The sequence below is a fragment of the Pseudomonas sp. S2_F03 genome, assembly GCF_054668335.1.
Genome location: NZ_CP162759.1, coordinates 3,435,689 through 3,551,031, shown reverse-complemented (window position 1 = coordinate 3,551,031; position 115,343 = coordinate 3,435,689). Strand labels below are relative to the sequence as shown.

Sequence of the window (115,343 nt, the reverse complement as noted above, 5' to 3'; positions counted from 1 at the left end):
ATCAGGGCGGCGGGCCGTTCTCGGAAATCACCGTGCAAGCCTTCGGCAAAACTGCGCAATGCATCGAGAAAGCCTTGAACACCTTTAGCCACCGCGGCCAATGACGCTGCGTTACAATCCACACTTTTGTGCTCTGGAGACCTCACATGTCTGACTTCTCTGGCTTGCCGCTGGTGATCGAGCCGAGCGACTTGCTCCCTCGCCTCGAGGCCCGCGACCTGATTCTGGTGGACCTGACCAGCAGCGCTCGCTATGGCGAAGGGCACCTTCCCGGCGCGCGCTTTGTCGACCTCAAGCGCACGCAACTTCGGCCAGGCTGCCTGCGCCGGGGCTGATGCCTGCGCAAGCGGCACTCGAAGCGTTGTTTGGTGAGTTGGGACACAACCCCAATGCGGTCTACGTCGTTTATGACGACGAAGGCGGTGGCTGGGCCGGGCGTTTTATCTGGCTGCTGGATGTCATTGGCCACCGCAACTACCACTATCTGGACGGCGGACTGCCGGCCTGGCTGGCTGAAGGTTTGCCGATGTCGATCCAAATCCCGCCTTCGGTTGGCGGCCCGGTGGCATTGACCCTGCACGACGAACCTACGGCCACCCGCGAATACCTGCAAAGCCGTCTCGGCGCCGCCGACCTGGCGATCTGGGATGCGCGCGGACCGCTGGAGTACTCCGGCGAGAAAGTGCTGGCGGCCAAGGGCGGGCATATTCCCGGCGCGGTCAATTTCGAATGGACCGCGGGCATGGATAAGTCGCGCAACTTGCGCATTCGAACGGACATGCCGCAGATCCTCGAACAGCTCGGCATCACCAAAGACAAAGAAGTGATTACCCACTGCCAGACTCACCACCGTTCTGGCTTCACCTATCTGGTGGCCAAATCCCTCGGTTATCCGCGGGTCAAAGGCTACGCCGGTTCCTGGGGCGAATGGGGCAACCATCCCGACACCCCCGTAGAGATTTAAGGTTTTAAGGACAGTTAATGAATAAGCGTCTGTTTATCCTCAGCCAATACCTGCTGCCCCATCACTTGCTCTCGCGACTGGCCGGCTGCATTGCCGAATGCCGCGTGCGCTGGTTCAAAAACGCCTTTACCGCCTGGTTCGCCAAGCGTTACCAGGTGGACATGTCCCAGGCGCTGGTCGAAGACCTGACCGCCTACGAACACTTCAATGCGTTCTTCACCCGTGCCTTGAAAGACGGGGCGCGTCCACTGGACGAAACACCGGGCGCGATCCTCAGCCCGGCCGACGGTGCGGTCAGCCAACTCGGCCCGATCGAACACGGCCGCGTGTTCCAGGCCAAGGGTCACAGCTTCAGCGTGCTGGAACTGCTGGGTGGTGATGCGGCGAATGCCGCGCCGTTCATGGGCGGTGATTTCGCGACCATTTACCTGTCGCCGAAGGACTACCACCGCGTGCACATGCCGCTGGCCGGCACCTTGCGCGAGATGGTCTACATCCCGGGCCGTCTGTTCTCAGTGAATCAGACCACTGCTGAAAACGTCCCGGAACTGTTCGCCCGCAACGAGCGCGTCGCGTGCATTTTCGACACCGAGCGCGGGCCGATGGCCGTGGTACTGGTGGGCGCGATGATTGTCGCGTCGATTGAAACCGTCTGGGCAGGATTGGTCACGCCGCCGAAACGCGAGCTGAAAACCTTCCGCTACGACGAAGCCGCCCGCGCACCGATCCACCTGGAAAAAGGTGCGGAGCTGGGTCGCTTCAAACTGGGTTCGACCGCTGTTGTGCTGTTCGGGCCGGATCAAGTGCAATGGTCGGAAGAAATGACCGCTGGCGTCTCGGTGCAGATGGGCCAGGGCATGGGCCAGCCAAAGGCCTAAAGGCCAAACTGCATCCCTGTGGGAGCGGCGTGCGGCGATCCGACTTGCCCGCGAAAGCGTCGGCACAGACAACATAGATGTTGGATGTTCCGACCTCTTCGCGGGCAAGTCGGATCGCCGCACCGCCGCTCCCACATTTATTTGCGCTGCCTAGAGCTGACCGTCGCGATCGCGGAAACCCAACAGGTACAGCACGCCATCCAGCCCCAGGGTGGAAATCGCCTGCTTCGCCGACTGTTTCACCAGTGGCTTGGCACGGAACGCTACGCCCAACCCGGCAATCGCCAGCATCGGCAGATCGTTGGCACCGTCGCCGACTGCAATGGTCTGCTCCAGACGCAAACCTTCCTTGTGCGCCAGTTCACGCAGCAAGTCGGCCTTGCGCTGTGCATCGACAATCGGCTCGACCGCGACACCGGTGACCTTGCCGTCAACCACTTCCAGTTCGTTGGCAAACACGTAATCGATCCCCAGCTTGGCCTGCAATTGCTTGGCGAAGTAGGTGAAGCCGCCCGACAGGATTGCCGTTTTGTAGCCCAGGCGCTTGAGTTCGGCAAACAGGGTTTCGGCGCCTTCGGTCAGACGCAGCGAGGCGCCGATCGAATCCAGCACGCTGACGTCCAGGCCTTGCAGCAACGCCAGACGCTCCTTGAAGCTGGCGCGAAAATCCAGTTCACCGGCCATGGCCCGCTCAGTGATGGCCGAAACCTGTTCACCCACGCCAGCGGCCTTGGCCAGCTCGTCGATCACTTCGGCTTCGATCAGGGTCGAGTCCATGTCGAACACCGCCAAGCGACGGTTGCGCCGGAACAGCGAATCCTCCTGGAAGGCGATATCGACGTTCAGCTCCTGAGCAACGCTCAGGAACTCGGCACGCAGTGCCTGTGGATCAGCCGCTTCGCCGCGCACCGAAAACTCGATGCAGCCCTTGCCCTTGTCGGCCGGAGTGTCCAGCGGCATGCGCCCGGACAGGCGATCAATGTGATCGATGTTCAGGCCATATTTGGCCGTGATCGAACTCACGGCCTGCAACTGTTCGGCGGTCACTTTGCGGGTCATTAGCGTCACGATGTGGCGTTTCTTGCCCTGATTGCCGACCCACTGCTGGTAATCCTCTTCGGACACCGGCGTGAAACGGACCTGTTGATCGAGCTCGTACCCCTTGAACAGGATGTCCTTGAGCACCGACTTGCCTTGCTCGGTACCCGGAATTTCAACCAGGATGCCAAACGACAGGGTGTCGTGGATCACCGCCTGACCGATGTCGAGAATGTTCACACCACCCTGGGCCAGAACGCCGGTAATGGCCGCAGTCAGACCCGGACGGTCGACTCCCGTGATGTTTATCAGGACGATTTCGCGCAAGGCGCACCCCCGCAAGTGGAAAAAAACCGCATTCTACCCACTTTCAGTGACCATCGGGCACCGTGAGCGCTTTGACGGCCTAGGGCCTGTCGCTATACTGCGCGTCAACTTCACGGACAAAAGAGCCGAGCGCAAGTGAACCGGCCCACGCCAGTAAAAACCGATAACTTCTTTCTGCTGATCTTCCGTGCACTGCGCCACCGCCGTGTACCGATTGCATTGCGCATCGCCAGCCATAACGTGATCCTGGTCGCCTTGGCCCTGGTGATCTACGCCTGTGTGATGGGTTTGCAGTTCAAGCAGGCCATGCATGAGCAGGCCGATGCGCTGGGCGAAAGCCTGACCACGCAGACGGCCACGTCCGCCACGGAGCTGTTGGTGTCCAACGACATCCTCAGCCTCAACGTGCTGCTCAACAACCTGACCAAAAACAAGCTGGTGGCCCACGCGGCCATTTATAGCGTGGATAACCGCATCCTCGCCGAAGCCGGTCAGCGTCCCAAGCACAGCCTGCTGGGCGAAGCCGAGGGCATGTACCAGAGCAAGATCACCTTCCAGGACGTGACCGCCGGGCAACTGCGCATCAGCCTGGACATGGATCAGTTCCAGCAGCCGATGACCATCAGCCTGCAAAGCATGGGCATTTTGAGTGCGATCCTGCTGGCATTGTCCCTGGCCCTGAGCCTGCGTTTGGGTCGGCACATCTCTACACCGCTGCTGCAATTACGCGTATGGCTGCGCAACATCGACGAATACACCCCGGCCACCGAGCGTCAGGATGAGATCGGCGATCTGGCCCGTCAGCTGCACGCCAATTTCGCTCCGGAGCCCGCCGAGCCGGAACCGCTTCCCGAGCCTGAAGACGACAGCGATTACGAAGACGCGGACGACAACGAGCCGACCTTCGAAGTACGCAACCTGCGTGACCCGAGTTTCGATGAAACCAAACCGGTAGCCAGCCTCAAACCGGCGCCACGGCACATAGTCAGCACCGTTGAAGACGACGATGACGACGATGCGTTCGCAGACCTGCGTGATGAGTCGGTCGCCAGCGCGCCGAAGCCGGCAGCAAAACCGGTAATTTCCAATGTGCCGCAACACAGCGCCGTCCTGGCCGTGCAACTGGGCGCTCAGGATCAACTGCGTCGCCTGCCACGCACTCGTCTGGAAGAGCTGCTCAAACGCTATCGCGACTGTCTCGATCAGGCTGCCTCGCTCTATCAGAGCGAACTGCACACCCTGAACGATGGCAGCACGCTGATGCTGTTCCACACCGAAGACAGCGGCGATGACTACCTGACCAACGCGATCTGCTGCGGCGAGCTGCTGCGGGCGCTGGGCCATCAGTTGCAAATCGAGGTCGCGGACAGCGGCATTACCCTGCAATTGCAGCTCGGGCTGACGCTGGGCGAGGAATTGTTCGGAATGAGTCAGATCGACCTGCTGCTGACCGAATCCGCCCAGGATGCCCTGGCCCTGTCGCAACACAGCCGCAACCTGCTGCTGGTGGAGCGCAAGATCAGTGACGACGTGCTGATTCGTCAACGCGCGCGGATTCGTCCGATTGCCAGCCCCGAGGGTGCTTGCTGCGTGGAGCGACTGATGGAACCTTATCCATCGATGCTGGAGCGACAACTGGCGCGGATGCATGAGCGCCGGGCGTAAGCCTTAGCCTGTAACAATGAAGCCCGCAGATGAGTGATCATCTGCGGGTTTTTTGTGGGTGCCATGTAGCAGCTGCCGAGCCTGCGAGGTTGCGTTCTCCTCGACCCGCGCTCGGGCTTGGGCTTGGGCTTGGGCCCAACAGGCGTAAGGGCAATGGGCTTATTCAGTCAGACTGTACTCACAGGATTTGCGAGGACTTCGTCCTCGAACGCAGCCTCGCAGGCTCGACAGCTGCTACACGCTCATTCAGAAACAACAAAGCCCGCACAGGGCGGGCTTTGCTTTGGATCAATCCAGACTTAGAACCTGAACACTTCCATATCGGTCCGGATTGGCGATGCCATCGGGATCTTCGGCTGTTTCTCTTGCTCGGCCGCTGGAGCCACAGGCTTGGCCGCCGGCTTTTTTGGTGCTTCCGCGATTGGCGGCTGATTGGCCAATGGTTTGAGCGCCACCGACAATTGCTCGGCCAGGCGCTGCAACAACACGCCTTGGGCCTGTACCTGCGCTGCCGTACCACCCGCGTGCTGCTCTTGCAGGTGAATGATGCGGTTATCGCGAACCTGACCACGACGGTCGATCAAACGCCATTGCGCATCCAGGATGGCCGGTTGCGACGCGCCCGAATCCAGGCGAGTAATCGTCAGCAGTACCTGGACATCTGGCGTGAAACCGGTTGTGGCGGGCGCCAGCACAACACGCTGACTGTCCAGATGACCGGCGACCTGACGCAGCAACAGCTGATCAATGTCAGAGGACAAGCTACCCGCCCAACGACCATCCGTCGACGCTTGCAGACTGCCATCGGGCTGACGCTGCAACAAGGTTTCACGTTGCAGGTAATCGGCGACCGTTACCGGGCCCAACAATACCGCCATACCCGCGCTTTGCGCAGGTGCAACCGGGCTTCCGCTGTCCAGTTGATACAGCGACACCGGCTGGTGAACGCTGCAACCCGCCAGGCCAAGAACGCCGGCGAGCATCAAAATAAAAGGAAGGCGCAGAGCAGTCATCGTCCCATCCAGGTGATTGCCACAAGGCTAACCACAGTGAAAATACTCAATAAATATGAAGAACGCTCGACCACGCCGGCGCTTGAAAGGCCATATCATCCGTGAATATGCGTTCCGACTCCAGCGCCAAAGCGTCGATCTACGCGTTAAATCGTAGATCGAGGCCTCTAGGACGCTTAATTGAGGTTTTCGACGAGCAGCGCATCTACCCTCTGAAAGCCCCGCGGCAACTTGTTACCACGACGCCCACGCTCACCTTTGTAGTGTTCGAGGTCGTCCGCTTTCAGTGACAAGGTACGTTTTCCAGCCTGCAGCACCAAAGTGGCACCCTCCGGCAGAACGGCGATGTCCGTCACATATTCTTCGCGATTGGCCACACGCTCACCGGTGATCCCGATGATCTTGTTGCCTTTGCCCTTCCCTAATTGTGGCAGGTCGCTGATCTTGAAGATCAGCAGGCGACCTTCGGTCGTCACCGAAGCCAGCCAGTTGTTCTCGCGATCGGCCACCGGGCGCGGAAGAATGACCTTCGAGTTGCTCGGCAGGCTCAAGAGTGCCTTGCCGGCCTTGTTCTTGGCCTGGAAGTCTTCACCTTTGACCACGAAGCCATAACCGGCGTCGGAGGCAATCACGTACAGCGAATCATCTTCCGGCATCAGCACGCATTCGAAGCTTGCGCCTGGTGGTGGCGTCAGACGACCGGTCAGCGGTTCGCCCTGGCCGCGAGCCGACGGCAGGGTGTGCGCCGCCACCGAATAACTGCGCCCGGTGGAGTCGATAAACACCGCAAACTGGTTGGAGCGACCGGCCGCCAGCGCCTTGAACCCGTCCCCGGCCTTGTAGGAAAGCCCGGTGGCGTCGATTTCGTGCCCCTTGGCCGAGCGAACCCAGCCTTTTTCCGACAGCACGACGGTCACTTTCTCGTTCGGCAGCAGATCGTGCTCGGTCAGGGCCTTGGCCTCGGTCCGCTCGACGATCGGCGAACGACGGTCGTCGCCATAGGTTTCGGCGTCCTTGATCAGCTCGGTGCGCACCAGCTTTTTCAGCTTGGTTTCGCTGCCCAGCAGGGCTTGCAGCTTGGCTTGCTCCTTGAGCAACTCATCCTGCTCGTCACGCAGCTTCATCTCTTCCAGTCGTGCCAACTGACGCAAACGGGTGTCGAGGATGTAGTCGGCCTGGATTTCGCTCAGGGCGAAACGCGCGATCAGGGCGGCTTTTGGATGCTCCTCGGTCCGGATAATGTGAATCACTTCATCCAGGTTGAGGTAGGCAATCAATAAACCGTCCAACAGGTGCAAGCGACGCTCGACCTTGTCGAGGCGGAATTGCAGGCGGCGACGCACGGTCTGAACCCGGAACTCCAGCCACTCGACCAGCAGCGCACGCAGGTTTTTCAGCTGCGGCTTGCCGTCCAGGCCGATGATGTTGATGTTGACCCGGTAGCTCGACTCCAGCTCGGTGCTGGCGAACAGGTGCTGCATCAGTGCGTCGTGGTCAAAGTTTTTGCGTGCGCCCGGAATGATCACGATCCGGCACGGGTTTTCGTGGTCGGATTCGTCGCGCAGGTCAGCGATCTGCGGCGCCTTGGACGGCTTGGCCTGCATCATCGCGGCGATCTGTTCCAGCACCTTGGCACCGGAGACCTGATGCGGCAGCGCGGTCACGATGATGTCGCCATCTTCGATGTGGTACACGGCGCGCATACGCACCGAGCCCTTGCCGGTTTCGTACATTTTCAGCAGGTCGGCGCGCGGGGTGATGATTTCCGCTTCGGTCGGGTAATCCGGGCCCTGGATGTGTTCACAGAGCTGTTCGACCGTGGCTTTGGGCTCATCGAGCAAACGCACGCAGGCTGTCGCGACTTCGCGCAGATTATGCGGCGGCACGTCAGTGGCCATGCCCACGGCGATGCCGGTGGTGCCATTGAGCAGGATGTTCGGCAAACGTGCTGGCAACACCAGCGGCTCGTCGAGGGTGCCGTCGAAGTTCGGGCCCCAGTCCGCAGTGCCCTGGCCCAGTTCGCTGAGCAGCACTTCGGAGTAACGGGACAGGCGCGCCTCGGTGTAACGCATGGCCGCGAACGACTTGGGATCATCCGGTGCACCCCAGTTACCCTGACCGTCGACCAGCGTGTAGCGGTAGCTGAACGGCTGGGCCATCAGGACCATGGCTTCGTAGCAGGCCGAGTCGCCGTGCGGGTGGAACTTGCCGAGCACGTCACCGACGGTACGCGCCGATTTCTTGTGCTTGGAATCGGCGTCCAGCCCCAACTCGCTCATCGCGTAGATGATGCGCCGCTGTACCGGTTTCAGGCCGTCGCCGATATGCGGCAAGGCACGGTCCATGATCACGTACATGGAATAATTGAGGTAGGCATTTTCGGTGAAGTCAGCCAGTGACCGGCGTTCTACACCGTCCAGGCTGAGATCAAGGGAGTCGCTCATGCGGGCCTCATCGGTTCGTTGTCTGGCGCAGCAACATGGTGCCACCGCGCTGGGTAAATTCAAGTTTGTTCAGTGCACTCATGCCGAGCAGCACCTGTTTGCCTTCCAGTCCTGGCGCGACCAGCGCGCGAACATCACGCAGCACAATATCGCCCAGTTGCAGCCGGTCGATGCGGGTGCGGTAGCCCTCGCTCAGACCATTGGCCGTGCTCAGGGTCACCCCGAAGCCTTGTTCCAGTTTCAGCCCTTCGGCCACGCTGGCCGGAATCGACACATCCGTCGCCCCGGTATCGAGCATGAAATCCACCGGGTGGCCGTTGATTGCGCCGCTGGCCACAAAATGCCCTTGGCTATTGCTGACCAGCTTCACTTCGATAAAACCTTCACCCTGTTCCGAGCTGACCACCACATTGGGGTTTTGCTGGCGCTCCTCCCATTGCCCGAAAAACCGTGTCGCCAGAAACAGCGCGGCACACCAGGCCAGCACCAACATGACCCGGCCGGCGCGTTTGCCCGGCGTTTGCTGGCTCACGGCTTGGCGCTCCAACCACCTTCAGGCACCGCGAAGCGCCAGACCACCGGGCGACTTTCGCCATCGGCGCGAGCACCGTTGTTGTTGTCGACACCGATCCAGACACCGTCAGCGTCCACGACCAACGCTTCTTCCAGCCCATAGTTCTGTGGATAACGACGGTTGGCCTGCAGCAGTTCTGCCGCATACGACCAGCAACGCTCGACTTTCACCGTTTGCAGATCGCGGCGGCAAATCTGGTACGCGTTGCGCTCAAGGGTGAACAGTTTGCCGTTGAACAACGATATATCGGAAAAATCCCGAGATACCGGTTTGGCATTGGGAAATTGCGGCGGCTGCATTTCCATGCCCGCCTCGCTCAGCAGCACACAGCCACCGTCGCAGTCCCATACCGTTTGTTTGCGCTTGATCGTCAACAATCCGCGGCTTTGGCGCTCGGCAGCGAACCACATCTGATCACCCGCCGGATTGATCGCCAAACCCTCGAACAGTGCATTGAATTGCAACAGCATGCCACTGGCCCGCGCTTCGCGAACCAGCATCGGCGAAATGTTCAGCCAGGTCGCCGGCCCCGTGAGCGGCACTTGCAGGACGGCCGCATGGCTTTCGCTGACAATGTAGCGATTGCCGGCGCCGTCACAGGTAATGGCTTCGAAATCCAGGTCGCCGCCACGTACGAAAGACGCCGCCCAGGCCCGCGAACGCAAGCCCCAGGGCAAACCGCTGTCCGGCACCGGCGGCACACCGATGCGCACGGTTTCAGCCTGCCAGACCGTGTCGCGGGTATCGAGACGGTAGATTTGATCGTCGTCGCGATCGGAAACTGTCCACAGGTCTTTGCCGCACTGAGCCAGCCCCGACAGGTTGCCGCCGGGCATGCCGTCAATCGGATGCTCGGCGACCACGCGCAACTCTGGTGCCGGTTCGGCAGAAGCCAAAACCGGGGTCAGCAGTAACGCACACGCCAGGGCAAAGCCAAGCCGCATCAACCAAGAACCTCGGCCAGGTTGCCCTTGGATTCGAGCCAGGACTTGCGGTCACCGGCGCGTTTCTTCGCCAGCAGCATGTCCATCATTTCCGAGGTCGCCTCGAAGTCTTCCAGCGTCAGTTGCACCAGGCGCCGAGTGTTCGGGTCCATGGTGGTTTCGCGCAACTGCGGCGGGTTCATTTCACCCAGGCCTTTGAATCGGGTGACCTGCGGCTTGCCGCGTTTCTTCTCGGCGACCAGACGATCGAGAATGCCATCGCGCTCGGCTTCGTCCAGGGCGTAGTAAATCTCTTTGCCCAAGTCGATACGGTACAGCGGCGGCATGGCGACGTAGACATGGCCGGCATCGACCAGCGGGCGGAAATGCTGGACGAACAAGGCACACAGCAACGTGGCGATGTGCAGACCGTCGGAGTCGGCGTCGGCGAGAATGCAGATTTTGCCGTAACGCAGCTGGCTAATGTCTGCGGCGCCCGGATCGACGCCAATGGCCACGGCGATGTTGTGCACTTCCTGGCTGGCCAGCACTTCGCTGCCGTCGACTTCCCAGGTGTTCAGAATCTTGCCGCGCAACGGCAGGATCGCCTGAAACTCTTTGTCCCGTGCTTGCTTGGCGGAACCGCCGGCGGAGTCACCTTCCACCAGGAACAGCTCGGAACGCATCGGGTCCTGCCCAGCGCAATCGGCCAGTTTTCCCGGCAGCGCCGGCCCTGCGGTGATGCGCTTGCGTTCGACCTTCTTGCTCGCCTTGAGGCGACGGCCGGCGTTGTTGATCGCCAGTTCGGCCAGCAGCATGCCGGTTTCCGGGTTGGCGTTGAGCCACAGGCTGAAGGCGTCCTTGACCACACCGGAAACGAACGCCGCCGCTTCACGGGACGACAGGCGTTCTTTGGTCTGGCCGGAAAATTGCGGTTCCTGCATTTTCATCGACAGAACGAAGGCGATGCGCTCCCACACGTCTTCCGGCGCCAGCTTCACGCCGCGCGGCAGCAGGCTGCGGAATTCGCAGAACTCACGCATCGCATCGAGCAAGCCCTGACGCAAACCGTTGACGTGGGTGCCGCCCTGGGCCGTCGGAATCAGGTTGACGTAGCTTTCCTGAACCGCGTCGCCACCTTCCGGCAGCCACAACAGCGCCCAGTCGACCGCTTCTTTATTACCGGCCAGGCTGCCGCAGAACGGTTCGTCCGGCAGGCGTTCGAATTCGCTGACGGCGTCTACCAGGTAGGAGCGCAGGCCATCCTCGTAATGCCACTCGACTTTTTCACCGGTGGCCTTGTCTTCAAAACTGACCAGCAACCCCGGGCACAGAACAGCCTTGGCCTTGAGCACGTGCTTGAGGCGGCTGATGGAGAATTTCGGCGAATCGAAGTATTTCGGGTCCGGTGCGAAGAACACGCTGGTCCCGGTGTTGCGTTTACCGACCGTGCCGATCACTTCCAGCTCGGTTTTCTTGTAACCATCGGCGAACGTCATCTGGTATTCGTTGCCGTCACGCTTCACGCGTACCCGGACTTCGGTCGACAAGGCATTGACCACCGAAATACCCACCCCGTGCAGACCGCCGGAGAACTGGTAGTTCTTGTTGGAAAACTTGCCGCCCGCGTGCAGCTTGGTGAGGATCAGTTCGACCCCGGAAACACCCTCTTCAGGGTGAATGTCCACCGGCATGCCACGGCCGTCGTCACTGACTTCCAGGGAATGATCGGCGTGCAGGATGACTTGCACCGAGCTCGCATGCCCGGCCAAGGCTTCGTCGACGCTGTTGTCGATGACTTCCTGGGCGAGGTGGTTCGGCCGACTGGTGTCGGTGTACATGCCGGGGCGTTTGCGCACCGGGTCGAGGCCCGAGAGGACTTCGATGGCGTCTGCGTTATAAGAGCTAGCGCTGGGAGTGGCCATGGGGTCTCGTCGTCAAATGTTCGTGAAATAGAGGCGACGGTTCACAGTGCTGTGAAATCGATCGCCTGATACAAATCTGCGCCGATACCGGCAAAACTCAACATTGCCGGCAGTTGTGCGGCAAAGCCCTGGAAACTATGGTCGCCGCCGGCCTGAATGCGCAAGGCACAGGCTCGGTAATACTGCTGGGCCAGGCGATAGTCCAGCGTTTCGTCGCCGGTCTGCAACCACACCTGATACCGCTGCGGGTCCTGGGGCGCCGGCACTTCCAGCTCGGCCAGGGCCGTCACGTGGTCGTGGGTCATTTCCCAAGTCTCATCGGTATACAGGTTTTTCTGCGTTCCCAGGAACCCGTCGAACATCCGGTGCGGACTGACGGCAGGGTTGATCAGCAAAGCCTTGAGGCCATGGCGCTCGGCCAAGTGAGTGGCATAGTAGCCGCCGAGTGAGCTGCCGACCAGCAGTGGCCGCCCCAGCTCTTCAATCGCCTGCTCCAGCTGACCGATGGCTTCGCGTGGGTGGTGGTGCAAGGCCGGGACACGCAGTTGATCGCTCAAGCCCAGCCGGTCCATCACTTGCATCAACTGCGTAGCCTTTTTTGAGGCCGGCGCGCTGTTGAAACCGTGGATATAAAGGATCGAACCGGACATTTGAGCTCCCTGTGCGTCGGGTAAAGAGGCGCAGTTTACAGGGAGATGGGGGGATCGGGGATATCCTCGGGATTCGAGGTGTTTGTACTGACGCCTTCGCGAGCAAGACCGCTTCCACAATGGATTGGCGTCGTAGACAAATCCCCTGTGGGAACCTGCTCGCGAAGAACGATGACTCGGTCCAACAGTTACGTCGGATCGACGTTATCCAGCGCCCGATTCACCGCCAGTTCGGCCAGCATGACCAGCTGCTGAATTGCCATCGCCGTATGCCGGTCAGGCCCAAGCAGACGCGCCGCAAAATCGCTGGCCATCACACTCGCCGAAGCCAGTGATTCACAGGAATGGGCCAAAAGACTTTCCGTGTCCATGTCGGGGACGATCATGTACATCGTGCTGGGTTTGCGGGTGGGGGGATTGGGAGTTGGTTTGAACATAGCAGTACTCCAGAGGAAGAGTGGAGCCACTTACAAATTACCGCGAAGCAATTTGGGTGGCAGCTGTACGCAGGTTCGCGGACCGATCCTCTGGCAACTCGGCATACCCGAAGGTATCCCGCGCACAGCCGCCATGACACGAAACGACAGACAGCCAAAAGCGCTGTCGTTAGGCGGGGGCGATTATGCCTGAGAAAACGGACCGCGAAGCCCGATCGCTGAATGTGTCAGCGACAGACCAAAGGTCAGAGATGCCACGTCCGACGGACAACCTGAAAATATCGCGGGAAGGTTCTGAAATTTTTGCTGACCATTAAACAGCGCCGCCAGTGAGCCCGCCTTCGCGAACAGGCTCGCTCCTACAGGGAATGATGTACATCGGCTAGAAATTGGTCGGCTGTCAGGCCGCCATCGCTGGCAAGCCAGCTCCCACAGGGGATTGGTGTACATCAGCAAGATATCGGTCGGCTGTCAGGCCGCCATCGCTGGCAAGCCATGCTCCTACAGGGAATGAGTAAACCGGCCGCTTCTCACCACTCATCAGGCCGAGCGTTAGCTCGCCTGCAGCCCTTGATCTTGATCCACCCGCCCCTTCGGGAGGCTGAGTGGAGGTGTTCATCCGGGGAGTGGCGCGCAGCGCCGTTCGACGCAGTCGAACACGCTGCATGTAGGTCGAAGCGAAGCCGACCGGAGGGCAGTGTCCCCGGATGAATACCGGAGCGAAGGAACGCCGAGCCCCAGCGAGGGGCCGGACGCTCGGGGCGAGCCTTTTTTTGCTTACTTTTTTTTGGCGTTTGAAAAAAAAGTGAGTCGCCGTAAGGGCGAAACCCTAAGCCGCCGTTACCGCAGCAACGGATATGCACCCAAAAACTCAGTAGCCGTTGGAGCCGTAATCAACCTGAAAATCAAACCCGGTGACCCGTTCGACACCGGTTTCGATCCGCCCATCGGGCAACAACCGCAACCAGCGATACCCCGGCGCCTGCTCCCCGACCTTGAAATCATCGCTGCCCGGCTCGAACTGAATGCAGGTCGACGGCGAGGCAATCAGGCGAACGCCCTTACGCAGCTGATCGATCTCTTGATGCACATGCCCCCACAAAACCGCCCGCACCTGCGGAAAACGATCGAGCACCGCAAACAACGCCTCAGGGTTGCGCAACCCGATCGGCTCCATCCAGGCACATCCGATCGACACCGGATGATGGTGGAAGCAGACCAGATGATGCCGATCCGGCGCCTCACTCAGTGATCGAGCCAGCAACTGCAACTGCTCATCCTGCAAATAGCCCGGCACTGAACCCGGCACGGCGGAATCCAGCAGCGTGACCCGCCAATTGGCGACGTCCACCACCGGCTCCAGCAATGCGCTCTGCACTGCGGCCTCGGCCATGATCATCGGTTCATCGTGATTGCCGGGAATCCAGCGCGCCGGGGCGTCGAGTTGCCGTGTCAGGTCGCGAAATAGCTGATAAGACTCCAGCGTTCCGTCCTGGGAGAGATCGCCACTGGCAATGATCAAGTCGATATGCGGCTGCTGAAGCTGCACCAATTCGATCACTTTTTGCAGGCTGTCCCGGGTGTTCATGCCCAGCAACGTCCCGTCCGCTTCGGCGAACAAATGGCTGTCGGAGAGTTGCACCAGCAACGCCGGATCGGCGGTGGTCAATGTGGATACGCTCGGCAAGGCGTTCTCCCAGGGCTGAATCACGGGTGTGGATAGGTGCCGCAATTATGCTGGGGGACGATCAAAAGAGGAAACCCGTGAACCGGACGCAGTTCACAACTAGGGCGCTCAACGCACAACCGCGTACTCGTGCCCGCAGGCCAGACAATGGCTGAGCCACTCCCCCAAGAACATGTTCAGTTGGGCTTTTTCGTCCGGCTGATGCATCGAGGCGTTCGGGTAAGGATAGACACCACGAAATCGCCGGGCATGTTCGGCGCTGACCACTTCGGCCATGCAGGCGTCGTGATAGACCTGCACTTCCAGTTGCGGTACCGGCAGCCAGGGCAGGCTGTGTTCCTGGCGCACTTGCAGGGTCGTGGTGTACGGACAGACCTGCACCACTTCCAGCGCCAGCACGCCGAGCATCTGTTCACCGTGAGTCACGGCAATGCGCCGCGCCGCCGGCTCGTCGCGCATGTCTGGCAACAGTCGCATCAAGCGTGCGTAGTTGGCCTCGCAGGAAGCTTGCAGCCCCGCAAGGTCCACCCGATAACGATCGCGCAGCTTGTTTACGACCATAACCCCCTCACTTCAGCGCGGTTTAAAGCTAACCATTGCAAGGCAATGATGCTGGCCGCGTTGGCAATTCGTCCGTCACGCACGGCTTGCAGGGCATCTTCGAACGCCCAGACCGTGACGCGGATATCTTCAGCTTCTTCCTCCAGCCCATGCAGGCCGCCAACCCCGGTGGTTTCGCAGCGCCCCAGGAACAGGTGCACAAACTCGTTACTGCCGCCCGGCGACGGGAAATATTTGAGCATCGGCCAGAGCGCCCCGAACACAAGCCCAGCTTCCTCCTGCCCCTCACGGTGAGCAACTTCTTCCGGCACTTCCTCCTTATCGATCAGACCAGCGACCAGTTCGATCAGCCACGGGTTGTCGGTCTTGCCCATGGCGCCGACGCGAAACTGTTCGATCAGCACCACTTCGTCGCGCTGCGGATCGTACGGCAGTACGCATACCGCATCGTGGCGAACAAACACTTCACGATTGATTTCGCGACTCATGCCACCGGCGAACAGTTCGTGGCGCAAATGCACACGGTCGAGCTTATAAAAGCCTTCGTAGCATTTTTCGCGCCGCACGATATCCACGGCGGTCGGAATGGCGTTGGCAAAATCAGTCATGACAATCCTCTTTACTGCAAATCCGTTACGAGGTTCCTTTTTGTGACTTGCAACCTCGACTTCGCGCCATCCTAACGCGCCCGCGACATTTGATGCAGCCCCTTTCCCGTCAGCGGGATAGACGGTGAGGGCGAAACCAACTCTAATTAGCTTAGTGGCGAACTGACTGCTTCGTTGATAGTCGAAGCGGATAACTTTTTGCCTTCCCCTGTTTTACAAAGGACGCCCATGTCGCTTTTTAAAATCGCCTCCGTGGCCGCAATCGCCCTGACGCTGGGCGCCTGCCAGAGTCTGTTTCAGCCCAACTACCGGGCGCCGCTGGAAACGACCCGCGATGCCGCCGAAACCCTGAAACCGGGTTGCACCACCCCCGATTGCCCGCTGGTGAACATCGATACCGTGCACTTTCCCGCCGAACCGCAATTGGACGGCATCGTCGAAAAACGCTTGCTGCTATTGACGCGCACCTCACCGGACGCCCCGGTGGCACCGACGCTGGCAGCCTATCGCGATGAGTTTTTGCGCACGGCCAGCCCGCGCACCAGCAGCTATTTGCAAGCCAAGGTACGTGAGCAGCATGACGGCTTGGTGATCGTCGAGTTTTCCAGCTACCTGGACACCGGCGGCGCGCATGGCACGCCGGGCCGCAGCTTTATCAACTATTCACGCCAGCAGCACAAAGTGCTGACGCTGTCGGACATGCTGGTTCCGGGTCAGGAAGAGGCGTTCTGGAAGGCGGCACAAGTCGCGCATAACAGCTGGTTGATCAGCACCAAGCTCGATCAGGAACCAGAGTTCGTGAAGAGCTGGCCGTTCCAGAAAACCCAGAACGTGGCGCTGACCTACGGCGGGGTGATCCTCAAGTACGAAACCAGCACCATTGCGCCTTACGCGCTGGGCCATATCGAACTGAAGATCCCTTACCCACGCCTGAACGGCATCATCAAGCCCGAGCTGTTTCCCGGCCGTAACTGAAGGCTCGGCCCAATACCAGTTGCAGCAGCCCTGCCAGAATCAATGACGGCAGGGTTGCGCCGATGTCCGGATACAGATTGGCCAGCAAATGATAGGTGCTCACCCCGCCCAGCCAGGCGAGCAACGCCGGCCAGCGCAATGCGGCTGACGCGACTTGGGCACTGCGTTTGCGCAGGATGAAGTGATCCACCAACACCACGCCGAACAGCGGCGCAAACACCGAACCGATCAACAGCAGGAAATTCTGGTACTGGGCCAGTGGCGCCAGGCAGGCGATCAGCGTGCAGATCACGCCGATGGCCAGCGCCAGATGCTCGACTTTCAAGCGCAACAGAATCCCGCTGGAAACGGCCGCCGAGTGAATATCGGCGAAGGCGTTTTCCGACTCGTCCAACAGGATAAGCAGCAGCGGAATACCCAGGCCGGCACCGGCCAACGCCAACAGCAAGGCATTCACTTCACCACTCGGCGCGAACGCCAGGGTGTAAGCCACGCCCAGGCTCATCAGCCAGAAATTACCAATAAAGAAGCCAATGGCCGTGCCACCGAACACGTTTTTCGCACGCTTGCCGAAACGCGAGTAGTCGGCAATCAGCGGTAGCCACGACAGCGGCATCGCGATCGCAATGTCGAAGCCCACGGCGAACGGCATCGAACCATCGCCGGCCTGCGCCCACAAAGCGGCCAGATCGGCTTTGGCGAACAGGTTCCAGGTCAGCCAGATGCACGCCGCCAGCAACAGCCAGATGCCCCACTTGCGCAGGATTTGCCGTACGAATGTGAGTGGCCCGCTGACCGCCAGCAAGGTCGCCAAGGCGCCGAAGAACAAAGTCCAGAGCAGTGGATTCGACAGCAGGCTGCCTTCGCTGAACGCCCGCGCACCCAACAGGCTGGCGGCGTCGCGCATGACGATGATTTCGAACGAGCCCCAACCGATCAGTTGCAGCAGGTTCAGCACGGCCGGCAGGCTCGCGCCACGTTTGCCGAGGCTGAGTTTGAGCGCGGCCATGGACGACAGGCCCGTGTCGCTGCCGATCACGCCGACCGCAGCCAGCAGCAGAACGCCGACCAGCGTGCCGAGGAAGATGGCCAGTAACGAACCGGACAGGCCCAGGCCTGGCGCCAGCAGCGCACCGGTCTGGAGCACCATCAGGCCAATGCCGAGGGAGAACCACAGGGAAAACAGATCGCGCCCGCCGAAGACACGCTTGTCGGTCGGCACGGCGATATCGGGAGAATAGGTACTGGGTTGAATGCTCAAGGGTGTTATCTCAGAGGGACATTTGTTGTTGTGTTGACCATCGAACCTGTAGGAGCAAGGCTTGCCCGCGATGGCGATCTCGAGGACGCCATCGCGGGCAAGCCTTGCTCCTACAAAAAAACAGCGCCAGCCTTGAGAGACCGGCACTGCCAGTCAGATCAAACCTTCTTGTACAGCTGACTGCCTTCCTGCTTGAACCGCTCAGCCTGATCCGCCAATCCCTGGGCGACGTCGGCATCAACGGTGTCGATCCGCTGGTTGGCCGCGTATTCGCGGACTTCCTGAGTGATCTTCATCGAGCAGAATTTCGGCCCGCACATGGAGCAGAAGTGCGCGACCTTGGCCGAATCCTTCGGCAGGGTTTCATCGTGATACGAACGGGCGGTGTCTGGATCAAGGCCCAGGTTGAACTGGTCTTCCCAGCGGAATTCGAAACGCGCCTTGCTCAAGGCATTGTCGCGGATCTGTGCGCCCGGATGCCCCTTCGCCAGATCGGCGGCATGCGCGGCGATCTTGTAGGTGATGATCCCGGTCTTCACGTCATCCTTGTTCGGCAGGCCCAGGTGTTCCTTCGGCGTGACGTAGCACAGCATCGCGCAACCGAACCAGCCGATCATCGCCGCACCGATACCCGAGGTGATGTGGTCGTAGCCGGGTGCAATGTCGGTGGTCAGCGGGCCGAGGGTGTAGAACGGCGCCTCGTCGCAGCATTCCAGCTGCTTGTCCATGTTCTCTTTGATCAACTGCATCGGCACGTGTCCCGGGCCTTCGATCATGCACTGCACGTCGTGCTTCCAGGCGATTTTGGTCAGCTCGCCGAGGGTTTCCAGCTCTCCGAATTGCGCGGCGTCGTTGGCGTCGGCAATCGAGCCCGGACGCAGGCCATCGCCCAGCGAGAAGCTGACGTCGTAGGCCTTCATGATTTCGCAGATGTCTTCGAAATGGGTGTAGAGGAAGTTTTCCTTGTGGTGCGCCAGGCACCACTTGGCCATGATCGAACCGCCACGGGAAACGATACCGGTCACGCGCTTGGCGGTCAGCGGCACATAGCGCAGCAACACGCCGGCGTGGATGGTGAAGTAGTCAACGCCCTGCTCGGCCTGTTCGATCAGCGTGTCGCGGAACAGCTCCCAGGTCAGGTCTTCGGCAGCGCCGCCGACTTTTTCCAGGGCCTGATAGATCGGAACGGTACCGATCGGCACCGGCGAGTTACGGATGATCCACTCGCGGGTTTCGTGAATGTGTTTGCCGGTGGACAAGTCCATGACCGTGTCCGAACCCCAGCGAATGCCCCAGGTCAGTTTCGCCACTTCTTCTTCGATGGACGAACCCAGCGCGCTGTTGCCGATGTTGCCGTTGATCTTCACCAGGAAGTTACGGCCGATGATCATCGGTTCCAGTTCGGTGTGGTTGATGTTGGCCGGAATGATCGCGCGACCACGGGCGATTTCGTCACGGACGAATTCGGGGGTGATGATTTTTGGCACGCTGGCACCGAAGCTGTGGCCGGCGTGTTGCTGGTCCAGCAGGCCGGCAGCGCGGGCCACTTCCAGCTTCATGTTTTCGCGGATGGCGACGTATTCCATCTCGGCGGTGATGATGCCTTTACGGGCGTAGTGCATCTGGCTGACGTTGGCGCCAGCCTTGGCGCGGCGCGGGTTGTTGACGTGAGCAAAACGCAGCTTGGTCAGCTCGGCATCGGCGAGGCGTTCCTGACCGAAGTTGGAGCTCAGGCCCGCCAGGCGCTCGGTGTCGCCACGGGACTCGATCCATGGCGAGCGCACATCGGCCAAGCCTTGCGCACGTCGATGATGACGTTGGGGTCGGTGTACGGGCCCGAGGTGTCGTACACAACCACCGGCGCGTTGATCTCGCCGCCGAAGTCCGTCGGGGTCACATCAAGGCTGATTTCGCGCATCGGTACGAGGATGTCCGGACGAGAGCCCTGGACATAGATTTTTTGCGAGCGGGTAAACGGCTGAACCGATTGTTGATCGACTTGGGCCGAATCACTCAGGTTCGTTATGTTTTTTGGTTTTATCGTCATCACGGGCTCTCCGAACACATCCAGGCAGTGGATTTTTGTCGGAGCGAACCTGTAAACGAATGGACGCACGTGCGCTGGGGAAACCAGCTGTGCTGTGCTCAGTGCTCGAGGGGTGTTCGATTGTCGAACAACATCCCGGACGAAGCACAAGAGGACTCGCCGGGGGACGAGAAATCTTGTTCCCTACGCAGGCGCTAACCTGATCAGGTTCAACGGGATCCGAAATTATTCGATCTCAGCCTCATAGCAAGGCACCCCGACAAGAACCCGGCCAGTCTAGACACAACCGGCAAAGAACGCCAACACCGCTGCAAACACCGTGATGAATGGCGCATACAGGATTGTTGCCGCCCTCGTGCACAACTACACTCGCTACGCCGAGCCATGCATTGACGTGGTACGAGCCGCGCCTCAGACTCGGCGCTCAAATTACTTATGTAATATTAATTCTAGGGAACGCCTATGCTGCGCAAACTTTCACTGGCCCTTGCCGTGTCTTGTGCGTCTTATGGAATGGCCTGGGCAGCAGAAGCGCCCTTATCGACCAGGAACGACCTGGTCAGCGTCTACCAGGAAGCGAAGAACAACAACGCCGACCTTGCGGCGGCCATCGCTCAATACGGTGCCCAGAAAGAAGTCGTGCCCCAGGCGCGTGCCGGCTTGCTGCCCAACCTCTCGGGCGGCGCCGACGTTGCCAATGTGCGCACGGCAATCGATCAGCCTTCGTCGACGGCCAACCGCAATGCACGCTCGTATCAGGCCACCCTGGCACAGCCGCTGTTTCGTGCCGATCGCTGGTTCCAGTTCCAGGCAGCCAAGGAAGTCAATGAACAGGCCGCCCTGCAACTCTCGGCCACCGAGCAAAACCTGATCCTGCAAACCGCTGAAAACTACTTCAATGTGTTGCGCACACAGGACAACCTGGCGTCGACCAAGGCAGAAGAAGCGGCGTTCAAACGCCAGCTCGACCAGTCCAACGAGCGTTTTGACGTTGGCCTGTCGGACAAGACCGACGTGCTGAACTCACAAGCCAGCTACGACACTGCACGCGCCAACCGAATCGTTGCACAGCGTCAGGTGGATGACGCGTTTGAAGCGCTGGTCACCCTGACCAACCGTCAGTACAACTCGATCTGGGGCATCAGCCATAAACTGCCGATCCTGCCGCCGGTGCCGAACGACGCCAAAGCCTGGGTCGAAACGGCGGCTCGGCAGAACCTGAATTTGCTGGCCAGCAACTACGCCGTCAGTGCCGCCGAAGAAACCCTCAAGCAGCGCAAGTCCGGTCACTTACCGACCCTCGACGCCGTGGCGAAATATGAAAAAGGCGACAACGACGCGCTGGGGTTCAGCAACCCGAACAACCTTCCCCAGGCCTACGGTGGCGACGTCGAGCAAACGACAGTGGGACTGCAACTGAGCATCCCGATCTACAGCGGCGGCCTGATCACCTCGCAAGTGCGTCAATCGTACTCACAGCTGGACCAGACCGAGCAGCAACGCGAATCCTTGCGTCGGCAAATCGTCGAAAGCACCCGCGACCTGCATCGCGCGGTGAATACTGACGTTGAGCAGGTACAGGCGCGCAAGCAGTCGATCATCTCCAACCAGAGTGCGGTGGAAGCGACCGAGATCGGTTATCAGGTGGGGACACGCAACATCGTCGACGTACTGGACGCGCAGCGCTCGCTGTACACCTCGGTGCGCGACTACAACAACACCCGCTACGACTACATCCTCGACAACCTGCGCTTGAAGCAGCAGGCCGGCACGCTGAACCCGGGGGATCTGGAAGACTTGAAACGCTTCCTCAAGGCTGACTACAACCCCGACAAGGATTTCTTGCCGCCCGACCTGGCCAAGGCCGCGGAAGAGCAACTCAAGTCACGACCGCCCACCCAGTAATACTTGCGGCGAGGGGGCATGCCCCCCTCGCGACACATTAACGGCCGATCAAACGCCCCAACCCATCCAGCAAACGCTGCAACGCGCCTTGATTGGTGCGCATCACTTTCAACCCCGCCTCTGCCATCCGCTGCGCATCGCGCGGCAACTCGAACAGCCGCTGCACCGCCAGCGCCAGACCTTCAGCATCCTCCACCTCCTGCAACGCCCCGGCACTGCGCAATTGCGCGGCGATTTCGAGGAAGTTGAACAGGTGCGGGCCACTCAGGACAGGTTTGGCCAGTGCTGCTGGCTCCAGCAGATTATGCCCGCCATTCGGCACGAGACTGCCGCCCACAAAAGCACTGTCGGCCAAGGCGTAGAGAAACAGCAACTCGCCCATGGTGTCTCCCACCAGCACCGATGACGCCGAGGTCACCGGCTCGCCGCTGGAGCGACGCAGCGCTGTAAAGCCCTGTTGCTGACACAGGTCGAACACCGCGTTGAAACGCTCCGGGTGGCGCGGTACCAATATCAGCAAGGCATCGGGATGATTGGTCAACAGCTGACGATGAGCCGCAAGGACCACCTCGTCTTCGCCTTCATGGGTACTGGCGGCAATCCATACCGGTCGTTCCTGGGCCTGCCATTGCGTGCGTAGCTCGACGGCACGTTGCAGCAATTGTGGGTCGATGGTCAGGTCGAACTTGATCGAGCCAGTAACTTCCACGGTGTCCGGGCGGGCGCCCAACTCGCGAAAGCGCTGGGCTTCGGCCTCGGTCTGTACCGCGAACAGGCTCATCTCGGCGAGCATCGGTTGGGTCAGTTTGCTGAAACGGCCATAGCCCTTGGCTGAGCGTTCAGACAGTCGCGCATTGGCCAATGCCACGGGAATATTGCGTTTGGCACATTGGTGAATGTGGTTGGGCCAGAGTTCGGTCTCCATGATCACCGCCAGTGTGGGCCGGACCCGATCAAGAAAGCGCGCGGCGGCGCAGGGCAAGTCGTAAGGCAAATAGCAGTGCTGGATGCGCGGCTCATTGGCGAACAAGGCCTGGATGCGCTCGGACCCGGTCGGGGTCATGCAGGTCACGGTAATGGGCAACTGTGGATAACGTTGCAACAGGGCGCGAATCATCGGCGCCGCGGCGATGCTTTCGCCTACCGACACCGCGTGCACCCAGATACCACCCGGCTTCATCACTGGCAGTCCGATGGAAAAGCGCTCGCCAATGCGCTTGGCGTACGCTGGCGCCTTACGCGCTCGCAGCCACAGCCGAATTGCTACCAGTGGCAGCCCCAGATAAAACAGCGCGGTGTAGAGAGTTCTATTCATGGCGGCGGAGTTTATCGGCTTTTCTCGCCGATCGTCTGCAAGTGCACGGCAAAACGTTCCGCTAGCCAACGCGCCGCCGGCCCGAGCGGCTCATCGCGACGCCAAACCAGTTCCACCACCAGCGCCGGCGGTGTCCATTCGCTGACCAGTTCAACCATCAGGCCCTGATACGCCGGGTACTGCACCACATGCCGTGGCAACCACGCCCAACCGAGACCGCGCACCAGCCATTCGGCCATCACGTAGAAGCTGTCGGCGCGCCAGACTTGCGGACTGGCCGGTTCACTGCCGGGATAGACGCTGGACTGTGTGGACATCAACAGCTGTCGATGCTGCGCCAGCGCCTGGCAATCGGCTTGAGCCTGTTTGGCGAGTGGGTGCCCGACGCCGCACACCGTGACCATCTCAACGCTGCCCAGCACCCGTCGTTCAAGGGCTTCGGGGATCTGGTCGTGATAAAACAGCAAACCCAGATCGGCCCGACGCTCCACCAGTTTGCGCGCCACATCGCCCTGGGCAGCGCTGGTCAGTTGCACTTCAAGGCTGGGAAATTTTTCGGCCAGGGCTTCAAAGCTTTCGATGATCGGCTGATAGGGCATGGCCTCATCCTGGGCCACCCGCAGACGCGCTTCCTGGCCGCGCATCATGGCCAGCGCACGGCCATTGAGGCGCTCACACTGACGCAACACTTCCCGCGCCTCTTCCAACAGGGCATTGCCGGCCTCGGTGAGTTTCGGCTGACGGCCACTGCTGCGGTCGAACAGGCTGACACCCAGGTCTTCTTCCAGCAACGCAATAGAACTGCTGACCGCCGACTGCGCCCTGCGCTGAAGACGCGCCACGGCAGAAAACGAACGCTGCTCCGCTACGCTGACAAACAGTTGCAGTTGCTCAAGATTCCATTGCATAGGCCAACCCATCTTCGTGGCAGATAGGTAATGACTTTACCGCATCTCAGCAGCCTCTAAAATGCCGACCATAGCAAGCAACACTTCACACGAGGATGCACCCATGACCGCTTACTACTACCTGGCCATCGCCATCTGCGCCGAAGTGATCGCGACCGTTTCGATGAAAGCCGTCAAAGGCTTCAGCACCCCACTGCCACTGATACTGGTAATCGTCGGCTACGGCATCGCCTTCTGGATGCTGACCCTGGTGGTGCGCAGCGTGCCGGTGGGCGTCGCTTACGCGGTATGGGCCGGCATGGGCATCGTGATGGTCAGCGTCGCGGCACTGTTTATCTACGGACAGAAGCTGGATGTGCCGGCGATGCTGGGGATGGCGCTGATTGTATTGGGCGTTGTGGTGATCCAGCTCTTCTCCAAGACCGCCGGCCACTGATACACCACTTTGTGTAGCAGCTGCCGAAGGCTGCGTCCGACTGCGAAGCAGTCGTAAAAACTGACAATAGACAATTCAGACAGATCGAAGGCGAGGACTTCGGCAGCTGCTACATAGCGCTTGGCATGAATCTGTATACTGCGACCTCGTCTTGAACACTGAGGTCGCCGCATGCCATCCGTTATTTCCACCGACGTTCTGATTGTCGGCGCTGGTGTCGCCGGCCTCTGGCTGAATGCGCGCCTGCGCCGCCAGGGTTTTTCGACCGTGCTGGTGGAAAGCGCCAGCCTCGGCGGCGGGCAGAGTGTGAAGTCCCAGGGCATCATCCACGGCGGCGCCAAGTACGCGTTGCATGGCGCCCTGACCGGGGCGTCGGAGGCGATTGCCGACATGCCGCGCCGCTGGCGTGAAGCACTGGCGGGCGATGGCGAGCTGGACCTGTCTGGCGTGCGCCTGTTGTCCCACGCCCACTACCTCTGGTCCCCCGGAACGATCGCCGGCAACCTCACCAGTTTCTTCGCCAGCAAGGCCGTGCGTGGCCGCGTCGATCAGGTCAAGGGCGATCAATTGCCACCGGCCCTGCAAGACAAACGCTTCAAGGGCAAGGTCTATCGCCTGGCCGAATTGGTGGTCGATGTGCCCAGCCTGATTCAGCGCCTGGCCGATCTGGCCGGTGATGGCCTGCTCGCCGGGCAGACCATCGAACCGCTGCTTGAAGGTGGCGTGCTGGTCGGCTTGAAAGTGGACGGCCGCGAGATTCGTGCACAACGCATCGTCCTCAGCGCCGGTGCCGGCACCGCGGCGTTGCTGGAAGCACTGGGGCTGAGCCAACCCGCCATGCAGCGACGGCCGCTGCACATGATCATCGCCAAAGGCCCGGGTCTCAAACCGCTGTACGCCCATTGCCTGGGCGGCGGCACCAAGCCGCGCCTGACCGTGACCACTCACCCGGCGGCCGATGGTCAGTGGGTCTGGTACATGGGTGGTGACATTGCCGAAGCCGAAGGCGTTGCCCGCGAACCCGCCGAGCAAATCGCCACGGCCCAGCATGAGCTCGGTCAGTTGCTGCCATGGATCGACCTGAGCACAGCGCAATGGGCCACCTTGCGCGTGGACCGCGCCGAGCCGCTGCAATCGGGGCTCACTCGCCCCGACAACGCGTTTGTCGCCGAACAAGGTCGGCTGCTGGTGGGCTGGCCAACCAAACTGGCGTTGGCGCCAGACTTCGCCGACCGGGTCATCGCCAGCCTGACGCGTGACGGCATCCAGCCAAGCCAGACCGCCCCGCTGCCGCCACTGCCAAAACCGCCGATGGGCGTGCCGGCCTGGGAGCAACTGCTGCCATGAGCCAACCGACCCTGCACGACCTGCATCGCCCACTGGGCAGCACCGGCCTGCTGGTTTCGCCACTGGGCCTGGGCACCGTCAAACTCGGCCGCGACCAGGGCGTGAAGTACCCCAACGGCTTCCAGATCCCCGACGATGACGATGCACGCAGCCTGCTCAAGCTCGCCCGTGACATGGGCATCAACCTGATCGACACCGCCCCGGCCTATGGCCGCAGCGAAGAACGCCTTGGCCCGCTGTTGCGCGGCCAGCGTCAAGACTGGGTGATTGTCAGCAAGGTCGGCGAAGAGTTTTGTGACGGCCAGTCGAGCCATGATTTCAGCGCTGCCCACACTCGACTGTCCGTAGAGCGCAGCCTGCAACGCCTGGAAACGGACTTTATCGACCTGGTGCTGGTGCACTCAGACGGTAACGATCTGTCGATCCTCAATGACAGTGAGGTTTATGCGACCCTCGCCGTGCTGAAGGCCGAAGGTAAAATTCGCGGTTTCGGTTTTTCCGGTAAAACCGTCGCCGGTGGTTTGAAGGCTCTGGAGCAAGGTGATTGCGCCATGGTCACCTACAATCTGAACGACCAGAACGAGAAGCCCGTCATTGACTATGCTGCTGCACACGGCAAAGCCATTCTGGTCAAAAAAGCCCTCGCCAGCGGTCATGTGTGCCTGAGTCCAGGTGTGGACCCGGTGCGCGTCAGCTTCGAGTTGTTGTTTGAACATCCGGGTGTTGCCAGTGCTATCGTCGGGACCATCAATCCGCTGCACCTCGCCCACAACGTTGCGACTGTTGCCCAGGTCCTACGTAGAAACTGATGCCGCCCCACGCGGCCTTAAGCAGGAGCCGACATGCCGCGTACGCTCATAAGAAAGAACCCGAGCAACTTCAAGACCCTGCCGTTGTACGTCGAAGCGACTCCCGAAGGCTTGAGCTATCAGAGCGTCGGGATGCCGCTCAATTTCTCCCAGACCCTGCAACGTCGCCGCCCCGTGACGGTGGCCAGCAACGAGCGATTTGCCCTGGAACTGGCCAATCTCGGTGTCTCGGTGCGCCTGACCCTGCATTGGCAGAATCGCGATTATTGGGTGTTGGTGCGTCAGCGTCGGCAAGACCGTGGCGACGTGGTGCTCAAGCTGATCTCCGGGTACGTTCCGGCCCATGAGCTGAACTTGCCGCTGCACACGGCGATCCAGGAAATTGCCGAAGAGTGTCTGCTGGAAACGCCCGAAGGCTGGCTCGGCGGACGCTTCAACAACACCTGGCTGCCGGCACCCTACGCTACGGCCCTGCATTACCGCGAGGCCCTGCCGTTCAGCCTGACGCCGTTGTCCGGCTCGGCGCGGCCCGTGCGCTGCGCCAATCTTCAATTGATTGAACGGCCGCGGGCTTACGTGCATCTGCCTACCGCGTCGCTGCAATTGATCTATGACTTGCGCCTGGACGTGCCCAAGGAAGCCAAGTCCCTGAGCCTGTTTCATGTCGATGAGCGGCTGGAAGGCGATCAACTGGTGGCCCGCCTCGATCGCAAGCGCCCCGACTTGTACCTGATGCCTTTGCAGGACGGTCAGCCGATGGCCGAGTTGTATACCTTGAAGAAAGATCAGTTGTACCCGGCGAGCACTCGCGGGTTGTACCTGGCAGAGAGTTTTGCCCGGCAGGAAGGCTGGCTGGTGCGCGATGAGCGAATTCGCTGGAAGGATTGGGTGCGGCAACAGGGCTTGAGCCCGCCGGGGAAAGATTCAGGTTTGGCGCGGTTGCGTGGGAAGGCAAAGCAATTACTGAGGAAAATCGTGCCGCGTAAAAAAGTCAGCCCTTGATCGTTCCCACGCTCTGCGTGGGAACGATCATGCCGGGTCAGTTATTGCGGATCTTCTCGACAATCGCCGTGGTCGAGCTGTTTTCCACCAGCCCCAGCACTTTCACGGTGCCGCCGTAAGCAGTGACGATGTCCGCGCCGACCACCTGGTCGATCCCGTAATCGCCGCCCTTGACCAGCACGTCCGGCTTGACCTCGCGCAGCAGGTTTTCCGGGGTGCCTTCCGCGAAGCTGATTACCCAATCCACCGCGCCCAAACCGGCCAATACCGCCATGCGACGGTCGACGCTGTTGATCGGACGGCCTGGCCCTTTGAGACGGCTGACCGAGGCATCGTCGTTGACGGCAACGATCAGGCGATCACCCTGGGCCCGCGCCTGTTCAAGGTAGGTCACGTGGCCGGCATGCAGAATGTCGAAGCAGCCATTGGTGAAGACGATCTTCTCTTTGTGCGCGCGCGCATCGTCGACCGCCAGCAAAAGCTGCTCAAGGCCCAGTACACCGCGCTCCGAACCTTCTTCACGCTGGATGGCGCGACGCAGCTCCGGGGCGCTGATCGCCGCCGTACCGAGCTTGCCGACCACGATGCCCGCCGCCAGGTTGGCCAGGGCTACCGCGTGAGGCAGTTCTTCACCCGCGGCAATGGCCGCCGCCAGGGTAGAAATCACGGTATCGCCGGCACCGGTCACGTCGAACACTTCACGGGCACGGGCCGGCAAGTGCAGCGCCGGATGATCGGGGCGCAGCAAGGTCATGCCGTGTTCGCCACGGGTTACCAGCAAGGCGCCGAGGTCCAGGTCGTGCATCAGCTGCGCGCCCTTGCTCACCAGTTCGTGCTCATCGGCGCAACCGCCAACAATGGTTTCGAACTCGCTGAGGTTCGGAGTGATCAGGCTTGCGCCACGGTAGATCGAGAAATCCTTGCCCTTGGGATCCGCCAGCACCGGAATGCCACGGGCACGGGCAGCCTGGATCAGCACCTGATGGTTTTTCAGCGCGCCTTTGCCATAGTCGGACAGCACCAGCACCTTGATGCCTTCGAGCAAATCATCGACCTGCTCGCCCAGTGCCAACGCGTCGGTGGCGAAGGGTTCTTCAAAGTCGATACGCAGCAGTTGCTGGTGACGGCTCATGACCCGCAGCTTGACGATGGTCGGCTGGTGCGCAATACGCTGGAACATCGCCCGAACGCCCGCACCCTTGAGGCTATTGGCAAGGCTGTCGGCCGCTTCGTCGTCGCCGGTCACGCCGACCAGCGAGGCCGGAGCACCGAGCGCGGCAATGTTCAACGCAACGTTGGCGGCACCGCCCGGGCGGTCCTCGATTTGCTCGACCTTGACCACCGGTACGGGTGCCTCAGGGGAAATCCGTGAGGTACCACCATGCCAGTAACGGTCGAGCATGACATCGCCGACCACCAAGACAGGGGCTTGATCGAATCGCGGCATGGACAACTTCATGGAGCAACCCACATACAAAATGAACAGGGGCGCGATATTACCACAGGGTTGGCGTTGGCTTGCGCGACGGCTGCAACGGGATGATTTGACGGGGGAATTTGTTCATTTATTGAGCAGAAAATACCAAGAACTGCCAAGCAGGCGCCCGCAAATTCTGTTTCTGCGGTCGATCTTGCGAATTACGGGAGGGTTTCACGCCCGGATCAAACAAAGGCAGCGCACTCGCCGGGGATTGATCGAGGGGGGAGAAGTCTGGATACAAATCACCGGGCGCGTTGCGCGCCCGGTGAGCAAGCGTCAGGCGATGTCTTCAGCCGGGGCGTCAAGGCCCATGGCATTCAGGCGGGCGTAGTAACCGTTGTGCGCCAGAAGCTCGGTATGGGTGCCGCGCTCGACGATCCGGCCCTGATCCATAACGAGAATCAGGTCGGCCTTTTCGATAGTTGACAGGCGGTGAGCAATCACCAGCGTGGTCCGGCCCTTCATCACTTGATCCAGCGCGGCCTGAATATGCCGCTCGGATTCAGTGTCGAGCGCCGAGGTGGCTTCGTCGAGAATCAACAACGGGGCGTTCTTCAGCAGGGCCCGTGCAATGGCCAGGCGTTGACGCTGGCCGCCGGAGAGCAGCACGCCGTTCTCGCCAACCTGAGTGTCCAGGCCTTGGGGCAACTGCGCGATGAAGTCCATTGCGTAAGCATCTTTCGCGGCTTTCTCGATCGCCTCACGAGGCGCTCCAGCCAGATCGCCGTAAGCAATGTTGTTGGCCACGGTGTCACTGAACAACGTCACATGCTGGGTCACCTGGGCGATGTGTTTGCGCAGGTTCAGCAGTTTGTACTGTTCCACCTCAACCCCATCGATCAGGATCTCGCCCTTATCGTGGTGGTAGAAGCGCGGAATCAGGTTGGCCAGGGTCGATTTTCCGCTGCCCGAGCGCCCGACCAGTGCCACCATTTGCCCAGGCTCGACCGAGAAACTGATGTCATCGAGCACCTGGCGATCGGTGTCCGGGTAGGTGAAGCTCAGATTGCGCACGTCCAGACGACCGCTGACGGCGTCGCGCTCGACGGTACCGTTATCGACTTCAGGCTCGACATCCAGCTGTTCGAAAATACTCTCGGCACCCGCCACACCTTTCTGGATGGTCGAGCTGACTTCGGACAACTGGCGGATCGGTTTAGGCAACAGGCCGGCCAGGGTGATGTAGGCAACCATGTCACCGGCCGATGCATCGCCGCGCAGGAACAGCACCAGGAACATCAACACCGCCATGGCGCTGTAAATCACCAATTGCAGCAACGGCGTGTAAATGGCGCCTGTACGTGTCATGCGCAGTTGCTTGTCGGTGTTGCCCTGACTGGCGGCAAAGAAGCGCTTCTCTTCATAGACTTCACCACCAAAGCTGCGCACCACGCGATAACCCTGGATGGTTTCGGACGCCACGTGGGTCACGTCACCCATGGCCACCTGAATCTTCTTGCTCTGCTTGCGGAATTTCTTGCTCGCCGTACGCACCATGATGGCGATCAGCGGCAGGATGGCAATCATCACCAGCGTCAGGCGCCAGTTCATGAACAGCAGCGAGGCAAACAGGAAGATCACGGTCATGCCTTCACGGATTACGACCTTGATCGCATCTGTGGCCGCCCCGGTGACCATCGTGACGTTGAAGGTGATACGCGAAATCAGATGCCCCGAGTTATGCTTGTCGAAGTACCGGTTGGGCAAAACCAGCAGGTTGTTGAACAGTTGCACCCGCAAGTCATGGACCAGGCCGAGGGAAACCTTGGCCAGAAAGTAATTGCCCAGATAAGATCCCAACCCCTGCCACGCGGCGATCAGAATGATCAGCAGTGGCACAGCCTGCAACAATTGCAGGTCGCGCAGGTAAGGCACGGTTGGAAACAGCGCCGCCTCGGGATTGGACAGGCCATCGACAAAGTACTTGAGGATGTAGCCGAGCATTGGCTGGGTCGAAGCGAAAATCAAAAAGCCGACGATGCTGATCAGAAACAAACTGATGTACGGCCGGACATAGCCGAGCAAACGGAAGTAGATTTTCAAGCTCGATGGGCTTGCGGAGAGACTGGAGTCGGTCATATCACGCGTTTGTCGATAAAAAGGACGCAGACTTTAGCACAGCTTCTTCAGGGTTCTGGCAATCGCATAAAGGCTGTTATTGTTACGCGTCGGATTAAGCATCAAATAGCCATCACCCCGAAATGGCCGATCAACTTCAGGATTGAATCTCCCAGCATGCAACTAAGCGGTTTCAATAGTGTGTCAAATCGAGTCTTCGATTTCATTTGCCTCTGGATTCTTCCACTCGGCTATCTCTTGCTGCTGTGCGCACTCTTCTTCCTGCCAGGTCGAAGTGTGCACCACAAACTTTTTTATGGCCTTTTCAGCATTCCAGCGCTGATTGCCCTGTGCCTGCGCCCCCGCGAACTCAAGGAATTGGTCCGCGACCCGATTTTCATCGCCGTGCTGACGTTCGCAGCCTGGGCATTGCTGAGTTTGTGCTGGGGGCCGGACAAGGAAGACATCAGCGGACAATTCAAACCACCGTTGCATACCCTGCTGCTGTTCACTGGTTGCTACTTGCTGGTGCGCTATCGCAGCGAAATCATTCAACCCCTGCTGTTCGCCGCTGCGTTGGTCGGACTGATCGGCACCGCCCACGACCTGTTCATGTTCGCTCGCGTGTACGAGCCTGGCATGCGTTTGATCGGTGGCGGCGCGTTCGATAACCCGCTTCTCAGCTCTCACATGTATGGCTTTTACGCCGCCTACTGGCTGAGCATCAGCATGCTCTGCAAGCGTCGCCGAATGCTCTGGCTGAGCCTCCCGGCGATGGCAATCATGTTTGCCGCGGTGATTGCCACCGGCTCCAGGACGCCCCTGGTTGCGCTGACGATGGCAGCACTCTGGCTCAGCTTCATTTGCTGGAACCGCCGCTCGGTCGCATTGTTGGGGGCGTTGGCTGCCAGCGGCGTCACGGTTTATGTGCTGTTTTTGCGAATGATCATCGAAAGGGGCGACTCTTACCGCTTCGAAATCTGGCAGTTGGCCGTACAGAAAATTGCTGATCACCCCTGGATCGGTCATGGCTATAACGCCCAACTGTCGATCGACCCCGGCGTCGGCTACAACTTTCAGGAACCCCACAGCTTTGTCCTGGGCGTGCTCTATTACGTGGGTGTTGTTGGCCTGCTGCCGTGGTTGTTTTTCCATGCCTGGAGCCTGTTAAGCAGTTGGCGCAATCGCCTGCAGCCCCTGTTTATCATCGCTTCTACCTGGTTGATATTTGGTATTGGTGCTGGCCTGACCGAGGGCGGCGGCATTATTTCGCGGCCCAAGGAGCACTGGTTCCTGCTGTGGATTCCGCTGGCGCTAATCGTCGCACTGAGTGTCAATCAACGCGCCAGACGCTTGCTGACGATGCCCATCAAGACGCTGACGCCGGCGGCCCGGCAACAGTTGACCGCCAATGCGCAGGTCATCGAAGAAGATGGCCTGGGCCCCAAAGTCTTGCGCCTGCTCGATGGCAGCTTCCTCAAGCTGTTTCGCGGTCGTCGCTGGTACACCTCCGGCAGTTTCAACCCCTACTCCGAACGTTTTGCCGTCAACAGCCAGCAACTGCGCAGCATGGGGATCCCGACGCCGCCAATTCTTCACCTTTATCGCCTCCCGGACGGCAGCAGTGCTGTGCATTATTCGCCACTGCCGGGCAATACACTGCGTCAGGTCTTGCAAGGCATAACCGCTCCGGCGGTGCGCCAGGCGCTGGTGCAGCGTTTTGGCAAGTTCATGGCTCAATTGCACGAGCAAGGCGTCTATTTTCGCTCGTTGCATCTGGGTAATGTGCTGGTGCTTGAAGATGGCGAGTTCGGCTTGATCGATGTGGCCGACTTGCGCATTTACCCTTCTTCACTGAGCCTTGCCCTGCGCCAGCGAAACCTGCGCCATATGCAGCGCTACACGGTGGACAGGCGCTGGCTGTTTGAAGAACACTTCGAAGCCCTGCTTCAGGGCTACGCCATGACGGCCTCGAAGTCCGCTGTTGATAACCTGCACAGGCAAGTGCTGGCCGGGAATGCCCCGGCTCGGGCTCTTTGATGACTGAAACCAACCCACTCATCGCGCTGGCCGCTTATTTGTTGGCCATTGTGACCGCCGCCCTGTTGTTGCGCGCCGTTCCGAAAATCGCCCGGCACATCGAACATTCCGGTGAAAGCCGCTATGCCAGCATTGATGGGTTACGCGGTTATCTGGCGTTCGGCGTGTTCGTGCACCACGCGATCATTACCTTGATCTTCCTGCGCACGGGCGTGATTGATTTTCCGCCGAGCAATTTGTACTCGCAGCTGGGCCAGGGCAGTGTCGCGCTATTTTTCATGATCACCGGCTTCCTGTTCTGGAACCGATTGCTCACCCAGGGGCGTCAACACGACTGGCTGGCCTTCGCGGTATCGAGGCTGTTTCGCCTTTACCCGTTGTACTTGCCGCTGATGCTGATCGTGTTTGTCTCGGTGTTCTACCTGCAAAACTGGGAACTCAAGGACTCTGGCCTCCGCTTCGCCGGCCAGGTCCTGGCCTGGCTGACCTTCGACCGGCCGGACGTCAACCAGTACTACCAAACCGGCATGCTGATCTCCAACGTCACCTGGACCTTGGGCTATGAGGTGTTTTTCTATCTGGCACTGCCCCTTGCCGCCATGGTGTTCATCTACCGGGGCAGCAGGTTGCAAGTGGTGTTGTGCCTGATCGGCATTTACGCCCTGTATGAAGTGGTCGGCCTGGAGCACTCGCTGAAAAAACACTTTCTGGCGAGTTTTCTCGGCGGCATCGGCGCTGCGTACTGGATTCGTCGACCGCAACTGGTGGCTTGGGCTCAATCGCGAATGGCGGGGATTATCGCACTGCTGGCATTGGTGATTGCCTTCACGGCATTCAACCGTGCTTTCAGCCTGAGGCCACTGCTGCTCATGTCGTTGTTCTTTGTGATTGTGGCGTCTGGGAACACCCTGTTCGGTGCGTTGAAACCGCGCAGCATCCGCTGGCTCGGCGAAATCAGCTACAGCACCTATTTGCTGCACGGCTATGTGCTGTGGGTGTTGATCCAGCGCCTGCCGCCAATGCTTGGGCTAAACGCCGGCGACCTCTGGACCTTTCTCCCACTGCTGGCCCTGTGCAGTTGCCTGCTGATCATCATCAGCAGCCTGACGTTCCTGTATATCGAGAAACCGGGCATAACGGCGGGCAGGAAGGTATTGCAGTGGCTGCGCCAAGGCAAAGAGGCCAAGAAGAGCCTGACAGAGAAGATCGCCGGCGAAAGCTGACGCGCCTGGCGTTCTGTAGCAGCTGGCGAAGCCTGCGTCCGGCTGCGCAGCAGTCGTCAACCCGGCAGCAAGGTATGCCTGATACACCGTGTGTTCTGATTTTACGACTGCTTCGCAGCCGGACGCAGGCTTCGCCAGCTGCTACGTAGGGCGCGCTGGATCAGTCTTTTTCCAGTGGCGAGAAATACAGTCGCCCCAGACCACGCCAGGTCTTCTTGTTCCAGGCCTTTAACGGGATCTGCGCCAGCAGTTCGCGGGCCAGTTTGCGATCACGGTTGGCGGTCTTGAGGAACATCGAGCTGAGAAACTTGTAGCGAACCTCGTCATACAGCGGGTGATCGCTGAACAGCGCGTAGGTACGCAAGATGCTGTCGATCATGAAGCGATGGTTCTTGTAGGAGTTGGTGGCGTGCTTGCGATAGCGCGCCATCAGCACATTCAGACCATCGATAAAGTAACCGGCGTGGGTCACCTTCAGTTCGATCAGCAGGTCTTCCAGGCGAATGGTCGGATCGAACCCGCCCACCTTGTCCAGCGCTTCCCGGCGGATCATCAGGGTCGGGGCAGGTGGATAAGGTTTACGCTCCAGAAACATGTCATCGAAGTCCAGGCGACGGAACGGCACGTCACGGCGCTGACGCTTCTCCGGGTACAGATTGCCGTCGGCGTCGATCAGCTCGATATTGCCGGCGCAGATGCCGACCTCGGGCTTGCCATCCATGTGCGCGACCTGGGTGGCGATGCGTTCCGGCAGCATGATGTCGTCGGAACCAAACGGCACGATCAGACTGCCGCTGGAGCGAGCAATGGCGCCGTTGAGCGTGTTGGTCAGCCCCTGATTCTCCTGAACCCGAAAATCGAATCCATATTGCGCCTGCAACACCTTGATGCGTTCGACGCTGTCGTCTTTGGAACCGTCGTCGACCACCAGCAATTCGATGTTCTTATAGGTCTGGTTGAGGACGCTGAGAATGCTTTCCTCGATGTAGCGAGCGTGGTTGTACGACGCGATGATGACCGTGACGAGAGGTTGCGCGGCGCTCATGGTTGTTCCTTGCGGGCCTGTTCCAGGCCGGATTCGATCAGGTTCAGGTATTCCTGACGGAACACCTCGATGTCATGTTGTTCCTGGAGATAACGGTAGGCCTGCTCGCCCTTGGCCTTGAGTTCGTCATCCGCCAGCCCGAGGTAATTGTCCAGCGCCGCGACCAGGCTTGGCACGTCCTTGGGTGTAATCGCCAACCCGCCAGCGCCTTCGATCAGCGGCAGCATGGCGGGCACGTTGGAGGCGATCACCGGAAGATGCCCGCTCATGCCTTCGAGCAGCGCCAGCCCGAGGCCTTCAGCCAGGGACGGCATGGTCCAGATGTCGAATGCGCGAATGTATTGCAGGGCAATGTCCTTGAAGCCCAGCAAGTGCGCACGCCCGCTTAGGCCCAGGCGCTCGATTTCGGCACTCAGGCGAGACTCTTCGCGGCCGGCACCAATGATCGCCAACTGAGTGTTTGGGTACTTGTCCTTGAGCGCGGCAAACGCCTGCAACAGATAAATGTGGCCCTTGACCGGTACCAGGCGCCCCAGCGCGCCAATCAGGCGAACCGACGGATCGATGCCCAACAATTCGCGGGCACGCTCACGACTGTGCTGCAAACCTTCAGCCTGCTCGATGTCGATGGCGTTGGTGATGGCGTACGTGTTCTGGTCGGTGAAACCGCAATCGCAATCCAGCAGGTACTGTTTGACCGCCGGGGAGACACCGACAAAACGCCAGTGACGATCGATCAGGCGCTGGGTCTGGCGGCGTCGGTAAAACCGGTCGTACTCGCCAAAGCCATGGGAAATGCCGATGCACAGCGGCACTTTCAACCAGCGGTTAAGCGCCAGCATCATGTTCACAGGCTTGAAGCGGTTGCAGATCACCACGTCGAATTTTTCCGCGCGGCAAAACTTGTACAGCGTCCACATCGCCCGCAAACGCATGCCTTTGAGCGACTTGTCGGAAAACTCGAAATACACCGAACGGTCGGCTCGGCTGACGGCCTCGCCCGGCCCGGGCTTGCCCCGCAGGAACGCCGCCGTCACTTCATAGCGATCACTGGGCAGCGCCTTGACGATCTGCTCCGCGAGGTCGGCAAAATCATGGGCTTTGACGTTGTAGTCAGGCTGCAACTGCAGAACCTTTGACCGCTGGCTCATAACTCTCCCCGCTGCGAAACGTTTATTGGTGTGTGCTTGAGTATCCACAACAGCTCGTGACGCCGAACAGCCTTGCGAAAGAATTCGTTTTCGCCGTAGACCGGTGGCTTGCGCCCGGCCAGCAGCCGCTGGATCAACCGGCGCAGTCGGCGCTTGGCCGGCATGGGTGGTTGCAGGTCATGCATCATGCCCAACGCCATGGCTTTATCGCGCTGAAGTTCCAGCGACAACGGCAGGCAGCAAGGCTGCATTGGCGTGGCCGGTTCGAAGGCCGGCGGCAACGTGACGCCCTGACCGGCATCGCCCATTGGCCAACGGTCGTTGTCGTGCAGGTGATTAGCGTAGCCGAGCAGTGTCGTCGGCTGCCATTCGAGCCCTTGCAACGCCTCGATGACGGCCTGCTGGGCGCAGATATGATCAGGGTGCGGATCGAGCGTCGGATGCGGCAGCACGATCACTTCAGGACGCGCGCGCAGCAGCAGTTCGCGTAAATCGGCCAACAGGTTGTTCCAGGTCGGCGCTCCGTCGGCATCGCCCGGCAGGGCAAACGGGTTCAACTGGCGAAACAGACGCGTATCGCTCAAATCCGCTTCCCGCGAAGCCACCAGTTGCGCCGGGGTGGCCTGCATCGCGGCCAGTTGCAGACAGAAATACCCCAACTGCACGCAATGTGCTTCAGGGACGCCTGCCCAACGCGGGACGGCGACACTGTCCCACGCACGCAAACGCCCCTTGAGGCGTGCGGCCTCGACCTTGTCCAGGCCCAGTTGTTGATAGTGCCCGGCTTCGATTTCACCGGCCGTCAGGGTGACGATCCAGGCTTCATCGGCTTGACTGTACAAACCATAGGCAGCCAGTTCGGCGTCGTCGGCGTGAGGCGCAATCACCATCACCCGTTGACGGCGGAAGTCGGGCTGCTCCAGCGCCCACAACACCGGCTCGCCGAGCAAGCGGCAGTGGCGCCCACGCAGGCGCAATTCACCGCGCGACAGCGCTTGCGCCTGACCGCTGAGGTTCAGGTAACGCAAGCCGTTTACGCCGCGTTCAAAGGTTTGGCGATCCGGGTTGTCACCGCCCGACAGTTCCACCACCGGGTCAAAAAAGCGCCCCAACCAGCTGCTTTTAATCCGCAGCGCCAACACCAGCGTGGCATCGTCGACCAGCATGACGCCTTCATCCAGGCGCAAACGTTCCCCCTCCAGGCGAACCTTGGGTTGCGGGGTATACGCCGGGAAGCTGTATTGGTAATCGTCCTTGGGGGAGTAAAACAAGTGATCGGCAAACCATGCTTCGTGGGCAATCCAGCCCAAGACGGCGAGCACCAGCGGCAACCACCAGGCCACCAGCACGCCGATGGCTATCAACAGCATCAGCGCGACCAGCAGGCTAATGCGTTTGTTGCGCCGATGGCGCTTGAGCAGTTGCTGTTTGCGGCTCATGGTTTCACTCACACGGTAAAAACCGGTACAGGGTTGCACCAGCGGTCCTTGTACTCGCGGTCAGCGCGGCCGAAGGAAAACCGCAATGGCTTATCCAAGGCCCGCGCGTGTTCCCAAGCGCTTTGCGTGTTGAGAAAACTCAGGACGCTGCCGGGGCTGAACTCGCGGGTCTCGGGATCGACGCCACCGTTGATGTATTCGACGCTGATCCACTCGGGCGACTCGACGCGATACACCAATTGAATGGCAATCGGTGCATCGTTGAGGAAAATCACCGAACCGATCAGCAAGTCCCGCAACAGTTCGATCACCTCGCCCATACGCTCGGCACCCGTGGCCGGGAAGCCCCAGCGGCGCTGGAACAGGTCGCAATAAATCGCGGCCAACTCCGAGCTGGAAAATTCGGCGACCGGTCGCACAACGCCACCGGCTTCTTCCAGCAGGCGCAATTCACGGCGCTGGTTGTAGCGGAATTTCTTCGACAGTTCTTCCGGCGTGCGCGCCATGGCCAGTTGTTCGGCTTGCAACTTGATAGCGCTGAAACGGCCCTCGCTCAGCGCCGACAAATAACGCCCGCGATGACGCAGCGGTGCTTGAGCATCGGCGGCGGCCGGCAGGATCACCTCGGCATTGCCGAGGTCGAACAAGCCTTTTTTGCCACGGCGCTTGAGTACGTCCTTGGACAGCGCGAGGTCGCGCCCCCAGGTCGGAATGGCGGCTTTCACGTCACCGTTCTGTTCCCAGGCCAGATAGCGCACCGGAATGTCGGCCAGTTGCGCCAGGCGCTCAACCACCATGGGGTGCGTCGCGACGCTACCGCCAAATCGCTGCCAGGCCTGTGCATAAGTCGAGGCGTCGACTACCGTCCAGCCACGTTCGCGCCAGCCTTGAAATCGGTTGAGCATCAGCCCCTCGTCGCCAGTTCTGTGACGTGTGGCAAATGCCAGAAAGCATCGCGCACTGCGCGGTCGGAGAAACGCTCACGCAAGCGATCAAGCATCAGCTCGGCGCACTGGTGACGCTGCTGCTCGTCCATCGCGGCCAGATGCTGCAGCCCTTGAGCCAGACGCTCGGCATCCCCCAACGGGAACAGGATCCCGACACCTTCAACGACTTCCTTCGCGCCACCGCAAGCGGTCGCGAGCAACGGTACGCCGGCGGCCATGGCCTCGAGCAGCACCATGCCGAACGGTTCGTGATCGGAGCTCAAGGCAAACACATCGAAGGCCCGGAAGTAGCGACGGGCATCCGGCACTTGGCCGAGGAACAGCACCCGATCGCCAATGCCCAGTTCACGGGCCAGTTCCTTGAGGTCCTGTTCCAGTCGACCGCTACCGAGAATCACCAATTGGCTGTTGGCCGGCAACTGCGGCAATGCCAAGGCAAACCCGTGCAGCAGCGTGGCCTGGTCCTTGTCCGGGTGAAGCCGCCCGACGTTGCCGACAATCCAGGCATCCGCCGACAGGCCCAAGGTTTCCCGAGCCTCGCGAGCCGACACCTGGCTGGTCTGCAAGGCCGGCACATCGATGCGGTTATAGAGTGTTTGAGTCCGCCCGGCCGGCCATTTCGGCAGGCAACGGCGCATGTCGTCACGCACCGCATCGGAAACACCGAGCAGGCTGAGGCGCTTGCGGAAGAGATGGGCGAAGAGTTTGCGAGAGCCGCGTTTGTAATCGTCAAACCCGTGATGCACACCGATGACCGGCAACGAAGTGCCGAGCAAGGCGATGTAGATCGGTTTGAAACGGTGGGCAATGCAGAAGCTGAAATTGCGCGAAGCGGCGATCTTGCGCAGATCGCCGATGGCGCCCAGCTTCAGGCCACGAATGGCCTTGGAGCTGTATTCCATGAACAGCACTTCATCGGAAGCACAGCCCGCGGCAACTTCGCTATCGGCGGCACCGGTCAGAAAGACCGTGGTCACTCGATAACCAGTCCCCGCGAACAGGCTGGCGTACTGCCGGGCGCAGTCCAGAAACGGGCCGTCATAGCCGTGACAGAACTGCAGCACATGGCGTTCAGCCGAGCGAGTCATAAGCGTCCGCGCCTTCTTTGACCACCAGGATGTCTTCCATGATCAGGTATTGCAGGTCAGAGCCGAAGAACATGTTCAGGGCATCGGTCGGCGAGCAGATCATCGGTTCGCCACGACGGTTGAGCGAGGTGTTCAGCGACACGCCGTTGCCGGTCAGCACTTCCAGCGCCTTCATCATGTCGTAGTAGCGCGGATTGTATTCGCGCTTGAGCACCTGGGCCCGGGACGTACCGTCTTCGTGGACGACTTCCGGCACGCGGGTCTTCCACTCTTCAGCCACTTCGAAGGTGAAGGTCATGAACGGCGCAGGGTGATCGATCTTGATCATTTGCGGGGCGACGGTGTCGAGCATCGACGGGCAGAAAGGCCTCCAGCGCTCGCGGAACTTGATCTGGTGGTTGATACGGTCTGCCACGCCGACGGCGCTCGGGCAACCGATGATCGAACGCCCGCCCAAGGCACGCGGACCGAACTCCATGCGCCCCTGGAACCAGGCCACCGGGTTGCCGTCGACCATGATTTTGGCGATGTTTTCCGGCATGTTGTTCAGCTTGCGCCAGACCGGTTTGCTCGGGTGACGAGCGCAGGCAGCCAGCACGTCTTCGTTGGTATACGACGGACCGAGGTAGACGTGTTCCATCTTCTCGACCGGAACGCCACGGGCGTGGGACACATACGCCGCCGCGCCGACTGCCGTGCCAGCGTCGCCGGATGCAGGCTGTACAAACAGTTCTTTGACGTCATCGCGAGCGATGATTTTCTGGTTGAGCTTGACGTTCAACGCACAGCCACCGGCATAGGCCAGTTTGCCGGTTTCCTTGAGCACGTCGCCCAGGTAGTAGTCGATCATCTGCAGCGAGATTTTTTCGAACAGCGCTTGAATGCTCGCCGCGTAGTGGATGTACGGCTCGTCGGCGATGTCACCTTCGCGCTTGGGACCCAGCCACTCGATCAGCTTCGGCGAGAAGTAGTAACCCTTGCCCTTCTCTTTGTAACGACGCAGGCCGATCACGTTGGCGTAGTCGGTGTTGATCACCAACTCGCCGTTTTCGAACGAGGCCAGGCGCGAGAAATCATATTTGCTGGCGTCGCCGTACGGCGCCATGCCCATGACTTTGAACTCGCCATCAAGCATATCGAAACCAAGGAACTCGGTGATCGCGCCGTACAGGCCGCCGAGGGAGTCTGGATCGAAGAATTCCTTGATCTTGTGGATCTTGCCGTTTTCGCCGTAACCGAAGAAGGTCGTGGCGTACTCACCCTTGCCGTCGATCCCAAGGATCGCGGTTTTCTCTTTGAAACCGGAGCAGTGGTAGGCACTGGAGGCGTGAGCCAAGTGGTGTTCGACGGGTTCGATCTTGATTTTCTTCGGATCGAAGCCCAGTTGCTCAAGGCACCAGACGATCTTGTTGCGATAGCGCTTGTAGCGGCGGTTGCCCATCAGGATCGCGTCAAGTGCGCGGTCCGGGGCGTACCAGTAACGCTTGGCGTACTGCCAGCGAGCCTTGCCGAACAGGCTGATCGGGGCGAATGGAATCGCAACCACGTCAACGTCGGACGGCTTGATGCCCGCCTGCTCCAGGCAGAACTTTGCCGATTCGTAGGGCATGCGGTTCTTTGCATGTTTATCGCGCACAAAGCGCTCTTCTTCAGCCGCCGCGACCAGCTTGCCGTCGATGTACAAGGCTGCGGAAGGATCATGGCTAAGGGCGCCGGACAGGCCAAGAATCGTCAATGCCACAGGGGTCTAGCCTCTTTAGTCTGCATGCAGGCGACAAGCGCCTCAAAAATTAATGTGCCCTCGCAAGCGGCGAGAGACAGCTAAAGGGCGGGATTATAGCTTAAAAGCGACTGCAAACCTCTAGCGCGAAACGGCAGGCTCGCGCGTTGACAGCCGAAAGTCGTCGCCATAGACTCCTGTGCAAATGGACTGGGGGATCCCGGTCGGCGTTGCGGCCTCGGTGAGTTTCACCGGGGCTTTTCGCTTTCTGATGACGGAAAAATTTTCAAACCCCAATTTTCGAAACCTTCTCCCACATTATTACGACCACCACTGCAGTAGAACTTACGCTTTAGCACATCAAAGGCACGATTTTCTTGCCCTGACCGCAAAACGCTCATACCGATGGGTCTTGCAACAAGATCCGCCAGCTGCAGCCCCGTGGAATTCACTTGTTTAGTTGCAAAGACGATGTCGAACGGAAGCTGAATTCCCAGTCGATTTGCGCGATCACACATGCGACGAAACTCCAACTCAAGCTCGTTATCCTCCTTTTTCCCTCTTCGTTCGAAAATCACATGAGTCAACGCATTGTGATGATTCTTTTCCTGTAAAAACTCATAAAGCGTTTCCAGGCAAAAACCGAGGGCGACGTGATAGGGATTGTGCACAGCCCCCTGCTTTTCGCGAAGAGCGGCCTTGTCGATCACACAACTGATCAAAACGAAATTGCTTGCTTCAATAATGCCCGTCAGCTCATCAAGAAAGACATGTTTGTGTTGCCTGGACATGAACAGGCTAGAGAATGCGCCCTTCTCTTTTCTAATTTCCAGCTCATGCAGACCAATCAGGTCGTGCCCCATATGATTAAATTTAAACTTCTGAAGGGCAGGTATAACTTTCTCGCAATAGTGTCTTTTATGGAAAACACAAAAAGCGAGCACAAACATTGGATAGTTTGCATCTAGCTTCTGCATCCCATGATCGCCGCTCTCATCGACATAAATTATGAAATCGCTGTATTTCCCAACAGGCGGCAAGCGCTTTTTCGCCTCTACATTTGCGTCGGCTTCAGTTTCGCTTTCAAAAAGAAAAAACTGCTGAGAGGGCAAGTCAGGGGTCGACATGAAGCTATACACCGGATTACAAAAAGAACTACCCGCGGCCTGCGCGCCAGTAAATGCTGAGATTGCCATCGACCGTCTGACGATAAACCGTATAAGGCAAGCAAACCGTGTCCAGGACACCTGACAAGGTTAAATCCAGGAGCACGAACGGTACCAGGAAGCCAGTGGGGTCAGGCGGAGCATTCAATACGCAAAAATCGTAGGCGAGGCCGCTGTAAACCCGGGGAATGGACTGACAGTAGGTTTTTTGTTTTCTGAGACCGCGAGCCGCGTCTTCATCGTCCTGGAATACCGTCATAGCGGTCCCGCAGCCGGTTAGCGCAAGTGAAACAGCACCAAACATAACAGCCATTTTTATCGTCAAGATTTGCCCTCCGTGAACGTCAGGCAAACTAGCATCGTGGCTATTCAGGGCACAGTTCATGGGGGCTGTAGATCATGTAGGACGATTCATAAAAACTTGTCCCCTAATCTTCAGTGGCAGGTCGGACCTCATCGTCCGAATACCAACCGAAGCAAGCTTGCTCCGGATGGTATTACGACGATGGCAATTCAGGCAGCGCCAGAGATATCTTTGGGCAGACGCTGATCGATGACCTTATAAAGCGCACTGCTCTCTGGCCAATTGCGCATGAACCGCGCCCGATCCCGCGCATAGGCCGGGGCAAAGCTGCCCGCCGAGCCATGCTGGCACATCGAATCCAGATCGATCAGCGCCCAGCGATCCTCTTGCCAGAACAGGTTATGGCCCTTGAAGTCACCATGGCTGATGCGCTCGCCAATCAACTCGGCGAACAAATGATCCAGCGCCAGCAGCTCCGCTTCAGGGGCGTTGCCGCTGTCGACGAAAGGCGCGAAGCGCTCGATGATGTCCGGTCCCGGCAGATACTCGGTCACCAGATACGCCCGACTGCGCAGCCAGAGAAATCGCTTCTCCAGCAACGCCAACGGTTTTGGGGTCGCAATGCCAAGGAAGGCAAGACGATTGCCTTCACGCCACGAGTGCCACGCTCGGCTTGGACGCCAGAAGCGTTTGAGCCAGTGGGCAAAGCCTTTGATGTTGTAGCGCTTGATCACCAGCGTCCGACCATCAACCTCGACTTTTCCTACGCTCGCCGCGCCGCCGGTCTTGTACAAATGACCCTCATCGAGCAACGCGTCGGCCTGCTCCAGCACCGGCAGCATCGCGGTTTCTTCTTCGCGACGGATCGCCCGCAAGCCAAACGCACCACGCTGGACGCTGAACAGCGTGCATTCGCGACCGACTTTGATCAGGAAGTCCTTCAAACGCCAGGTACGAACCTTATCGATCTGCTTCTGCAAGGCTTCCATCGGCAAGGCGTGCTCGCCGTTGCTCAACAGGTAATACACCAGCAGTTCTTCGGTGAACGGTTCCAGCGACTTGGGCAACTGCGCAAAAAATACACCGAGGTTTTCCAGCACCTTTTGCCGTGACAACGGCTGGCCCGGCGTCTCGGCACAGACACCGCCACCATCGATCAGGTACAACCGACCGCGCTGACGCAACAGGTTGTCCAGATGCAGGTCTTCCTGCCAGAGCCCCTTGCGGTGCATTTGGCCGATAGCGCCCAACGCCTCGGCCAGTACGGCCCCTTGCATATCCGCCAGCACCGGCAAGTGTTCGACTTGTTTCCAGGTATCCCCCAGGCTTTCGGCGCCTTCGAGGAAGTCGAACAACAGCCAGCCGCCCTCGCCTTCTTTCAAACCGTCCACCAGCAATTGCGGCGTGGTCAGCCCTTGATCGGCAAGCAAGCGCACACCGTCCAGTTCACGCTGAAAATGTCGCGCCGCTTTGTTGCCGACCAACAATTTGGCCAGCACTGGACGGCCGCGCCAGACACCGGCGCCGACATATCGCTGCCCCGGCAAGACCCGCAACAGGCTCAGCAATTGCAACTCAGCGGTCCCTGCGGCGTCGGCCAGTGAAATGTTCAGTGGCAGGCCCGGGCTGCGGCCGGTCGTTTTCAGTTCGGACAAACGCATCAGCGCGCCTCCTTGCGACTGCGCCGCGCGGTCAAGCGAGCAACCCAGTTGTCCACCAACGAGCTGTCTTGCGCCTGACCCACGTAAGCCGCCAACATCTCGCGCAATTGGCTGGCGGTCCACTCCGGCGCACGGCGCAGCAAAGGCTCCAGGTCCTTGACCCGGTCACGCTGACCGAACAGCAGCGGCCGGGTTTTTTCCAGGTCGATCAACTGCGCCTGATAACCGTCGCCAGTTGCCCGCATGAAAATGTGTTTAGGGTAGAAGCAACCATGCACCTGCCGCACGCCGTGCAGCCGTCGCGCCAGTTCACCACAGGCTTTCAGGATGGCCGAATGTTGCACATCGCTCAGGTCTGCCCAGCGCTGCAACAGCGAGTCGAGGTCATCCCAGCCGTCCAGCGCACGCGTCAACAACACCGCACGGACTTCGCCATTAACCTTGCGCTCACCAAAAAAAACCGCCTGTAGCGCCGGAATACCGAGCGCTTGATAACGGCTGATGTTGCGAAACTCACGGGCAAAGCTCGGCTCGCCAAAGGGCGCGTGGAAGGTACGCGTCAGGTAGTTGCTCTGACGCTTGAGATAGAAACCACGACCTTCCAGATCCAGCCGAAACACACTGCTCCAGCCACCGCCGACAGTGTTGGGTTCATCCACCGCTTCAAGCTGCTTGGCCCATAGCGCATCGAACGTGGCGAGACCATGGCGCTCAAGCAGCGCACGGTCTTCAGCGGCCAGAAAATCAGTCATTCGCGTCCCTCGAAAAATCTCACTACGTGCCGGATCCGTTTCTTGTCGGCGGCATTGAGTCGGTCCCGCTGGCGGTACTGCAGATAAAAGCGCAAGCGCTGGGTGGCCGACAGGTGGTATTTGGCCACCTTGTCCAGGCAAGCCAGGTCTTTGGTGATCCGGTACTGGAGCCAGAAGCCGCGCCAGAAATGGCCGTTGGGGCAATCGATCAGGAACAATCGGGCTTGATCGTCGATCAGCAAATTGCGCCACTTCAAATCGTTATGAGCAAAGCGATTGTCGTGCATTACCCGGGTGTAATCCGCCAATTGCCGACTGACCGTATCGACCCAGGCACGGTCCGACAACTTGGGATCGTGCCGGTCAGCCAGTGCCGACAAGTCTTCAGTATTAGGCAGTTCACGCGTGATCATCGCTCCGCGGTCGTACGCTGCGCCGCGCCGCTCCAGGCCCCAGGCCACGACTTCGGCGGTGGGAATGCCCCACTTGGCGAAGCGTTTGAGGTTCTGCCACTCGGTCTTCACCCGGGGTTTGCCCAGATAACGGCGCAGGCCTTTGCCGGCACCGTTGTAGCGTTTGACGTAATAGTTGACGCCATTGCGATTGACGCGGATGACCTCGGACAACAGGTCGCGGGTCAGCCGCTCACCCTGCAGCGCGAACACCGCTTCAAGGCTGCCAAAATCTTCTGCCAGCTCACTGTAAGCAGGTTCCAGTTTCCAACCCGCCATCAGAGCGCATCCCCATATCGCTGTTTACGGTCATAAAGTTTGTTGGCTTTGCCTTCCAGCCAGGCGAGCAGCGACGCTTCTTCGGCCAGAATCTGGCGCAGCGGCTGTTGAAAGTAGCCTTTGAGGAAACGCAGCTTGTCACGCCGGGTCAGGCCGATGTCCAGGGCCGAAAAGTACAGCGCCGCCAGATCTTTATTGCGCCAGCGCCGAGTGATTGCCGAACGGGTCTGGGCACGATGCAGGTCAATCACTGAGAGTTTGAAATCGTCGGCGGTCACCGGTTTATCGGTGTGCAGCAGAAAATGGCAGATGTAGCAGTCGCGGTGGTTGACCCCGGCGCGATGCATCATGCCGGTCATGCGCGCCACTTCGGCGATCAGCGCACGCTTTAGCCTGGGCTCGGGCGGATTCTTGATCCAGTCGATGCTGAAGTCTTCGAGGCTGACGGTCGGCGCCAGCTCTTCGGTGACGATGAACGAGTGCTGGTCTGCCGGGTTGCTGCCCTTCTCGCCGTAGGCGACGGCGGTCATGGTTGGCACGCCGACTTCTTGCAGGCGCGCAATGGCTTTCCATTCCTGACCCGCGCCGAGGACCGGCAGCTTGGCCGTCAGCAGGTTTTTGAAGATCTCGCCCCAGCCAATGCCGCGATGGATCTTCACGAAAAAGCCATTGCCGTTCACTTCAGTGCGCAAGGTCCGGCGCGCTTCCAGTTCACGGTAAACCTCGCCCTCGAGGCCTTCGACTTCGGTGAACGCATCGCGTCCGGCCCAAAGGCTCTTGAACGGTTCAGCCAGCATCAACTTCATTTAGCGCGCTCCGCCAGAATCACATCGGCCGCGTGCTGCGGCATGCTGTAGAGGTCGGCCGTCTCGGCAAAGGCCAGACCGTTGCGGCTCCAGGCCGCCCGTGCTTGAGCGTCATTCAACATACCGGTCAGGTATCGGGTCAGTTGTGCCTGCTCGAAGGGTTCGTCGAGCACCAGGCCGGCGTCGGCCTCGGCGATGTAATGGGCATAGCCACACACCGCACTCACCAATACCGGCAGCCCGGCCACCAGGGCTTCGAGCAACACGGTCCCGGTGTTTTCGTTGTACGCCGGGTGGATCAACAGGTCGGCACCGAGCAGGAAACGCGGGATATCGCTACGGCCCTTGAGGAACGTCACGTTATCGCCAAGGCCCAATGTGGCGCTCTGCATCTGGAATAATTTGGGGTCATCCTGGCCAATTACAAACAGCCGGGTGCGTTTCTTCAGATCAGCGGGCAGCGCGGCCAGTGCCTTGAGGCTGCGATCCACGCCTTTGGTCTTGAACCCGGAGCCGATTTGCACCAGCAGCAACTCATCGTCTTTCAGGTTGAATTCGGCACGGAACCCGGCGCGAATCTCAGCGGCATTGGCCGGTGCACGACGGTCTTGGGAAATGCCCGGTGGCAGCAGATGGAAACGCTCCAGCGGCGTGTCGTAATGCTTGATGAACAGTGGCTGCTGCACTTCGGAAATCATCAGCACTTCGGTCTTGGCGTCTTTGGCGAACACCGCGCGCTCGTACTCGGCGAAGTGCCGGTAGCGGCCCCAACGGCGGTACAGCGAGTTGCGCAGATTCTGCGCCTTGTCTTCGAAGCAGCCATCGGCTGCATAGTAAACGTCCAGGCCCGGCATTTTGTTGAAGCCGATCAGCCGATCCACGGGACGCTTGGCCAGGTCGGCTTCCATCCACTCGCTGAGCTTCTCGTTGCGCCGATGATTGAACAGCGCTTTGACCGGTGCCACCAGCACTTCGAAACCCGGCGGAATGCCGCCTTCCCAGATCAACGTGTAGACACGAATCTGATGGCCGCGCTGCTGACATTCCAGGGCGATGCGCATGAAATCGCGCTGCAAGCCCCGAACGGAAAATACTTGTACAAGACGAATGCCAATTGCATCAGCGCAGCTCCTCAGCCAGTAACAACGTGCTCAGTCGGGTCGCGACACGCTCGGGATTCAGACGCGTGAAGCACAGGGGCCACTCGCGTTTCAGGTCAAACTGACGGGCATCCTGGGCCGTCGGTTGATACGTACATTTCTTTTGCAGGCACGGGGCGCACGGGAAGTCGCTGGCGATGTGAATCTGCGCTTTGCCATAGGCACCGGTCAGGCCCGGGTTGGTCGGGCCGAACAGCGACAAGGTCGGCACATCCAGCGCGGCGGCCAGATGACCCAGGCCGGTGTCCACGGCGACACACGCCTGTGCACCGGCCAGGACCTTGCCGACGCCCGCCAGATTCAGCTTGGGCAGCACTTCGACATGACGGAACCCGGCGGCGATGCGCTCGGCCCGGGCTTTCTCCACCGGATTGCCCCACGGCAGCTTCACGCCGACGCCGAGATAACCCACGCGCTCGGCCAGCTCACGCCAGTAGGCTTCCGGCCAGTGTTTGGTGTCCCATGTGGTGCCGTGCAGGAACAGCACATACGGATTCTTGCGCGGCAGTTCCACCAGGCGCTCGACGTTCAGGCCGTAATCACCCAAACCCTTGGGCAAGTCGTAACCCAATGCCAGCGCGAACAATTGACGCACCCGCTCTACCGCGTGTTGCCCACGGCCCACCGCCAGGCGACGGGAGTAAAAGCGCGCGGCCATCGGCTCGCGTGCCGAATCCTTGTCCAGCCCGGCGACCGGCGCCTTGACGTAGCGCGTCAACCAGGCACTTTTCAGCAAGCCCTGGGCGTCGATCACCAGATCATATTTTGTGGCTCGAACGCTTTGTTTGAAGCGCTTCCACTCGCCACTCTTGATGGTTTGCCAGATGTTCTTGCGCCAGCGACGGATCGCCACCGGGATCACCTTGCCCACGGCCGGGTGCCAGGTCGGGATCTCGGCAAAGCCTTCTTCCACCACCCAGTCAAACTTGATGCCGGGGATTGCCCGGGCCGCGTCGGTCAACGCTGGCAGCGCGTGAATCACGTCGCCCAGCGAAGACGTCTTGATCAACAGAACCCGCAAACTATTTGACCTCGACCACAGTGCCCTGCAACCGCTGCAAGGCTTCGTTAACCGCTTGCGGCATCAGTTGGCGCAGGCAGTTGTAATGACCGAACCGGCACGTGCGATCGAAGCAGGGGCTGCACTCGATGCCCAGGCGAACCACTTCGACATGCTCGGCCAACGGCGGGGTAAAACCTGGCGACGTCGAGCCGTAGATCGCCACCAATGGGCGGTTCAGCGCGGCGGCGACGTGCATCAGGCCGGAGTCGTTGGACACCACGGCATCGGCGCAGGACATCAAGTCGATGGCTTCGGCCAGCGAAGTGCCGCCGCTGAGGTTGACCGACTCTTCACGCAGGCCGGGAATCAGGCGCGCCCGGATGTCTTCGCCCACGGCGTGATCGTTTTTCGAACCGAACAACCAGACTTGCCAGCCTTCGCGAATCTTCGCTTCGGCGACCTTGGCGTAATGCTCGGACGGCCAGCGCTTGGCTTCACCGAACTCCGCACCGGGGCACAGGACCAACACCGGGCGGTCGAGGGCCAGGCCGAACTTGACCCGCGTCGCTTCGCGGGTGACCGGGTCGATCTGCAAGGTCGGGCGTGGATAGGGTTTCGGCAGTTCGGCGCCGGGTTCATGGGCCAGGGCCATGAAGCGCTCGATCATCAGCGGATAACGTTCTTTATCCAGCGTGCGCACGTCATTGAGCAGGCCGTAGCGGAATTCGCCACGCCAGCCGGTGCGCTTCGGGATGCCGGCGAAGAACGGCACCAGCGCCGACTTCAGCGAATTTGGCAGCAAAATCGCCTGGTCGTACTGACCGGCCAGGGATTTGCCGATACGCCGCCGGGTCGCCAGCTCCAAAGCGCCGTGGCCGAGCGGAAAGCTCAAGGCCTGGCGTACTTCGGGCATGCGTTCCAGGATCGGCCGGCTCCACTCGGGGGCCAGGACGTCGATTTCGCATTGCGGGTGGCGTTGCTTGAGACACTGAAACAGTGTCTGCGCCATCACCATGTCACCGACCCAACTGGGCCCAACGATCAGAATTTTCATGTGGTTTCCAAAAACGAACCGGGGAGGCATACGCCTCCCCGCCTCGAGAATTCTACAAAACACTGCAGATCTTTTGTGGCAGCGAGCTCACTCACCACCACATTGGGTATTGGATGTTTCAATATCCCGCTTCAGCTTAGCCCCAGCTCACGCCAGATTCGCAACACCTGTCGCCGTTCATCCGCGAACTGGTCGCCCGGTATGACCCCGGCGTCCTTCTGCAAGGCCTGCCGGTGAGCGGCGGAGCGATAGGCTTTATAGGCCTCGCGCAACAAGCTGGCGTCTTCGGCGGGCATCAGCCCTTCGTTTGCCAGCTCTTCCAGAATGCGGAAATTATCAGACCAGCGCAGCAATGACGGGCACGCTTGGGACCACGCCAGGGCCGCGTATTGCACCATAAATTCAATATCGACGATACCTCCGGCGTCCTGCTTGAGATCAAACGGCGCCGTGGCTTCGAAGGCATTCGCCCCGGTCCCGGCCGCCGTACTCTTGGTGCCGAGGTTATCGCGCATCTTCGCGCGCATCTCACTGACCTCCTGACGCAGGGTCGCCAGGTCTCGCGGCTTGCCCAGCACCGCCGCGCGAACCCGCTCGAATTCCCGACCGACATCCGCGCTGCCCACCAGCACTCGCGCCCGAACCAGCGCCTGATGCTCCCAGGTCCAGGCCTCGCCGTGTTGATAACGGGCAAATGCACCGAGCGAACTCACCAGCAACCCCGCTGCACCCGAAGGTCGCAAGCGCATGTCCACTTCATACAGCTGACCGGAGTTGGTCTGTGCCGTCAGCAAGTGAATGATCCGTTGCCCCAGGCGGGTGAAAAACTGCGCACCATCGATTGGTTTTGGTCCGTCGGTTTCTGCCAGTGGATCGCCATCGTGGATAAACACCAGATCCAGGTCCGAAATATGCCCGAGTTCCAGCCCGCCGACTTTCCCATAACCGACAATGATGAAGTCGGGATCGCACAACCTGCCGTCAGCACGCAACGGCGTGCCGTACTTGGCCACGGTCTGGTGCCAAGCCAGGGCCAACACTTGTTCAAGAATAGCTTCGGCGAGCCAGGTCAAGTAATCGCTGACTTTCATCAACGGCAGGCTGCCGGCGATTTCCGAGGCGGCGACGCGCAAGCGGTGCGCCAGTTTGAAATGGCGCAGGGCTTCCATCTGCTGTTCGAGGTCGTCCTCGGGAATCCGCATCAGGCGCTCGCGCAATTCGGCGGCCAGCTCCGGCGCCAGTGGTGGCTTGAACAGCCGGCCTTCGTTGAGCAATTCGTCGAGCAGCAGCGGGAAGCGCGTGATTTGCTCGGCGATCCACGGGCTAGCGGCGCACAAGGTCATCAAGCGTCGCAGTGCGCCGGGGTTTTCGGTCAGCAACACCAGATAGGCGGAACGACGGGCCACGGCTTCAACCAGCGGCAGCACGCGCTCCAGCACCAGGTCGGGGTTGGCATGCTCGACGGCCTGAGCCAGCAAGCGTGGAATAAAGGCATCAAGGCGTTCACGCCCCAAACGCTGCATCGCACGAAGTTGCGGACTGCCGCGCAGTCCCGCCAAGGCTTTCAGGGCCTTGGTGGCGTCCTTGAAACCACCCTCCTCCAACTGCCGGCAAGCCGCCTCTTCGTCCTGGGCTTCTTCCCACAACGGCAGCCATTCACCGCCAACCACTACTTCGCTTTCGCCGCCTTGCTCTTCATCAGGATCGGCAATCACCTGAGCGAAATGCCAGGCCACGCGCCCACGCCAATACATCAGTTGCTCATGGAAGGCGTCCCAGTCGGCGAAGCCCATCATAAAGGCAATGCGCGCCTGGTCCTGCGCGCTATCCGGCAGCATCTGGGTCTGGCGGTCGGCAATCGCCTGAATCGCGTGTTCGGTGTAACGCAGGAATTCGTAGCCTTCGCGCAACTCGCTGATCACTGCCGGCGGCAGGTAACCCTGACCTTCCAGTGTGCTCAGTACTTTTAATAGAGGGCGTTGTTGCAGGCTCAGGTCGCGGCCGCCATGAATCAGCTGGAACGCCTGGGCGATAAACTCGACTTCACGAATGCCGCCAGAGCCGAGCTTGATGTTGTCGGCCATGCCTTTGCGCCGGACTTCCTGCTGGATCAGCTGCTTCATGGTGCGCAGCGCTTCGATGGCCGAGAAGTCCAGGTAACGCCGGTAAACGAAGGGGCGCAGCATGTCCTGCAATTGCGCACCAGTCACCTGATCACCCGCCACCACGCGCGACTTGATCATCGCGTAGCGCTCCCAGTCACGCCCCTGATCCTGGTAATACTGCTCCAGCGCATTGAAGCTCAAGACCAACGCACCTGCCGAACCGTAAGGGCGCAGACGCATGTCGACGCGGAACACGAATCCGTCGACCGTCATCGGGTCCAGCGCCTTGATCAGGCGTTGGCCCAGACGAATGAAGAATTCCTGGTTATCCAGTGAGCGCTTCACACCGACGGTTTCGCCACCCTCGGGGTAGGCAAAGATCAGGTCGATGTCCGACGACAGGTTCAACTCCACCGCGCCGAGTTTGCCCATGCCGAGGATGACCATTTGTTGCGGCTCGCCACTGCGGCGGCCGGTCGGCACACCAAACTGCTCGCAATGACGCGAATACAACCACTGATAGGCCTGATCGATACTCGCATCGGCCATGTCCGAGAGGTCGCGGCAGGTCTGAACCAGGTCGGCCTGGCGGGTCAGGTCGCGCCAGATGATCCGCACTTGCTGGCGGGTGCGCTGACGGCGCAGGGCGCGGCCGAGTTCGTCCTCGGTTTGCGCCGCATTCACCGCTGCCGCAATCTGCCCGCACAACTCGCCGGGGGCAAAACCGCGATCCAATTCGCCGGACTCAACCAGCCCCAGCAACATCAAAGGGTCACGCACACTCTGTTCAATCACAAAGTCGCTGGCGGCCACGACGCGGGCGAATTGCGCCCAGCGTTCAGGTGTCCAGGTGGAGAGCCGATGATCGTCCTCAAGGGCCGCAACGGCGGTGCGCAGCGACTGTTCGGCGCGGGTGACAAGCGGCAGGAGAATGCCGGGCAGTTCGGCAAGCGTGGGAAGGCTCATGGTCTATCCTTGATCGGCGTACAACGGGTTGCATGTAGTGAATTTTCATATTGCACTACGTGAAGGACTGTCGAACAAAAGTTAGAAATAGCTGAAAATTCTTTATTTTTGGCAGTGAACATCAAGCTTTCACCTTTTGTGGTTGGTAAAAGACCAACCTTAACGATTATTCTCACAACGCAGCCGGAGGCCACAAGCCATTCATCTGTAGTTTTACTACTCGTATATACATTCGAAAGGCTGAAATGCCCGAAGATTTGTAGTAAAACTACACGCCGCCGGAACAACCTCTCGGCAATCCAAGAATTTATATCGTCTGCCCACAAGGCCAGTCGCAAACTCAGGCAACCGATTCTGGAAGCCTTTCCGCCCTGGAGCAAGCCATGCAAGACCTCGATCCCGTCGAAACCCAGGAATGGCTGGACGCCCTGGAATCGGTTCTCGACAAAGAAGGCGAAGACCGCGCTCACTATCTGATGACCCGTATGGGCGAACTGGCGACCCGCAGTGGCTCGCAGCTGCCTTACGCCATCACCACGCCGTACCGCAACACCATTCCCGTAACCCACGAAGCACGCATGCCTGGCGACCTGTTCATGGAACGCCGCATTCGCTCGTTGGTACGCTGGAACGCGATGGCCATGGTGATGCGTACGAACCTGAAAGATTCTGACCTGGGCGGTCACATCTCCAGCTTCGCCTCCAGCGCCACCCTGTATGACATCGGCTTCAACTACTTCTTCCAGGCCCCGACCGACGAACACGGCGGCGACCTGATCTACTTCCAGGGTCACACCTCGCCAGGCGTTTACGCCCGTGCGTTCATGGAAGGCCGCATCACCGAAGACCAGATGAACAACTTCCGCCAGGAAGTCGACGGTCAGGGCCTCTCGTCCTACCCGCACCCTTGGCTGATGCCTGATTTCTGGCAGTTCCCGACCGTATCCATGGGCCTGGGCCCGATCCAGGCGATCTACCAGGCACGTTTCATGAAGTACCTGGAAGCCCGTGGCTTCATCCCTGAAGGCAAGCAGAAAGTCTGGTGCTTCCTGGGCGACGGCGAGTGTGACGAGCCGGAATCCCTGGGCGCCATCTCGCTGGCTGGCCGCGAGAAGCTCGACAACCTGATCTTCGTCATCAACTGCAACCTGCAGCGCCTCGACGGCCCGGTTCGCGGGAATGGCAAGATCATCCAGGAACTCGAAGGCGTGTTCCGCGGTGCTCAGTGGAACGTGACCAAAGTCATCTGGGGCCGTTTCTGGGACCCACTGCTGGCCAAGGACGTCGACGGTATCCTGCAACGTCGCATGGACGAAGTCATCGACGGCGAGTACCAGAACTACAAAGCCAAAGACGGCGCGTTCGTGCGTGAACACTTCTTCAACTCGCCAGAACTCAAGGCGATGGTTGCTGATCTGTCCGACGACGAGATCTGGAAACTCAACCGAGGCGGCCACGACCCGTACAAGGTCTACGCGGCGTACCACGAAGCGGTCAACCACAAAGAACAGCCAACCGTCATCCTGGCCAAGACCATCAAAGGTTATGGCACCGGTGCCGGCGAAGCGAAGAACACCGCGCACAACACCAAGAAGGTTGATGTTGAAAGCCTGAAGCTGTTCCGCGATCGTTTCGACATCCCGGTCAAAGACGAAGAGCTGGAAAACCTGCCGTTCTTCAAGCCAGAGCCAAACAGCGCCGAAGCCCGCTACCTGAGCGAGCGCCGCACTGCACTGGGCGGTTTCGTACCACAGCGCCGCGCGAAGAGCATCAGCGTGCCAACGCCGCCACTCGATACCCTCAAGGCAATCCTTGATGGCTCGGGCGACCGTGAGATTTCCACCACCATGGCGTTCGTGCGGATCCTCGCGCAACTGGTCAAGGACAAGGAAATCGGCTCGCGCATCGTGCCGATCATCCCGGACGAAGCCCGTACCTTCGGTATGGAAGGCATGTTCCGTCAGTTGGGCATCTACTCCTCCGTCGGCCAGCTCTACGAGCCAGTCGATAAAGACCAGGTGATGTTCTACAAGGAAGACAAGAAGGGCCAGATTCTCGAAGAAGGCATCAACGAAGCAGGCGCCATGAGCTCCTTCATCGCTGCCGGTACTTCGTACTCCAGCCACAACCAGCCAATGCTGCCGTTCTACATCTTCTACTCGATGTTCGGCTTCCAGCGTATCGGCGACCTCGCCTGGGCCGCTGGCGACAGCCGTACCCGTGGCTTCCTGATCGGCGGCACCGCCGGCCGGACCACGCTCAACGGCGAAGGCCTGCAACACGAAGACGGTCACAGCCACATCCTGGCTGCCACCATCCCGAACTGCCGCACCTATGATCCGACCTACGGCTACGAGCTGGCGGTGATCATTCAGGACGGCATGAAGAAGATGACCGAAGAGCAACAGGACGTCTTCTACTACATCACCGTGATGAACGAGTCCTACCAGCAGCCAGCCATGCCGGCCGGTGCCGAAGAAGGCATCAAGAAAGGCATGTACCTGCTTGAAGAAGACACCCGCGAAGCGGCGCACCACGTTCAGCTGATGGGCTCCGGCACCATCCTGCGTGAAGTGCGTGAAGCGGCGAAGATTCTGCGTGAAGAGTTCAACGTCGGCGCTGACGTATGGAGCGTTACCAGCTTCAACGAACTGCGTCGCGACGGCCTGGCCGTAGAGCGCACCAACCGTCTGCACCCGGGCCAGAAGCCTAAACTGAGCTACGTCGAAGAATGCCTGAACGGCCGTAAAGGTCCGGTGATCGCTTCTACCGACTACATGAAGTTGTTCGCTGAGCAAATTCGTCAGTGGGTCCCGTCCAAGGAATTCAAAGTCCTGGGCACCGACGGTTTCGGCCGCAGCGACAGCCGCAAGAAACTGCGTCATTTCTTCGAAGTCGACCGTCATTTCGTGGTGTTGGCAGCCCTGGAAGCACTGGCTGACCGTGGTGACATCGAACCTAAGGTTGTGGCTGAAGCCATTACCAAGTTCGGTATCAACCCGGAAAAACGCAACCCACTGGACTGCTGAGGAGAGATTCTGTGAGCGAACTCATTCGCGTACCTGACATCGGCAGCGGTGAAGGTGAAGTAATTGAACTGTTTGTGAAGGTCGGCGACCGTGTCGAAGCCGACCAGAGCATCCTGACGCTGGAATCGGACAAGGCGAGCATGGAAGTGCCTGCGCCGAAGGCCGGTATCATCAAGAGCCTGAAAGTGAAGCTGGGCGATCGCCTGAAAGAAGGCGACGAACTGCTCGAGCTGGAAGTTGAAGGTGCCGCTGCTGCGGCCCCTGCGGCTACCGCTGCCGCTGCGCCTGCTGCAAAAGCTGAAGCGAAACCGGCGGCAGCTCCAGCCGCTGCGCCGGCTGCCGCTTCGATTCAGAAAGTGCACGTGCCGGATATCGGTTCGGCGGGCAAGGCCCAGATCATCGAGATCCAGGTCAAGGTCGGCGACACCGTCGCAGCTGATCAATCGCTGATCACCCTGGAGTCCGACAAGGCGAGCATGGAAATCCCGTCGCCTGCCGCTGGCGTGGTCAAGGCCATCAGCGTCAAGCTCAACGACGAAGTCGGCACTGGCGACCTGATCCTGGATCTGGAAGTGGCGGGTGCCGCGGCACCGGCTGCTGCTCCGGCCCAGGCTGCCGCTCCAGCTGCTGCCGCTGCGCCTGCTCCTGCAGCAGCCCCGGCTGCACCGGTTGCCGACAGCGTTCAGGACATCCACGTCCCGGACATCGGTTCGTCGGGCAAGGCCAAGATCATCGAAGTCCTGGTCAAGGCCGGCGACACCGTTGCAGCCGACCAGTCGCTGATCACCCTGGAATCCGACAAGGCGAGCATGGAAATCCCGTCGCCTGCCGCTGGCGTGGTGGAAAGCGTTTCCATCAAGCTCGATGACGAAGTCGGCACCGGCGACCTGATCCTCACGCTCAAAGTCAAAGGCGCTGCGCCTGCCGCTGCCCCGGCTCCGGCCGCTGCTGCACCGAGCGCTCCAGCTCCTGCCGCCGCACCGGCTGCTGCTCCGGTAGCTGCTGCACCTGTCGCTGCACCGGCCAAGCCAGGCGCCAAGGTTCACGCCGGCCCGGCTGTACGCCAACTGGCGCGCGAGTTCGGCGTCGAGCTGAACGCCGTCGGCGCCAGTGGCCCGCACGGTCGCATCCTGAAAGAAGACGTGCAGGTTTACGTCAAAGCCATGATGCAGAAGGCCAAGGAAGCACCGGCCGCTGCGGCTGGCGCAACCGGCGGCGCGGGCATCCCGCCGATTCCGGTCGTGGACTTCAGCCGCTTCGGTGAAACCGAAGAAGTGCCGATGACTCGCCTGATGCAAATCGGCGCGTCGAGCCTGCACCGCAGCTGGTTGAACATTCCACACGTGACTCAGTTCGATTCGGCTGATATCACCGACCTGGAAGCGTTCCGCAACGCTCAGAAAGCCGTTGCAGAGAAGGCTGGCGTCAAGCTGACCATCCTGCCGCTGCTGCTCAAGTCGTGCGCGCACCTGCTCAAGGAACTGCCGGACTTCAACAGTTCGCTGGCACCAAGCGGCAAAGCGATCATCCGCAAGAAGTACGTGAACATCGGCTTCGCGGTCGACACCCCTGAAGGCCTGCTGGTACCGGTCATCAAGAACGTCGATCAGAAGAGCCTGTTGCAACTGGCAGCCGAAGCCGCTGCGCTGGCCGCCAAAGCCCGCGACAAGAAGCTCACCGCTGACGACATGCAAGGCGCCTGTTTCACCATTTCCAGCCTTGGCCACATTGGCGGCACCGGCTTCACGCCGATCGTCAACGCGCCGGAAGTGGCGATCCTTGGTGTTTCCAAGGCAACCATCCAGCCAGTCTGGGACGGCAAAGCCTTCCAGCCGAAACTGATGCTACCGTTGTCGTTGTCCTACGATCACCGTGTGATCAACGGCGCCGCTGCTGCACGCTTCACCAAGCGTCTGAGCGACCTGCTGGCGGACATCCGCACCATCCTGCTGTAACACCGAACGGCCCTCTCTCACCGGAGGGCCGTTCGCGTTCCACGTTTTCCGAGCGCCACGCTCGTACCTCAACCCCGCCAATTTGGCGGGGCTTTTTTTGCCTGGCAGAAAGTTTCTTCCTACATTCGTTGCTGACGTCGGCCACAACGCCAGTCCACTTTCGCTCGATATTTTTTTTTGCGTACTAACTAGTCTTAGTTCGACAGTATTTTCTTTTAAATACTGCAACCCCTTCTACTTAGTTAGCGTCACTTCGAATGGATTCGAATATGTTTAAACCGACTGTCGGCCCTATTATTGGCCACACAACTACAAACCACGCGCGCATTTTTCTTCGCGGCAAACTTCAAGACACTTCATTGGTATTTGCAGGTGTTCGTTATCGACGCCTGGGTGAAGAGCACTGGTCCCGAGGCGAATTTGTAAAACTGACGATCGTGCGCGACATGAGCGATGTGATTGCACTCAATGAATTGGCCAGCGACACCGAGTACGAATATCAGGCCGGCTGGTTCAGCCCGATGAGCCCGGTGCATACCGTGGAGACGGTCCAGGAGCTGCCATTGCAATGGCCTCGGGATATTTATCGCTTTCGTACGCAGTCCAGCAAAACCACCACGCCACGGGGGTATATCGTTGGCTCATGCCGCTACCTTCGAATGACCGCAGGGATACCGTCGGCCCCGCACCTGGGCGACCGCATATTCGCTTCGATTACAGATCTTGCGCAGCGGGCGGAACCGCCCATCAGCGCCACATTGATGACCGGAGACCAAATCTATGTCGATGACTTGAACGTTATTGCTCCCGACCGGGAGTACAAGGAAATACTCAGCAAGTATCGAGTGGCTTTTTCTCAACCCAATATCAGCAAGTTAATGTCCGGCACTCCAACTTACATGATCCTCGACGACCATGAAATAGAAGACAACTGGCCTGCCAATAAAAGCAAAACAGATGACTACTTATACAAAAACGCCATCACGGCGTATGAGTTGTATCAAGCCAGCCATAGCCCGGCGCATAAACTTCTTGCCGACGGACAGATAAGTAGAGCACTCGAACAGTATTGGTATGAGTTCAGCGAAGGCGATATTGAATGGTTTGTCACCGACAGCCGCACTCGACGCAATTTGTCGGCCGATGATCGCCGTATCCTTGATGAAGAACAGGAACAGGCGCTGTGCAAATGGCTGATCCACAGCCCGGCCCGGGTCAAATTTGTGGTAACCAGCGTGATGTTCTACCCCGACCGCAAAACCTTGGGCGATGACGCCTGGAAAGCCTTCCCGGAACAACGCCTGCGATTGCTGGAAACGATTCGTACGCACCGCATCAAGAACGTGATCTTCGTCTCGGGCGATGTCCACGGCTCTTTGACGAGTCGTCTGACCCACAGCGAAGACCCGGACTTCGAGGTGCACACCATCGTCTCCTCGCCCCTGTACAACAGCAAACTGCTGCCGTATGCCAAGGCTTCCACGTTCATCCTGGATCAGGCGTTGGCGAAAACGGCTGCGGGGGACTACCGTCATGAACTGACCAGCCAGGTGGTCAGCCAGGACAATTTTGCCCATCTGGTCGTTGATAGAGAGCACATTCAGGTTAATTACCACGACCGGGACGGCAAACCATTACAAACGATCAATATCCCTCTGGCCTAGTAAAGAAGGCCAAATGCATAAGTTTTAAGCGCGCGCTGGAGAAAACTTCACGCCTGCCGACATATTCTTATAGCACTTGGCCTTCATGTCTCTTGTCAGTCAGTGCCGCAATGATGCAACCTTGCCGCAGACAACAGTTAAGAGGGCGAGAGCCCGGCGCGATCAGCATATTCGAAGCGAGTTTCCCTCAATGAAAAGCCAACCCGATGCCGCCAGCCGAATGGTGGCCGAGGTAGTGACGCAGTTGCCTGTGCCCTCGCGGCTCGGCATGCTGCGTTTCGAACGGCTGAATGAACCTAGCTGGGCGCTGCTGTTTCTCGATCCTAATTGCGAACGTCATTTCGGCCTGCCGGCCGTTGACCTGTGTGCGCTGGTTGACTCCCCCTACGCCAGCCTGATGGAGCCCGAAGCGCGCTATCAGCTGCATGACGCGGTCCAGCAACAACTCACCGACAGTCCGAATTACCAGATCCGCTACACCCTGCACACCGCCTCTGGCGCCTTGAACCTGCTGGAGCTGGGCGAAGCCTATAAACAGCACAATCGGCACTTGTTGCGCGGCTATCTGCTGGTGATCGACGACCTGTTCGAAAGCAATCAGTTGTTACCCGACCTGGAATCCCAAAACTCGCGCCTGCAAATCGCCCTGGAACTCAATCAGCTCGCCCAGCAGGTACAACTGCAGCATCTGGAGAGGGTGCGCGCCCAGCAGGACCTGATCCTGTTGCTGACTCGCCAGCGCTACAGCAGCAACAATTCACTGCAAGAAGCCGCCGAACTGATCACCCGCAGCGCCTGCGACATCTACGAAATTGACTGTGCCAGCCTGTGGAACCTTGAAGGTTCGCTGCTGGTGCCGATTTCGGCGTATCACCGCAAAAACGGGGAATACCAGCTGCCGGAACCGATCGACGTCAGCGGCTTCCCCGATTACCTCGAAGCCTTGCACAGCAGCCGCGCCATTGACGCCCATAACGCCATGCGTGACCCGCGCACCCGGGAAATGGCCGAGAGACTGCGCCCGCGCGATGTGAACGCGATGCTCGACGCCAGTATCCGCGTCGACGGCCAAGTGGTCGGCGTGCTGTGCCTGGAACAGATCGGTGCGACCCGCGCGTGGGAGTCGGACGAAATCGCTTTTGCCGGCGAGCTGGCGGATCAGTTCGCCCAAGTCATCAACAACCACAACCGCCGCACCGCCACCAGCGCCCTGCACCTGTTCCAGCGTGCGGTCGAGCAAAGCGCCAACGCCTTTTTGCTGGTCAATTGCGACGGCGTGGTGGAATACGTCAACCCCAGCTTCACCGCGATCACCCAGTACACCACCGAAGAAGTCCACGGCCAGCGGCTGTCGGAACTGCCGGCACTGGAGAACCTCAGTGAATTGCTGTTCGACGCACCCTCGGCACTGGCCAAGAGCAACAGCTGGCAAGGCGAATTCAAGAGCCGACGAAAGAACCTCGAACCGTACTGGGGGCAGTTATCAATCTCCAAGGTGTACGGCGATAACCGCGAGTTGACGCATTACATCGGCATTTACGAAGACATCACCCAGACCAAACTCGCCCAGCAGCGCATCGAGCGCCTGGCCTACACCGACAACCTGACCAACCTCGGCAACCGCCCCGCCTTCATCCGCAACCTCGATGAACGCTTCGCTCGCGACACCGATACGCCCATCTGCCTGTTGCTGGTGGACATCGACAACTTCAAGCGGATCAACGACAGCCTCGGTCACCAGACCGGCGACAAACTGTTGATCAGCCTGGCCCGACGCCTGCGCAACAGCCTGAGCCCGAGCGGCAGCCTGGCGCGCTTCGCCAGTAACGAGTTCGCCGTGTTGCTGGACAACACCGACATGCGTACCGGCCTGCAGGTCGCCAACCAGTTGCTGATGACCCTCGACAAGCCCATGTTCGTCGACAACCAGTTGATCAGCGTCACCGGCTCCGTGGGCCTGGCCTGCGCGCCGCTGCATGGTCGTGACCCGCAAACCCTGATGCGCAACGCCGGCCTGGCGCTGCACAAAGCCAAGGCCAACGGCAAGCATCAGGTCCAGGTGTTCACCGAAGCGCTGAATGCCGAGGCCAGCTACAAGCTGTTCGTCGAGAACAACTTGCGCCGCGCCCTCACCCAGAACGAGCTGGACGTGTTCTATCAGCCCAAGCTGTGCTTGCGCAGTGGCCGCCTGCTGGGGATGGAAGCGTTGTTGCGCTGGAACCACCCCGACAAAGGCATGATCCGCCCGGACCAGTTCATCAGCGTCGCCGAAGAAACCGGGCTGATCATCCCGATCGGCAAATGGATCGCCCGCCAGGCCTGCCGCATGAGCAAGGCGCTGAGCGCCGCCGGCCTGGGCAATCTTCAAGTGGCGATCAACCTGTCACCCAAACAGTTCTCCGACCCGGACCTGGTGTCGTCCATCGCGACCATCCTCAAGGAAGAAGCGCTGCCAGCCCACCTGCTGGAGTTGGAACTCACCGAAGGCCTGCTGCTGGAAGCCACCGAAGACACGCACTTGCAGCTCGATCAACTCAAGCGCCTGGGCCTGACCCTGGCCATGGATGACTTCGGCACCGGTTACTCGTCGCTCAGCTACCTGAAAAAATTCCCGATCGACATCATCAAGATCGATCGCAGCTTCATCCACGAAATCCCGGACAACCAGGACGACATGGAAATCACCTCCGCGGTGATCGCCATGGCCCACAACCTGAAACTCAAGGTCGTCGCCGAAGGCATAGAGACGGCCGAACAACTGGCGTTCCTGCGCCGCCACCGCTGCGACGTCGGCCAGGGCTACCTGTTCGACCGCCCGATCCCCGGCGCCGAGCTGATCGAAAAGCTCAAGCGCTACCCGCGTGGCCCGTTCGCCTGACATCGGCGTAACACTCGGGCAAACTGCGTGTCTGACCAATTACACTCAACCTGACTGAGGGGACTGATCATGGTCTTGCGCTCGGAAATTCTGGTGAACAAAAACGTGCTTCCAACAAAAGAACAAGCTCTGCCTGGCCGCGAAACCGCGATGAACCTGCCTGAAAAGCATTTTGTTTTTACCGAAACACCACTGCTGGGCCCGTTCTTCGAGGACGTCGACTTCGCGATCTTCGGCCTCGGCTGCTTCTGGGGCGCGGAACGTCGCTTCTGGCAGCGCGAAGGCGTGGTCAGCACCGTGGTGGGTTACGCCGGCGGCTACACGCCGAACCCAACGTATGAAGAAGTCTGCTCAGGCCTGACTGGCCACAGCGAAGTGGTGCTGGTGGTGTACGACAAGGCGAAAGTCAGCTACGAAGCGCTGTTGAAAATGTTCTGGGAACTGCACAACCCGACCCAAGGCATGCGTCAGGGCAACGACATCGGCACTCAGTACCGCTCGGTGATCTATGCCACCACCCAGGAGCAATTGGACGCGGCACTCAACAGCAAGGCAGTGTTCCAGACCGAACTGACCAAGGCCGGCAAAGGCGAGATCACCACCGAAATCGACCAGGCCCCGACGGTCTACTTCGCCGAGGCGTATCACCAGCAGTACCTGGCCAAGAACCCTGAAGGATATTGCGGGATTGGCGGCACGGGAGTGACCTGCCCGATCTGATTTCAGATTGATCGTTCCCACGCTCTGCGTGGGAACGCCTCAATGGACGCTCCGCGTCCGCTGTTGGGACGCGGAGCGTCCCGGGCTGCATTCCCACGCAGAGCGTGGGAACGATCATCACCAACTGATCAACTCTCAGCGATCAACCAATCCATCTGCCACCCACCCTGGGTCTGCCCCAACTTCTTGGACAACCACGGCAGCAGCTCACGCAATTCCTCTTCCAGCCCCCACGGCGGATTGGCAATCGCCAACCCGGACCCGTTCAGACTGTTCGGCGTATCCAGCGGATGCACCAGCAACTCCACACGCAACAACTTCGGCGCGCCCGAGCCCGCCAGATCCTGATAGAAGCGGCGCAACAGGCGCTGGTCCTTCACCGGGTACCAGATCGCCGCCACGGTTTGACGCATCCGGCCAACCGCCTCTTTCAGCGACGCCGCACAGCGCTGCATCTCATCAAGCTGTTCAAACGGCGGATCAATCAACATCACCGCCCGCTTCTCCTGCACCGGCAACATCGCGCGCGGCACATGCCAGCCTTCGCCCAGATGCACCTTCACCCGACGGTCACCAGCCATGTTGTCCTTGAGCAGCAAACCGTCTTCCGGATGCTTCTCGTTGAGCATTACCCGATCCTGCGGCCGCGTCAGACGCCGCGCCAGCTCAGGGGAACCCGGGTAATAGCGCAACTGGCCATCCGGGTTCATGTCATGCAGCACCTTCATATAATCGGCGGTCAATGCTGGCAGATCCGGCTGATCCCACAGACGCGCAATACCTTCCAGATACTCACCGGTACGGTTGGCCTGATCGCCCTGAAGGTCATACAGGCCAATGCCGGCGTGAGTGTCGAGATAGGCAAACGGCTGCTCCTTGCGCGACATCAGGGCGATGAGGCGGGTCAAAGTCAGGTGTTTGAACACATCGGCGTGATTGCCGGCATGGAAGGCGTGACGATAATTCATGATTGCTCCTGCGAAGGCCGGGAAGTTTACCTTGTACCGAGGCGAACGTCAGGGCTTCGCAGCCGAGCGGGCGATTGCGGAGACTGCTGCGACAGCCCCTGCAACGCTCTTTGTAGCAGCTGGCGAAGCCTGCGTCCGGCTGCGCAGCAGTCGTAAATCCAGCTTGCAAGGAGAGCCTGAAACACCGCGAAACCTGATTTTACGACTGCTGCGCAGCCGGACGCAGGCTTCGCCAGCTGCTACAAAGCGTGTTCTGCCAGCGCTATTCCGAAGCCCGAGCCCGCAATCGCCGCCCGATAACATCCAGCACATCGCACCCATCGCGCAACGGGATGGCGCACAGCAAAGCGAAATCACTGAGGATGAACGACTCACACTCGACAGACCCACGCATGGACATGTTTTCCAGCACTTGGGTGACGGCGCGGATTCGGTAGCTGGCGGCTTCGGTTAAAACATCGAGCGGGGCGTGGGTATCGACGAACAGCGTGGGCATTTCGGTGCAGTTGCTGGTGAGTGCCATGAAGCGGCTTTTGGGGTGGGAAATGGGTTTTTCGTAGGGTGGATCGGGTGTCAGCGTTTTCATTTGCAATTTCCATGAGTAAGAAATACAAGCTGCCAAACGCCCCCTCCTACAGGTTTGGGTGGCAGCCATGCGCAGGAGTAGGAGTACCGAGCACTCATGAACCTCGGTCACGCCGAAGCGTGTCCCGCGCACAGCCGCCGCGAACGATTTTATGGGCACACATTAAGTGCCGCAATCAAACGACAGAGCTGTTGCATCATGAGTGAGGGCTCCTACACCCTGCCACCACTTGCGCGGTGACAGCCAAAGACTATCGATGGAGAACATTTCAAACCAGTTCATGAAAGCCGCCACAACTTGAAGGAAACGTCCGACGACCTTGCCCAGAAATTTCGACTGGCCCTACACCCGATCATTCCAGCTCCGCCATCAAGTGCTCCAACAACTCGGCTTTCGGTCCAGCAGGCAGGTCAGGCGTTGCAAGAAACATCTCGACCTTGCGTCGCAACACCCCCTCTGAAAACGCCTCGAACAGGCCCGGATGCTCCTCACTCAGCCACCGCACCAGATTGTTGATCAGGGTCGAAGCATCTTCAGCACCGAGGTGTTGCAGCAGGGATTCAGAAACCTCCCACCATGGAAAAACCTTCGATGTTTGCAACGCACTGCCACCGATATCAACCGACTGCCCATTGATCAAACACCTGCGGATCACCGGCAGCAGTTCCGAGGCACTCACATCAGCCGACTGCAAAATCGGCAGCAAATAACGCCCATCCCAAAAACGGAAAAACACCGATTTCCCATCCGGCAGCTTCACTTGCGTCAGACTGCGCAAATGCTCGACCACCACCTCCAAACTTGCCGAAGACACCGCCAACCACCCCCAATCGCAGGACTCGGTCTCGGCCACCCAATCGAGAAACTGACTGTCCGCGGCGACGATTCCGACATAAGGCATCACCGCTTCCCACTCGGAGTAAATCGTGTCAGCCCAAATCGGCCTCGGCGCTTGAGCATTCAATGAGCGCTGCCAAGCCTTGAACGGCTCAGCCGCGCTGGCGTTGCTGAAAATGGCGAAGATTTGTTCAGTATTGTTAAGCGGATGGGTTTGTAACCAGTTTCCAATGAAATCAACACTCATAAAAATCGCCCCTAATTTCAGCCCACCAACAACCCAAATTATTCAGAGTCATTAACAACCAATCGACCCAACTCAAATATTCATAAATCAGCTCAACAGCGATAAAGTAGAAAAACACAGAACAGAGACTGCAGGAACTAACCTTTATCAACAGTCGCAATCCAACAGGAAAGTTATCGTAATCATCTGCATTCAATTGCCCACGCCTAATTGCTAAAGAGGGAAACGTTAAAACAAACCCGGCAACCCCTAACGCTTCATATCTGGAATGAAAACACTGCCCTTTTATCGGGCTGCGCAACTTCACCGCTTCAGATCGGCTCAGATCGTCGAGTATTTTGTCCATCTTTAAACACGCCAAGTAAAACATCACCGCAATCGATGTAAAGAACAGAAAAGCTACAACAGGCTTTATCCAATTGAGCACTTCTTCAAACGCGTCCGGCCCTGCTGAATAAATCGTATATAAAATTACGAAACCCATTTTTTGCACCAATGAGACAAAATGACTCAATCCAGCCCATGTATTTCCCACCAAAAAAAGCACAAACATCGCCAGCCCTCCTCCAAGGCCCACCACATAAAGAAATTTCATAAGATTCAAAAGCCAGAGGGGAAAATTCAAATAATCGTTTTCATCCAAGTCCCCACATTTGATTGACTTAGACGGAAACATAAAAAAAAGCCCCCACACTAATCAGCATGAAATAAACACCAAAAACACCGCTCTTCATTACAGACTTACGCAGCAAAACTCCACGAGAATTACTCAAAGACCCAATTATTGTTTTCATTTGAAAGCACGCCAAATAAACTTGACCCACAATAAAAACAAACCCAAGACCAAAAACAACCCACCTGTGACCAAGACAAATAGAACCTCATCGTCATCTGTCATATGTATTTATCATCTTGATAGCGCGTAAAGAGAGAGAGAAAGGTTGAGGCATTATTTTTGCCCCCCCCCTACTTGAGCCACCCCATGTACTTTCCCAACGCAAAAAGCACAAGCATCATCACGCCGAGGAATAGCGATACCAGATGCATCGCTCGCAACTGAAATTTTATTTTTGACGGGAAATTGTCGTAATCGTACTGACTCAAATCCCCACCTTTTATCGACCTCTTATGAAAACAGAGCATCATGGCTATATTTCCAACTACAAATATTTTGCTAAACACTCCCCCATTTAAAAAAGGCTTTCGCAGTTCAGCGCCATACGAATTCGGCAACGCGGCAAAAATATTCTCAAGCTCAAAAAACACAAGATAGAGCTGAACAAAAAGCACTCCGATTCCCGATGCAATATTGAAAATCGCGAACATGAAATAGATGTCTTCTGCATCCAGCATCACTCGCGCCACTCGTAAATTTTTTCGCCAATTCCTTCACCAATTTCCTCGCCGATAAGGCCACCACCGACTGCGCCGACTCCCGCCATAACAATGGCACAGGCAATTGCACCATATCCGGTCCAAGTGATTGCCACACAAGCAGAGCTAGCCACCTTCGAACCAATCGTGCTTCCAGCCACAGCCCCCACCAGCTTCCCGCTTTCAGTGACTTTGACTTTCTTGCACTCTTGCTCACGCCCAGTCCGACAAACCTCTCTCACTTTTACTCCCGAAGCCGAAGCCCCCAACCCAACCCCAACCCAACCACCCAACTTCATCACTTTCCCAGCTTTACTCACCCCATCAATATGCGTCGCGTACCCCGGAATCCCTCCAGCTGTACCCGCCTTGCTCCAATGGTGCACCAGGCTGCGACTTGATATCCCCAGCGCATTTTTCAGTTTTGGATGATCCGGAATACCCACGCCTTTACGCACCAATGATCCAAGGCTGTTATCCAGCCGCCCCATCAACTTTTTACGCTCGTTAAAGAAATCCGCGCCCTGCAGTTTTCCGTGTTTATCGAAGGTGCGCTTGTGCAGGGTTTCAAGCTCTACAAGGGTCTTTTTCAAGTTGCCCAAGTGCTTACCGAACATCGCTGAACCAACGCCAACACCTGTCGAGCCATGCGAAAGAAAGGATTGAATCTCCCCATGGTGACGCGCCATAAACTCCGCTTCCGCATCACTCAACGGCTCAAGCGCTGCATCAACTTTTTGCGCTGCCTCCATCAGCAACGCTTCTTCACGCGTGCATTGCGTATTGCGCGGATCGCTCAAGACGATCAATTGACCAGGCCTGGCGTATTGAGTGAGCTGCGGATTCAGGCTTCGAAATTTTTCCAGTACTGCCGGGGCCGGCTGTGGAAACAGGATTGATTCGAGCGCAGACCGAGACATCCCCTGCTCGACGATATGAAAGCCCGGCTCAATGCTGGAAGGCGCCGGCCGGGCTGAGGACTTTGGGGAGTGGGTTTGCGTGCTCGGCGTCGGACATACCCCCCTCCTTGCAGCGCTCGCACTCCTCGCAAAACAGCGCATCGCTTTTCAGGCTCATGATCTGTGCCGCGCTCAACACTGCTGCCGGTGCGGCGGCGAGTTTCAGCGGTGCATCCAGCGACGCCGTTGCAGCCGCCATCGCCGGCATCAATGCCCCGCCCACCTGAATCGGCACGCTGCTGAAAATCCCCCCAGGGCCAATGTTGATCCACTGCCCACCTGCCTGAATCGTCGCGCTGGCACCACCGTCGATCACCACTTGCTGGCCGGCGCTGACGTGAAATTGCTGGCTCGCGCTAAGCGCCTGGCTGGTCACGCGGATGTGTCGGTCGCCCGCCACCACCAAATGATCATCGAGCTTCACTTCAGCCTGGCGCTGACCGTGGGTGATGCGCTGCTCGTCGGCCTTCATCTCATGGCGAGCCGTGCCGGTGACGACGATGCTGCGCTGGTTATCGACCTGCACCTGCTGATCATTCAATACGTGCTGAGTCCAGTTTCGCTGGGCGCGCAGGTAGATTTCCTCGGCGCCTTTGCGATCCTCGATGCGCAATTCGTTGTAGCCGCCGCCACCCGGACTGCTCTGGCTGCGGAAAATACTTCGGGTCTTGTCGGCGGGCAGGTCCAGCGGCACCGGGGTCGCTGCGTTGGGCAGGCAACCCATCACCAGTGGATTGTCAGCATCGGCGTCAATGAACCCGACCAGCACTTCCATGCCGACGCGCGGGATCAGCACGCTGCCATAACGGTCATGCGCCCAGCCTGTCGCAACGCGCAGCCAACAACTGGAATGCTCGTTAAGTTGACCGTCGCGGTCCCAGGCGAGCTGAACCTTGACCCGCCCGAACTCGTCGCAATGGATTTCGCTGTCGGCCGGGCCGGTGACCACGGCGGGTTGATAGCCAAGCATGCGAGGCTTTTGCGGCCCCAGCGGCGGGCGAAACGAAACGTCCCACGGCGTCGCTAGAAACGTATTGCGATAGCCCTGAAAATCATCCGGGTCATCGCTGGTGGCCGACTCTTCCAGCACTTGCGGCTGGCGGCCGCGATGTTCGATTTCAGTGATCAGCCAGAGGTCGTTCCATGCCTGACGTGGATGCTCGGCGAGGTGCAGGAAATGTCCGCAAACCAGCGCCGAATCGTCGCCTTTACCTTCAGCCTGACGGAAGTCCGCGTTGTGGCGTTCGAGTGCGCGTTGGGTCAGTTGCTTGCCATGTTCGCGATCAATGAATTGGCCGGGAAAGTGGTAGTCCTCCAGCACCGGGCGCTGTTCGCTGTCGAGACGGCTTTCGAGTTGCAGGCGCGGTTTCCGAAAGTCGTAATCGCGACGGGCAACCGCTGTGGTGCGGGTTTCCAGACGCACGTTGAAGCGCTTGATGGCCGGCGCATCCGCCGCCATGCCGCTGCCCGGCAGGTAGAGCGTCGGCTCGGGCAGCCGAGGAAAAACGGTCTGATCATCACCGAACACCAACAGATGCCCGTCGGCGCTGTGCTGGAAGTGGTAGTGAATACCGATCTCCGCACAAAGCCGCTGAATGAACGCCAGATCACTTTCGGCGTACTGCACGCAGTACTCGCGAGGGGCGTATTCACTGCCCAGTTGGAACTCGAAAGCATCGCGCTGGATGCCATGGTCCTTGAGCACCTGCGCGATGATCGCCGGCACGCTTTGGTGCTGGAAGATCCGCTGATTGATGCGCTGTCCGAGGTAAGCCAGTCGTGGAACCAGGCTGATTTGGTAGCCCGTCAGACGTTTCCCGGAGTCGCTTTGGCCGACCCGAAAAATCTGACCGTGGATACCGCTACCTTGCGCATCGAAACTCAGAAACGCCTGACGGTGCAGCAGGCTTTCAAGCTCGATGTCCGGTCGGTCACTGACCAGTTCCAGGTCAAAACGGTAGGGCTGGCTGATGGCTTCCTTGCCCGTGAACTCAAGGACCTTGAGCTCATTCTGGACGCCGTCGAGGGTCAACGTGAAACGCGGTTGATTGGCAGGCGCGAACATCCGATGTGTCTCTGCAGAATGAAGGCGGGCGATTCTGCATGAGCGACAAGGGGTGTTGAGGGCGGGACAAGGAAATCAGATTTCCCCTGCTTTTTTTAGAGATTTGTCCTTCAAGAATCAGTGCGTTTGGCTACAGACATCTCCCTCAAAACCACCACCAATCCCTGTGGGAGCGAGCTTGCTCGCGATTGCGGTTATTCATTCAACATTGATGTCAACAGACCCGACGCAATCGCGAGCAAGCTCGCTTGTATGTTTAGACTTGAAGGGGTGGGCGGGACTAAAAGCTCGATTCCGACTCTAGCCAGTACGGACCGTGGGAGACTTCTCGTCCCGCCCCTTCTACCCGAAGCGCCGATAAGGAATTCATCGGTAAAACCGACGATAGAGGCAAGCCAGCGCAAGGGTAAACCCCGACAAGCCCTTAAACCCTAGCTCCGAGGATTCGTCATGACAATCCTTACCTCGCCAACGGTAATCGGTATCGATGTAGCCAAGGCCGAAATCGTCGCTTACCGCGAAGACATGCAAACCACTCAACACATCAACAACGACCGAGAGACTCTTGGGCGTTGGCTCAAAGCTCTGCCTGCGCAAAGCTCAATTGCTTTGGAAGCCACCAGCATTTACCACTTGGACACGGTCGAACTGGCCCATGAAATGGGACACCGGGTTTACGTTGTGGATGCTTATCGTCTGAGCCACTACCGCGAAAGCATTGGCCAACGGGCGAAAACCGACCCTTGTGATGCGCGCCTGCTCGCGCGTTACCTGTCTAGCGAGCAGGATCGACTGCGCCTCTGGAGTCCACCTCCGCAGGCCTACAAGGTGTTGAAAAGTCTGCTTCATAGACGCGCAGAGCTTATCAATGTGCGTGTGGGCATGACGCTGAGTTGGTCAGGTGAACCGCTTCTGAAGGATGAATTGGCCCGGCAATTGAAGTCCTTCAAACAAGCGGAGCAAGCCATCCAGAAATTACTGCACAAAGTCAGCAAAAAGGCAGGCATCACCGAAAACATCAAGCGCTGCAAAGCCATTGAGGGGATCGGTGAGCTTACGGCTATGGGCTTGGCGACCGCATTCATGCGCGGTCACTTCGCCAACGGCGATGCATTCATTGCTTTTTTGGGGATGGACTTGCGAGCAAAGGATTCAGGCAAGAAGAACAGCCCTCGCCACCTGTCCAAAAAAGGCGATACGGAGCTGCGGCGCCTGGCTCACAACGCGGCGATGGCGGCTTGTCGGTCTGCCACCTGGAAACCGTACTATGAGTCCTATCTCGTCAGAGGCTTGGCAAAAACCCAAGCCCTGGTGATCCTCGCCCGCAAGCTATGCCGGGTGGCATTCGCTCTCATGAAAAACCAGAGCGAATACCAGCCAAATTTAAGGCTGCAAGGTTCCCCTGCAACATAGAATCTCCCACATTAGAACTTCGATAGCACGAGATCTGCGCCATAAAAAAACGGCCCGCCTCCAAAAGGAAGCGGGCCGTTTTCATGTTCTGCAAAAGGTCAGAGCATCAGCTCATCGCAATCATTTGTTCAGGCGGAAATCTGCCTCGGCAGCAGCGAAACGCTGCAGCATGCCGTGAGTCGGCGTGCCCAGTTTGCTGACGATGTAGATCGCCAGGCTGGCGAAGATGAAACCAGGGATGATTTCGTACAGACCCAGCAGTTCGAAGTGTTTCCAGACGATCACGGTGATCGCGCCGACCAGGATGCCGGCCAGTGCGCCGTTGCGAGTCATGTCTTTCCAGATCACGGAGATCAGGACAACCGGACCGAATGCGGCACCGAAACCAGCCCAGGCGTAGCTGACCAGACCCAGTACGCGGTTTTCCGGGTTAGCGGCCAACGCGATGGCGATCAGTGCAACCACCAGCACCATGGCGCGGCCGACCCAGACCAGTTCGAGCTGGGAAGCGGATTTGCGCAGGAAGGTTTTGTAGAAGTCTTCGGTCAGGGCGCTCGAGCACACCAGCAATTGGCAGCTCAGGGTGCTCATGACGGCAGCCAGAATGGCCGACAGCAGCACGCCGGCGATCCATGGGTTGAACAGGATTTTCGCCAGTTCGATAAACACACGCTCGTGGTTTTCAGAAACCGGCATGGCCACGGCAGGGTGCGCCGAGAAGTAGGCAATACCGAAGAAGCCCACAGCCACGGTGCCGCCCAGGCACAGGATCATCCAGGTCATGGAGATGCGACGGGCGTTAGCGATCGACTTGACCGAATCCGCCGCCATGAAACGCGCCAGGATGTGCGGTTGACCGAAGTAGCCCAGGCCCCAGCCCATCAACGAAATAATGCCGATGAAGGTGGTGTTCTTCAGCATGTCGAAGTTGCTTGGGTCCTGCGCTTCGATGGCCAGGAACGTGGTGTCGACGCCACCGGTGGCCAGCAGCACGATGATCGGCGTCAGCAGCAGGGCGAAGATCATCAGCGTGGCTTGTACGGTGTCAGTCCAGCTTACTGCCAGGAAACCGCCAACGAAGGTGTAGGCAATCGTCGCCGCAGCACCGGCCCACAGCGCTGTCTCGTAGGACATGCCGAAGGTGCTTTCGAACAGACGGGCGCCGGCCACGATGCCGGATGCGCAATAGATGGTGAAGAACACCAGAATCACGATCGCGGAGATGATCCGCAGCAGACCGCTTTTATCTTCGAAACGGCTGGCAAAGTAATCCGGCAGGGTCAGGGCATCACCGTTGTGCTCGGTCTGCACACGCAGACGGCCGGCGACGAACAGCCAGTTCAGGTACGCACCGATGATCAGGCCGATGGCGATCCAGCTTTCGGACAGACCAGACATGTAGATGGCGCCCGGCAGGCCCATCAACAACCAGCCGCTCATGTCGGAGGCGCCGGCGGACAATGCAGTCACGACGCTGCCCAGGCTGCGACCGCCCAGAATGTAGTCAGAAAGGTTGTTGGTGGAGCGATAGGCCATCAAGCCGATCAGCACCATTGCTGCGATGTAGATCACGAACGTGATCAGGGTTGGATTGCTTACGCTCATTGAGTTACGCCCTGGCTTTGTTTTTATGTAGCGGCGGTGGGTGAACCGCACGCAAACGACGACGTTTGACAGACGATCCAGGGTCCCGCGCATTTATGACTGATGTTTCCCCAGGAAAGCCATCAGCCGGTGCACCCGTATTTTTACGGGTTGCACCTTGGGGCGCGAATGCTATTCAACAAAGCAAATAAGGTGCAACCCATTTTTTGAGAATAAGTTGCACCTAGTCGGAAATATAATTAAAAGCAGCGCTTTTGCTCCTTTTCGGAGCAAGCACGAACGTCGACCGCTCTAAAAAGCACCAACTGGATGCAGCACTGGCGTACCAGAATTTATTTCCTGACGAGCTGCCTATTATTCCGGCAAAAAAAGGGTTGCACCCGGTTGCACCTCAACAGTTGCACGGCTAATCTTGCCGCCAGCTGATGCCACGCGGTCGTGGCAAACATGAGGATAAAAATATGGCTACCACCACCCTTGGGGTCAAACTTGACGACCCGACACGCGAGCGCCTCAAGGCCGCTGCGTCCTCGATTGATCGCACGCCACACTGGCTGATCAAGCAGGCAATCTTTAATTACCTGGAAAAACTCGAGGGTGGTGCAACCCTGACCGAGCTGAACGGTTTGACCAAGGATTCCGACGATACCGTCGATGCGCCTCTGGATCACGCCCACCAGTGCTTCCTCGAATTCGCCGAAAGCATCCTGCCGCAATCGGTACTGCGCGCCTCGATCACCGCCGCCTACCGTCGCCCCGAGCCGGAAGTGGTGCCGATGCTGATCGAACAGGCTCGCCTGCCGGTCGCCATGGCTGAAGCTACCAACAAGCTCGCTGCCTCGATTGCCGAAAAACTGCGCAACCAGAAGAGTGCCGGTGGCCGTGCCGGCATCGTGCAGGGCCTGCTGCAAGAATTCTCGCTGTCGTCCCAGGAAGGCGTGGCGCTGATGTGCCTGGCCGAAGCGCTGCTGCGCATCCCGGACAAAGGCACTCGCGATGCGCTGATCCGCGACAAGATCAGCACCGGTAACTGGCAGCCGCACCTGGGCAACAGCCCGTCGCTGTTCGTCAACGCCGCCACCTGGGGTCTGTTGCTGACCGGCAAACTGGTCGCCACGCATAACGAAGCCGGCCTGACTTCGTCGCTGAGCCGCATCATTGGCAAGAGTGGCGAGCCGATGATCCGCAAGGGCGTCGACATGGCCATGCGCCTGATGGGCGAGCAGTTCGTCACCGGCGAAACCATCGCCGAAGCCTTGGCCAATGCCAGCAAGTTCGAAGCCAAGGGTTTCCGCTATTCCTATGACATGCTGGGTGAAGCGGCACTCACCGAGCACGATGCCCAGAAGTATCTGGCCTCGTACGAACAAGCCATTCACTCGATCGGCAAAGCGTCCCACGGTCGTGGGATTTATGAAGGCCCGGGCATTTCGATCAAGCTGTCCGCTTTGCACCCGCGTTACAGCCGCGCGCAGTACGAGCGTGTGATGGACGAGTTGTACCCGCGCCTGTTGTCGCTGACCTTACTGGCCAAGCAATACGACATCGGCCTGAACATTGACGCCGAAGAAGCCGACCGCCTCGAGCTGTCGCTGGATCTGCTGGAGCGCCTGTGCTTCGAGCCGCAACTGACTGGCTGGAACGGCATCGGTTTCGTGATCCAGGCGTACCAGAAGCGTTGCCCGTATGTGATCGACTACGTGATCGACCTGGCTCGCCGCAGCCGTCATCGCCTGATGATCCGTCTGGTAAAAGGCGCGTACTGGGACAGCGAGATCAAACGCGCCCAAGTCGAAGGCCTGGAAGGCTATCCGGTCTACACCCGCAAGGTGTACACCGACGTTTCCTACATCGCTTGCGCCCGCAAACTGCTGTCGGTACCGGAAGTCATCTACCCGCAATTCGCTACGCACAACGCCCACACGCTGTCGGCCATTTATCACATTGCCGGTCAGAACTATTACCCTGGCCAGTACGAGTTCCAGTGCCTGCACGGCATGGGTGAACCGCTGTACGAACAGGTTGTAGGCAAAGTTTCCGAAGGCAAGCTGAACCGTCCGTGCCGCGTGTACGCTCCGGTCGGTACTCACGAAACACTGTTGGCGTACCTGGTACGTCGCCTGCTGGAAAACGGCGCGAACACTTCGTTTGTTAACCGTATCGCCGATCAGTCGATTTCGATTCAGGAGCTGGTGGCCGATCCAGTGGCCAGCATCGAGCAGATGGCCACGCTGGAAGGCGGCTTCGGCTTGCCGCACCCGCGTATCCCGCTGCCGCGTGATCTTTATGGCGCCGAGCGCGCCAACTCCAGCGGCATCGACATGGCCAACGAACATCGCCTGGCCTCCTTGTCCTGCGCGCTGCTGGCCACCGCTCACAACCACTGGAAAGCCGCGCCGATGCTCGGTTGCGCCTCCAGCACTGAAACACCTGCACCGGTGCTGAACCCGTCCGATCTGCGTGACGTGGTTGGCCATGTTCAGGAAGCCACCGTCGATGACGTTGATAACGCGATCCAGTGTGCCCTGAACGCCGCGCCGATCTGGCAGGCCACCCCGCCCGCTGAACGCGCCGCGATTCTGGAACGTGCCGCCGACTTGATGGAAGGCGAAATCCAGCCGCTGATGGGCCTGTTGGCTCGCGAAGCCGGCAAGACGTTCGCCAACGCTATCGCCGAAGTGCGTGAAGCCGTGGACTTCCTGCGTTATTACGCGGTGCAGGCCCGCAACGATTTCACCAACGACGCCCACCGCCCACTGGGTCCAGTGGTGTGCATCAGCCCGTGGAACTTCCCGCTGGCCATCTTCAGTGGTCAAGTGGCTGCTGCGCTGGCCGCCGGTAACCCGGTACTGGCCAAGCCTGCGGAACAAACCCCGCTGGTAGCCGCTCAAGCCGTGCGTTTGCTGCTCGAAGCCGGGATCCCGGAAGGCGTGCTGCAACTGCTGCCGGGCCGTGGCGAAACCGTCGGTGCCGGCCTGGTCGGCGATGATCGCGTCAAAGGCGTGATGTTTACCGGTTCCACCGAAGTCGCTCGTTTGCTGCAACGCAATATTGCCGGTCGCCTGGACAGCCAGGGCCGTCCGATTCCGTTGATCGCCGAAACCGGCGGCCAGAACGCGATGATCGTCGACTCTTCGGCATTGACCGAACAGGTTGTGATTGATGTGGTGTCGTCGGCCTTCGACAGCGCCGGCCAACGTTGCTCGGCACTGCGCGTGCTGTGCTTGCAGGAAGATTCCGCCGACCGTGTCATCGAAATGCTCAAAGGTGCCATGGCTGAATGCCGCCTCGGCAATCCCGAGCGCCTGTCCGTGGACATCGGCCCGGTGATCGACGCCGAAGCCAAGGCCGGCATCGAGAAACACATCCAGGCCATGCGCGACAAAGGTCGCAACGTATACCAGGTGGCCATCGCCAACAGCGAAGAAGTCAAACGCGGCACCTTCGTGATGCCGACCCTGATCGAGCTGGAAAGCTTTGACGAGTTGCAGCGCGAGATCTTCGGCCCGGTACTGCACGTGGTTCGCTACAAGCGCAAAGACATCGATCAACTGATCGGTCAGATCAACGCTTCCGGCTATGGCCTGACGCTGGGCGTGCACACGCGCATCGACGAAACCATCGCCAAGGTGATCGACAACGTCAACGCCGGTAACGTCTACGTGAACCGCAACATCGTCGGTGCCGTGGTCGGCGTGCAGCCATTCGGCGGCGAAGGTTTGTCGGGCACTGGCCCGAAAGCCGGTGGTCCGCTGTACCTGTACCGTTTGCTGTCGACACGTCCTACCGATGCAATCGAACAATCCTTCGCTCGTGGGGACGCTATCGCTGCGCCGGACGTGCGTCTGCGTGATGCCATGAGCAAGCCGCTGACCGCCCTGAAAGCCTGGGCTGACGGCAACAAGTTTGCCGACCTGAGCACCCTGTGCGTGCAGTACGCAGCACAATCGCAAAGCGGGATCACCCGCACACTGGCGGGCCCGACCGGTGAGCGCAACAGCTACGCCATCCTGCCGCGCGAACACGTGCTGTGCCTGGCGGAAGTCGAAGGCGACCTGCTGACTCAACTGGCGGCGGTCCTCGCTGTCGGCGGTTCGGCGGTATGGCCGGAAACTGACCTGAGCAAGGCATTGTTCGCACGACTGCCGAAGGAAGTTCAGGCGCGGATCAAGCTGGTGTCCGACTGGAACAAAGACGAAGTGGTGCTGGATGCGGTTCTGCATCACGGCCATTCCGATCAACTGCGTGCGGTGTGCCAGCAAGTGGCCAAGCGTGCGGGCGCCATTGTCGGTGTTCAGGGTTTGTCTCAGGGCGAAACCAACATTGCACTGGAACGTCTGGTGATTGAGCGTGCGTTGAGCGTTAACACCGCTGCGGCGGGTGGTAATGCGAGCTTGATGACCATCGGCTAAAACCGATAAACCGGGCACCTGCAACGGTGTCCGGTTTAGCAATAATCCCTGTGGGAGCGGGCTTGCCCGCGATTGCGATGTATCAGTCACCATTGATATTGACTGATCTGCCGCCATCGCGGGCAAGCCCGCTCTCACAGTGGTTTTTGGCGCCAGCTCAATCGCTGTACTACTCAAACATCACCAGCATCAATCATCCTGTTCAGCCTTTATCAGCAAGCCTAGACTCGGCCCATCCCAATAAAAGGTAGGCCGCCATGTCCGAGACGTTGCTCAGTTCCCGCAATCTGGCTTTCGAGCTGTATGAAGTCCTCGATGCCGAGGGCCTGACTCAGCGTGAGCGTTTCGCCGAACACAATCGCGAAACCTTCGATGCCGCCATTGGCACCGCCCGCAGCATCGCCGAAAAGTTTTTCGCCCCGCACAACCGCAAGGGCGACGAAAACGAGCCTCGTTATGAGGACGGTCAAGCGATTCTGATTCCTGAGGTGAAACCCGCCGTCGACGCCTTCCTCGAAGCCGGTTTCCTCAACGCCGCGCGCAGTTTCGACGCCGGCGGCATGCAGCTGCCTACCTTGCTGTCCCAGGCCTGCTTCGCGCACTTCCAATCGGCCAACGCGGCGTCGACCTCGTACCCGTTCTTGACCATGGGCGCGGCGAACCTGATCGAAAGCTTCGGCACCGAGGAGCAGAAGCGCCGCTTCCTGCAACCGATGATCGATGGCCGCTTCTTCGGCACCATGGCCCTGACCGAACCGCATGCGGGCTCGTCACTGTCGGATATTCGTACCCGCGCCGAACCTGCGCCTGATGGCACCTATCGACTCAAGGGCAACAAGATCTTCATCTCCGGCGGCGATCACCCGTTGTCAGAAAACATCGTGCACATGGTGCTGGCCAAGCTGCCGGACGCACCGGCCGGGGTGAAGGGCATTTCGCTGTTTATCGTGCCCAAGTTCCTGGTCAACGATGACGGCAGCCTCGGCAAGCGCAACGACGTGTTGCTGGCCGGTCTGTTCCACAAGATGGGCTGGCGCGGCACCACCTCCACCGCATTGAATTTCGGCGATAACGGTGACTGTGTCGGCTACCTGGTGGGCAAGCCGCACCAGGGTTTGAGCTACATGTTCCAGATGATGAACGAAGCGCGGATTGGCGTCGGCATGGGCGCGGTGATGCTTGGTTACGCCGGGTATCTGTATTCGCTGGAGTATGCCCGCGAGCGTCCGCAAGGTCGCGTGCCGGACAACAAAGACCCGACCACCGCACCCGTGGCGATCATTGCCCACGCCGACGTCCGGCGCATGCTGCTGACGCAGAAGGCCTACGTCGAAGGCTCGTTCGACCTGGGGTTGTACGCCGCGCGATTGTTCGACGACACCACCACGCTCGAGACGGAAGCCGAGCGCAAGCAGGCCCATGAGCTGCTGGATTTGCTGACGCCTATCGTCAAATCCTGGCCGTCGGAGTTTTGCCTGAAGGCCAACGAACTGGCGATCCAGATTCTCGGCGGCCACGGCTATACCCGTGAATACCCGGTGGAACAGTACTACCGAGACAACCGCCTGAACCCGATTCACGAAGGCACTCACGGCATTCAGTCGCTGGATTTGCTGGGGCGCAAACTGGCGCAGAACGGTGGCGCCGGGCTCAAGCAATTGATCCGCTTGATTGCCGACACCGCCGAGCGCGCGCAGGCGTTTGAATCGCTTACCGCGCTGCGTGAGCCGCTGGAAAAATTGGTGGCGCGCCTGCAAACCGTGACCATCGGCCTGCTGACCGACCTGGCTCAAGGCAAGGTCAACAGCAGCCTGGCAAACTCGGCGCTGTACCTGAAAGTGTTTGGGCACACGGTGATTGGCTGGCGCTGGCTGGAACAGGCGATCCGCGCCGAGGAAGGCTTGGCCAAGGGCAACGCAGCGGATGTCAGCTTCTATAAAGGCAAGCTGCAAGCGGCGCGGTACTTCCTGACCTGGGAAGTACCGGGTTGCCACCATGAGTTGGCGTTGCTTGAGGCGCGGGATGATGTGTGCCTGGGCATGCAGGATGAGTGGTTTTAACCGGAGGCTGGTTGTGTTGCTGAAATCCATTCGCGGGCAAGCCCGCTCCCACAGGGTCAGCGTTGAAACAGAATCTTGTGTCATACGCTAAAACCTGTGGGAGCGGGCTTGCCCGCGAAGGCGTCAGTGCAGGCGATACATTTGTCAGCTGAGCCTGAACCCACCCATCTGCCGCGCCAGATCATCCGCCAGGCGCTGCAGCGTCTGACAGTCTTCACGGCACGCCCTGACTTCCCCGGCGGTCGCGCGAGCCAAATCAGAAATCCCCTGCACGTTGCGGTTGATCTCTTCGGTCACCGCCGACTGCTCTTCCGTGGCAGTCGCCACCTGATGGTTCATGTCGCTGATGCGCTCCACCTGCCCGGTAATTGCCGTCAGCGACGCCCCGGTGCGCTGGCTCGACTCAACACCCGTGCCCGTCGCGGCTTGCCCGGAATGCATCGATGACACCGCGTTTTCGGCGCCCTGTTTGAGGCAGCCGATCATCTGCTGAATTTCATCGGTGGAGGCCTGAGTGCGCCGCGCCAATGTGCGCACTTCATCCGCCACCACTGCAAATCCGCGGCCCATGTCACCGGCTCGCGCCGCTTCGATGGCGGCGTTAAGCGCGAGCAAATTGGTCTGTTCGGATATCCCGCGAATCACCGCCAGCACTTGATCGATAGACGCGACCTGATGGGCCAACTCGCCCACCGCGCCGGCAGCAATGCCGATTTCATCGGACATGCTTTCTATATGCCGGATAGACCCGCCGACCACTTCCCGCGCCTGCATCGCTTCGTCACGGGCATTTTGTGAGGCGACGGCGGCATTGCCAGCGTTCTGGGCAATTTCCTGCACGGTCAGGCCCATTTCATGGACGGCGGTGGCAACCATGTCGGTCATTTCCTGCTGGCGCCCGGAACGTTCGGCGGTGTTGTCCACCACCCGCGCCACCTGCCCGACCGCAGTGCGCAGACGCTCGCTGGTGGTCAGCACTTCACCGATCATGTCGCGCTGACTGTCGAGAAAGCGATTGAAGCCGCGCGCCAGATCACCCAGCTCATCCGCGCGGCTGGCATCCAGCCGGTGGGTCAAATCTCCACCACCGCTACCGATGGCTACCAGTGCCGCTGTTACCTGACGAATCGGCCGCACCAGCCCACGAGCCAGCAAAACCACCAATAACAGGCACACCAGCGCCACCGCCAGGCCGATGCCGCTGCTCATCCACATGGCACGGCGGGCTTCGGCGTAAATCTGCGATTGCGGCACTTCGGCCACCAGGGTCCAGCCCAGATCCCGCAGCGGCAGGCTTAAAGCGAGAAAGTCTTCGCCGTCCCGGGTAAAACTGTTGGTTGTGGCGGCTTTTTGACCAATGACGGCTTGCGCTGCTGACTCGCCAATCTGCTCAGCCAGCGTGCGTTTGCCGCTGAATTGCGCTTCAGGATGGACCTGGATCAAACCGTCGGAACGCACGAGATAGACCTTGCCGCGCTCACCAAAACTGAAATTGTGAATCAGCTCCGACAGCTCTTTCATGCTCAGGCCAAGCCCGGCAACGCCCACGACTTTACCGGCCTGCTCGACTTTGAAGTCGATGAAAAGCGCCAATTCTCCGGTCGCCGTGTCGTTATCGATATTGAGGGTGCGCGGCTGGTTGCTGTCGAGAAATGAGTAGAACCAGGCGTCTTTCGGATTGGAACGGCTGAGGGTCCGATCCAGGCCTTTTTCGGTGAAGTAATGGTTGGAGGCGGTGCCGACAATAATTGCGGTAAAGGCTTTGTGCTCGGCGCGAATCCCTTCGAGATAGGTCGTAAACGTGCCGGCCTGGGCACTGTCTTCACCCCCGGCCAGCCAGCCGCGCACCATGCTGTTGCTGGCGATGTCCTTGGCGGCGGTAAGGGGCTGGACGAGGATGCGCTCGATGTCGTTGCGCATCGCTTCGATGCTCGACGGCAAGGCTTGCTCGACCAGATAGTTCTGGGCCAGTCGATTGACCACCAGGGTATAGATGCCCACTACGATCAGAATACTGACCAGCAACGCGCTGCCCATACTCAGGATCAATTGCCATTGAATACTGCGTCGCCAGAACTGCATGGAGCACCCCCAAAGAATAAGAGGCTGAAACACTGCAACAGCCGTGCCGATTGTATACAACGCAAACGACAATTTATTCTTTGGTTGTGCGCAAAGCCGATCAGGCCTGATTGATCGTCTTGGAAATCACTTCAACCGTGGCGCTGACTTGCTCTTGGTAACGGTCGAGTTCCTGCTTGTGCTGCTTTTTCATTTCGATCTGCTGCGAGCACAGATTCATGGCGGCCAGTACCAACAGGCGGTCACCGATCAGCGTCGGGTACTTTCTTTTGGTGTCGGCCAAAGCAGCCTTCAACATCATTGCGGCGTCCAGCAGGGTTTGCTCTTCCCCGGCCGGCGCCTTGATCGAATAGTCCTCCCCCAGGATCGAGACGACTTTTACCCCTGCGGCGCCCACACTCATGCGCTGACTGGGCCAGCGCTGACGCGCTCAACCAGGGCCTGGATGCGTGCGGCGGTGGCGCCTTGTTTCTCTTCCTGTTCCATCAGGCTCAACTGCAGGCTTTCGTTTTCATCCTTGGCCTGAGCCAGTTCCGCGCTCAGGGTCTGGTTGGTGCCCAGCAGTGCCTGGTTCTGTTGCACCAGGTCGTTTACCAGCTGTTCCAATTGGCTTAGGGATGCTTCCAACATTTTGATTTTCCGAGCATTTTCAAAGGGCGCGTACGATAAAGAAAAGTCACCACAGATGCCAGGGTTATTCAGGCGCAAGGCCTTGATTTTCCTGGCGGGCGACCTTCCTCGCGAGCAGTAGAGACTGTGATTGGCGAATGTGGTTCCTGCACTTCGTCAATCAAGGCCTTTGTGCGACAAAAACGCGCAGGGACTCAAGACTTTAGTCGCATGACCGATAAGTCACTCATACGTCAGCTTCAGCGCCGCACGGGCGCGCTCAATTCGGTAAACGCCATGTCCCTTCGTAATATGAATATCGCGCCACGGGCGTTCCTCGGTTTTGCCTTGATTGGCGGCTTGATGCTGATCCTGGGTGTGTTCGCCTTGAACCAGATGAGCAAGATTCGTGGCGCCGCCGAGGACATCACGTCCAGCAGCGTACCGAGCATCAAAAGCCTCGACGAATTCACTCAACTGACCCTGCGCCTGCGCGTGTTGTCGTACCGCTTGCTGGTCAATCGCGAGCCGGACGTCCAGCAGAAAACCATGGAGTTGCTGGAAACCCGCAATCAGCAGATCCGTACCGCCCAGTCGACGTACGAAAAGCTCATCAGCAGCCCGCAGGAGCGTGCCGCCTACGATCAATATGTGCAGTTGCTCGGCCAGTACCGCCAGATCGAAGACCGCATGAAGAGCCTGTCGCGCAACAATCAGGTGGATGAACTGCGCACCTTGCTCAACACCGATTTGCTGACCAACTCCGAAGCAGTCAACACCGTGCTCAACCGTTTGCTGGAGATCAACACCCAGCAAACCGTCGACACCAACCAGCAAGCGGCCGACCAGTACGACTCGGCCTTCACCCTGGTGATTACATTGCTGGTCTTCGCCACTGGCCTGACTGTGCTGTTCGCCTGGCTGCTGACCCACAGCATCACCAAGCCGATCGCCAATGCCCTGAGCGCGGCCGAAGGCATTGCCGAAGGCAATCTGACTCGCCCGATCACGGTCGACGGCGAAGACGAAGCCGGCCGTTTGCTGGCCGCCATGGCGAAGATGCAAGACAAGCTGCGCGACACCCTGCAGCGGATTTCCGGCTCGGCCACTCAACTGGCGTCGGCCGCTGAAGAACTCAACAGTGTGACTGACGAAAGCGCTCGCGGCCTGACCCAGCAGAACAACGAAATCGAGCAGGCGGCCACCGCGGTCAACGAAATGACCAGTGCCGTGGAAGAAGTGGCACGCAACGCGGTGAGCACCTCCGAAGCCTCGAAAAACGCCACCACTTCGGCGGGTGACGGCCGTGACCTGGTGCAGGAAACCGTCAGCGCCATCGAACGCATGAGCGCCGATGTGCAGAGCACCGCGACGCTGATCGGCGACCTGGCCAACGAATCCCGCGACATAGGCAAAGTGCTGGACGTGATTCGGGGCCTGGCGGACCAGACCAACCTGCTGGCCCTGAACGCGGCCATCGAAGCGGCACGCGCCGGTGAGGCCGGGCGTGGTTTCGCGGTGGTTGCAGATGAAGTTCGTGCCCTGGCGCATCGCACCCAGCAGTCGACCAGCGAGATCGAACGCATGATCGGCAGCATCCAGAGCGGCACCGAACACGCCGTGGATTCGATGCGTAACAGCACCGAGCGCGCCGAGTCGACGTTGAATATTGCTCGCGGTGCCGGTCTGTCGCTGGACACCATTAACAGCGCGATCGTCGAAATCAACGAACGCAACCTGGTCATCGCCAGCGCCGCTGAAGAACAGGCGCAAGTGGCCCGCGAAGTGGACCGCAACCTGGTGAACATCCGTGATTTGTCGGTGCAGTCGGCGACCGGGGCCAACCAGACGAGCGCGGCAAGTAATGAGTTGTCGCGATTGGCGCTGGACCTGAACAACATGGTTGGACGGTTTAGCCTGTAACAGCCAACACACCGCTCCTTGTAGCAGCTGGCGCAGCCTGCGTTCGGCTGCGAAGCAGTCGTGATTCTGGCTACCGGATCTGCCAGACAGACCACGAATGACCATTTGACGACTGCTGCGCAGCCAGACGCAGGCTGCGCCAGCTGCTACAGGGTTAGTCTTGCCATCGCGGCGTACCCATGCAAAAACCTTTTTGACAGCATCACATTTCAACAGGTTAGAATCGCTGGCACGCAGACTGCATGGTCAGTTTGCGCCCGCCTTTCCGTCTCTGGAGTACTGCCTTTGAATGCAATCACCATCAACAGCCTGTTTCTGATCGGCGCGTTGCTGGTAGGTGCGAGCATTCTGGTGAGTTCACTTTCGTCCCGCCTCGGCATCCCGATTCTGGTGATTATCCTGGCCGTGGGCATGGCCGCCGGTGTCGACGGTGGCGGCATTATTTTTGATAACTACCCCACGGCTTATCTGGTCGGCAACCTCGCGCTGGCGGTGATCCTGCTCGACGGTGGCTTGCGCACCCGGGTCGCGAGTTTCCGCGTTGCGCTGTGGCCGGCGCTGTCGCTGGCCACCGTCGGGGTGTTAATTACCACCGCGTTGACCGGCATGGTCGCGGCCTGGCTGTTTAACCTGAGCATCATTCAGGGCCTGCTGATCGGCGCGATTGTCGGCTCGACCGATGCCGCGGCGGTGTTCTCGCTGCTGGGTGGCAAAGGCCTGAACGAGCGGGTCACCGCCAGCCTCGAAATCGAATCCGGCAGCAACGACCCGATGGCGGTGTTCCTCACCGTGACCCTGATCGACATGCTCGCCAGCGGTGAGACCGGCCTGCACTGGAGCCTGCTGGCGCACTTCGTGCGCGAGTTCGGTATCGGTGCCGTCGTCGGCCTCAGCGGCGGCTGGCTGATGCTGCAACTGGTCAACCGCATCAACCTGGCCAACGGTCTTTATCCAATTCTGGTGATTGCCGGTGGCCTGGTCGTGTTTGCCCTGACTAACGCCCTGCATGGCAGCGGCTTCCTGGCGGTTTATCTGTGTGGCCTGGTCATCGGCAACCGCCCGGTGCGCAGCCGGCACGGCATTTTGCACATGCTCGACGGTATGGCATGGCTGGCACAGATCGGCATGTTCCTGGTGTTGGGGCTGCTGGTCACACCGCATGATCTGCTGCCGATCGCCCTGCCCGCCCTGGGTCTGGCGCTGTGGATGATTCTGTTCGCCCGGCCGCTGTCGGTGCTGGTCGGTTTGCTGCCGTTCAAGGCGTTCCATGGTCGCGAAAAGGCGTTTATTTCCTGGGTTGGCTTGCGCGGCGCGGTCCCGATCATTCTGGCGGTGTTCCCGCTGATGGCCGGCCTGCCCAACGCCCAGCTCTATTTCAATCTGGCCTTCTTTATCGTGCTGGTGTCACTGCTGGTGCAGGGCACGAGCCTGCCGTGGATTGCCAAGCTGCTGAAAGTGACGGTGCCACCAGAGCCCGCACCGATCTCGCGCTCAGCTCTGGAAGTGCATGTCACCAGCGAGTGGGAGCTGTTCATTTATCGCCTCGGCGCCGAGAAATGGTGCATCGGCTCGCCCCTGCGTGAACTGAAAATGCCCGAAGGCACGCGGATCGCGGCCCTGTTTCGTGGCCAGCAATTGCTCCATCCGTCGGGTAGTACGGTGCTCGAAGTCGACGATTTGCTCTGTGTAATCGGCCATGAACACAACCTGCCGGCCCTCGGAAAACTCTTCAGCCAGGCGCCGCAGCGAGGTCTGGATTTGCGCTTCTTCGGCGACTTCGTCCTCGAAGGAGATGCCCAACTGGGCGCGGTTGCGGCGCTGTACGGGTTGAAAGTCGAAGGCATCGATCCGGGCATGTCGCTCGGCCACTTCATCGCCCAGAAAGTGGGGGGCGCGCCTGTCGTCGGTGACCAGGTGGAGTGGAACAACACCATTTGGACCGTCGCGGTCATGGAAGGGAACAAGATCGGCAAAGTGGGCGTCAGATTCCCCGAAGGAAGTCGCCCCGGTCCGGGACTCTTCCTCTAAACTCCACTCTTCGTCTCGTTTTCGATCGGTCTCTATGTCAAGCCTGCGTAACTTTTTCATCCTGGCCCTGCTGGGCCTGAGCCTCTCCATCGGCACGCTGCAAGCGGCCGAGCCGCCGACCAGCGAAGCCGTGCAAGCGAGCCTGGACAAGATCGCCGACCGCAAGCTGCCGGAAGCCGATCAAAAAGCGTTGCAAGCCACGCTGCAGAACACGCTCACCCAGCTCAACAACCGGCAAGACAACGAACAAAAACTGGCCGATTTGAAGCAACAGTTGGCTACCGCGCCAAAGCAGAACATCGAAAATCAGCGTGAACTGGCTCGTCTGAAGGCCACCAAACCGCAACCTGTGGCCCAACGCTTCGCCAACCTGTCGATCCCGCAACTCGAACAAATGCTCACTGAGCGCTCGACCCAGCAAAGCGACCTGCAAAAAGCCCTGTCCGACGCCAACAGTCTGGTCATTACCGCCCAGACACGTCCCGAGCGTGCCCAAGCCGAGATTTCTGCCAGCCAGACCCGAATCCAGCAGATCAACAACATCCTCAAGGCGGGCAAGGACGCGGGCAAAACCTTGAGCGGCGAACAGCGCGACTTGCTCAATGCCGAACTCGCGGCACTGAATGCGCTGATTCCGCTGCGTCGCCAGGAACTGGCCGGCAACAGTCAGTTGCAGGACCTGGGCAACAGCCAGCACGATTTACTGTCGGAAAAATCCGATCGCCTGGATCAAGAAATCCAGGAGCTGCAAACCCTGATCAACCAGAAACGCCTGGCTCAGTCCCAGCAAACGGTGACCCAGCAATCCATCGAGGCGCAGAAATCCGGTGGCAGCAGCCTGTTGGCCAGCGAAAGCGCGGCCAACCTGAAGCTCTCCGACTACCTGCTCAAAAGCACGGACCGACTCAACGAAGTCACCCAGCAAAACCTGCAAACCAAACAGCAACTGGACAACGTAACCCAAAGCGATTCGGCCCTGGACGAGCAAATCAACGTGCTCAAGGGCAGCCTGCTGCTCTCCAAGATTCTCTACAAACAGAAGCAGTCCCTGCCGCGTTTGAGGCTCGACCGTAACCTCGCCGATCAGATCGCCGACATTCGCCTCTATCAATTTGAAGTCAGCCAACAACGCGAACTGTTGAGCAACCCGGCGACTTACGTCGATAACCTGTTGGCGAGCCAACCACCGGAACAAGTCACCCCGCAACTGCGCAAGAGCCTGCTGGAACTGGCCAACACCCGCGCCGACCTGCTGGAGCGGCTGAACCGTGAGTTGAGCGCCGTGCTCAATGAATCCATCACCCTGCAACTCAATCAGAAACAACTGTTGAGTACCGCGCAAAGCCTGCGGGCGACGCTCGATGAGCAAATGTTCTGGATCCCCAGCAACAAGCCGCTGGATCTGGAATGGATACGCGCCGTTCCGGAGCGGTTACAACGCCAGGTCATGACCTTGCCGTGGACGTCCAGCCTGATCGAGTTGAGCGATGGCCTGATTCAACGACCGCTGCTGTTTCTGCCGCTGGTGCTGCTGATCGGCGCCCTGTTGTGGCGACGTAAAAGCTTGTATGCCCGACTGAACAAGGTTCACAAGGACATCGGCCACTTCAAGCGCGACAGCCAGTGGCATACGCCTCAGGCCATTCTGGTCAATATTTTGCTGGCGCTGCCGGTCGCGCTCGGCCTGGCCTTGTGCGGCCTCGCCTTGCAAATCGATGCCCGCGGGCAGAACGCCAACATGGGTTCAGCGCTGTTGCAAATGGCACAGGCCTGGTTGGTGTTCTACACCGCCTACCGGATCCTCGCGCCGGGTGGCGTGGCTGAGTTGCATTTCCGCTGGGAGAAACCTCAGGTCGAATTCCTTCGGGGCTGGATCCGTCGCCTCGGTGTGGTAGTGATGGCGCTGGTGGCGGTGGTGGCGGTTGCCGAGCTGCAACCGGCAACGCTGGCGGACGACGTGCTGGGCATGCCGGTGGTGTTGATCTGCTACGCCTTGATGGCCTGGCTGCTCAGCCGCTTGCTGATGCGCAGCCCGACGCATGAAAACGCTTCGTTGTTCCGAAAACTGCTGGGGATTCTGTTCACCGCCTTGCCGGTCGCGCTGTTCGTGGCCGTGTGCTTCGGCTACTACTACACCGCGCTCAAACTCAGTGATCGATTGATCAATACCCTTTACCTGCTGATGTTCTGGCTGGTCATCGAAGCCACCTTCGTGCGCGGCCTCAGCGTTGCGGCACGCCGCCTGGCTTACCAGCGCGCCCTGACCAAACGCCAGGCCGCGAAAGAGGCCGGTGACGGCGAAGCGGTGATCGAAGAGCCGACACTGGACATAGAAAAGGTCAACGAACAATCGTTGCGACTGATCCGCCTGGCACTGCTCGGCGGCTTCATCGGGGCGTTGTACTGGGCCTGGTCCGACCTGATTTCAGTGTTCTCGTACCTGGACAACATCACCCTCTACGAATACACCAGCGGCACTGGCGCGGCCATGAGCATGGTGCCGATCAGTATCGGCGACATGCTCGGTGCGTTGATCATCATCGGCATCACCTTCGCCCTGGCGCGCAACTTGCCAGGTTTGCTGGAAGTGTTTGTGTTGTCGAAGCTGAATCTGGCTCAAGGCAGCGCCTATGCCACGACCACGCTGCTGTCCTACGTGATCGCCGGGATCGGTTTCGTCTCGACCCTGTCGACCCTCGGCGTGAGCTGGGACAAGTTGCAATGGCTGGTGGCAGCGCTTTCGGTCGGCCTGGGTTTCGGGATGCAGGAGATCTTTGCGAACTTCATCTCCGGCATCATGATCCTGTTCGAGCGCCCGGTACGGATCGGCGACACCATCACCATCGGCAACCTCTCAGGCACGGTCAGCAAGATCCGCATCCGCGCCACGACCATTACCGACTTCGACCGCAAGGACATCATTGTCCCGAACAAGACGTTCATTACCGGGCAACTGATCAACTGGTCGCTGACCGACACCATCACCCGGGTAACGCTCAAGCTCGGCGTCGATTACGGCTCGGACCTGGACCTGGTCAAGGAGCTGCTGCTCAAGGCTGCCCGCGATAATCCGCGCGTGCTCAAGGATCCGGAACCGCACGTGTACTTCCTGAACTTCGGTGAAAGCACCCTCGACCATGAATTGCGCATGCACGTGCGCGACCTTGGCGACCGAAATCCTGTGCTCGACGAGGTCAACCGCTTCATCAACCGCGAGTTCAAGAAGCAGCACATCAACATCTCGTTCCGGCAGATGGAGGTTTACCTCAAGAACCTTCAGGGCCAGGAATACAAGATGGTGCCGATCGAACCGGAAGCGAAAACCATCGTGCCGCTGGTCGATGGCCAACCGCCCCAGGAACCACCGGCCGCCAAGCTCGACTAACCGGCTTATCCCTAGCAGAATGCTCGGACATTCTGCTGGAGATGGCCGTTGAAAGCCCTCGACGAACTGACCTTCGATAATCGTTTCGCCCGCTTGGGCGATACGTTTTCCGCCCATGTGCTGCCCGAGCCCATCGACAACCCGCGCCTCGTGGTTGCGAGCCCTGCGGCCATGGCGCTGCTTGATCTCGACCCGGCCGCGGCCGACACACCAGAGTTTGCCGAACTGTTCGGCGGCCATAAGCTCTGGGCTGACGCGGTGCCGAGGGCGATGGTGTATTCCGGTCATCAGTTCGGCTCCTACAACCCGCAACTGGGCGACGGTCGCGGCCTGCTGCTGGGCGAGGTGTACAACCAGGCCGGCGAGCATTGGGACCTGCACCTCAAGGGTGCCGGCCAGACGCCTTTTTCGCGCATGGGTGATGGACGAGCGGTGCTTCGCTCTTCGATCCGCGAGTTTCTCGCCTCTGAGGCGCTGCATGCCCTGAACATCCCGACCACCCGCGCGCTGTGCGTTGTTGGCTCCGACACGCCGGTCTGGCGCGAGAAACAGGAACGCGCCGCGATGGTCCTGCGCCTGGCGCCAAGCCACGTGCGCTTTGGGCATTTCGAATATTTCTACTACACCAAACGTCCCGAAATGCAGAAAGAACTCGGTGAACATGTGCTGGCCATGCATTTCGCCGAATGCCTGGAACAGCCGGAACCCTACCTGGCGATGTTCCGTGAAATCGTCGAGCGCAACGCCGAACTGATCGCCAAGTGGCAGGCCTATGGCTTCTGTCACGGGGTGATGAACACCGACAACATGTCGATCCTCGGCATCACCTTCGACTTCGGCCCCTTCGCCTTCCTCGACGACTTTGATGCCAACTTCATCTGCAACCACTCCGACGACCAGGGTCGCTACTCCTTCAGCAATCAGGTGCCGATCGGTCAATGGAACCTCAGCGCGCTGGCCCAGGCCCTGACACCGTTCATCAGCGTCGAGGCCCTGCGCGAAACCCTCGGCCTGTATTTGCCGCTGTTCCAGGCCCACTATCTGGACCTGATGCGCCGCCGCCTCGGTTTCACCACCGCGCAAGACGATGACCAGAAGCTACTCGAGCACCTGCTGCAACTGATGCAGAACAGTGGCGTCGATTACACCCTGTTCTTCCGCCGCCTCGGGGAAGAGTCCCCGGAACAGGCGGTCGCCCGCTTGCGCGATGACTTCGTCGACATCAAGGGGTTCGATGCCTGGGGCGAGCGTTACGTCGCCCGGGTAGCCCGCGAAGGCGAAGCCGATCAGCAACAGCGTCGCCAAAGGATGCATGCGGTCAATCCGCTGTACATCCTGCGTAACTATCTGGCGCAGAAAGCCATTGATGCGGCAGAGAGCGGCGACTATTCAGAGGTACGTCGGCTGCACACCGTGCTGAGCAATCCGTTCGAGGAACAGCCGGGAATGGACAGTTATGCCGAACGGCCGCCGGAGTGGGGCAAGCATTTGGAGATCAGTTGTTCGTCGTGAGTCAACAAGGCTTCACGTATGGCGCTTTCCTGCTTCTGACTCTGATCGAAACTCAGGTCACGCCAAACATCTTCAAGCCCCACAAAGCCTCCGTCTCGCGCAAACGCAGTCTCGACATTTAGAGTTTTGATGCGCTTGGCGTTGGTTAGGAGCTCTAGGATTGAAAAACGCTGAGGGGATCTAGCCGTCATTGGTACAAAGGACTCCAAAGTAAAATCGCCAGTTCGAAACTGCTGCGGAAAAGACTAAAGGTGTAATTTTTCGCCGTATATCAGCAGGAGAGTCAATACATGTAGTCCCTGTCCGCAACTGAAGAAAGCTAAGGACTACACGTTACAGCCTTGATAAACGCGATGCTCGACTCCAGAACTGGCACATAGACTGTCCAACTCAGAGCCAACCATGACCGACCCACTCCTCATCCCCTGCCCCCACTGCAACGGCCTCAACCGCATCCCCGCCGAGCGCCTCAACGATCATCCAAAGTGCGGTCGCTGCAAGGCCGAGGTCTTGCTGAGCAAGCCGTTTGAATTGAAGCAAGGCGATTACGCCAGCCAGATCAAAGGCGACCTGCCGTTGCTGGTTGACGTGTGGGCGGACTGGTGCGGGCCGTGCAAGTCGTTTGCGCCGGTGTTCGAGCAGGCAGCGGGGCAATTGGCAGGTAAGTGCCGGCTGGCGAAACTGGACAGCGAGGCAAACCAGCAGTTGTCGGCGCAGTTGGGGATTCGCTCGATTCCGAGCCTGATTCTGTTCAAGAACGGCCGGGAAGTGGCGCGCCAGAGCGGGGCTTTTCCGTTACCTCAATTGATGAGCTGGTTGCGTAGCCAGGGGATTTAAACCAGTTCGAATCAAATGTGGGAGCCTGCTCACGCCCACATTTGCTCGGTGGCACTAGCTGGGGTCAAGCATTTTCCAGCAGCGCGTGCAGTTCGACGAATTGCTGGGTCAGCTTGTGCCGGGGGTCAAGGTGGATCAGCGGCGTGTTGGCCTGGTGAGATTCGCGCATTCGCACTGAACTGGCCAGATACACCGGCAGGACCGGCAAGCCTTCGGCGATCAACTCGTCGAGGATTTGCTGGGGCAGGCTGGCGCGGGCCTGGAACTGGTTGACCACGATGCCTTCAACTTCCAGGCCTTCGTTGTGGTCTTCCTTCAATTCTTCGATCTCCGCCAGCAAACCGTACAACGCCTGACGCGAGAAGCTGTCGCAATCGAAAGGGATCAATACACGATCCGCGGCAATCAAGGCCGATACCGCATAAAAATTCAGTGCGGGCGGCGTATCCAGGTAGATCCGGTCGTAATCTTCCCCAAGCTCTTCAAGCAACTTACGCAGCTTGTTTATCTTGTGCTTGGCTTCAAGCTTGGGCTGCAAATCTGCCAGCTCGGCAGTGGCGGTGACCACGTGCAGGTTGTCGAACGGTGTTTCGTAGATATCGACCTGGTTTTTCTTCGAAAACGGACCGGAGGAAAGGGTTTGCTTGAAGAAATCGGCAATGCCCATCGGGATGTCATTACCGGTGAGCCCCGTCAGGTACTGAGTGGAGTTGGCCTGGGCATCGAGATCCACCAATAGGGTGCGATAGCCCTCGCTGGCGCTGACCGCCGCCAGATTGCAGGCAATGCTGGACTTGCCCACGCCACCTTTTTGATTAAACACCACGCGCCGCATGTCAAAACCTCCGTGTATCCAGGAATGACCGAGTGTAGTAGTCCACGGCATTGCTTAGCTACCGCTTTGGCGCAAGGACTACACGGTCAGCTCCAATATCCCAATTGAAAAGCCGCAATCTCACCGTTACTCCGGGCAAAAGGCCGACAGACATGAACATCCAGCCATGGATAATGGCGAAACGATAGCTTTTAGCGAACCGGACGGTACATTCATTGCGCAAAATGTAACCAGTATTTGCTACGCGCCCGTAGCACCGGGATAATGCGCGCCACTCGGCGCTACGCGTCACGTAAGGTCTGCCGCTGTTTTTGCGGCTCACCGCGTCAACGAAGCCCTGCAGGGCGGGATGTATGTCTGTGATTAATTTCAACATCGCCCAATGGCGCGCATGGGCTCCGGGGCTCGAAAGCGTGGACGAATGGCAGGCATGGAGCCGACAACCGGTGGTGCTTGCGAGCAGCGATGTCGCACCCGACGTGTCTTTTTCTGCCCGCCATGCAGCGCCGACGACTCAGCCGATTGGCGCGCATGGCATTCAGTGTCGGCTGGCCCTTGGCTGAGGGTCGCCAGGACTTGCCGTTGGTGTTTGTTTCCCGACATGGCGAAACCCCGCGCACGTTTGAAATCCTCAGCGATCTGGCCGCCGACCAACCGCTGTCGCCGACTCAATTCAGTTTGTCCGTGCACAACGCCGTCATTGGGCTTTGGTCGATCATGCGCGGCGAAACCAGCGAAATGACCGCCCTCGCCGCCGCCGGTGACGGGCTGGAACACGGCATGCTGGAGGCCGCTGCAATGCTGGACGAAGGCGCGCCTGCCGTCCTGTTGATTATCGCCGAAGAACAACCGCCCAATGCCTATGAGACATGGATCGACGATGTCCCGTTTCCGTATGCCGTCGGTCTGTTACTGACACCCGGTACCGACTGGCAGCTGATGCTGAACAGCGCGACGGATGAGTTGTCCAACGCCCACTGGCCCCATGCCCTGAATCTGGTTCGCACCCTGCTCGGCCAGCAAACCACCTGCCAACATGCCTGGAAGAATCGTGTATGGACCTGGCATCGCACTCCGTAACGGAAAAAAACCGCGACGCCTATTACTGGCGCCTGCTGGCCACTGCCGCAAGCTTCACCCTGTTCGGGTTGGGTGGCCTGTGCCTGCGACTGGTGGTTTTTCCGTTGCTCAATTGCTTTCCCGGTGATGCGCGGACCCATCGGCTGCGCGCGCGACAGACCGTCAGTCGCTGCTTCTGGTTATTTGTCCGGTTCATGGCCCGCACCGGCGTCCTGACCTACGACATCCAGGGCGCGGAAAAACTGGGCCGCCCCGGGCAAATGATCATTGCCAATCACCCCTCGCTGATTGATGTCGTGTTTCTGATCGGCTTGGTGCGTCACGCCAATTGCGTCGTGAAACAAAGCCTTTGGGAGAATCCCTTTACCCGCAGCCCGCTACGGCGCACCGAATACATCAGCAACGACGGCAGCATGGACATGCTCGACGCCGCTGCCAACGCGTTGAAAGACGGCCAGACCTTGATCATCTTTCCCGAAGGCACGCGCACCCAGCCTGGCGAGGCACCGGCCTTTCATCGGGGGGCCGCGGCAATCGCCTTGCGCGGTGCGAAAATCCTCACCCCTGTGATCATCAAGGTCAGCCCTACGACGTTAACCAAGGCCGAGCCCTGGTATCGGATCCCGAAACGCCGCGTGCACTTCAGTTTCCGTGTCGGGGCCGATATAGACCCACAAGCTTTCGCAGCGCTAGGCCCTGCACCTCAGGCATCGCGCAAGCTCAACGATTATTTGCATACTTACTTTATCAAGGAGCTCGCCGAAGATGAGCGATCTGCACCGTGACATCAAAGAACTGATCATCGATGCCCTCGGCCTCGAAGACATCAGTGCCGAAGATATCGACAGCCATCAGGCACTGTTCGGCGAAGGCCTGGGTCTGGATTCGGTGGACGCACTGGAGCTCGGTCTGGCCATCCAGAAAAAATACGGCATCAAAATCGACGCCGACGCCAAAGACACCCGTGATCACTTCACTAACGTGGCGAGCCTCGCGGCGTTCGTCACTGCAAAACAGGCAGCTTGAGACCGGACCATGCAAACTCGTGACGACATTTTCAACACTCTGCGCGATGCTTTGGTCGAGCTCTTCGAGCTGGACCCTGCGCGCGTGAGCCTGGAATCGAACCTGTATCAGGATCTGGAAATCGACAGCATCGACGCCGTCGACCTGATCGATCACATCAAGCGCCAGACCGGCAAAAAAATCGCCGCCGAAGAGTTCAAATCGGTGCGTACCGTCAGCGACGTGGTCGAGGCCGTCTATCGCCTGGTTCAACCTGCCGCATGAGCCGACTGGTCGGCCTTGGCCTGCTGCTCGCAGGCCTGTTGTACCCCTTCGCGGTGTATTTCGGCATGGAACATTTTGCTCCGTGGCAGTTCGGCCTGTTGCTCGGCAGCCTGTGGCTGGCGCGAGCGCTGCTCGGTGCACGCCGTCCCGGCAGCCTGTGGATGGCGATCACCGCAATGGTTTTTTGCCTGTTGCTGGCCCTGTTCGACAGTCCGCTGTTGCTGCGCTGGTACCCGGTGCTGATCAGCGTGTTCATGCTTGGGTTGTTTGGTTTGAGCCTCTGGTTCGGCCCGCCGATGGTCGAGCGTCTGGCGCGTCTGCGTGAACCGCACCTGCCGGCCAGGGCCATTATTTATACCCGCCAGGTGACGATCGTCTGGTGTGTGTTTTTCGTCTTTAACGGATTGCTCACCGCTGCCCTGACTCTTTGGGCGCCGCTGAGCTGGTGGATGTTGTACACCGGCCTGATTTCCTACGGGTTGATGGGCCTGCTGTTTGCCATTGAATGGCTGATACGACAACGGGTACGAGGCCACTGATGAATTGGATAACACTTGAGCAACTGTTGCTCAAGGCTCAGCCGGAGCGTGCCGTCACAGCCGAACCGGCGCTGAATCACGCACAACTGTGCGAACAGGCCCTGCGCCTGGCGGCCGGCCTGCAAGCGCAAAACGTGCAGCGCATCGCCGTGCACCTTGAAGACGCCGCCGACCTCGCCATTGCCCTGCTCGGTGCCTGGCGTGCCGGCGTCAGCGTGCTACTGCCGGCCGATCTACAACTCCAGACCCGCCAACGCTGGTCCAGTGAAGTCGATCTGTGGCTGACTGATCTGGCCGATGATGCGCACCTGAGCGATTACCGCCATCCGCCTCTCACTGCCGCTGCACTGGATCTGGACACTTGCCAACTGAGCCTTTGCACGTCTGGCTCCAGTGGCGACCCCAAGCGCATCGACAAAACCCTGCGGCAAATGGCCAATGAAGTTCAGGCACTGGAGCAACTCTGGGGCGCTGATCTGGGTCAGGCTTGCATTGTTGGCAGCGTCGCCACCCAACACATCTATGGCTTGCTGTTCCGCGTGCTGTGGCCGCTGTGCGCCGGGCGGCCGTTCGTGCGCAAGCAATTGGCGTTCCCGGAAGACCTGCAGCGCACCAGTCGCGAACACCCGGTGTTCGCCTGGGTCGCCAGTCCGGCGCTGCTCAAGCGCATGGGCGATAACCTCGACTGGCCTGCCTTGAGCGCTGTGCGCCGGGTGTTTTCCTCGGGCGGCGCCTTGCCCGCCGAGGCCGCGCAAAGCCTGCACCAACGCTTGCGCCAATGGCCGACAGAAATCCTCGGCAGTTCAGAAACCGGCGGCATCGCCTGGCGTCAGGGCAGCGATCTCTGGCAGCCGTTCGCCGGTGTCGAGTTGAGCCAGGACAGCGACGGCGCGCTGTTGATCAAATCTCCCTACTTGCCGGTCGGCCACATCGAACACACCGCTGATGCGGCGCGAATCGCAGCCAATGGCCGTTTCGAATTGCTGGGACGCCTGGACCGGATCGTCAAACTGGAAGAAAAACGCATCTCGCTGCCCATGCTGGAAAAAGCGCTGATGGCGCATGAGTGGGTCGCGGAGGCGCGCCTCGGTGTGGTCCAGGAAAACCGCGCCTCACTGGGTGCACTGCTGGTGCTCAGCGAATCAGGGCTGCATACCTTGCGCAATCAGGGTCGGCGCACCCTTACAGAAGCACTGCGTCAGCACCTGAGCCAGCATTGCGAAGCCCTCGCCCTGCCCCGGCGCTGGCGATTGCTGCGACAGTTGCCACTGAATGCTCAAGGCAAACTGCCGCAGGCCGACGTCGAGGCCCTGTTGCTGGCACCTCGGGTCAAAGCACCCGAAGTGCTCGAACAGGTCGAAGTCGAGGGCGAATGGAGCCTGCAACTCGCAGTCCCGCCAGACCTCGCTTACTTCAGCGGCCACTTCCCGCAAACCCCGGTATTGCCCGGTGTGGTGCAGGTGGATTGGGCGCTGAGCCTGGGTCAACAATTGATGGACCTGCCAGCAAAATTCGCCGGCATGGAAGTGCTGAAGTTCCAGCAACTGGTGCGCCCGGGCGACGAAATCCAGTTGCACCTGCGCTTTGACCCAGAGCGCAGCAAACTGTATTTCGCCTATCGCAACGAGACCGCCACCTGCTCCAGTGGGCGGATTCTGCTGGAGGCGGCCAGCGATGCATAACCCCTGCGCAATCGTCCCGGTCTACAACCATGAAACCGCGATCGGCACGGTGGTCGAGGCGCTGATTGCCAGCAACCTGCCGTGCATTCTGGTGGACGACGCCAGCAGTCCGGCGTGCGCCAGGGTGCTCGATCGACTGGCCCAGCGCGAAATGGTTTACCTGATCCGCCTGGCCGCCAACCAGGGCAAGGGTGGTGCGGTCATGACCGGCTTGCGTGAAGCGTCACGCCTGGGCTTCAGCCATGCGTTACAAGTGGACGCCGACGGCCAGCACGACCTGCAAGACGTGCCGCTGTTCATCAAAAAATCACGCGCCGAGCCGAGCGCGGTGATCTGCGGCTACCCACAATATGACGCCAGCGTACCCAAGGGCCGCCTGTATGCCCGCTACCTGACGCACGTCATGGTCTGGATCAACACGCTGTCCTTGCAGATTCGCGATTCCATGTGCGGCTTTCGCGTCTACCCATTGCCGCCCATCCTGGCACTGATCGACTCGGCGAAGATAGGCAAGCGCATGGACTTCGACTCGGACATCCTTGTGCGCCTGGCCTGGCGCAACGTGCCGATGCAGTGGTTGCCGACCAGGGTTCACTACCCGTTGGACGGCGTCTCGCATTTCCGCCTGTTTCACGACAATGTGCTGATTTCCAGCATGCACACCCGGCTGTTCTTCGGCATGTTGCTGCGGGCCCCGGTGATCCTCTGGCGACGGTGGCGAGCATGAGCAGCAACGTAGACAAGAAACACTGGGCCGACCGCCAGGAGCGCGGCAGCTTCTGGCTGATGAAGCTCACCGCGTTCGGTGCCAAAGTACTGGGTCGACGCCTGTTGAGTCCGGTCTTGTACGGCATCGTCCTGTACTTTTTCCTGTTCGGCCGCAGTGCCCGCCACAGCGCCTGGCAGTACCAGCAACGGCTCGCCGACTGGAGCGCGCGCAACGAATTGCGCCCCACGCATTGGCGCGTGTTCGGTCAGTTCATGGCGTTCGCCGACTCCATGCTCGACAAGCTCGACGTATGGAATGGCAAGCTGAGCATCGACCAGATCGAAATCATCGACCCGGCACTGCTGCGCAATCAACTGCGTGGCAGCCGCGGGCAAATGCTGGTGGGCGCGCATCTGGGCAATCTCGAGGTCTGCCGCGCACTGGCGGAAATCGGCGAAAAAGTCACGATGAACGTCCTCGTACACACCAAGCACGCCGAGCAGTTCAACCGCTTGCTGGGCGAGGCCGGCGCGACCAATCTGCGGCTGATCCAGGTCAGCGAGCTGGACCCGGTGATCATGCTGCAACTGCACGAACGCCTTGAGCGCGGTGAATGGCTGGCGATTGCCGGCGACCGCGTGCCGCTGCACGGCGCACGCACAGTGACCGTGGACTTTCTCGGCCATCAGGCAGCATTCCCTCAAGGTCCATGGCTGCTGGCCGGTTTGCTGAAGTGCCCGATCAATCTGTTGATGTGCCTGAAGAAACCGGCAGGCCAGTATCGAGTGACCCTCGAACCCTTCGCCGAGGCCGTGACGTGGAAACGCAGCGACCGCGAGCAGGTCATTCATCAGTGGGCATCCCGCTACGCCGCGCGCCTGGGTCACTATTGCCTTGAAGCGCCCCAACAATGGTTCAACTTTTACCCTTTCTGGAAGAGCGATGACGACGCCAATGCATGAGCCGGTAACCTTCGGCGAACTCCCTTTGCGCATCGAAGACGTGCTGGCCCTGGCCAATCGTCAGGTGCCGACGCAGTTGCAGGGCGATCCCGCGTACCGCGAGCGTATTGCCAAGGGCGCGCGATTCCTCGACTCCCTGCTGGACAAGGAAGGTGTGATCTATGGCGTGACCACCGGTTATGGCGACTCCTGCGTAGTCGCGGTGCCGCTGCATCACGTCGAGGCGTTGCCCCGTCATCTGTATACCTTCCACGGCTGTGGCCTGGGCAAATTGCTCGACGAACAGGCTACCCGCGCAGTGCTCGCCGCGCGTTTGCAGTCACTGTGCCACGGCGTATCCGGGGTTCGCGTTGAGCTGCTGGAACGCCTGCAAGCGTTCCTCGAACACGACATTCTGCCGCTGATCCCGGAGGAAGGCTCGGTGGGTGCCAGCGGTGATCTGACGCCGTTGTCCTATGTGGCTGCGACCCTGTCGGGCGAGCGCGAAGTGATGTTCCGTGGCGAACGCCGACAGGCGGCCGACGTCCACCGCGAACTCGGCTGGCAGCCACTGGTCTTGCGCCCCAAGGAAGCCCTGGCGCTGATGAACGGCACCGCCGTGATGACCGGCCTTGCCTGCCTGGCCTTCGCCCGCGCCGACTACCTGCTGCAACTGGCGACGCGCATCACCGCGCTGAACGTCGTCGCCTTGCAGGGCAACCCGGAACACTTTGACGAGCGCCTGTTCGCCACCAAACCGCACCCGGGGCAGATGCAAGTTGCCGCGTGGCTGCGCAAGGATCTGGCGATCGACGCGCCGACCGCACCGCTGCACCGCCTGCAGGATCGCTACTCGCTGCGTTGCGCCCCCCACGTCCTCGGCGTATTGGCCGACAGCCTGAACTGGCTGCGTTCGTTCATCGAAATCGAACTCAACAGCGCCAACGACAACCCGATCATCGACGCCGAAGCCGAGCGCGTGCTGCACGGCGGTCACTTCTACGGCGGCCACATCGCGTTCGCCATGGACAGCCTGAAGAACCTGGTGGCCAACGTCGCCGACCTGCTGGATCGCCAACTCGCGCTGCTGGTGGATGAGCGATACAACCATGGCTTGCCGAGCAATCTGTCCGGCGCCAGCGCAGATCGGGCGATGCTCAACCACGGCTTCAAAGCCGTGCAGATTGGCACCAGCGCCTGGACGGCCGAAGCGCTGAAAAATACGATGCCGGCCAGCGTCTTTTCGCGCTCCACCGAGTGCCACAACCAGGACAAGGTAAGCATGGGCACCATCGCCGCCCGCGATGCGATTCGCGTGCTGGAGCTGACCGAACAGGTCGCCGCGGCGACCCTGCTTGCCGCCAATCAGGGCGTCTGGCTGCGCAGCAAGGCTGAAGACGCGCGCCCGTTGCCGCCGGCCCTTGCCGCCATGCACTTCGAGCTGGCCAAAGACTTCCCGCCGGTCATCGAAGATCGCGCCCTGGAAGGCGAATTGCGCCTGTGCCTGAAACGAATCGCCGAGCAACACTGGAGGCTGCATGCGTAGCAAGGGAGTGCTTCACACCGATACGGAAATCCTCGTGCCGTTCTTTGACGTCGACACCATGCAGGTGGTCTGGCACGGCCATTACGTCAAATACCTGGAAGTGGCCCGCTGCGCACTGCTGGACAAGATCGGCCACAACTACACGGCGATGTCCGAGTCGGGTTACGCCTGGCCGGTCATCGACTTGCAACTGCGCTACGTGCGCGGCGCGGTGTTCGGGCAGAAGCTGAACGTGCGGGCGAATCTGGTGGAGTGGGAGAACCGGTTGAAGATCAATTACCTGATCAGTGACCTGGACACCGGCGAACGCCTGACCCGCGCCAGCTCCGTGCAAGTCGCCGTCGACATGGCCAGCCGCGAAATGCAATTGGCCTCGCCGAAGGTTTTCATCGACGCCGTCGAAAGGATGCTCGCATGAACCTGCTGAAGACCCTCTGTAGCAGCCTGCGTTCGACCTGTAGCAGCTGGCGAAGCCTGCGTCCGGCTGCGCAGCAGACGCCTGGCGTTTCGCTTGATGCACCGAATGCTCAGGTTTTGCGACGGCTTCGCCGCCGGACGCAGCCTCGCGGGCTCGGCAGCTGCTACATGTTTGTGGTGGTGCTTGGCTTTTCTTCGTGGGCGCAGGCTTTCGACCTGCAACAACTCAGCGATCAACTGGCCAGGCCCGATGTGATCCACGGCCAGTTCATCCAGGAGAAACACCTGCGCGCCCTGCCCCAGCCGCTGACCAGCAAGGGCACCTTCGTACTCGCGAAAAACAATGGCCTGTTGTGGTTGTTGAAAACGCCGTTGCAGCAGGATTACCGCATCACCACCAAGGGCATAGCCCGGCGAGACGCCAACGGTTGGCAAATGCTGCCGGGCAAAAGCGCCGGCGCCGAGCAAAACCGCTTGTTCCTCGCCGTCCTGCAAGGCGACAGCAGCGGTCTGCAACGGGATTTCGAGCTGTCCCTGAGTGGCGAGGCACAGAACTGGACACTGACATTGACCCCACGCTCATTGCTGCTCAAGCAGGTGTTCAACCAGATCAACATCACCGGCGGAGAATTGGTGCACAGCATCGAACTGATGGAAACCCAGGGCGACAGCACGCTATTGCGCATGCAGGACACCACCAGCGCCGAACCGTTGAGTACCGCGGAGCAACATGACTTTGCCGAGTGAACGCAGACTGCCATGGCTGTTCCTGATCCTGCTGCTGGCAGTGCTCGCGCTCGCCGGCTGGCAATGGCGTGGCGGCGCGCCCCTGTCGGCCAACCTGATGGACCTGGTGCCGGGCACGGCGCCGGACGCACTGGAACTGCGCGCCGAACAACGCATGCAAGAACCGCTGAACCGCGAAATGCTGATGCTGGTCGGCCACAAGGATCGCGGACACGCCATCGCCATGGCGCAGAAACTGGGTGAGCAATGGCAGGCCAGCGGATTGTTCGAGAAGGTCCAGTGGACGTTGCAGGCCGACTTGCCCGCCCTGCGTACACAACTGCTCAAAGGCCGATTGGCGATGCTGTCCGAGGCGGATCGCAAGCAACTGGTTGAGCACCCCGACACCTTCATCCAGCAGCGGGTACAAGCATTGTTCGACCCGTTCACCGGTTTCAGCCTGGTGCCGAGCCAGGATGACTGGCTGGGCCTCACCGGGCGCATCCAGAACAGCCAGCCGCAACGCGGCACCGTGCAACTGGACATCGGCAGTGGCGCCTTGATCGCCGATGCCGACGGCATGAGCTGGGTGTTGCTGCGGGCAAAAGCCACAGGCAATGCGTTTGACATGAACCTGCCGTTGCAAGTGGCAGACCTTCTCAAACACAGCCGCGAACAGGCGGCTCAGGCTGACGTGCAACTGCTGGCCGCCAGCGGATTGCTCTACGCCGCCAACGGTCAGCAACAAGCCTCCCGCGAGATGACCTGGGTCGGTGGCGGCGCCACGCTCGGCATTCTGTTGCTGCTGTTACTGGCCTTCCGGCGTTGGCGGGTGTTGCTGGCGTTCGTGCCGGTCGTGGTGGGCATGCTGTTTGGCGCGGTGGCTTGCGTGGCGCTGTTTGGCCATATGCATGTGATGACGTTGGTACTCGGCTCCAGCCTGATCGGCGTAGCCGTCGACTACCCGCTGCATTACCTGTCGAAAAGCTGGAGCCTGAAACCCTGGCACAGTTGGCCTGCATTGCGCCTGACGCTGCCGGGCCTGACATTGAGCCTGATCACCAGTTGCATCGGCTACCTCGCGTTGGCCTGGACGCCATTTCCGGCCCTGACCCAGATCGCCGTGTTTTCCGCCGCCGGCCTGCTTGGTGCTTACCTGTCCGCCGTCTGCCTGCTTCCGGCGCTGCTCAAGGGCGCGGATATCCGTCCGGCGCAATGGCCGCTACGGGTCTGTGAATTTTTGCTGAACCTGCGTGAAGCGCTACTCAAACATGCCAGCACACCCGTGTTGCTGGCCCTGCTGATTGCCTTCTGCGTGGGTGGCCTGGTGCAACTCGAAAGCCGCAATGACATCCGCCAGTGGATCGGTGCACCGCAGCAAATGACTGACGAAGCCCGGACCATTGCGCGGATCACCGGTTTTCAACCAACCAGCCAGTTTTTCCTGGTGCGCGGTGCCAATCAGCAGGAGCTGCTGGAACGCCAAACGGCGTTGAGCGAGCGCCTGGATCAGTTGGTCAGCCTGGAAAAACTCAAGGGCTACCTGTCACTGAATCAACTGGTCAGCCAGCCAAGTGACCAGCTGCAAGTGCGTGAGGCGTTGACCCGGTTGCCGCAATACTGGCAACCACTGCTCGACATCGGCGTACCGGTGCAAGCACTGCAAGAAGAGCTGACAACACTTCAGGCATTGCCCACCGAAGACATCGACGCTGCGCTGACCGGGCCGCTGGCCGAGCCCTACCGCCCACTGTGGCTGGGCGTGACCGATGACGGTGATGTGGCGGCGATGGTCAGCTTGCAAGGCCTGAACAACCCGGCGCTGCTGCGCGTGCAGGCGCTGGACTTGCCGGGGGTCGAACTGGTCGATCGTCTCGGTGAATTGAACGACGTGTTTGCGGCGACCCAGATCAGCGCCGCGGAACTCAAGCTCGCTTCCTGCGTGTTGATCGTGCTGGTATTGATTCTGCCCTTTGGTCTCGGCGGCGCCCTGCGAATCGTCGCGCTGCCGTTGCTGGCCGCGCTGTGCAGCCTGGCCAGCCTCGGCTGGTTGGGGCAACCGTTGACACTGTTCAGCCTGTTCGGCCTGTTGCTGGTGACGGCGATCAGCGTCGATTACGCAATCCTCATGCGTGAACAGGTCGGTGGCGCAGCGGTGAGCCTGCTGGGCACCTTGCTGGCGGCGCTGACCACATGGCTGTCGTTCGGTCTGCTCGCGGTGTCCAGCACACCGGCGGTGAGCAACTTCGGGCTGGCGGTGAGCCTTGGCCTGGCGTTCAGCTTCATCCTGGCGCCGTGGGCCGGTCGCCAGGCCCACGACGTTGCGGTTGCGGAGCCGGCAGCATGATGATCGTCCTGTTTTGGCTGATGGCCCTCGTGATGTTTGCCGTGGCGACGCGTGTGGGTCGCCGTTTCGGGCTGATTCCAATCGTCAGCCAGTTGCTGCTGGCCACCTTCGGCCTGCCATTGCTGATGTATTTGTGGATCGAACCCGGTTGGCAGCTCAGCGGCGCCGAACTGATCTCGCCGGCATGGCTGAAGAATCTCTACAGCCTGAGCTTTGCCTTGCTGCTGGGGAACATTCTCAGCGACGTGATCGATCTGCGGCTGGATCGCCAGAGCCTGAAAATTGCCCTGCCGAGTTTTGCCATTCCGTTCGCTGGCGGGCTGGCGACGGCGGCATGGCTGCTGCCGGCGCAACCGTGGATCAGTTCATTGGCAGTGGGGCTGGTGTTCGCCATCACCGCGATCCCGGTGTTGTACCTGTACCTGCGGCACATCAACTACCCGCCCACGGCCACCCGGCGTCTAGTGCAGACCGCGATCCTCATCGACCTGACCTGCTGGACGTTGTTCGGTTTTGCCCAAGGCAGTCTGCACGTCAGCAGCCTGCTGCTGCCGCTGGCCGGCGCTTGCCTGCCGTTGCTGCTGCGTCTGATTGGTTTGCGTCAGCCATTGCTGCACAGCGGCGGCTTCTTTGCGCTGCTGGTGGTCGCCGAGCACTTCAAACTCAATGCGCTGATTTTCGGCATTGGCTATCTGCTGTGCATGGCCATGCTGAAAGTACCGTTGGTGTTGCCCGTCCCCGCGATCTGGATGAGCCGCCTGCAAACATGGATCGCTATTCCGCTGATCCTCACGTTCGGCATCGTGCAGATTAACGTTCACGCGGCCATGGCCAGCCTCGGCTGGGTCCAATTGGCGGCACTGTTGCTGTTGCCGATTGCCAGCAAGCTGCTGGGCAACTGGCTGGGACTCCGTTGGGCCGGCGCCTCCTTTGAGGGTGCCAGCCGCTGGCGGGAAAGCCTGCTGCTGAATATTCGCGGTTTGAGCGAGATCGTCTTTCTCAATCTGCTGCTGCAACAACAGCTCATCAGCCCGGCGCTGTACTTTGCGTTGATGGTGATGGGTCTGATCGCGACCCTGCTGCCGGCACTCGCCGGCCTGCATAGCCCCCTTTTGAATATCGCCGCCCCGGCAAGGAGCCCCCGTGCCAACAGTTGAAATGGAACGTCGACAAGTCGTCGTCATCGGCGCGGGCCCCTCAGGGGCGATCGCGGCCGCGCTGCTCAAGCGCAACGGTCACGATGTGCTGATGATCGAGCGTCAACACTTTCCCCGGTTTTCCATCGGCGAAAGTCTGTTGTCGCATTGCCTGGATTTCGTTGAAGAAGCCGGCATGCTCGATGCCGTGAACGCTGCGGGATTCCAGGTCAAGAACGGAGCCGCGTTCGCCTGGGGCGAGCAGTACAGCGCCTTTGATTTCGGCGATACGTTCAGCCACGGCAAACCGACCACGTTCCAGGTCCAGCGCGCCGATTTCGACAAGCTGCTGGCCGACCAGGCCGCACTGCAAGGCGTGGACGTTCGTTACGGCGAAGCCATCGTCAGCGTGGATTTCAGTTTGCCAAAACCGCAGCTCGACGTGCGCCGCGAGGACGGCAGCGAGTACCGCATCGAAGCCGATTTCGTGCTCGATGCCAGCGGTTACGGCCGTGTGCTTCCACGCCTGCTGGACCTTGAAGCGCCTTCCAATTTCCCGGTGCGTCAGGCCGTGTTTACCCACATCGAAGACAACATCGACAGCCCGACCTTCGAGCGGGAAAAAATCCTCATTACCACCCACCCGATCCATCGCGACATCTGGTTCTGGACCATCCCGTTCAGCAATGGCCGTTGCTCGGTGGGGGTAGTGGCCGCCGCCGAACATTTCGAAGGCCGCATGGAGGATCTGGATGAATGCCTGCGCGGGTTCATCGCTGAAACGCCGAGCCTGGCCGGCGTGCTTGAACATGCGCGATGGGATACGCCTGCGCGCACCATCGGCGGTTACTCGGCCAACGTCAAAACCCTGCACGGCCCCAGCTTTGCGCTACTCGGCAACGCAGCGGAATTCCTCGACCCGGTGTTCTCTTCCGGGGTAACCATCGCCATGCGCTCGGCGAGCATGGCCGCCGGGGTTCTGCATCGCCAACTGCAAGGTGAACGCGTCGACTGGCAAATCGAGTTCGCCGAACCACTCAAGCGCGGCGTCGACACTTTCCGCTGCTACGTCGAAGGCTGGTACGCCGGGACGTTCCAGGATGTGATCTACCATCCAGGCAGCTCACCGGACATCCGCCGCATGATCAGCGCGATTCTCGCCGGTTATGCCTGGGACGAACGCAACCCGTTCGTCAGTGAACCCAAGCGCCGGCTGCGGGTGTTGTCAGAACTCTGCGCAAGAGATGTCACATGAATGACAGGACCGCTAGTGTGCGGCGCACATCCTTTGAAGGTAATGCCTGATGATCCGTTTTCTGCTCCTGGGCTGCCTGCTGTTGCTGAGTGCTTGCGCCAGCCAGGCACCGCTGCCCGAGCACATCCCGAAGCTGTCGTTGCCGCTGCAATTGCACATCCAGCGCCTGGAAGCCGCGCAACGTCAGGACTGGGTTTTGGTGATCCAGCATGAAGAAGCGGGGCTTCGCTGGTCGATGATGGATTTGCTGGGCATTCCGCAGGCGCGGCAGATATTGACCGATGGAAAGTGGCAGGCCGACGGTCTGTTGCCGCCCAACCCGGAAGCCCGGGAGTTGTTCGCCGCGTTACTGTTTGCCCTGACCCCCAAAGATGAGCTGTCGGGCAACTACCCCACCGCCTGGCAACACGGCAGGCAACGGTCCCTGCCAACACACTGGGATGTCCTTTATTCACAACCCATGACCTTTGAGTTGAACCTGCCCAAGGGGCCCCGGTATGAAGTCACGCCGCTGAGCGGGGAGGCACCATGACGGCCTATCTGAATGCCCTCGGGGTGATCTGCGCCTTGGGCCGTGGCAAGCAAGAAGTCGCGCGCAATCTGTTTGCCGGTGACGGCTCAGGCCTGCGCGTCGAAACCGGCTGGGTGCCAGAGCGCTCGTTGCCGGTGGCGGCGGTCAGCGGCGATTTGGCACCGATCCCCGCTGAGCTGAAAAAGCAAAACACCCGCAACAACCAATTGTTGCTGGAAGCCGCGCTGCAAATTCGCGAAGAGATCGATCAGGCGATCCAGACCTACGGCCGCGATCGCATCGGCGTGATCCTGGGCACCAGCACCTCGGGCATCGATGAGGCCAGCCGTGGGTTGGCCCATTACATCCGCGAAGACGAATTTCCCGCTGACTACGACTATCAGCAGCAAGAACTCGGCGCGCCCGCCAGCTTCCTTGCCGACTGGCTGCAATTGAGTGGCCCGGCCTATGTGATTTCCACCGCCTGTACCTCCAGCGCACGGGCGCTGATGAGTGCCCAGCGTCTATTGGATCTGGGCCTGTGCGACGCGGTGTTATGCGGCGGCGTCGACAGCTTGTGCAAACTGACCCTTAACGGTTTTTCGGCCCTGGAAGCGGTGTCCGCGCAGCGCTGCAATCCGTTTTCGGTCAACCGCAACGGCATCAACATTGGCGAGGCGGCCGCGTTGTTTTTGATGAGCAAAACCGCTGGCGATGACCACGCCATCGCCCTGCTCGGCAGCGGCGCCAGTTCCGATGCCCACCACATCTCGGCGCCAGAGCCGACCGGTCGTGGCGCGCTGCAAGCCATGAGCAAAGCCCTGAGCCGCGCAAACCTGCAACCGCAGCAAATCCATTACCTGAACTTGCACGGCACCGCGACCCAGCACAACGACGCCATGGAAAGCCTTGCCGTGGCCGCGCTGTTCCCGCAAGGCGTGCCCTGCTCGTCGACCAAGCCGATGACCGGTCACACCCTCGGCGCCGCCGGTGCCCTGGAAGCCGCGTTCTGCTGGCTGAGCCTCGGCCCGGACAACCTCGACCACAGCCTGGCGCCCCACGTCTGGGACGGCCAGCCCGACCCGCTGTTGCCCGCCTTGCATTGGGTGACCCCGGCCGATCGCCTGACGTCCATTGCACCTCGCTATTTGATGAGCAATTCCTTTGCCTTCGGTGGCAACAACGTCAGCCTGATTATCGGAGACGCACCATGATTGACTGGCCGCTCGCCGAGTTGCTGCCACACGCTGGCGACATGATCCTCATCGAGCAGATCCTTGCATTCGACGAGGAGCAGATTCACACCCGCATGACCGTCAGGCCCGGCGGTCTGTTCAACCGTCCCGACGGCAGCCTGCCGGCCTGGGTCGGCATTGAAATAATGGCCCAGAGTGTCGCCGCCTACGCCGGTTGCCATGCGCGCCAGCGCGGCGATGAGGTGGAGTTGGGCTTTCTGCTCGGCAGCCGCAAATTCGAATGCAACGTCGAGCACTTCCCGGTCGACACCGAACTGACCATCCATGGCATTCGGTCACTGGAAGACGACAACGGCATGGGCGTGTTCGAATGCCATATCAACGCCCCCGGCATCCACGCCACCGCACGCCTGAACGTGTTTCGTCCGCCTCAGGCCGCTCAATATCTTCATGAACCCCAAGGAGTCCAGTCATGACTGAATCCGTACTGGTCACCGGTTCCAGCCGCGGCATCGGCCGCGCCATCGCTTTGCGTCTGGCCCAGGCCGGGCATGACATCGTGCTGCATTGCCGCAGCGGTCTGACGGACGCTATTGCCGTCAAAGCCGAAATCGAAGCCTTGGGCCGCAACGCGCGTGTCCTGCAATTTGACGTCTCCGACCGCGCCAGCTGCAAAGCCATTCTCGAAGCCGACGTAGACACCCACGGCGCCTATTACGGCGTGGTGCTCAATGCCGGCCTGACCCGTGACGGTGCTTTTCCGGCGCTGAGCGAGGATGATTGGGACGTGGTGATGCGCACCAACCTCGATGGTTTCTACAACGTGCTGCACCCGGTAATGATGCCGATGATTCGTCGTCGCGCTGCCGGGCGGATTGTCTGCATCACTTCGGTGTCGGGGTTGATCGGCAATCGTGGCCAGGTCAACTACAGTGCCTCCAAGGCCGGTCTGATCGGTGCGGCCAAGGCGCTGGCGATTGAATTGGGCAAACGTAAAATCACCGTCAACTGCGTCGCACCCGGCCTGATCGACACCGCCATGCTCGATGAAAACGTGCCCGTGGAAGAACTGATGAAAATGATCCCCGCACAACGCATGGGCACCCCTGAAGAGGTGGCCGGCGCGGTGAATTTCCTGATGTCGGCGGAAGCGTCGTACATCACCCGGCAGGTTCTGGCCGTCAATGGAGGCCTGTGCTGATGAAGCGCGTTGTCGTCACCGGCATGGCCGGCATCACCTCACTGGGCAGCGACTGGGCAACCATCGCCGGCAACTTCGCGGCCAACCGCAGCGGCATCCGGCGCATGGACGAATGGGATCGCTTTACCGAACTCAATACACGCCTGGCCGGCCCCATCGATGACTTCAAAGTCCCGAGCCACTGGACCCGCAAGCAACTGCGCAGCATGGGCCGTGTGTCGCGGCTTGCTGTGGGCGCTGCCGAGCAAGCGCTGGCCGATGCCGGGTTACTGGGCGACGAGTCGATCAAGGACGGGCGCATGGGCGTCGCTTGCGGCTCATCTACCGGCAGCACCGACGAGATCAAGGCGTTCGGCAACATGCTGCTCAACTCGGTGGCCGAAGGCCTGAACGCCAACTCCTACGTGCGGATGATGCCGCACACCACGGCTGCCAACATCAGCATCTTCTTCGGCCTCACCGGTCGGTTGATCCCGACGTCGAGCGCCTGCACCAGCGGTAGCCAGGGCATCGGTTACGCCTACGAGTCGATCAAGTTCGGCCGCCTGCCGCTGATGCTGGCGGGCGGCGCCGAAGAGCTGTGCCCGACCGAAGCGATGGTCTTCGACGCGCTCTACGCCACCAGCCTGAAAAACGACGCCCCGCAAACCACCCCGCGTCCTTATGACAAGGGTCGCGACGGCCTGGTGATCGGTGAAGGCGGCGGCATGCTGGTGCTGGAAGAGCTGGAACATGCCTTGGCACGCGGTGCACGCATTCATGCTGAACTCGTCGGTTTCGGCAGCAACGCCGACGGCCAACACACCACGCGACCGGAGCAACTCACCATGCGTCGGGCCATGGAACTCGCCCTCGAAGACGCCGGGCTTCAGCCTTCGGACATCGGCTACGTGAACGGTCACGGCACCGCGACAGAACAGGGCGACATCGCCGAAACACTGGCTACCAGCGCATTGTTCGGCGAACACATGCCGATCAGTTCGCAAAAAAGCTTCCTCGGCCACACCCTGGGCGCCTGCGGTGCGCTGGAGTCCTGGTTCAGCATTGAAATGATGAACAGCGACCTGTACGCACACACTTTCAACCTCGACGAGGTCGACCCGCACTGCGGCAAACTGGATTACCTGCGAGGCGAGTTCCGGCAGATGAGCAACGAATACGTGATGAACAACAATTTCGCTTTTGGTGGCGTCAACACCTCGTTGATCTTCCGTCGCTGGCACTGACCTGAACCACGTTTGGAGTAAAAGGAATGACTCTGTATCAGCGCATCGGCGCGTTGTTCACCGTGGCCGCTGCGCTGAGCGGTTGCACCGGTAACCCGGTGTACACCGCCAAGGAACACTTCCCCAGTGACCGAGGCTTGACCAACGACCGCATGAGCCGCGCCATCGTCACCGCGTTGATCGAACGCCAATGGGTAGTGCAGTCGGCGCGTCCCGGCATGATCAAAGCGGCCGTCACCGTGCGTGACAAACACCACGCCGAAATCGACATCCCTTACACATCGAATTCGTTCGAAATCGACTACCGCGACAGCCGCGGCCTGGACTACCAGGACGGCCGGATCCACGGCACCTACAACCGCTGGATCACCTATCTGCGCGACGACGTGATCCAGCAACTGGCCGCCGACCCGGACCGCGACCAACTCGTCGCCCTGCAAAATGCCTACGAACCCACCTTCCAGAACTTCCGTGAAGGCGTGAAACGCGCCACCGAAATCGGCTTGCTGGACGGTAGCGTCAAGTTCTACCTGGCGGGAGAAGCGCTACCGGCCAACGTCAGCAAACTGAATACCGTGAGCAGTAGCCGAATCACCCAGAACAACGAAGAAGTCTCGGACGAAGACGCCTGCTTCCGGGCGCTGCAATCAACGCTGGCGACGTTGCAGAGCAAGGCGAAAAAGGCCGGTGCCAATGCGGTGATCAATATTGCGGGGGCTGGCAAACGCGATTTGAGCAGCGACAGCGGGAGCTATCAGTGTTTGCCGAAGGTGGAAGTGTCTGGGGTGGCGTTGCGTGGGGAGTTGGTGCGGGTTGAGTGAGGTGGAGAAAGGGCTCAACACACCTCCATTCCGAGAATAGGAATGAAATAAAGGGAAGCCGGAATACATCATTTCGGAAACGTCCGACAACCAGAATTGAGGCTTTGCGCTAGGTTCAATGCCCCGTGATATGTCGGGGCATCACAAGGACGAACGAACCATGATTAAAAAGGCCGTTATCGTTTTCAGCGGTGGGCAGGACTCCACCACCTGCTTGATCCACGCGTTGCCGCGCTACGATGAAATCCACTGCATTACGTTCGACTATGGCCAGCGCCACCGCGCAGAAATCGAGGTCGCGCAGCAGCTGTCGAAAGAGCTTGGTGTGACCGTGCACAAGTTGCTGGACACTACGTTGTTGAATGAACTGGCTATCAGTAGTTTGACGCGTGACAACATTCCAGTACCTGGCGTGGGTAGCTCAGGAGAAAGTTTGCCAAGCACCTTCGTGCCTGGCCGGAATATTCTGTTTTTAACCTTAGCTGCTATTTATGCCTATCAAGTACAGGCCGAGGCAGTCATCACAGGTGTTGGCGAAATAGATTTCTCTGGCTACCCGGATTGCCGTGATGAATTTGTCACGAGTCTGCACAAAGCCATTGAACTGGGCATGGACTACAAGCTGCGCATTGAAACGCCGCTCATGTGGTTGAACAAGGCGGAAACATGGGCGCTTGCCGAACAGCATGGAAAGCTTGAATTGGTTCAACACCAGACACTGACTTGCTACAACGGAATAATTGGAACTGGATGCGCGAATTGCGACGCGTGCAATCTCCGCGCGAAAGGGCTGAATGAGTTTCTGGAGAACAAGTCTACGGTTATGAAAAGTCTGGTAAGCAAACAAAAAAATTAAACAGCAAGAATCAGGGGAAGCCATGCCGCTTCCCCTTTTCCACGTCTCAGACACTAACCACATACCTTTTAAATAGAGACCTGGCTCCATAGGCGGGCAAAATATTAAAAATAGCAAAACACATTTTTATGGCAATCTGGACATAAACAATATCAAGTATTTCAGCATTAGCCATCGAACCGTAAAATGCAATAAAGCAAAAAATGAAACTGTCTATTATCGACGCAAAAAACGTACTAAAAAACACCCGTAAAAATAAAAATCTGGAATTTGTAAGCTGCTTTATTTCACTCAACAAATAAGAGTTCACGTATTCTGAAAAAATAAAAGATATCGAGGATGCCACCAGCACGGACAATATATGACTCATGACCTCTCCATATGCCACATTAAGATCCCAACCTGACAAACCGGGAAGATAGATTGTAGCGCCAAGCGAAACGACAATAAAAACATTAGTTACAAAAGTAAATAAAATGGCTTTTCTCGCAAGGCCAAGCCCATAAAACTCGTTCAACATATCAACTATCAAAAATGTCAGCGGATACAGAAAAACTCCTGGAGTGACAACAATATCAAGCCAATCTATGTATACAAGTTTGGTCGCAGCAATATTTGTGAACATATACAACGCAAAAAGCAATAAATTCAAAGCAACATAAATCACCCATGATTTCTCATGCCTGTCAGTTATATCATATGCAGTCAACACCGCTCCCCGCGAGTAGAACTTTTTGTATATGCTTTTTATTTCATCCCTACTTAAGTCGTCGATGATTTCACTTCTCAATAATTCGCTTACCTTAATTTTTATAACCTTCCCCGTCCCTGTAGACGTGACCATAATAACGGCGAGATCTTTGCCTCTCTCAAACCCTAATAGTTTGTATTTTCTGTTTTCTAGATCACTATTGTCGGATTTCAAAATCTTTCCTCCACTATTTTTCCGACAACGCAGATACCTTCAGAATCAAAAGACTCCGCATCAGCTATAAATAATTTTTTTGTAGCCTTATCGTATGCCAGTATCTCTCCACCTCTATTCGACGGACCTTTCTTAACGATTAACAAATCGCCCGCCTCATTTGAACCAACAATATCAACCTCCAAAAGCACACCTATTAAATTACAGGCCTCCCCAAAATAATAAGTTAGAGGATGAGTAGTGGCCAACTCGCCGATTCTTTTATCAAGACTCCTAATTAATGAGCTTTCTTTAATTATCGGAACTGCCGCTGGATTCATATTTCCTTGCAGAGAGATATTGCTCTCTATCAGTTCCCTCTCTTCGAAATCGACACTTTCTATTTCTTTATAAGAGACCCCAAAAAAGTCTGATATTTTTCGAATGGTAGATTGCTGTACATTCACCACTCTCCCTTCCAAAATGTTATATATCGTCGTCCTGGTCAACCCACTGGAATTACATAATGAAAGCTGCGTCTCTCCTCGGCTTTTTATTAAATACTTAATGTTATTTTTCAAATTTTCTGTTTTTTCTTTCTTGTACATTCAACAGCCACCATTTTTTTACAACCCCAAAGAGCCGTATCAGAGCTGAGTATCTGCAGTCATGCCTTACTCGAAATCAGTCCTATACATCCTAGCCGCTGTAAAAATGGCAACACCGCAAAAAAGACAAACATTCGTTAGATAATGTTTCGCAGTTAAAAACCCAGCTGGACTGCTGGCATGCTAAAGAATTTTCTTACAGAAACAAGGAAGACAGTATGTGCATAGCCGGTATATCCATCGCAACCAAAATTGCAAGATTTCAACATTGTATTTTGCGAAAAGTCACGCCACCCCTAAAAGAATCATTTAATTAAGCAAATGTTTAATAGTTTGGTTAACTAATTGAAATTTATAACGAACAGCTTTACCAGTTAGTAAATTTGAGTACAGTGACCAACCAGTTCCATTTCAAACAATTGAGCCGGCACTTTCTTAAATCTTGCAGGGAGCATCATCATGAAAAAAAACAAACCTACCTCCCCGGAATCAGCAGACATTTCATCCGCCGATCTAGCCAAACTCTCCGAAACCACCGAGCGCACCGTCAGCGCCCGCCTGCGCAATCCAAACCGCCCCGACCCCGTCAGCCATGTGTTCAGCATCAACCCGAACGTCGATACAGAGTCCTTGCTCTGTCACGCCACTGAAACCCTTGCCTCGCTGAATGTGATGACCACTGACCTCGCCTGCGAGCTCGAAGGCTCGCTCCGCAACGAGGCATTGGCCATTCAGCAACTGGTCGTGCTGGCCGAGCTGATGGTCAACCGG

General features: G+C 59.3%; 89 protein-coding genes, 7 pseudogenes and 1 riboswitch (2 of these 97 running past the window's edge). Of the genes and pseudogenes, 48 read left to right on the top strand and 48 right to left on the bottom strand.

The window, feature by feature from the left end; translation table 11 throughout:
* The 3 genes and pseudogenes from AB4N76_RS16610 to asd form a co-directional block, all read left to right on the top strand.
* Positions 1-104 carry the end of an HDOD domain-containing protein gene (locus AB4N76_RS16610; RefSeq protein ID WP_460163263.1) on the top strand. The gene continues 1,435 nt to the left of window position 1, outside the view, so 104 of the gene's 1,539 nt are visible here — the last part of the coding sequence; the start codon falls outside the window, past its left edge; its stop codon occupies positions 102-104.
* 42 nt (positions 105-146) lie between these two features.
* Positions 147-964, top strand: a pseudogene (locus tag AB4N76_RS16605) (rhodanese-like domain-containing protein).
* 17 nt (positions 965-981) lie between these two features.
* Positions 982-1,842, top strand: coding sequence for an archaetidylserine decarboxylase (gene asd, locus AB4N76_RS16600; RefSeq protein ID WP_046028385.1), 861 nt, complete (start codon positions 982-984; stop codon positions 1,840-1,842).
* Positions 1,843-1,992: 150 nt separating this feature from the next.
* Here asd and serB read toward each other — a convergent pair whose 3' ends face one another.
* The gene (gene serB, locus AB4N76_RS16595) at positions 1,993-3,207 is read right to left on the bottom strand and encodes a phosphoserine phosphatase SerB (RefSeq protein WP_460163262.1); all 1,215 of its coding nucleotides are present in this window, start codon (positions 3,205-3,207) and stop codon (positions 1,993-1,995) included.
* A gap of 135 nt (positions 3,208-3,342) precedes the next feature.
* On the opposite strand from serB, the gene AB4N76_RS16590 reads away from it, so the two are divergent.
* Complete coding sequence (locus tag AB4N76_RS16590; protein ID WP_077432364.1) at positions 3,343-4,872, top strand: AhpA/YtjB family protein; 1,530 nt, start codon at positions 3,343-3,345, stop codon at positions 4,870-4,872.
* A gap of 299 nt (positions 4,873-5,171) precedes the next feature.
* Here AB4N76_RS16590 and AB4N76_RS16585 read toward each other — a convergent pair whose 3' ends face one another.
* The 10 genes and pseudogenes from AB4N76_RS16585 to AB4N76_RS16540 all read right to left on the bottom strand — a co-directional run bounded on the left by AB4N76_RS16585 (position 5,172) and on the right by AB4N76_RS16540 (position 15,694).
* On the bottom strand, positions 5,172-5,885 hold the full coding sequence (locus AB4N76_RS16585; RefSeq protein WP_046028381.1) for a PqiC family protein: 714 nt from the start codon (positions 5,883-5,885) through the stop codon (positions 5,172-5,174).
* A 176-nt stretch (positions 5,886-6,061) separates the two neighbouring features.
* Entirely contained in the window at positions 6,062-8,329 is a 2,268-nt protein-coding gene (parC, locus tag AB4N76_RS16580; RefSeq protein WP_046028380.1) for a DNA topoisomerase IV subunit A, read from the bottom strand.
* A gap of 7 nt (positions 8,330-8,336) precedes the next feature.
* Positions 8,337-8,861 (bottom strand): retropepsin-like aspartic protease family protein, encoded by a 525-nt coding sequence (locus tag AB4N76_RS16575; RefSeq protein ID WP_046028379.1) that lies wholly within the window; start codon positions 8,859-8,861, stop codon positions 8,337-8,339.
* Positions 8,858-9,847 (bottom strand): esterase-like activity of phytase family protein, encoded by a 990-nt coding sequence (locus AB4N76_RS16570; protein ID WP_460163261.1) that lies wholly within the window; start codon positions 9,845-9,847, stop codon positions 8,858-8,860. Before AB4N76_RS16570 ends, AB4N76_RS16575 begins: the two co-directional genes overlap by 4 nt.
* Positions 9,847-11,751 (bottom strand): DNA topoisomerase IV subunit B, encoded by a 1,905-nt coding sequence (gene parE, locus AB4N76_RS16565; protein WP_109785429.1) that lies wholly within the window; start codon positions 11,749-11,751, stop codon positions 9,847-9,849. The genes AB4N76_RS16570 and parE overlap by 1 nt, the downstream gene beginning before the upstream one ends.
* A 41-nt stretch (positions 11,752-11,792) precedes the next feature.
* Positions 11,793-12,401, bottom strand: coding sequence for a YqiA/YcfP family alpha/beta fold hydrolase (locus AB4N76_RS16560; RefSeq protein WP_046028375.1), 609 nt, complete (start codon positions 12,399-12,401; stop codon positions 11,793-11,795).
* A gap of 188 nt (positions 12,402-12,589) precedes the next feature.
* A pseudogene (locus AB4N76_RS16555) lies at positions 12,590-12,808 on the bottom strand (DUF6124 family protein); the annotation flags it as partial.
* 901 nt (positions 12,809-13,709) lie between these two features.
* Complete coding sequence (cpdA, locus tag AB4N76_RS16550; RefSeq protein ID WP_077432361.1) at positions 13,710-14,525, bottom strand: 3',5'-cyclic-AMP phosphodiesterase; 816 nt, start codon at positions 14,523-14,525, stop codon at positions 13,710-13,712.
* A 108-nt stretch (positions 14,526-14,633) separates the two neighbouring features.
* Positions 14,634-15,086 (bottom strand): DUF1249 domain-containing protein, encoded by a 453-nt coding sequence (locus AB4N76_RS16545; protein ID WP_046028368.1) that lies wholly within the window; start codon positions 15,084-15,086, stop codon positions 14,634-14,636.
* Positions 15,077-15,694, bottom strand: a complete 618-nt coding sequence (locus tag AB4N76_RS16540) for an NUDIX domain-containing protein (protein WP_046028366.1) — start codon at positions 15,692-15,694, stop codon at positions 15,077-15,079. Before AB4N76_RS16540 ends, AB4N76_RS16545 begins: the two co-directional genes overlap by 10 nt.
* Positions 15,695-15,922: 228 nt before the next feature.
* Between AB4N76_RS16540 and AB4N76_RS16535 the strand changes: the two genes are divergently transcribed.
* A complete protein-coding gene (locus AB4N76_RS16535; protein ID WP_046028364.1) occupies positions 15,923-16,669 on the top strand; it encodes an RsiV family protein in 747 nt (248 codons plus the stop codon).
* On the opposite strand, the gene cytX is transcribed toward AB4N76_RS16535, so the two are convergent.
* Together cytX and thiC are read right to left on the bottom strand one after the other, a co-directional pair.
* Positions 16,638-17,930, bottom strand: a complete 1,293-nt coding sequence (gene cytX, locus AB4N76_RS16530) for a putative hydroxymethylpyrimidine transporter CytX (protein ID WP_046028362.1) — start codon at positions 17,928-17,930, stop codon at positions 16,638-16,640. The genes AB4N76_RS16535 and cytX overlap by 32 nt on opposite strands.
* A gap of 158 nt (positions 17,931-18,088) precedes the next feature.
* Positions 18,089-19,977 (bottom strand): annotated as a pseudogene (thiC, locus tag AB4N76_RS16525) (phosphomethylpyrimidine synthase ThiC).
* Positions 19,978-20,140: 163 nt separating this feature from the next.
* Positions 20,141-20,246, bottom strand: a riboswitch (TPP riboswitch).
* 193 nt (positions 20,247-20,439) lie between these two features.
* On the opposite strand from thiC, the gene AB4N76_RS16520 reads away from it, so the two are divergent.
* Complete coding sequence (locus AB4N76_RS16520; protein WP_046028358.1) at positions 20,440-21,882, top strand: TolC family outer membrane protein; 1,443 nt, start codon at positions 20,440-20,442, stop codon at positions 21,880-21,882.
* Positions 21,883-21,919: 37 nt separating this feature from the next.
* On the opposite strand, the gene waaA is transcribed toward AB4N76_RS16520, so the two are convergent.
* On the bottom strand, positions 21,920-23,197 hold the full coding sequence (gene waaA, locus AB4N76_RS16515; protein ID WP_046028355.1) for a lipid IV(A) 3-deoxy-D-manno-octulosonic acid transferase: 1,278 nt from the start codon (positions 23,195-23,197) through the stop codon (positions 21,920-21,922).
* Positions 23,198-23,208: 11 nt separating this feature from the next.
* Positions 23,209-24,105, bottom strand: a complete 897-nt coding sequence (locus AB4N76_RS16510; RefSeq protein WP_046028353.1) for a LysR family transcriptional regulator — start codon at positions 24,103-24,105, stop codon at positions 23,209-23,211.
* Between the two features lie 103 nt (positions 24,106-24,208).
* On the opposite strand from AB4N76_RS16510, the gene AB4N76_RS16505 reads away from it, so the two are divergent.
* The 4 genes from AB4N76_RS16505 (at position 24,209) to AB4N76_RS16490 (ending at position 27,699) form a co-directional block, all read left to right on the top strand.
* Positions 24,209-24,541, top strand: a complete 333-nt coding sequence (locus tag AB4N76_RS16505; RefSeq protein ID WP_008027887.1) for a DMT family transporter — start codon at positions 24,209-24,211, stop codon at positions 24,539-24,541.
* 171 nt (positions 24,542-24,712) lie between these two features.
* On the top strand, positions 24,713-25,888 hold the full coding sequence (locus AB4N76_RS16500; RefSeq protein WP_046028351.1) for an NAD(P)/FAD-dependent oxidoreductase: 1,176 nt from the start codon (positions 24,713-24,715) through the stop codon (positions 25,886-25,888).
* A complete protein-coding gene (locus AB4N76_RS16495) occupies positions 25,885-26,697 on the top strand; it encodes an aldo/keto reductase (protein WP_046028349.1) in 813 nt (270 codons plus the stop codon). Before AB4N76_RS16500 ends, AB4N76_RS16495 begins: the two co-directional genes overlap by 4 nt.
* A 33-nt stretch (positions 26,698-26,730) precedes the next feature.
* Complete coding sequence (locus AB4N76_RS16490) at positions 26,731-27,699, top strand: hypothetical protein (protein WP_046028347.1); 969 nt, start codon at positions 26,731-26,733, stop codon at positions 27,697-27,699.
* Positions 27,700-27,736: 37 nt separating this feature from the next.
* On the opposite strand, the gene hldE is transcribed toward AB4N76_RS16490, so the two are convergent.
* Together hldE and msbA are read right to left on the bottom strand one after the other, a co-directional pair.
* Positions 27,737-29,158 carry a bifunctional D-glycero-beta-D-manno-heptose-7-phosphate kinase/D-glycero-beta-D-manno-heptose 1-phosphate adenylyltransferase HldE gene (gene hldE, locus AB4N76_RS16485; RefSeq protein ID WP_046028345.1) on the bottom strand — a complete coding sequence of 474 codons (1,422 nt, stop codon included), beginning with the start codon at positions 29,156-29,158 and terminating at the stop codon, positions 27,737-27,739.
* A gap of 297 nt (positions 29,159-29,455) precedes the next feature.
* Positions 29,456-31,258: a lipid A export permease/ATP-binding protein MsbA gene (gene msbA, locus AB4N76_RS16480; protein WP_046028343.1), complete on the bottom strand. Its 1,803-nt coding sequence runs from the start codon at positions 31,256-31,258 to the stop codon at positions 29,456-29,458.
* Positions 31,259-31,414: 156 nt separating this feature from the next.
* Here msbA and AB4N76_RS16475 point away from each other — a divergent pair, with 156 nt between their 5' ends.
* Positions 31,415-33,277, top strand: coding sequence for a bifunctional O-antigen ligase/aminoglycoside phosphotransferase family protein (locus AB4N76_RS16475; RefSeq protein WP_046028342.1), 1,863 nt, complete (start codon positions 31,415-31,417; stop codon positions 33,275-33,277).
* Positions 33,277-34,500 carry an acyltransferase family protein gene (locus AB4N76_RS16470; RefSeq protein ID WP_046028341.1) on the top strand — a complete coding sequence of 408 codons (1,224 nt, stop codon included), beginning with the start codon at positions 33,277-33,279 and terminating at the stop codon, positions 34,498-34,500. Before AB4N76_RS16475 ends, AB4N76_RS16470 begins: the two co-directional genes overlap by 1 nt.
* A 160-nt stretch (positions 34,501-34,660) precedes the next feature.
* On the opposite strand, the gene AB4N76_RS16465 is transcribed toward AB4N76_RS16470, so the two are convergent.
* The 16 genes and pseudogenes from AB4N76_RS16465 to glnE all read right to left on the bottom strand — a co-directional run bounded on the left by AB4N76_RS16465 (position 34,661) and on the right by glnE (position 53,598).
* A complete protein-coding gene (locus AB4N76_RS16465; RefSeq protein WP_077432356.1) occupies positions 34,661-35,545 on the bottom strand; it encodes a glycosyltransferase in 885 nt (294 codons plus the stop codon).
* On the bottom strand, positions 35,542-36,696 hold the full coding sequence (locus AB4N76_RS16460; protein ID WP_460163260.1) for a glycosyltransferase family 4 protein: 1,155 nt from the start codon (positions 36,694-36,696) through the stop codon (positions 35,542-35,544). Before AB4N76_RS16460 ends, AB4N76_RS16465 begins: the two co-directional genes overlap by 4 nt.
* The gene (locus AB4N76_RS16455) at positions 36,693-38,135 is read right to left on the bottom strand and encodes a PIG-L deacetylase family protein (RefSeq protein WP_460163259.1); all 1,443 of its coding nucleotides are present in this window, start codon (positions 38,133-38,135) and stop codon (positions 36,693-36,695) included. The genes AB4N76_RS16460 and AB4N76_RS16455 overlap by 4 nt, the downstream gene beginning before the upstream one ends.
* Before the next feature lie 8 nt (positions 38,136-38,143).
* Positions 38,144-39,040, bottom strand: coding sequence for an antimicrobial resistance protein Mig-14 (locus tag AB4N76_RS16450; RefSeq protein ID WP_460163258.1), 897 nt, complete (start codon positions 39,038-39,040; stop codon positions 38,144-38,146).
* The gene (locus tag AB4N76_RS16445; protein ID WP_046028336.1) at positions 39,040-40,170 is read right to left on the bottom strand and encodes a glycosyltransferase; all 1,131 of its coding nucleotides are present in this window, start codon (positions 40,168-40,170) and stop codon (positions 39,040-39,042) included. The genes AB4N76_RS16450 and AB4N76_RS16445 overlap by 1 nt, the downstream gene beginning before the upstream one ends.
* Complete coding sequence (locus AB4N76_RS16440; protein ID WP_046028335.1) at positions 40,154-41,911, bottom strand: carbamoyltransferase family protein; 1,758 nt, start codon at positions 41,909-41,911, stop codon at positions 40,154-40,156. Before AB4N76_RS16440 ends, AB4N76_RS16445 begins: the two co-directional genes overlap by 17 nt.
* A gap of 227 nt (positions 41,912-42,138) precedes the next feature.
* Complete coding sequence (locus AB4N76_RS16435) at positions 42,139-43,017, bottom strand: DUF3800 domain-containing protein (protein ID WP_460163257.1); 879 nt, start codon at positions 43,015-43,017, stop codon at positions 42,139-42,141.
* 28 nt (positions 43,018-43,045) lie between these two features.
* Entirely contained in the window at positions 43,046-43,381 is a 336-nt protein-coding gene (locus tag AB4N76_RS16430; protein WP_177412224.1) for a YceK/YidQ family lipoprotein, read from the bottom strand.
* 188 nt (positions 43,382-43,569) lie between these two features.
* Positions 43,570-45,021, bottom strand: coding sequence for a lipopolysaccharide kinase InaA family protein (locus tag AB4N76_RS16425; protein WP_046028333.1), 1,452 nt, complete (start codon positions 45,019-45,021; stop codon positions 43,570-43,572).
* A complete protein-coding gene (locus tag AB4N76_RS16420) occupies positions 45,021-45,773 on the bottom strand; it encodes a lipopolysaccharide kinase InaA family protein (RefSeq protein WP_046028332.1) in 753 nt (250 codons plus the stop codon). The genes AB4N76_RS16425 and AB4N76_RS16420 overlap by 1 nt, the downstream gene beginning before the upstream one ends.
* Complete coding sequence (locus tag AB4N76_RS16415) at positions 45,770-46,504, bottom strand: lipopolysaccharide kinase InaA family protein (protein ID WP_077432351.1); 735 nt, start codon at positions 46,502-46,504, stop codon at positions 45,770-45,772. Before AB4N76_RS16415 ends, AB4N76_RS16420 begins: the two co-directional genes overlap by 4 nt.
* Complete coding sequence (gene rfaP, locus AB4N76_RS16410) at positions 46,504-47,310, bottom strand: lipopolysaccharide core heptose(I) kinase RfaP (RefSeq protein ID WP_046028330.1); 807 nt, start codon at positions 47,308-47,310, stop codon at positions 46,504-46,506. The genes AB4N76_RS16415 and rfaP overlap by 1 nt, the downstream gene beginning before the upstream one ends.
* Positions 47,307-48,430, bottom strand: a pseudogene (locus tag AB4N76_RS16405) (glycosyltransferase family 4 protein). The gene rfaP and the pseudogene AB4N76_RS16405 overlap by 4 nt, the downstream one beginning before the upstream one ends.
* Positions 48,430-49,491 carry a lipopolysaccharide heptosyltransferase I gene (gene waaC, locus AB4N76_RS16400; protein WP_077432349.1) on the bottom strand — a complete coding sequence of 354 codons (1,062 nt, stop codon included), beginning with the start codon at positions 49,489-49,491 and terminating at the stop codon, positions 48,430-48,432. The pseudogene AB4N76_RS16405 and the gene waaC overlap by 1 nt, the downstream one beginning before the upstream one ends.
* Position 49,492: 1 nt before the next feature.
* Positions 49,493-50,527 (bottom strand): lipopolysaccharide heptosyltransferase II, encoded by a 1,035-nt coding sequence (waaF, locus tag AB4N76_RS16395; RefSeq protein ID WP_460163256.1) that lies wholly within the window; start codon positions 50,525-50,527, stop codon positions 49,493-49,495.
* Positions 50,528-50,658: 131 nt separating this feature from the next.
* On the bottom strand, positions 50,659-53,598 hold the full coding sequence (gene glnE, locus AB4N76_RS16390; RefSeq protein WP_109785410.1) for a bifunctional [glutamate--ammonia ligase]-adenylyl-L-tyrosine phosphorylase/[glutamate--ammonia-ligase] adenylyltransferase: 2,940 nt from the start codon (positions 53,596-53,598) through the stop codon (positions 50,659-50,661).
* A 383-nt stretch (positions 53,599-53,981) separates the two neighbouring features.
* Between glnE and aceE the strand changes: the two genes are divergently transcribed.
* The 5 genes from aceE to msrA all read left to right on the top strand — a co-directional run bounded on the left by aceE (position 53,982) and on the right by msrA (position 63,844).
* The gene (gene aceE, locus AB4N76_RS16385) at positions 53,982-56,627 is read left to right on the top strand and encodes a pyruvate dehydrogenase (acetyl-transferring), homodimeric type (protein WP_046028319.1); all 2,646 of its coding nucleotides are present in this window, start codon (positions 53,982-53,984) and stop codon (positions 56,625-56,627) included.
* A gap of 11 nt (positions 56,628-56,638) precedes the next feature.
* A complete protein-coding gene (gene aceF, locus AB4N76_RS16380) occupies positions 56,639-58,582 on the top strand; it encodes a dihydrolipoyllysine-residue acetyltransferase (protein WP_460163255.1) in 1,944 nt (647 codons plus the stop codon).
* Between the two features lie 269 nt (positions 58,583-58,851).
* Positions 58,852-60,246 (top strand): alkaline phosphatase D family protein, encoded by a 1,395-nt coding sequence (locus AB4N76_RS16375; protein ID WP_046028316.1) that lies wholly within the window; start codon positions 58,852-58,854, stop codon positions 60,244-60,246.
* A gap of 190 nt (positions 60,247-60,436) precedes the next feature.
* The gene (locus AB4N76_RS16370) at positions 60,437-63,124 is read left to right on the top strand and encodes a putative bifunctional diguanylate cyclase/phosphodiesterase (RefSeq protein WP_046028315.1); all 2,688 of its coding nucleotides are present in this window, start codon (positions 60,437-60,439) and stop codon (positions 63,122-63,124) included.
* 69 nt (positions 63,125-63,193) lie between these two features.
* Positions 63,194-63,844 carry a peptide-methionine (S)-S-oxide reductase MsrA gene (gene msrA / locus AB4N76_RS16365; RefSeq protein ID WP_046028313.1) on the top strand — a complete coding sequence of 217 codons (651 nt, stop codon included), beginning with the start codon at positions 63,194-63,196 and terminating at the stop codon, positions 63,842-63,844.
* A 128-nt stretch (positions 63,845-63,972) separates the two neighbouring features.
* On the opposite strand, the gene AB4N76_RS16360 is transcribed toward msrA, so the two are convergent.
* From AB4N76_RS16360 to AB4N76_RS16330, 7 genes are all read right to left on the bottom strand, one after another.
* On the bottom strand, positions 63,973-64,812 hold the full coding sequence (locus AB4N76_RS16360) for a 23S rRNA (adenine(2030)-N(6))-methyltransferase RlmJ (protein WP_077432342.1): 840 nt from the start codon (positions 64,810-64,812) through the stop codon (positions 63,973-63,975).
* Positions 64,813-65,074: 262 nt separating this feature from the next.
* Entirely contained in the window at positions 65,075-65,398 is a 324-nt protein-coding gene (locus AB4N76_RS16355) for a hypothetical protein (RefSeq protein ID WP_077432341.1), read from the bottom strand.
* Positions 65,399-65,750: 352 nt separating this feature from the next.
* Positions 65,751-66,482 (bottom strand): DUF4123 domain-containing protein, encoded by a 732-nt coding sequence (locus tag AB4N76_RS16350; protein WP_460163254.1) that lies wholly within the window; start codon positions 66,480-66,482, stop codon positions 65,751-65,753.
* The gene (locus AB4N76_RS16345; protein ID WP_460163253.1) at positions 66,472-67,125 is read right to left on the bottom strand and encodes a hypothetical protein; all 654 of its coding nucleotides are present in this window, start codon (positions 67,123-67,125) and stop codon (positions 66,472-66,474) included. Before AB4N76_RS16345 ends, AB4N76_RS16350 begins: the two co-directional genes overlap by 11 nt.
* A gap of 323 nt (positions 67,126-67,448) precedes the next feature.
* Positions 67,449-67,835 (bottom strand): hypothetical protein, encoded by a 387-nt coding sequence (locus AB4N76_RS16340; RefSeq protein ID WP_046028308.1) that lies wholly within the window; start codon positions 67,833-67,835, stop codon positions 67,449-67,451.
* The gene (locus tag AB4N76_RS16335) at positions 67,835-68,776 is read right to left on the bottom strand and encodes a hypothetical protein (RefSeq protein ID WP_460163252.1); all 942 of its coding nucleotides are present in this window, start codon (positions 68,774-68,776) and stop codon (positions 67,835-67,837) included. Before AB4N76_RS16335 ends, AB4N76_RS16340 begins: the two co-directional genes overlap by 1 nt.
* A gap of 28 nt (positions 68,777-68,804) precedes the next feature.
* Positions 68,805-70,880, bottom strand: coding sequence for a type VI secretion system Vgr family protein (locus AB4N76_RS16330; RefSeq protein WP_460163251.1), 2,076 nt, complete (start codon positions 70,878-70,880; stop codon positions 68,805-68,807).
* Positions 70,881-71,330: 450 nt separating this feature from the next.
* Between AB4N76_RS16330 and AB4N76_RS16325 the strand changes: the two genes are divergently transcribed.
* Positions 71,331-72,293, top strand: a complete 963-nt coding sequence (locus tag AB4N76_RS16325) for an IS110 family transposase (protein WP_046031124.1) — start codon at positions 71,331-71,333, stop codon at positions 72,291-72,293.
* 120 nt (positions 72,294-72,413) lie between these two features.
* Here the strand turns inward: AB4N76_RS16325 and putP are convergent, their stop codons facing one another.
* Positions 72,414-73,898, bottom strand: a complete 1,485-nt coding sequence (gene putP, locus AB4N76_RS16320) for a sodium/proline symporter PutP (protein ID WP_046031125.1) — start codon at positions 73,896-73,898, stop codon at positions 72,414-72,416.
* Between the two features lie 461 nt (positions 73,899-74,359).
* Here putP and putA point away from each other — a divergent pair, with 461 nt between their 5' ends.
* Both putA and AB4N76_RS16310 read left to right on the top strand, forming a co-directional pair.
* Complete coding sequence (gene putA / locus AB4N76_RS16315; protein WP_460163250.1) at positions 74,360-78,310, top strand: trifunctional transcriptional regulator/proline dehydrogenase/L-glutamate gamma-semialdehyde dehydrogenase; 3,951 nt, start codon at positions 74,360-74,362, stop codon at positions 78,308-78,310.
* A 257-nt stretch (positions 78,311-78,567) separates the two neighbouring features.
* Entirely contained in the window at positions 78,568-80,370 is a 1,803-nt protein-coding gene (locus AB4N76_RS16310) for an acyl-CoA dehydrogenase (protein ID WP_046031127.1), read from the top strand.
* A 144-nt stretch (positions 80,371-80,514) separates the two neighbouring features.
* On the opposite strand, the gene AB4N76_RS16305 is transcribed toward AB4N76_RS16310, so the two are convergent.
* The 4 genes and pseudogenes from AB4N76_RS16305 to AB4N76_RS16290 all read right to left on the bottom strand — a co-directional run bounded on the left by AB4N76_RS16305 (position 80,515) and on the right by AB4N76_RS16290 (position 83,082).
* Positions 80,515-81,222 carry a methyl-accepting chemotaxis protein gene (locus AB4N76_RS16305; protein ID WP_460164617.1) on the bottom strand — a complete coding sequence of 236 codons (708 nt, stop codon included), beginning with the start codon at positions 81,220-81,222 and terminating at the stop codon, positions 80,515-80,517.
* Between the two features lie 204 nt (positions 81,223-81,426).
* Positions 81,427-82,290, bottom strand: a pseudogene (locus AB4N76_RS16300) (cache domain-containing protein); the annotation flags it as partial.
* Positions 82,291-82,552: 262 nt separating this feature from the next.
* Positions 82,553-82,855, bottom strand: coding sequence for a cell division protein ZapA (locus AB4N76_RS16295; protein ID WP_046031129.1), 303 nt, complete (start codon positions 82,853-82,855; stop codon positions 82,553-82,555).
* Positions 82,852-83,082: a hypothetical protein gene (locus AB4N76_RS16290; RefSeq protein WP_027922060.1), complete on the bottom strand. Its 231-nt coding sequence runs from the start codon at positions 83,080-83,082 to the stop codon at positions 82,852-82,854. Before AB4N76_RS16290 ends, AB4N76_RS16295 begins: the two co-directional genes overlap by 4 nt.
* A gap of 210 nt (positions 83,083-83,292) precedes the next feature.
* On the opposite strand from AB4N76_RS16290, the pseudogene AB4N76_RS16285 reads away from it, so the two are divergent.
* The 6 genes and pseudogenes from AB4N76_RS16285 to trxC form a co-directional block, all read left to right on the top strand.
* Positions 83,293-84,081, top strand: a pseudogene (locus tag AB4N76_RS16285) (MCP four helix bundle domain-containing protein); the annotation flags it as partial.
* Between the two features lie 30 nt (positions 84,082-84,111).
* Positions 84,112-84,984, top strand: a complete 873-nt coding sequence (locus tag AB4N76_RS16280) for a methyl-accepting chemotaxis protein (RefSeq protein WP_371916747.1) — start codon at positions 84,112-84,114, stop codon at positions 84,982-84,984.
* 285 nt (positions 84,985-85,269) lie between these two features.
* Positions 85,270-87,012 carry a potassium/proton antiporter gene (locus AB4N76_RS16275; RefSeq protein WP_046031130.1) on the top strand — a complete coding sequence of 581 codons (1,743 nt, stop codon included), beginning with the start codon at positions 85,270-85,272 and terminating at the stop codon, positions 87,010-87,012.
* Positions 87,013-87,046: 34 nt separating this feature from the next.
* Positions 87,047-90,397 (top strand): mechanosensitive channel MscK, encoded by a 3,351-nt coding sequence (gene mscK, locus AB4N76_RS16270; RefSeq protein WP_046031131.1) that lies wholly within the window; start codon positions 87,047-87,049, stop codon positions 90,395-90,397.
* Positions 90,398-90,445: 48 nt separating this feature from the next.
* The gene (gene selO / locus AB4N76_RS16265) at positions 90,446-91,909 is read left to right on the top strand and encodes a protein adenylyltransferase SelO (protein WP_077432335.1); all 1,464 of its coding nucleotides are present in this window, start codon (positions 90,446-90,448) and stop codon (positions 91,907-91,909) included.
* A gap of 402 nt (positions 91,910-92,311) precedes the next feature.
* On the top strand, positions 92,312-92,746 hold the full coding sequence (gene trxC, locus AB4N76_RS16260) for a thioredoxin TrxC (protein ID WP_077432334.1): 435 nt from the start codon (positions 92,312-92,314) through the stop codon (positions 92,744-92,746).
* A 64-nt stretch (positions 92,747-92,810) separates the two neighbouring features.
* Here trxC and AB4N76_RS16255 read toward each other — a convergent pair whose 3' ends face one another.
* Positions 92,811-93,581, bottom strand: a complete 771-nt coding sequence (locus tag AB4N76_RS16255; RefSeq protein WP_046031134.1) for a ParA family protein — start codon at positions 93,579-93,581, stop codon at positions 92,811-92,813.
* 353 nt (positions 93,582-93,934) lie between these two features.
* Between AB4N76_RS16255 and AB4N76_RS16250 the strand changes: the two are divergent.
* From AB4N76_RS16250 to queC, 21 genes and pseudogenes are all read left to right on the top strand, one after another.
* Positions 93,935-94,661: pseudogene (locus tag AB4N76_RS16250) on the top strand (beta-ketoacyl synthase chain length factor).
* Positions 94,637-95,446 carry a lysophospholipid acyltransferase family protein gene (locus AB4N76_RS16245; protein ID WP_046031136.1) on the top strand — a complete coding sequence of 270 codons (810 nt, stop codon included), beginning with the start codon at positions 94,637-94,639 and terminating at the stop codon, positions 95,444-95,446. Before AB4N76_RS16250 ends, AB4N76_RS16245 begins: the two are co-directional and overlap by 25 nt.
* On the top strand, positions 95,427-95,687 hold the full coding sequence (locus AB4N76_RS16240) for a phosphopantetheine-binding protein (RefSeq protein ID WP_046031137.1): 261 nt from the start codon (positions 95,427-95,429) through the stop codon (positions 95,685-95,687). Before AB4N76_RS16245 ends, AB4N76_RS16240 begins: the two co-directional genes overlap by 20 nt.
* 9 nt (positions 95,688-95,696) lie before the next feature.
* On the top strand, positions 95,697-95,951 hold the full coding sequence (locus AB4N76_RS16235) for an acyl carrier protein (RefSeq protein WP_007947135.1): 255 nt from the start codon (positions 95,697-95,699) through the stop codon (positions 95,949-95,951).
* Positions 95,948-96,490, top strand: coding sequence for a COG4648 family protein (locus AB4N76_RS16230; protein ID WP_046031138.1), 543 nt, complete (start codon positions 95,948-95,950; stop codon positions 96,488-96,490). Before AB4N76_RS16235 ends, AB4N76_RS16230 begins: the two co-directional genes overlap by 4 nt.
* Entirely contained in the window at positions 96,490-98,172 is a 1,683-nt protein-coding gene (locus tag AB4N76_RS16225) for an acyl-CoA synthetase family protein (protein ID WP_046031139.1), read from the top strand. The genes AB4N76_RS16230 and AB4N76_RS16225 overlap by 1 nt, the downstream gene beginning before the upstream one ends.
* Positions 98,165-98,899 carry a glycosyltransferase family 2 protein gene (locus AB4N76_RS16220; protein ID WP_046031140.1) on the top strand — a complete coding sequence of 245 codons (735 nt, stop codon included), beginning with the start codon at positions 98,165-98,167 and terminating at the stop codon, positions 98,897-98,899. The genes AB4N76_RS16225 and AB4N76_RS16220 overlap by 8 nt, the downstream gene beginning before the upstream one ends.
* A complete protein-coding gene (locus tag AB4N76_RS16215; RefSeq protein WP_046031141.1) occupies positions 98,896-99,843 on the top strand; it encodes an LpxL/LpxP family acyltransferase in 948 nt (315 codons plus the stop codon). The genes AB4N76_RS16220 and AB4N76_RS16215 overlap by 4 nt, the downstream gene beginning before the upstream one ends.
* Entirely contained in the window at positions 99,824-101,368 is a 1,545-nt protein-coding gene (locus tag AB4N76_RS16210; protein ID WP_046031142.1) for an HAL/PAL/TAL family ammonia-lyase, read from the top strand. Before AB4N76_RS16215 ends, AB4N76_RS16210 begins: the two co-directional genes overlap by 20 nt.
* Positions 101,361-101,786, top strand: a complete 426-nt coding sequence (locus tag AB4N76_RS16205; RefSeq protein ID WP_046031143.1) for an acyl-CoA thioesterase — start codon at positions 101,361-101,363, stop codon at positions 101,784-101,786. Before AB4N76_RS16210 ends, AB4N76_RS16205 begins: the two co-directional genes overlap by 8 nt.
* Positions 101,787-101,953: 167 nt before the next feature.
* Positions 101,954-102,532 (top strand): outer membrane lipoprotein carrier protein LolA, encoded by a 579-nt coding sequence (locus tag AB4N76_RS16200; RefSeq protein ID WP_046031366.1) that lies wholly within the window; start codon positions 101,954-101,956, stop codon positions 102,530-102,532.
* The gene (locus AB4N76_RS16195; protein WP_046031144.1) at positions 102,516-104,858 is read left to right on the top strand and encodes an MMPL family transporter; all 2,343 of its coding nucleotides are present in this window, start codon (positions 102,516-102,518) and stop codon (positions 104,856-104,858) included. The genes AB4N76_RS16200 and AB4N76_RS16195 overlap by 17 nt, the downstream gene beginning before the upstream one ends.
* On the top strand, positions 104,855-106,015 hold the full coding sequence (locus AB4N76_RS16190; protein ID WP_046031145.1) for a cation:proton antiporter: 1,161 nt from the start codon (positions 104,855-104,857) through the stop codon (positions 106,013-106,015). Before AB4N76_RS16195 ends, AB4N76_RS16190 begins: the two co-directional genes overlap by 4 nt.
* On the top strand, positions 106,002-107,249 hold the full coding sequence (locus AB4N76_RS16185) for an NAD(P)/FAD-dependent oxidoreductase (protein ID WP_460163249.1): 1,248 nt from the start codon (positions 106,002-106,004) through the stop codon (positions 107,247-107,249). Before AB4N76_RS16190 ends, AB4N76_RS16185 begins: the two co-directional genes overlap by 14 nt.
* Positions 107,250-107,298: 49 nt before the next feature.
* Positions 107,299-107,781 carry a hypothetical protein gene (locus AB4N76_RS16180; protein WP_046031147.1) on the top strand — a complete coding sequence of 161 codons (483 nt, stop codon included), beginning with the start codon at positions 107,299-107,301 and terminating at the stop codon, positions 107,779-107,781.
* Positions 107,778-108,974, top strand: coding sequence for a beta-ketoacyl-[acyl-carrier-protein] synthase family protein (locus AB4N76_RS16175; RefSeq protein WP_460163248.1), 1,197 nt, complete (start codon positions 107,778-107,780; stop codon positions 108,972-108,974). The genes AB4N76_RS16180 and AB4N76_RS16175 overlap by 4 nt, the downstream gene beginning before the upstream one ends.
* Positions 108,971-109,432 (top strand): ApeP family dehydratase, encoded by a 462-nt coding sequence (locus AB4N76_RS16170; protein ID WP_046031149.1) that lies wholly within the window; start codon positions 108,971-108,973, stop codon positions 109,430-109,432. The genes AB4N76_RS16175 and AB4N76_RS16170 overlap by 4 nt, the downstream gene beginning before the upstream one ends.
* A complete protein-coding gene (gene fabG / locus AB4N76_RS16165; protein ID WP_046031150.1) occupies positions 109,429-110,157 on the top strand; it encodes a 3-oxoacyl-ACP reductase FabG in 729 nt (242 codons plus the stop codon). Before AB4N76_RS16170 ends, fabG begins: the two co-directional genes overlap by 4 nt.
* Positions 110,157-111,383 (top strand): beta-ketoacyl-ACP synthase, encoded by a 1,227-nt coding sequence (locus tag AB4N76_RS16160; RefSeq protein WP_460163247.1) that lies wholly within the window; start codon positions 110,157-110,159, stop codon positions 111,381-111,383. The genes fabG and AB4N76_RS16160 overlap by 1 nt, the downstream gene beginning before the upstream one ends.
* A gap of 26 nt (positions 111,384-111,409) precedes the next feature.
* Complete coding sequence (locus AB4N76_RS16155; protein ID WP_460163246.1) at positions 111,410-112,204, top strand: hypothetical protein; 795 nt, start codon at positions 111,410-111,412, stop codon at positions 112,202-112,204.
* A 160-nt stretch (positions 112,205-112,364) separates the two neighbouring features.
* The gene (gene queC, locus AB4N76_RS16150; protein ID WP_460163245.1) at positions 112,365-113,060 is read left to right on the top strand and encodes a 7-cyano-7-deazaguanine synthase QueC; all 696 of its coding nucleotides are present in this window, start codon (positions 112,365-112,367) and stop codon (positions 113,058-113,060) included.
* A 46-nt stretch (positions 113,061-113,106) separates the two neighbouring features.
* On the opposite strand, the gene AB4N76_RS16145 is transcribed toward queC, so the two are convergent.
* On the bottom strand, positions 113,107-113,985 hold the full coding sequence (locus AB4N76_RS16145) for a queuosine precursor transporter (RefSeq protein WP_256594754.1): 879 nt from the start codon (positions 113,983-113,985) through the stop codon (positions 113,107-113,109).
* Positions 113,982-114,572: a helix-turn-helix transcriptional regulator gene (locus AB4N76_RS16140; protein WP_460163244.1), complete on the bottom strand. Its 591-nt coding sequence runs from the start codon at positions 114,570-114,572 to the stop codon at positions 113,982-113,984. The genes AB4N76_RS16145 and AB4N76_RS16140 overlap by 4 nt, the downstream gene beginning before the upstream one ends.
* Before the next feature lie 459 nt (positions 114,573-115,031).
* Here AB4N76_RS16140 and AB4N76_RS16135 point away from each other — a divergent pair, with 459 nt between their 5' ends.
* Positions 115,032-115,343: the 5' portion of a DUF6124 family protein gene (locus tag AB4N76_RS16135; RefSeq protein WP_109785379.1), read on the top strand. 63 nt of this gene lie beyond the right edge of the window; only the first 312 of its 375 coding nucleotides appear in the window; its start codon is at positions 115,032-115,034; its stop codon lies beyond the right edge, outside the window.

Bases quoted from the DNA above. Each gene is read 5' to 3' on its own strand.
- msbA (WP_046028343.1), bottom strand. From the start codon at position 31,258: ATGACCGACTCCAGTCTCTCCGCAAGCCCATCGAGCTTGAAAATCTAC.
- AB4N76_RS16290 (WP_027922060.1), bottom strand. From the start codon at position 83,082: ATGTTGGAAGCATCCCTAAGCCAATTGGAACAGCTGGTAAACGACCTG.
- AB4N76_RS16585 (WP_046028381.1), bottom strand. From the start codon at position 5,885: ATGACTGCTCTGCGCCTTCCTTTTATTTTGATGCTCGCCGGCGTTCTT.
- AB4N76_RS16200 (WP_046031366.1), top strand. From the start codon at position 101,954: ATGTTTGTGGTGGTGCTTGGCTTTTCTTCGTGGGCGCAGGCTTTCGAC.
- AB4N76_RS16335 (WP_460163252.1), bottom strand. From the start codon at position 68,776: ATGTCTCGGTCTGCGCTCGAATCAATCCTGTTTCCACAGCCGGCCCCG.
- AB4N76_RS16445 (WP_046028336.1), bottom strand. From the start codon at position 40,170: ATGACTCGCTCGGCTGAACGCCATGTGCTGCAGTTCTGTCACGGCTAT.
- AB4N76_RS16340 (WP_046028308.1), bottom strand. From the start codon at position 67,835: ATGCTGGATGCAGAAGACATCTATTTCATGTTCGCGATTTTCAATATT.
- AB4N76_RS16230 (WP_046031138.1), top strand. From the start codon at position 95,948: ATGAGCCGACTGGTCGGCCTTGGCCTGCTGCTCGCAGGCCTGTTGTAC.
- parC (WP_046028380.1), bottom strand. From the start codon at position 8,329: ATGAGCGACTCCCTTGATCTCAGCCTGGACGGTGTAGAACGCCGGTCA.
- aceE (WP_046028319.1), top strand. From the start codon at position 53,982: ATGCAAGACCTCGATCCCGTCGAAACCCAGGAATGGCTGGACGCCCTG.
- fabG (WP_046031150.1), top strand. From the start codon at position 109,429: ATGACTGAATCCGTACTGGTCACCGGTTCCAGCCGCGGCATCGGCCGC.
- AB4N76_RS16225 (WP_046031139.1), top strand. From the start codon at position 96,490: ATGAATTGGATAACACTTGAGCAACTGTTGCTCAAGGCTCAGCCGGAG.
- AB4N76_RS16330 (WP_460163251.1), bottom strand. From the start codon at position 70,880: ATGTTCGCGCCTGCCAATCAACCGCGTTTCACGTTGACCCTCGACGGC.
- AB4N76_RS16535 (WP_046028364.1), top strand. From the start codon at position 15,923: ATGTCGCTTTTTAAAATCGCCTCCGTGGCCGCAATCGCCCTGACGCTG.
- msrA (WP_046028313.1), top strand. From the start codon at position 63,194: ATGGTCTTGCGCTCGGAAATTCTGGTGAACAAAAACGTGCTTCCAACA.
- AB4N76_RS16195 (WP_046031144.1), top strand. From the start codon at position 102,516: ATGACTTTGCCGAGTGAACGCAGACTGCCATGGCTGTTCCTGATCCTG.
- AB4N76_RS16560 (WP_046028375.1), bottom strand. From the start codon at position 12,401: ATGTCCGGTTCGATCCTTTATATCCACGGTTTCAACAGCGCGCCGGCC.
- AB4N76_RS16305 (WP_460164617.1), bottom strand. From the start codon at position 81,222: ATGGGCCTGACCGTGCAGGAAATTGCCCAGAACGCTGGCAATGCCGCC.
- AB4N76_RS16155 (WP_460163246.1), top strand. From the start codon at position 111,410: ATGACTCTGTATCAGCGCATCGGCGCGTTGTTCACCGTGGCCGCTGCG.
- waaA (WP_046028355.1), bottom strand. From the start codon at position 23,197: ATGAATAGAACTCTCTACACCGCGCTGTTTTATCTGGGGCTGCCACTG.
- AB4N76_RS16245 (WP_046031136.1), top strand. From the start codon at position 94,637: ATGGACCTGGCATCGCACTCCGTAACGGAAAAAAACCGCGACGCCTAT.
- AB4N76_RS16475 (WP_046028342.1), top strand. From the start codon at position 31,415: ATGCAACTAAGCGGTTTCAATAGTGTGTCAAATCGAGTCTTCGATTTC.
- queC (WP_460163245.1), top strand. From the start codon at position 112,365: ATGATTAAAAAGGCCGTTATCGTTTTCAGCGGTGGGCAGGACTCCACC.
- AB4N76_RS16425 (WP_046028333.1), bottom strand. From the start codon at position 45,021: ATGCGTTTGTCCGAACTGAAAACGACCGGCCGCAGCCCGGGCCTGCCA.
- AB4N76_RS16205 (WP_046031143.1), top strand. From the start codon at position 101,361: ATGCGTAGCAAGGGAGTGCTTCACACCGATACGGAAATCCTCGTGCCG.
- AB4N76_RS16220 (WP_046031140.1), top strand. From the start codon at position 98,165: ATGCATAACCCCTGCGCAATCGTCCCGGTCTACAACCATGAAACCGCG.
- asd (WP_046028385.1), top strand. From the start codon at position 982: ATGAATAAGCGTCTGTTTATCCTCAGCCAATACCTGCTGCCCCATCAC.
- AB4N76_RS16540 (WP_046028366.1), bottom strand. From the start codon at position 15,694: ATGACTGATTTTGCCAACGCCATTCCGACCGCCGTGGATATCGTGCGG.
- trxC (WP_077432334.1), top strand. From the start codon at position 92,312: ATGACCGACCCACTCCTCATCCCCTGCCCCCACTGCAACGGCCTCAAC.
- AB4N76_RS16170 (WP_046031149.1), top strand. From the start codon at position 108,971: ATGATTGACTGGCCGCTCGCCGAGTTGCTGCCACACGCTGGCGACATG.
- rfaP (WP_046028330.1), bottom strand. From the start codon at position 47,310: ATGAAGTTGATGCTGGCTGAACCGTTCAAGAGCCTTTGGGCCGGACGC.
- AB4N76_RS16310 (WP_046031127.1), top strand. From the start codon at position 78,568: ATGTCCGAGACGTTGCTCAGTTCCCGCAATCTGGCTTTCGAGCTGTAT.
- AB4N76_RS16520 (WP_046028358.1), top strand. From the start codon at position 20,440: ATGCTGCGCAAACTTTCACTGGCCCTTGCCGTGTCTTGTGCGTCTTAT.
- putA (WP_460163250.1), top strand. From the start codon at position 74,360: ATGGCTACCACCACCCTTGGGGTCAAACTTGACGACCCGACACGCGAG.
- AB4N76_RS16415 (WP_077432351.1), bottom strand. From the start codon at position 46,504: ATGGCGGGTTGGAAACTGGAACCTGCTTACAGTGAGCTGGCAGAAGAT.
- AB4N76_RS16360 (WP_077432342.1), bottom strand. From the start codon at position 64,812: ATGAATTATCGTCACGCCTTCCATGCCGGCAATCACGCCGATGTGTTC.
- AB4N76_RS16175 (WP_460163248.1), top strand. From the start codon at position 107,778: ATGACGGCCTATCTGAATGCCCTCGGGGTGATCTGCGCCTTGGGCCGT.
- AB4N76_RS16210 (WP_046031142.1), top strand. From the start codon at position 99,824: ATGACGACGCCAATGCATGAGCCGGTAACCTTCGGCGAACTCCCTTTG.
- hldE (WP_046028345.1), bottom strand. From the start codon at position 29,158: ATGAAGTTGTCCATGCCGCGATTCGATCAAGCCCCTGTCTTGGTGGTC.
- AB4N76_RS16370 (WP_046028315.1), top strand. From the start codon at position 60,437: ATGAAAAGCCAACCCGATGCCGCCAGCCGAATGGTGGCCGAGGTAGTG.
- mscK (WP_046031131.1), top strand. From the start codon at position 87,047: ATGTCAAGCCTGCGTAACTTTTTCATCCTGGCCCTGCTGGGCCTGAGC.
- AB4N76_RS16420 (WP_046028332.1), bottom strand. From the start codon at position 45,773: ATGACTGATTTTCTGGCCGCTGAAGACCGTGCGCTGCTTGAGCGCCAT.
- AB4N76_RS16465 (WP_077432356.1), bottom strand. From the start codon at position 35,545: ATGAGCGCCGCGCAACCTCTCGTCACGGTCATCATCGCGTCGTACAAC.
- AB4N76_RS16570 (WP_460163261.1), bottom strand. From the start codon at position 9,847: ATGCGGCTTGGCTTTGCCCTGGCGTGTGCGTTACTGCTGACCCCGGTT.
- AB4N76_RS16545 (WP_046028368.1), bottom strand. From the start codon at position 15,086: ATGGTCGTAAACAAGCTGCGCGATCGTTATCGGGTGGACCTTGCGGGG.
- AB4N76_RS16355 (WP_077432341.1), bottom strand. From the start codon at position 65,398: ATGAAAACGCTGACACCCGATCCACCCTACGAAAAACCCATTTCCCAC.
- AB4N76_RS16325 (WP_046031124.1), top strand. From the start codon at position 71,331: ATGACAATCCTTACCTCGCCAACGGTAATCGGTATCGATGTAGCCAAG.
- AB4N76_RS16510 (WP_046028353.1), bottom strand. From the start codon at position 24,105: ATGCAATGGAATCTTGAGCAACTGCAACTGTTTGTCAGCGTAGCGGAG.
- AB4N76_RS16160 (WP_460163247.1), top strand. From the start codon at position 110,157: ATGAAGCGCGTTGTCGTCACCGGCATGGCCGGCATCACCTCACTGGGC.
- AB4N76_RS16505 (WP_008027887.1), top strand. From the start codon at position 24,209: ATGACCGCTTACTACTACCTGGCCATCGCCATCTGCGCCGAAGTGATC.
- AB4N76_RS16450 (WP_460163258.1), bottom strand. From the start codon at position 39,040: ATGCTCAACCGATTTCAAGGCTGGCGCGAACGTGGCTGGACGGTAGTC.
- AB4N76_RS16280 (WP_371916747.1), top strand. From the start codon at position 84,112: ATGGCGAAGATGCAAGACAAGCTGCGCGACACCCTGCAGCGGATTTCC.
- AB4N76_RS16455 (WP_460163259.1), bottom strand. From the start codon at position 38,135: ATGAGCCGCAAACAGCAACTGCTCAAGCGCCATCGGCGCAACAAACGC.
- AB4N76_RS16375 (WP_046028316.1), top strand. From the start codon at position 58,852: ATGTTTAAACCGACTGTCGGCCCTATTATTGGCCACACAACTACAAAC.
- AB4N76_RS16350 (WP_460163254.1), bottom strand. From the start codon at position 66,482: ATGAGTGTTGATTTCATTGGAAACTGGTTACAAACCCATCCGCTTAAC.
- AB4N76_RS16240 (WP_046031137.1), top strand. From the start codon at position 95,427: ATGAGCGATCTGCACCGTGACATCAAAGAACTGATCATCGATGCCCTC.
- waaF (WP_460163256.1), bottom strand. From the start codon at position 50,527: ATGAAAATTCTGATCGTTGGGCCCAGTTGGGTCGGTGACATGGTGATG.
- AB4N76_RS16495 (WP_046028349.1), top strand. From the start codon at position 25,885: ATGAGCCAACCGACCCTGCACGACCTGCATCGCCCACTGGGCAGCACC.
- AB4N76_RS16190 (WP_046031145.1), top strand. From the start codon at position 104,855: ATGATGATCGTCCTGTTTTGGCTGATGGCCCTCGTGATGTTTGCCGTG.
- parE (WP_109785429.1), bottom strand. From the start codon at position 11,751: ATGGCCACTCCCAGCGCTAGCTCTTATAACGCAGACGCCATCGAAGTC.
- putP (WP_046031125.1), bottom strand. From the start codon at position 73,898: ATGAGCGTAAGCAATCCAACCCTGATCACGTTCGTGATCTACATCGCA.
- AB4N76_RS16140 (WP_460163244.1), bottom strand. From the start codon at position 114,572: ATGTACAAGAAAGAAAAAACAGAAAATTTGAAAAATAACATTAAGTAT.
- AB4N76_RS16215 (WP_046031141.1), top strand. From the start codon at position 98,896: ATGAGCAGCAACGTAGACAAGAAACACTGGGCCGACCGCCAGGAGCGC.
- AB4N76_RS16435 (WP_460163257.1), bottom strand. From the start codon at position 43,017: ATGTCGACCCCTGACTTGCCCTCTCAGCAGTTTTTTCTTTTTGAAAGC.
- AB4N76_RS16180 (WP_046031147.1), top strand. From the start codon at position 107,299: ATGATCCGTTTTCTGCTCCTGGGCTGCCTGCTGTTGCTGAGTGCTTGC.
- AB4N76_RS16490 (WP_046028347.1), top strand. From the start codon at position 26,731: ATGCCGCGTACGCTCATAAGAAAGAACCCGAGCAACTTCAAGACCCTG.
- glnE (WP_109785410.1), bottom strand. From the start codon at position 53,598: ATGAGCCTTCCCACGCTTGCCGAACTGCCCGGCATTCTCCTGCCGCTT.
- AB4N76_RS16460 (WP_460163260.1), bottom strand. From the start codon at position 36,696: ATGAGCCAGCGGTCAAAGGTTCTGCAGTTGCAGCCTGACTACAACGTC.
- AB4N76_RS16295 (WP_046031129.1), bottom strand. From the start codon at position 82,855: ATGAGTGTGGGCGCCGCAGGGGTAAAAGTCGTCTCGATCCTGGGGGAG.
- AB4N76_RS16255 (WP_046031134.1), bottom strand. From the start codon at position 93,581: ATGCGGCGCGTGGTGTTTAATCAAAAAGGTGGCGTGGGCAAGTCCAGC.
- AB4N76_RS16500 (WP_046028351.1), top strand. From the start codon at position 24,713: ATGCCATCCGTTATTTCCACCGACGTTCTGATTGTCGGCGCTGGTGTC.
- AB4N76_RS16235 (WP_007947135.1), top strand. From the start codon at position 95,697: ATGCAAACTCGTGACGACATTTTCAACACTCTGCGCGATGCTTTGGTC.
- AB4N76_RS16470 (WP_046028341.1), top strand. From the start codon at position 33,277: ATGACTGAAACCAACCCACTCATCGCGCTGGCCGCTTATTTGTTGGCC.